Raw genomic sequence first — 115,343 nt, 5'->3', positions numbered from 1 at the left:
GTCCACGACAAACAAATTGCCATGGACTTTGCAAAAAAAGCGTTCTTATTGCAGAGCGTAACTACTTCACAGAATAAATTCTGCTGAAGGAGCCGTTTTTCACAACATACAAGCCTTTTTCCAGCTTCATTGAATTCAATTTCGACTGGACGTCATTCACGCGCACGCCCTTAAGATTACATATAAAAGCGCCATTCATATCGTACACGCTAAGCGTTCTTTCGCCAGCAAGCACGCGCACGTTCTTCGCAAGACCAAGCGTACCTTCAACTTTGCTCAACACCACATTGTCAATGAACACGCTACCCGTAGCAAGGCCCGCATTGAAAGAAACACGACCATTTTCATCTGTAGCTTCATTCATGGTGAACAGAATTTCAAAGTTCTTTTTCTCGGTCCCTAAGTCAAAAGTTTTCGCCTCGCCCAGGTAACTCGTCCATGGGTCCGTATCCTTTTCGATATTCACTTCAAGCGTTCTCGCCACAGATGCATAGGCATCAAAAGTCACCTTGTAGCTTTGACCTTTTTCGTAGTGGACGCCATTCTGAATCATTTGTACATCATAAGCATTCGTACCCGTCTTGGTCACGTTGATTTCGGCCTTGCCTTCCGTCAACTTCAAGGATCCTTCGCCGCTATGTTGCTGCAAAGTCCAGCCTGCAAGCTTAAGCGAATCCGAGAAAGAACCGTTAAACACGGAATCCCTGTTCGTCGGAACTTCAATCGACGGCGTAATCGAGGCACCATCCAAAGAATACTGTTTCACGAAATTCCAGATGTCAGAAACATCGGCCTTGGAAGGGCTATGGCCACGGCCTTCAAGCTTAAGGTGTTTAATATAAACACCTTCATCGCAAGGGCCCCAAGTATACATCGTCGCCCTGTTTTCACTATTGGGATAATTATTTTGAACTTCGGCCTGAGACGGGCAATGGAACTGATCACGGTAATTCTTGATAAAGCCTTCAACCTGGCTGTAATTCAAGACATCGTCACTTGTTCCATGCGGGTGAATGATAGGCACAGGACGCATCGCCTTTGACGCACCCATCACATTTGTACCAGATGTTGGCGCAAACGCCGCTATTTTATCTGCAATCTTGCTCATAGCATGGTAAGTGAACATGCCTCCCATCGAGAATCCCGAAAGGTAAACACGCTTTTGGTCAATATCATATTCCTTGACCATCTGTTCAATAATTTGCACCACCCATTTTGTATCCTTGTCACCGCTGATATCCCAGGTACTCATCCCTGTCCCACCTCTAGGATACACAACGACAAATCCCGCCGTATCGGCAACCGCTTCCCAATGCGTATTGGACTGCTGGTAATTGGGGTCTTGGTCCATGCCATGGCACGAAATGAGCAAAGGGCTCTTGGGCGCTAGATTGCTCGGCGCATACACGTGGATATCTCTACCCGACACCGATTCTTTTTTATAGTCGTTTAGCGATTTTCCGCCACCGCCGCCCCACTGGGCAAAAGAGAACGATGCGGCTACTAAAAGCAGTAAAGGAAATTTCATGTTTGTACTCCTCTAGATTCCTTCCTTGTTCACCCATTGTTCTCTTCCTTTCCCAAGTTATAATGTATATTCAAAAAATTTCGGGACAACACGTCCCACTCAATTACCGATGTAAACGCAAACAACAGAAGAGTTAATAGAAGTAACTAAATTTTAAAATGCTATATTTTCCTCCGTAAAATTTTCAACAGAGGCATAAAATGCTTGATATTAAAAAGATCCGCGAAAATCCGGAATATTATATTGCTGAAACCGAAAAGAAATATACGACCGTAAGCCTTCGTGACGTGCTCGCCGTTGATAACGAACGCCGCCCGCTGCTCACCGAAGTCGAACGCCTCAAGAGCGAACGTAACGCCCAGTCCAAGCGCATTGGCGAACTCAAGAAGAAGGGCGAAAACGCTGACGAAGCCCAGGCCGCCACACGCGAACTTGGCAACAAGATTGATGAACTCGACAAGAAGCTCAAGGAACTTGACTACAAGCAGACCGAAATGCTCATGCACGTTCCGAACATCGCTCCGCGTTCTCCGGAAGGCAAGGACTCCAGCGATAACGTTGTCGAAAAAGACGGCCCGATCCCGTTTGACTACTACACCAAGAACGATGACTTCGCCCGCGTCGACCACAAGACTCTCGGCGAACGCCTTGGCATTTTTGACTTTGAACGTGGCGCCAAGATTTCCGGTTCCGGTTTCCCGGTCTACCGCGGTCTCGGCTCTCGCCTCGAACGCGCCCTCATCCAGTTCTTCCTCGACGAACACCAAAAGGCAGGCTTCGAAGAATTCACTCCGCCGTACCTCGTTACCCGCAACACCATGCGCGGCACGGGTCAGCTCCCGAAGTTCGAAGAAGACATGTACCGCTGCGACAAGGATGATGACCTGTTCCTCATCCCGACTGCAGAAGTTCCGCTCACGAACCTCTACTCTGGCGAAGTGATTCCGGAATCTGAACTTCCGAAGCGCATCTGCGCCTACTCTGCATGCTTCCGCCGCGAAGCTGGTAGCTATGGCAAGGACACCCGCGGTCTCCTCCGCTTGCACCAGTTCAACAAGGTTGAAATGGTCTACTTCGCTCATCCGGAACACAGCTACGAAGACCACGAAGAACTCACCCGCTTCGGTGAAAAGCTCCTCGAAAAGCTCGGCCTCCCGTACCACCGCCTTGCCCTCTGCAAGGGCGACCTCGGTTTCGGTGCAGCCAAGTGCTACGACCTCGAAGTCTACGCTCCGGTCGAAAAGAAGTGGCTCGAAGTCAGCTCCTGCTCGAACTTCGAAGACTACCAGGCACGTCGCGCCAACATCAAGACGAAGGTAGGCGGCAAGAACGTCTACCTCCACACGCTTAACGGTTCTGGCCTTGCCACTCCGCGCGTGATGGTCGGCATCTGCGACAACTACCAGCAGAAAGACGGCTCGCTCAAGATTCCTGAAGTCCTCCGTCCGTACATGGGTGGGCTTGAGTTTATCACCCCGAAGAAGTAATGAATTGTCATGCCCGGCTTGACCGGGCACCTCCCTCTTGTTATGGCAAGACAGGATCCATCGAATTTTAAAAGCAAGTCCCCACGGACTTGCTTTTTTTCATTTACAACTTTTCCAGCTTTTCATACACGTCGTACAGCCGTTGCACCCCATTTTCAAGCCCGTAGTAATGCTTCACATACGGAACCAAGAGTGCAAAGAAAAGCACGTCCAAAGCAACCACCGGGATTTCCGGCACAACCACCAAAAACAAAATTCCGCCAACGGTCAAAAGCGCAAACAAGATCATCACGAGTTCGTGCACCAGGCGCTCATGCTGAAAAAAGCCGATGTGCGTCCGCACCGACAAAAGCTGTTCCGCCGTCAAAGGCGCCCCTGCTTCAACCATTTTCAAAAGTTCATTTTCGTAATCGCTCAACTTTTTCAGCATATCCATAATATACTGAAATTTTTCAAAAAAAATGAGCTATTGCAAAATAGAATGTTATTTTAAAAGCATGGAGTCGTTGGAATTCACATCTCTGCCGTCCATGTTCTTTGCGAACTGCGACAGAGCCGATTTTAAAGGATGGTATCACCGTAAAGACGGCGAGTGGATCCACTATTCCAGAGAAACGCTCAAGCGCAACACCATGGCCCTTGCGCTCGCATTGAATTCGCTCGGACTCAAAGAAAAAGAAAGCGTTGGCATCATTGCGCCAAGTTCTCCAAACTGGATTATCATAGACATCGCCGTTCAACTGAACCATGCACGCGTTGTCCCGCTTTTCCCAAACATTTCATCCGAAAACTTTGCCTACCAAAGCATCGATAGCAACATCAAAATTCTCATCATCAATTCTTTCGAAGAACTTGAAGAACCGCTTTACGGCATCTTAGAGAATTTCACCAAAATCATCTGCATCGATAACGATTCGTTCCTCCCCGACAATGGAATTTACTGGGATGATCTTCTCCGAAGAGGCTACGACGCCCTTGCTGACCAAGTTCGCGCAAAATGGATAGACAACCAGCTTTCGACAATAAACCCCGATGATATTTTCAGCATCATTTACACGAGCGGTTCTACGGGTTGTCCCAAGGGCGTTGAGCTCACGCACCGCAATATGTTGGTACAAATTCAGAACATCAAGCCGATGTTCCGATTCGACAACAAAAAGGACACATGTCTCACGATTTTGCCGGTAGCGCACGTACTCGAACGTATGGCGGTCTATTTTTACACGCTCAGCGGCGTTACCGTTTACTTTGGTGACAATCCAAAGAATCTCTCGCATATTCTGCGCGAAGTCCGCCCCACCATCATGATTGTCGTCCCGCGCATTCTAGAACGCCTTTATGAAAGCATGACGACCGCCTCGGATCGCGCCAAGGGCCTCAAGCGATTCCTGATCAAGCAGGCGATAAAAATTGCAAAGATTAAAGACCCGAACAGACGCTTTGAGCCTCTCCATTGGGTGTTCAACCGTCTAGTCTACAAACAAATGCGCGAAGCCGTCGGTGGCAACTTTCGCATGATTATCTCAGGCAGTAGCGCCTTGAACAAATCCATTTTGCGATTCCTTCTGAACATCGGCCTCCCCGTTTTCGAAGGCTACGGCATGACAGAATGTTCACCGGTCGTTTCTGCAAATTGCAAACAAGCTATTAGACCGGGTTCCATTGGCAAACCTCTCGCCCATCTCGATGTACGCATCGGCGAATGCAATGAAATCCAGATTCGTGGCGAGAGCGTATTTAAGGGTTACCATAACCGCCCCGACTTAAATGCTAAAAATTTCACTCCAGACGGTTTTTATCATTCCGGCGACCAGGGCTATTTTGATAAAGACGGATTCCTGTATTTCACAGGGCGTATCAAGGAACTGTTAAAGACAAGCACTGGTAAATACGTCAGCCCGAACCCGATTGAGCTTGAAATCACGCGTCATCCGCTTGTTGAACAGGCGCTCGTCATCGCCAACGACCGCAAGTTCGCATCGGCCATAATCTGGCTAAACCCTGTAGGCGCCCGCCGTATGCTCAAGCCGCAAAACGAAGATTACGATGTCGAAAACGCGCTAAAGTCTCCGCTTATTTTGAACTCCATCAATCGCCATATCGAGCATATCAACAAAAAGCTGAACCATTGGGAACAAATTCGCAAATGGACTTTGGTCGGTGATGAACTCACAATTGAATCCGGGCTACTCACGCCCACATTAAAAATTCGGCGCACCGTTGCAGAACAACGATACGCCGAACAAATCGAGAAAATGTACGAGTGATCTAATTAGAAGTGGATCACGCGGACCTTGATGACCTTTTCAAGCTTGGAGAGCTTTTCGACGATAGAATCATCGACCTTGCTTTCGACGTCAACGAGGTTGTACCCGATCTTGCCATTGCTCTTGTTGCTGAAAGAAGCAATGTTGATGCCTTCAGCACCGAACACCTTCGTGATTTCAGAAATCATGTTCGGAACGTCCTGGTTGATCACGACCACGCGGCTCTTGATGCCAGCATGCGGATGATCGACGAGAGCCGGGAAGTTCACAGAATTGCGAACGCAACCGTATTCGATGTAGTCCTTCAATTCTTCAACAGCCATGACTGCGCAGTTTTCTTCAGCTTCTTCGGTAGAAGCGCCGAGGTGCGGGAAGCAAGTGACCTTGTCGTTCTTGATGAGTTCTGCAGTCGGGAAGTCGCAGAGGTAACCCTGGAGGGAACCAGAAGCGAGCATTTCGTTCACCGGATCCATTTCAACAATGCCGCCACGAGCAAAGTTCATGATGTAGGAACCCTTGAACTGAGCGAGGTTCTTGCGGTTGAGAAGGTTTTCGGTAACGCCCTTGATGAACGGAACGTGAACCGTGAGGAAGTCAGAGCTTGCAATCACGGTGTCGAGGTCAGCAATTTCGACCTTGTTAGAAAGTTCATGCATGTTGTTTGCGTTCGGATACGGTTCGTAAGCGACCACGCGCATGTTCTTCCAACGAGCATAGTTAGCAACGAGCACACCGATCTTGCCAAGGCCAACAACACCGAGAGTCTTGCCTGCAAGTTCCATACCAGCAAACTTCTTCTTGCCGCTTTCGACCGTCTTGGCGAGATCCGGATCGTTCACGTCGAGATTCTTGACCCAAGCAGCAGCCTTGTCAGCGTTACGGACAGCCATGCCGAGCACGGTCATCACGAGTTCGGCAACAGCGTTTGCGTTTGCACCCGGAGTGTTGAACACGCAAATGCCCTTTGCAGAAGCCTTGTCAATCGTGATGTTGTTCACGCCTGCACCGGCGCGAGCGACAGCCAAAAGGCCATCGTAGTTATCCGTATCAACCTGAGCAGAACGCACCAAGATAGCATCCGGATTTTCGATAGAATCGGAAATCTGGTAGAACGGGCCAAACAAGCCCAAGCCTTTCTTGGAAATGTTGTTCATTGTCTTAATAGTTGCCATGATATTTCATCCTTTGTTAATTGTTAAAACTTTTATGGTTCCTGCCAGCGACCACGTTCCTTGATGAGGTTCACCAATTCTTCGATGGCGTCCTCTTCAGGGATGTTCTTCTTCACGGCAGTCTTGCCTTCGAAAAGCGTAATACGGCCAGGGCCACCGCCCACATAGCCAAAGTCGGCATCAGCCATTTCACCAGGGCCATTCACGATGCATCCCATAATGCCAATCGAAATGTCCGAGAGGTGTCCAAAGCGAGCCTTGATTTTGCCCATCACCTGCTGGATATCGTAAAGCGTACGGCCGCAACTCGGGCAGCTGATAAAGTTCGTCTTGCTACGGCGGCAATAAGCAGCCTGCAAAATATCGAATGCGAGAATCACAGAATCCTTCGGGCTCTTGTAGCCGTCAATCACGACAGCATCGCCAAGGCCATCCGTCACGAGACTTCCGATGTCAGCAGATACACGGAGCGTATCTTTTTCGCTATCTGTAATCTTTGCATAAAGGAGAATCGGATCTTTGCGGTTTGCGGCATACAAAGCCGAAGCAAGAGCGCGCACGCCCATCACCATTTCAGGGCCCGTATAGCAGAAGAGCGAACCTTCCGGCACGGAGTTCGGATTTGCAGCAAAGCCAGCAATATCCATCGTATCCTTGAATTCTACAACCGGCTTTGCATCAAGACCAGCCAACGCAAATTCTGCATTGCGGCGTTCGCCCGTAAGGCTCACGGCATCGGCCTTCATGCCGACGCGCACCGGTTCAGAACCACCAATCTTTACGCCTGCAAGCGTCACCGGGACTGTTTCCCTGCGTTCGTAGTGGTACGGATCCTTTTTCAAAACCGGCACTTCAAACTTCGGAGCATCAGCCTTGAGTTCGCAAGCCTTGATGAGTTCCTGGGCGACCGGGACTTCAGCCACCGGATCTTCGGTAAGCGACACGCGAATCGTATCGGCAAGGCCATCGAGCAAAAGCGCACCAATGCCCGCAGCCGACTTCAAACGTCCATCAGAGCCTGCACCCGCTTCCGTCACACCAACATGGAACGGATACGGCTTAAAGTGTTCCTGCTTCAAGCGAGCGGCAAGCAAGCGATAAGCCGAAATGGCCACACGCGGATTGCTCGACTTGAGGCTCAAGACCACCTGATCAAAATGTTCGGCTTCGCAAACCGCCAAATATTCAATAGCGCTTTCCACCATGCCTTCAACGGTGTCGCCATATCGATAAATCATACGGGCGCTCAAGGAACCGTGGTTCACGCCAATGCGGATAGCACGGCCAAGGCGCTTCGCTTCTTGCACAAACGGAGTAAAAGCTTCGGCAACCTTTTCCTTGCCTTCTTCAAAAGACCTGTCCGTCTGCTGGTCAAGCGTCAAAATACCAGTATCTACAAAGTTACCCGGGTTGATGCGGACCTTTTCCACCCACTTGAGCGCTTCGAAAGCAGCCTTCGGCTGGAAGTGGATATCGGCAGAAACAGGAACCGTGCAACCGGCAGCGCGTACGCGCTTCATGACTTCTTCAAGTCCAGCGGCATCGGCAAACGTCGGAGCCGTAATACGTACCAAACCGCAACCGACCTTAGCGAGAGCGAGCGTTTCCGCTACAGTCTTTTCGACATCCTTCGGCTTGGTGGTCGTCATGGATTGAACTAAAATGGGGGCGTTGCCCCCTATCAAGGCCTCGCCTACGCGGACCTGAACAGTTTCCCTGCGAACCGCCTTAAAACGGTCATCAACATACGGAAGTGTAGTAAAATCTAGCATGGCTCAAATTTAGTAAAATAGGGAGCCATTTAGCAACAATTACATAAAGCGTACAGACCTAATTCGCGGGGCTTTCCACTGAAGATTTCTCGGCTTCAGCTCTTTCAGCTTCGCATTCCTTGCGGTAGTACTCTTCCAATTCCGCACGGCTCTGGTCAAAGTACTTCTTGAGGCTCGGATCAAAGTGCTTGCCCATCGACTTGTCGATGATATCGTAAGCATCGTCAAAGGAGAAAGCTTCCTTGTAGCACCTCTTACTCACGAGAGCGTCATACACGTCCGCCACAGCCATCACACGGGCTTCCAAGGGGATTGCCTCACCCTTCAGCCCATACGGGTATCCACTGCCATCCCAGCGTTCGTGATGGCCACCAGCCATATTCTTTGCGATTTCCACAAACAGTTCGCTCTGGAAATTCGAAAGCAGGTTCTTGATAATGATAGCGCCCTTTTCGGCATGAGTCTTCATCTCGTCAAATTCTTCAGGCGTAAACTTGCCCGGCTTGCAAAGGACCTTGTCATCAATGGCAATTTTACCGATGTCGTGCATAGGAGCCGCGGCAATCATGTCATCATAAAATTCCTTCGAGTAGTTGAGATCCGGGTCCTTCTGCATTTTTGCAACAAGAATGCTCACCACTTCCTTGGTACGCTTGAGGTGCGCCCCCGTAAAGCCATCCTTGTTATTGACCATTTCGGCCATGCCGACAAGCATCTGGTTCTGGAACAAGCGAATCTGATTCTTATTGTTCTTGATAAGGGCCGCAAGTTCCGTGTTATTGGCATCCAATCGTTCAATGTAGCGCTGGATATTCGTTTCGTCTTCAATGCGGAACAGGAATATCTGCAATTTCTTGTTCTGGTGCACATTACGCATAACCGCCTTGAAATAGCGATCCTTGTACGTAAAGCGATAGACCTTGTCCCCGCTAGCGCCCTTCAGCTGCTCCATGCCTTCTTTGAAGACACTTTCAATTTCAACATCAGTCGGTAAAACATGGTCCACACGGCATTCCAAAAGTTCCGGGAAGTAACGGCTAGCGATATCATTACATCCAAGGTAAAGCCCCTTTGGCGAGAAAGCCAAATATGCAGCCGTATTTTCGGCCTCAAGAGATTCAAGCACGCTGTTCATCACATCGTGCATTTTCACCAAAGCGCAAATATAGAGCAATACCAGTTCATCGATCAAATACACAAACGGCATGAGCAAGGTATCGTTTTCCAGATTGCGTGCCAAGATAAACGCACCGATAGAAACAAAAGCAAGTCCAGCAATAGCAATCAACGTCTTGTAGCTGACATTGCGTTTCTTTTTGGCGGCAACAATAATGACAACGACATTGGCCACCATATAAAAGTACAGGAGGATATTCCACAGGACATGCCCAGGGCCGTATGTCGGCAAATAACTGCCAAAGCCATTCAAGACAACATATCGTACCGATTCATAGAACACATCGCTAAAGCCTACCGTACACGAAAGCGCAAACACCAAGGTGCTATACATGAAAAGGGCAAGCTTAATCCACCTGGACAAATCAAACGAACACAAGCGACAAATCAAAAGGAACAAGAAAAGCGGCAAGAAGCATGCGCCCAAATAGCACACTTTGTTTGCAACAATCGCCCCCTCAATCGTCGTCGAAAGAGCGAGGAACAAGTAGCCAAAGTCGGCAAGGACAATCGAGAAGAAGAACGCCGTAAAATAGGTATTCAACGGCCTGCGATAAAAATACGAAAGCAGGCAGGCGTTGATCCCCGAAAAGACGCACATGGCAATCAAGTAATAGATGACAAACATACCACTCTCTCAAACAAGTTCAATCAATGATCCACAGAACAGTAATAATCCATCAACTGGTCCTGGCATTCCAGGAAGCAGTCCTTCAAATGCGGGTCAAACTGCTTGCCCATCGAGGCCAAAATCACATCACGCGCTTCCCTGAACGACATGCGTTCCTTATAGCAGCGCTTGCTCACCAAGGCGTCATAAACGTCCGCAAGAGCCATAATACGAGCTTCCATCGGGATGTTCTCACCAGAACGCTGTTCGGGGTATCCCGTGCCATCCCAACGTTCATGGTGATACAAAGCCATATTCTTGGCGACACTCACAAAGTAATTGTCCTTCACTTCGGAGAGGAGCTTTTCGATAATGTTAGCACCCTTCGCCGCATGGGTTTTCATGATTTCGTAGTCATCAAAGTTAAAGCGGCCCGGCTTACGCAACACAGCATCGTCAATCGCGACCTTGCCCAAATCATACATCGGAGCTGCAGCAATCAGCACATCCAGGAACTTGTCCGACAAATTGTCGATACCTTTTTTGCGCATCATCGACACCAGGATTTTCACAACTTCGCTTGTACGCTTGATGTGACCGTCCATGTTACCTGCACGGCTTTCCGCCATCTGCGCCATGCCCACAATCCACTTTTCCTGCACCGAGAGCTTTTCATTTTCGGTCTTCACCATGTTCTTCTGCAACATGGAATTGCTACGGCCAAGGGCATCGATATACTGCTGTTCCTGCGTATTGTCTTCAATCCTGAACAAGAACACGTTTTTGCCATGGACCTGTCTCAAGACTTTCACTTCGCACTTGTAGTGGCGCCCCGAATAATTGAATTCGGTCATTTGGCAGTAATCCGTCAAAATCTTGGACTTCCTGTACTTCTCGATCCAGGACATAATGTGCTGTTGCAGTTCCGTTTCACCCTTCAAGTGAGCATCTACTCTCATCTTGACAAGTTCCGGGAAGAAGTTCATCGCAATACGGTTTGCGCCCAAGTAGGCGCCATCGATCGAGAACGACAAGTAAGCGCAAGAGCTTTCCGTTTCAATGGATTCAATCACGCATTCCGTAATATCGTACCACTTGACGTTGTTACAAATGTACAACAGGAGGATCTGGTCAAGGACATAGATAAACGGCATGATAAGCATGTCGCTTCCCAGGAATCGGGCCAGGAAGAACGACATGATTGTCGCAATTTCGCCAATAATCATCGCAATGATATTCTTGAGCGAAACCATCTTCTGGTGCAAAATGGCTCGGATAATAATCCAAATGTCCAAAATGACATAGCTCACCAGGAAAGCATTGAACAAGCCGTGAGCCCATCCATACGTCGCCACGTAATTACCGACACCCGCCTGAACAACATATTCCACCGTCTTGTAGTAAGCCGGGAAATACCCAACCGTCATTGCCAGTGCGCAAATAGTAAAGCTCATGGCAATGAGCATCAAGTGCATCCACTTCGGAATGCTCATCTTGCAAACTTTCAAAAGTGCAAAGAACATGAACATCGGGAGGAACGACCCGCCAAGGTAGTTCACCTTGTTCGCGATAATAGCCCCCTCAACCGACTCCGAGAAGCCCAGGAGCCAATGGCCAAAATTCGCGACGAGAATCGCGTAGAAGGCATAGTAAACGTAATTGTTCCGCTGATTTTGGAAACGCAAAGAAAGCACCGCCAAATTGACAGCAGACAAAACAAACATCAATGTCAAATAGATGTAACCCATATCCGCAACCGGAATATATCCATTAATAAAGGTAATCTATTTTTGCAAAAAATGAACAATCCGCCTCCTAAAAAGTTCACTTTGCAAAAGTGTCAATTTTAAATATAAAAAAAGAAAACGCACAACCTAAGTCATGCGCTTTCTTTAAAGAGTCTATTTGGACAAGTCCAGGACTATGCTTCAGTCGGAGCTTCGGCAGCAGGTGCTTCCGGAGCAGCTTCAGCAGCCGGAGCGGCCTTCGGAGGGAGCAAAGCCTTCATAGAGAGCTTCACCTTGCCCTTCGGGTCAACACCGAGGCAGAGCACTTCGACTTCGTCACCGACGTGAACAACGTCTTCGACCTTATCGACACGGTGGTCGGCAAGTTCGGAGATGTGAACGAGACCATCGCGACCCGGGAGGATTTCGACGAATGCACCAAACGGCTGGATCGTCTTCACCTTGCCCTTGTACTTGCGGCCCGGTTCCGGTTCTGCAGTGAGTTCTTCGATCATGCGGCGGCAAACTTCACCAGCCTTACCCGTCGGGGCGGCGATGTCGATATTGCCGTTGTCGTCAATGTTGATGGTGCAGCCCGTCTGAGCCTGCATACCCTTGATGACAGAGCCACCAGAACCGATAACGTCACGAATCTTCGTGGTCGGGATGCGCATTTTGAGCATCGTCGGAGCCTTTTCAGAAACGTGCGGACGCGGTGCCGGGAGGCCAAGTTCAGCCATGCGACCGAGAATGTGGATACGGCCCTGACGAGCCTGTTCCAAAGCTTCACGCATAAGTTCCGGGGTGATACCGCGGATCTTGATGTCCATCTGGAATGCCGTGATACCTTCAGCAGTACCCGTCACCTTGAAGTCCATATCGCCGAGGTGGTCTTCCGTACCGGTAATGTCGGTCAAGATCTTGATCTTGCCGCCTTCCTTGACGGAGCCCTTTTCGGAGATGAGGCCCATGGCGATACCTGCAACCGGAGCCTTGATAGGAACGCCAGCGTCCATCAAGCTGAGGCAGCCACCGCAAACAGAGGCCATGGAAGAAGAACCGTTGGATTCCATGATTTCGGAAACCACGCGGATTGTGTACGGGAAGTCTTCCGGAAGCGGAAGGACTGCAGCGAGGGAGCGTTCGGCCAAGTGACCGTGACCAATTTCACGGCGAGAAAGACCGAGCTTCTTGCATTCACCGACGGAGAACGGTGGGAAGTTGTAATGAAGCATGTAGCTTTTAGAACCTTCGCCCTGCAAGCTTTCGTAACGTTGTTCGTCAGCCTTTGTTCCAAGCGTACAAATGACGAGACCCTGGGTTTCGCCACGCTGGAAGATTGCAGAACCGTGAGCACGCGGGAGCACGCCCATTTCGATTTCGATCGGGCGGACTTCGGTCGTGGTACGGCCGTCAAGACGAACGCCTTCGTTCAAAATCATTTCGCGCATAGCCGTGCGTTCGAGTTCGCTAAAGATGCCCTTTGCATCAGCAGCGAGCTTCGGATCCTGAGCATCACCTTCGCCAATGATAGCGAGGATGCGCGGGTCTTCGAGCATCTTGGCACAGAGGTCTGCCATAGCCGGATAGAAGTCCGTCTTCACCATGTTGGAGTGGACGTCCTTGTTCAGTTCGTCCCAGACAACTTCCTTAACCGTAGCAACGAGCTTGTCGTGTTCTTCACCAACAAACTTCGGCTTGAGTTCCATCTTCGGCTTGGAGCAGCGGTCCACCAGTTGCTGTTGGGCCTTGCACATTTCCTTGATGACTTCGTGACCTGCGAGGATAGCGCCAATCATCGTGTCTTCGGACACTTCGTAAGCACCACCTTCGACCATGCACACAGAGTCTTCCGTACCGGCGACCACGAGGTCTAGATCGGCCACGGCAACCTGGTCATAAGTCGGCATCACGATGTTCTGGCCATCGACCACAGCCACGCGAACGGCAGCGACCTGCTGTTCGAACGGGAGTTCAGAAAGACCAATGGAAAGAGATGCGGCACTTACGCCAAGAACGTCCGGAGCAAACTTCTTGTCGGAAGAAAGAACCTGAACGATGACCTGGACTTCACGAGTGAAGTTTTCCGGGAACATCGGACGAATCGGACGGTCGATGATACGAGCAGAAAGAATTTCTTCATCGCTCGGACGACCCGGTTCGCGCTTGCTATAGCCACCAGGCAGGCGTCCGGCAGCGTAAGACTTTTCGCGGTATTCAACTGTCAGAGGGAAGAAGTCACCATCCTTTTCTTCACCGTAGCAAACGGTAGAAAGGACAAACGCGTCCCCCATCTTGGCGACAGCAGAACCACGTGCCTGCTTTGCGATACGGCCAGTTTCAAACGTAATGACACGGCCATCCGGAAGGTTTACAGACACTTCCTTCGGGTCGAGCATCTTGCCGTATTTAGCTTGATAAGCTTCTGTTGACATAAAAATCTCCAGTCAGAGAATTAGCCGCGGAGACCGAGATCCTTGATCAATGCACGCTGAGCGATAATGTCCTTTTCGCCGTAGTACTTGAGAAGGTTCTTGCGCTTTGCAACCATCATGGACAGACCGCGGAGAGAGTGGAAGTCCTTCTTGTTGGTCTTGATGTGTTCGGTGAGGTTCTTGATCTTTTCCGTGAGGATAGCGATCTGAACGCGGACGTTACCGGTGTCCTTTTCGTTAGCACCAAACTTAGCGGTGAGTTCTGCAGCCTTTTCTTTAGTGATAGTAGCCATTGTAGCCATTCCTTTTTTTGATTGTTTGTTTCATTACATGTTTTTGTCCGAGTTTACTGCTCTAGCACCAGTGGAATTGGCGAATCTGGTCACAGGACCCAGGCAAAAATGCAATTTGCGGGTAAATATAACTAAAGGCGAGAGTCGCGGCAACCACGCTTGCGTGAATTGACAAGACCGAGCCATGTTACACACGCCTATAATGAGCTAATATAATATTAAACGAAAGAATTTTGGGCTAAAACAAGCACAAAGAGCCATTATTTTCGAGATTGTAAAATAAACTGCGTCACAAAACTTCTCCTGCATTATAGTTAACAGTCTCTCTTTGTCTTCATTTTTAGTTAGAAGAAACGAAATCAAGGATGCTCTTTGCATTATCAATCAACTCATTATCATTTGTTAAGATTATTACATTTCTTGCGTAGCTACGAGCCCTTACTTTATCACCACAAGATAGCCAATAATACGCCCACAAAAGAGACACAGCAGGAACATTTTGCTTTATTTCTTTTAAATGGGAATACGCCTTTTCAAAATCTTTTTTTTCAATCCAGTTATAGATATTTTCAATCATTGACGAAAAAGATTCTTTAACATCAAGATCCTTCCAATTCGCATAGCAATCTCCTTTACATGTTTGATTTTCCGCATATTTACAGTCTTTGCATTTCGAGAAAATATCAGGGCGTTTTGAACTATTATCAAACAAATCCGTAAAAAAATCCGTCATTTCTTCGAAGTTTTCAAAATCATCAAGTTTCTTTTTTTGCATTTCCTCGGTCGCAAAACAACGAAATACATCTTCTTGAGGTGTAACATCTAAGGCAATTCCACATTTGCCGAACACTCCGTCTAGCACCCCAGGTTGTGCTTTGATTACTCTTGACAAATCGGCATCATTGAAAAAACACTTTGGCAGCATGCAATCTACATTCACCTTCACATTACACGCAGATGCCATTTCTATCAGATCCGCCACCTTTGGCGAAAGTTCTCTATATTGTTTCGGCATTAAAAGATTCGGATTTTCCATGCCATACGTCGGTTTCGCAACTGCAAGCCTAAGAGCAGACACTCCATAAGTTGTACAATACTCAATAATTTCCTGCGCATTAAAATCCATCTGATAAATATTAAATCCCAAAGAGACTTTGAACCCCCTATCAATCAATCGACCAATATTATCATGCACAAGATTATACGATTGCTCCGTCCTGTAATCTTTTTTCTGATTGACATTGAAAAGAAAACTTATTTTCCTTGAATTTGGCGAAAAAAAATCAAATGAATTTTGTTTCACAACTCCACCAGAAAGTATCGTGTAATCGGAAACATTATTTTCCACTTCTAATTGTTCAATCATCTTCCCTAATTGAGGATGAAGCAAGGGTTCTCCTCCAAGAACATTTACAGAAACAGGATATGGTGTTGCTCGAATTTTGCGCAAAACCTTCTCAAAAGTTTCTATAGACATTGTATTTGCCCTATGTTTTGACATTTCTTTTTCCGCAAAACAATATGGACATGAATTTGTACAGGAATCTATTATAATAAGATTCATATTTAATTATTATCCTTAACATGGAGTTCAAACAAGTGCCGAAAATTCTTTGAAGACAGCAACATTGCATAGGTATCTAAACGACCATGAGAACAGGCCCCATATCCAAAATACTGCAATATAGCATTCATTTGGCCCCACACAATAGAATTATTGATATGGGCAAAAGGCATCCATACTAAAAACAACTGATAATAGGAGGATAGATGGAACAATAACTTGTCTAAATCTATTTTACCAGCATTTTTTAGGCTTAATAACATAGACATTTTTTTCTCCAATTCAGCTTGCAAATACTCAAAATCGGATCCTTCTGGATGTTTTATATAGAAATAACGATTTTTTCGAAACATAAATGAATGACTATAGACCCTTCGATCGTCAACAGCAATGCTAGCCGTACACACTGTTGCTCTATCCACCCCAATCTTCCCTGTTGTTGGTTGGTATATCTTTTTAAAATAATCTTCGTCCCGATAAATATCATATTCATTAGGCCGAATACGAAGCAAATCTAAATGAGCATGGTCAATACCTTTTTTCCTAAGTTCATAACGGGTCATGCCTGCTAGATTGTCTCGCAAGTCCCAGTTATCGCAGCCCCCCTCTCGCGTACGAAAATAACCTTTTATAAGATACGTGTTATTCCCTGTTTTTCCCAAAGCAGCAAGCCGATGTTGTTGTCTCAGCATATCCATAAAAGAGCAATTCGGATTGCTAAACCAACAAAAAAAATAGTTACAGGCATCTATTTGATTAGCTATATAATTATCATCATATTCATTTGGAATAACAAGAGGATCAAACCGCAAAAAAAAACGCACTTTATTCGTCTTTTTTAATTCTTTAATTGATTTCGTATACAAATTCATAGTAACGACACGATTTTTTTATAATTATCTTCTTTTTCCATGCCTGGTGCAAGATTCGCTTCAAGCGCATACCAATGGCCATCCTCATCTTTTATCCAGTCCACGCCAACAACATCCGCTTTAATATATTCAGACAAAGCATTTGTATGCTCAATGATTTCTGCCGGAATATCATTAATTAAAAGTTCCTTCAAAAAATGCGGACACACATTTGCTTTCCACATTGAGGGAATTCTTTCGTAAGCGCCAAATGAAGCCCCTATTTTCAAAATCCTAACATCCTGCACATAATTCACAAACGGCTCTAAAGATTGTATATCATCAAACAAACACGCCATATCTATGGTATCTTGATACGTTTCTTTATTTCGAATTATGGATTTTGCATATCCACTATGATAATCTCCAATCTTAAACACCTCCACATCATTCTCTGGATGAACAAATACAGTACTTCGTCTTCCAATCATAAACCTACGTGGAATGACAGGCATATTACACTCGTTCATTGCATTAAACATCGAAATATTATGTCCAAACATAATGTTTGTTCTAGCACTATTTATGCACTTTGTTTTTGTAAAATTAATAAGATCTAAAATTTTATGTTCTATGGAATAATTTTCACAAAACTGGCAGCGCCATATTACATAATCTACAACAATCCATTTATCACTTTCATTCAACATGTACAACGTTCGCGACGAATCGCTGTACAAATCGACATCTGCCGGATTCTTCCTGCAATAAATTGCGACATCAGCACGCTCAGGGATTTTCCAGGATTCTTCACCAACAACAAGTATATTAATCATAAGCAGGCAACAACATCAGATGTTTTAACATTGTAATATTCTTCAAGAGTCATTTTACACAAATTCTCCTGGAGTTTTTCTTCTATGTTCGCTTCTAAAAGGGACGGAGGAGTCTTCCGAGTAAAGAAAGCCCTACAAACATCTTTAATTATGCTAGTAGGATATTCTCTACCCTGCAATTTATACCCACCAACAAAATCATCGAAAAGAGATAAGTGCTCAGGATAAATAAAACAACACCGATCAATATTCTTGATTGCCATACAATCTCTATCTTGATTAAATGGACGATCTTTTGATGGAAACCAATGATGAATTGCTGGGCAATCCGTGTGGCATACCGTATTAGGCATAATCACAATTTTTTCTTTAATTTCTTTCAGAAGTTTAATCGCATTTAATGAGCGATTAAAGGGATAATACATAACCACGTAGTCATAGTTGGAAAAATCTTTTGCCAGCATTCCAGCACATAATCTTTGCACTATACTACATATAACGAGTAAACCATCATCATATTTTTTTATTATTTTCGCATTGTCATCATTGGCAACAATAAAGCCAGCCGCACCAAGATTAACATAATAATCAAGCATAGATTTCGAGATAACGTTGTCTTTCACTTGCCAAAGAACAACAAATCGCAAACCAGCATCTTTGATTTCTTTTAAATGAGATTCATACTCGTAACGACATTGCGGCATATAGCAGTCCCCCTTGTCAGCCGACTGGATAATCGTTCGAGTATTGATAAGATCATCTTTGTAGGGCGGAAGAAACAGAAAATTTACATAATTAGAATATTCCTTATAGAACGGAATAAGCTCTTCGTCAAAATTATATGGGACTTCAAATTTTTTTTTATTCATTATTAGCCATCAATAGAACTTTTATTTTTTCCTGAAGTAATTCTTTATTCATACAAACATGATTCAAAGGGTTTCCCGTCAAATTCATAGCCTCTATTGGACAGCCCATTCCACATATTGGAAGGTATGCACAATTTTTACATTCAATATCTTTTGACGGAGTCCTTCCGGTCTGAAGCTGATAGTTTTTCCCAACTTTTTTCAAAAAACCACTAGAATCTATATATCCCACTTGCAGCTCCTTTATATCAAGAAGTTCGTCACATTTAGCAACCTCCAGTTTTGGAGACACAACGTAACTATGCAGACGATAAAACTGGCAAACTCTAGAGGGTTCTATAACGCAAGGCGTATCAGAATACCCATATTTTGAAAGAACATGGAATAATTTTAAACACGTGCCATTTTGATAATAACTTTTTTCATTTATAATATTCGCTGAGTAAGGAGTTTTTTTTCCTCGAAAAAACACTCTACCGCAATAAAGGCGCTCTACGCCCAATTCATGCAAAGTTTGGGCAACATTTTCCAAATATTCTATATTTCTTTTATCCAGATTAAATCTTGCCGTGACAAGATCAATCCGTCCCATCTCTTTAATTTTTTTAATTGCTTCTATAGTTTTATCATAAGAACTAGTACCATTCTTTAAAGGTCTTCTGCTATCATGCACAATCTTAGGGCCGTCAATGGAAAACTTAAACTCAACATCATTTTTTACCAACAACGAAAGGATTTGATCCGTAAACAAAGAAGTATTGGTTATTATAGAAACGGAGAATTCACTGAAACGCCTATTGCTTTTCAATTCATTCAACAAATCAAATAACAAGGGTAAGTGTTTTGATGCAAGTAAAGGCTCCCCACCAAAAAGTTCCAGAGAAAATTTTTGAATATTATTTTCCACAACGTAATTATTTACCCACAAAACAAATGTGCGAATTTGCGCATCACTTATTGTTGAGTTTTCATAATTGGCAAAATGCTGATAACAATATTGGCAATTTGAATTACATTCCGTTGATAAGAGCAGTTTTACGGACATCAACGATTCTGTTTTTTCCGCGTCAAATTTATCCTCTATAACCTGCAGTTCATCAAGAGCATCATCGACAATAAAACCGCCCTCTTGAAGCATAGAAATTTGTTCTGAAGATAATTTTGCACTATCAATTCCATTCTGACATAGCGGAAAATCTGAATCTATTGGTAACAAATCCAAGGAAACCGTATTCATCAGCATGCGATTTCCATCAATATCAATCTCTATATTGTACCTTGAAAATTTCATAACTAACCATAATGATAGTGGTTAAGGCCCAAAGTATAGACTTTAACCACTATATGAAAATTTGCACGTTTACTTGGTGCACACACTAGTATAACGAACGCTCATTGCAGCGGCCTTTGTACCTTTCTGAAGCTTCTTTAGACTTATCATCTTCATAACAGCATCCTTTTTTTAGTTAGCGCCTACATCCTATCAAGCGAATCGACTTTCTCTTTGCATTCATCCTTTATGGCGACTCTGCATTTTCCATTTCCTTAAGCAAAATAATAAAAAATAATAAAAAAAATAAAAAAAATCTAATGTTTTTATTTTTTTTTGAAGGGAGCAGATAGCCACCAGATAATTAATGTTTTATAAAATTGTAAAAAAAAACATCATCCACTTTATTACCCTCTAGTCTTTCGTCTGTAGCGCCGGAGACGCGTTCTTTCGTCTATCAAAGGAACCTCGAAAGCACTTCTTTCAGCTTGTTGACGTTCACTGGTTTTGCCACATGCTCGTTCATGCCGGCATCAAGTGCCGCCTGCTGGTCATCAGCAAAGGCATTTGCCGTCATCGCGATAATCGGGATTTCGGCAGCCACCTTGTTGTCGAGCTTACGAATAAGCCTCGTCGCCTCGTAACCATCCATGATAGGCATCTGGACGTCCATCAAAATCAAGTCGCAGGCGCCCGGCTGTACATTCTTCATGTATTCCACAGCCTTTTCGCCATCGCAAGCCGTCGTCACGAGTATTCCGCAGTCCTCCAGAATTTCCTGGGCGATTTCGCGGTTCAGTTCGTTATCATCGACAAGCAAAACCTTTTTGCCATTAAAGCTGATCTTCTTATCCGATACCGGAGTTTCCGCCTGTAAAAGCCCAAAGCTGCGCATCAGCGTATCACGGGCATCCGACGGGAACACAGGTTTACTTACAAAGTTATGGATTCCGACTTCGGTCGCCTTGTCCTCGATATCCGACCATTCATAGGCAGACATCACAATCACAAGGATATCGTTCCCGAGCAACTCGCGAAGCATCGACGTCGTTTTCATGCCATCCATGTTCGGCATGCGCCAGTCCACAAGGAAGGCGTCGTACAAGTGACCTTCGGCCTTCGCCGCCTTCACACGTTCCAAGGCGTCTGCGCCAGAATAGCAACATTCAGCTTCAACACCGAGTTCCTTAAAGATCTGCGGAATGCTCTTAGCACAATCCACATCGTCATCGACAACGAGAATCCTTTTGCCTTCCAGTTCCTTGACGCGTTCAAGTTCATGTTCAGCGCCGGCAAGAGCAAACTTGAAATTCAGAACAACATCAGTTCCTTCGTCCACCTTGCTCTTGATGTCGATCGTGCCATCCATCATGTCGACAATGTTCTTTGTAATCGCCATGCCAAGACCCGTTCCCTGGATGCCAGAGACCGTCGAGGAATTCACACGGGTAAACGCATCATAAATCTTCGGCAAGAAATCTTCGCTCATGCCAATGCCCGAGTCCTTGATGCGGAACTCGTAAACGCCATAGCCATCTTCGTCCGATTCCTTCTGTTCCACAGAGAACCAGATGGAGCCACCCGCCGGCGTGTACTTGATAGCGTTTGAAATCACGTTCAAAAGCACCTGGTTCAAACGGAGCCTATCACAGACAACATCTTCGTTACGAATACCGACGCTATTGGCAAAGAACTGCAAGTTCTTCGCATTGATATCCGCCTGGACAATATCCTTGAGCGTATGGATTATTTCCGGAAGATGTTCCAGCTTTTCATTCAAGTTCAGCTTGCCCGATTCAATACGGCTCATGTCAAGCACGTCATTGATAAGCGAAAGCAGGTGGTTCGAAGAAAGCTCAATCTTTCCAAGGAAGTTCCGCACCTGTTCCTTGTTGCCAATATGGATTGTCGCAAGTTCCGTATAGCCGATAATCGCATTCATCGGAGTACGGATATCATGGCTCATGTTGTTGAGGAACATCGTCTTTGCACGTGACGCCGACTTCGCCATTTCAAGCGCCTGTTCAAGGGCCGCCTGTTGCGCCATTTCCTTGCGGTAAACGACATCGTTATTGAACAGGCCGACAAGCACTCGACGAGACTTGGACCAGTCGCCCATCTTGGTCACCTTCATGCGGTACCACTTGAGCCCTTCGCTAGTCACACGTCGATAATCCTGGAAGAAGGAGTTATCGTGTTGCAAGCGAGCAATTACGGTATCGCGATTAAGCGAAGAGAGCACGGAATCAACATCGTCCTTATAGACAATCTTGCGGACATCCTTTTCCCTGTCCTTAAAGAAGTCAACGCCTTCTCCAGTCTCTTCATTAACGACATCTTTGAACTTTCCGCCTGTCAACGAAACGCTAAACAAGCCCGTATCGATATTGACATCGAACACGACTTCGTACTGGTCCGAAAGGCTCATAATGCGTTCAATATTTTCCTGGTGTTCCGTTTCTGCACGGTACTGGGCATCCACTTCGACAAAGCCAACAGCGATAAGCTTCGGCGGGACATCGACAGGTTCAGCCTTGGCAAACACGAGACGCGTGTACTTGTATTCAGTACCGTAGAGGTGTCTAAATACAATGGTCAAGCGCTTCTGGTGCATAAGCTGTCCGGCCACATACTCTCTAGAAGCAAGCCCGATAAGCTTTTCACGGTCATCCGGGTGCGCCATATTCAGGACAAACGTCTTAAAGACATCTTCCAGCCTTTCGCAGTTGGCAAAAGGATCCTTAAAAGCAGCCCTAATATCTTCACGAACAGCAAGGACTCCGCTTGTGTCATCGACAAGATTGAAGTAGAAGAGTGACGAATAGTCTTCCGAAAGAATGTCGATAATTTCAAGGTTCTGCTTCAGGTTCGACTGGATTTCCATCTGCTTCTTGATTTCTTCATCGACACTGTGCAGACCAAAAACGATACCCTTGAGATTGCCAATTTCATCCTTGTCGGCAATAATCTTCATCTGGTAACAAACTTCCTTGCCTTCAAGCTTGATCTTGAAGTTGACATGAATCACCGATTCGTTCTTCAACGTCGAGACAAGGCGATCGCGGCTCGTCTGCACCTGGAACTGATTTTTGTCAGAATCACAGACAAGATACTTGAGCAACAGATCCATTCTCTTAGAGAAACTCTTTTCAGAAGACCATCCAGGGATTGCCTTCAAAAGCACAGAACTGGCGCGGTACGTCACAACAAAGTCCGAAGAAGCATCTTCGCCAAGCGTTACGTAGTTCACAAAGTCAAAGTCTGAAGCCAGGGATTCAATAACCCTGTTGTTGCGGTCCATTTCTTGGCGCTGGGCAATAGCTTTGTTGACTTCGGAATCAATATTTTCCACAGCAACAATGACATGGTTTTCATCTTTGCTAGACTTGATTGCCTTCATTCGATAGAACTGCGGAGTTCCATCAATGACAAGCCTGTATTCCACAGACGCACTCGGATTCTCTTCTAGACGCTTTAAGAAGGACCCCTTTTCCATAAAGTGCATCACAATTTCAAGGTCGTCTTCATACAGGTTATGGCGCAAACTCGATATAGATTCAAAGAAGAAGTCCTTCCCATGCACCTCTTCGTGAAGCTTGTTCATAAGCCTGTCGGAATGGAACGTGTCAAAAGTGTCATCCAAAACGTTCACATAGAAAATGCATTCATAAGTACCGCTCAAGGCATCGGCAATTTCGGAATACTCATTACTTTCAGCTTCGGCCATGCGGCGGGCATTCCACACCATGCGGAGCAAATACAAGAGAATCACGAGAAGTTCAATTGCCGAAATCCCGATATAGAACTTGCGGATTTTATCCACACGCGCAAAGGCGATATTCTCGTTCACATACAAAAGCTGGGTCCAGCAACCACCAAACAATGGCAAAGCCACCAAAAGCTTAGCTTCGTCCGAAGAAGCCTCCTCATAGGCTATATGGGCGGATTCTCCCTTCATCACGGTTGCCGCCCACTCGTCTACAGAATACCCTTTCTTTGTCTGAATATTCCTTACAAACTCGTTAAAGTTTTTCCATTTTCCAGTTTTTTCGACAACAAAGGAACCGTCTCTACGGTCCACCACAATCAAAGATGCCTTGCCCTTGAAGGCGTTCGTCGCCACATAGCCATACAAAGGCTTAATCTCAGAAACAGCCGAAAGCATGGCCACCACCTGCCCCCTACGGCGGACAGGGACTAGCTGTTCGAACACAATATTTTCGGAGTGGACCAAATCGCGACCGACTTTCGAAATATACGGCTTGGGAGAAACGATTTTCTGATAATGCTGAATATACGAAGAGTCAAAAACAACGGCATGGTCTGCAATAATGTGACCATCGGGCAAATAAAGGCGAACCACCGACACCAAGGGACCGATGCGGGTGCCGCGAATCATACGCACCATATTTTCGGAGAGGAGGTTTTCTTCCATCCCCACCACGGTCGAAATATTGGAAAGAGCGCTCAAAAGCGAACGGCCTAAAAAGCCCATCTTCGCTTCGGAAGCATAGGCGACTTCATCAAGGGAGTCCCAGCTATCGTCAATCGCCTGCCTGTTGATATACAAAAAAGAAACGTTTGTTACAATAAACAAAAACGCAACAAGAAGCAGCGATACAATTAGATTACGTTTGAAAAATTTATTGTTCATAAGTTTTTTGTAAGATTTCCAATTATATTATACATTTTGAAAACGCAATTTGACGGGAAAATCAAAAAAAATAACGCTTTTAATCCGTATTTCTACAAAAAAGTGTTTTTTTTCACAAAAAGATGTCCATAAGAAAACAAATCTTTATACATTGACGATATGAAATTATTGACCAAAATTTTTCTCTTTTTGGCATTTTTAGCCACATTTTCGTTCGCAGACACGACAACCGTCACAACACCAGTGGTCGATTCCGCAAAAACCGAGATTTCAGCCCCCAAAAAGCAGGCGGTCTGGATTAAACTGGAAGGCGACGTCGACCCCACCATGTATGAATTCTGCGCACGCGCCATCGGTGAAGCCCTCGAAAAAAAGCCTGACGCCATCGTCTTTGAAATCAATACGTTCGGCGGACGACTCGATGCCGCCTTCGACCTCGTCGATACCATCATGGCCGTCAAGGACGTCGAAACAATCGCCCTCGTAAAGAAAAAGGCCATCAGTGCAGGTAGCCTCATCGCCCTCGCCTGCAAAAAGCTCTACATGCTCGAAGCGACAACCATCGGCGACTGCGCCCCGATTGTGCAGGGTGGCGACGGCACTCCGCAAATCGTCGGTGAAAAAATCCAGTCCCCGCTCCGCGCCAAGTTCAGAAACCTCGCCCAGCGCAACGGCTACCCGGAACTCTTAGCCTCTTCGTTCGTGACTCCGGAACTCGAAGTGCTCGAACTCACCGCCAAGCTCGACAAGGGAAAGGCCACGGAACGCGACACGACGCTCATCATCGAAGGCAAGAAATTTGCAGTTCTCGATAGCGCCGAAAAGAAATTCTGGGGAGCCCCCAAGATTCTCGTAAAAGAAGGCGAACTTTTGACCATGACCGACAAGGAAGCCGAAGAACTCGGATTTTCAAGGGGCACGTTCAAGAACCGCGATGACTTTGAGACAAAGCTCGCCTTCGAAAAGAAAAGCGAAGTGGAAACGAATACCGGAGAAAAGCTTGCAAGCGCCATTGCCGCCATCTCGGGCATTCTCCTGATTCTCGGATTCGGGGCACTCTACATTGAATTCAAGACGCCTGGATTCGGGATGTTCGGCATTATCGGCATCATCCTTATCGGCATCGTCTTCTTCGGGCAGTTCGCACCGCAGCTTGACGGCTACATTCCGGCAATCTTGCTAATCGCAGGTGTGATTTTGTTCCTAGTCGAGATATTCGTCATGCCGGGCACATACCTCTTTGGCGTTGGCGGTATCGCTTGCATGATCATCGCACTCATCATGAGCTTTGACTCGGCAAACATCCCCGAATACGTCCCCGATGCAGTCGAAACGACATTTGACGCGACCCCATGGCTATTCGGGCTGTTCTTTGTTCTCGGGAGCGCCGCAGTAGCCCTTATCATTCCGATTGCTGCAAGCAAGTACCTGATTCCGCTTTTACCCGAAGGCTGGACGCCCATGCTCAAGACCGACATGGAAACCGCAGTCTCCCCGACCGAAGCCGTTCAGGAAGTCGCTATCGGCACTGTCGGAACAGCAAAGACTTTCCTCCGCCCGGTAGGCCAGGCAAACTTTACCATGCCAGATGGCTCCACCAAGCTCTTTGACGTACAAACTCACGGCGAAATTATCGAAGCCGGGCAGAACGTCAAAGTCGAAGCCGTGCAGGAAGGTCACATCTGGGTCACCCGCGCCTAGCATAGATTTTAAAACAAAAACATATAACTTGGAGAAAAACAAATGGATACTCTTCTCACTGTTGGCATTATCATTGCCGCCATCGTCGTCATCATCATTCTCGCCTTTATCGGCAGATTCTTTAGCCTCTGGCTCCAGGCCTTGTTCTCCAAGGCAAACGTGAGCATTTTCCAGCTCATCGGTATGCGTCTCCGTAAGGTTCCGCCGCAGGTCATCGTGGAAGCCCGAATCCTCAGCTGCAAGGCAGGCCTCCCGGTTGACACAAACTTGCTCGAAGCCCACTACCTTTCCCGCGGTAACGTGCTCCGCGTGATCCAAGCTCTCATCGCCGCTAACAAGGCAAACATCAAGCTCGACTTCAAGGAAGCCGCAGCCATCGACCTTGCAGGCCGTAACGTGCTCGAAGCCGTGCAGATGTCCGTGAACCCGAAGGTCATCGAAACTCCGAAAGTCTCCGCCGTGGCTCTCGACGGTATTCAGCTCCACGCCATTACCCGTATCACCGTGCGCGCCAGCATCCAAAAGCTCGTCGGTGGTGCCGGCGAAGAAACGGTTGTCGCCCGCGTTGGCGAAGGCATCGTGTCTTCCATCGGTTCTGCACAGAGCCACAAGGAAGTGCTCGAAAACCCGAACATGATTTCCAAGAAGGTGCTCGCCTCCGGCCTTGACGCAGGTACGGCATTCGAAATCCTCTCCATCGATATTGCAGACGTGGACGTGGGCCAGAACATCGGTGCTATCCTCGAAACCGACCGTGCCGAAGCCGACAAGAAGATTGCTCAGGCCAAGGCAGAAGAACGCCGCGCCATGGCATTCGCCGCCGAACAGGAAATGAAGGCTAAGGTGATGGAAATGAAGGCTAAGCTCGTCGAAGCCGAAGCCCAGATTCCGATGGCTATGGCAACCGCTCTCCGCGACGGAAAGCTCGGCGTGATGGACTACTACAACCTCAAGAACATCGAAGCCGACACGCAGATGCGTAAAGAAATCGGAACCGCTCCGGAAGCCACCAAGTAATCCATCCCAAGGGGTTTAGCCCATGGAATCATTACTCATATTCATCGCAATTTTCGTCATTGACGCGCTAATCAAGAGAGCTAGTGCCAAAAAGAAAGCTCTCCAGGACAAGCAGCGCAATGAAGAGGATTACGACAGCACTGCAAACGAGGAATTCGACGAAAACGAGCAGCCGTCTCTCGAGCCGTCACCGTCTGCCAACCGCAAGCTGCAGGAATACATCAAGCAGTTTGAAGAAGCGCAGCGGGAAGCGGCCCAAGGAACGATGGAATCGCCTATGCCGCCGCCCATTCCCGAGAATTACCATCGCCTGGGCGACCAGGTGACAATGCGTGAAGTCGCAGAGGACATCGTTCAGCAAGGCTTTGTCGATATCGACTACCTCAAGATCGAATTCGAAGTGTCCGAAGCCCGTGCTATCGAGCTCATCAACGAGCTACAGCAACACCGCATTATCGGCCGCGATATGGGAGATGGCGCTTACGACGTTCTTGTGCAAGACATCGATGAACTCAACAACTTGCTGTCACACGAACAGAAGGCGGAAGCTGTTGCCCAAACATCAGCAGCCAAGTCCGAACAGTTCACCTCGCCCGCCGCAAGCGACAAGCAGAGCCAGCTGAAAATCCTTGAAGAACGCGCCCGCAAGGCTCGCGAAGAAGCAGACGAAGCCGCCCGCAGGAGCGACCTCGAAAACGGCTACACCGGCGACCCGGCCGAGATTGCAGAATCGCTCACCAAGCGCACCGCTGTGCGCTCGATAAGCAGAGAAAGCGTCCGACGCGGATTCATCTGGGGTAAAGTCATCGACGAGCCCAGATTCAAAAAGCGCTGGACTGCATACAGCAGGTAAATCGCGCAACTCGCCAAATTCAAACAATTCATCCCGGACGGTTCCACCGCCCGGGATTTTTTATAACCGATGCCAGCGACAGGCATGATATAAGCCCAAAACACAAAACCCCCGATCTTTCGATCGAGGGTTTTGAGCTGCTTCACTTGGACTCGAACCAAGGACAACGCGATTAACAGTCGCGGGCTCTACCAACTGAGCTATGAAGCATCGACGGGCTCAAATATAGATGATTTCTATTCTGTTGTCAAGGGGTGTTTGCGCATTTTTCTCACCCGTAAATTAAGCGTCAAACCGTCCAAGACACAAAACCCCCGATCTTTCGATCGAGGGTTTTGAGCTGCTTCACTTGGACTCGAACCAAGGACAACGCGATTAACAGTCGCGGGCTCTACCAACTGAGCTATGAAGCATCGACGGGTCCAAATATAGATGATTTCTATTCTGTTGTCAAGGCACAAGCTGAAAAAAGTTCAACTTTTTTTAGCGTTCCCGACTCCGCATTAATGCGATTTCCTGAGCATATCCAGGCAACTCGTTCGGCGTTTCCAAATAGAACGGCAAGCCCTTGAGCGCCGGGTGATTTACGACTTTCACAAGAGCTTCCAAGCCTATGAATCCGCCACCGACAACCTCATGACGGTCCTTGTGGCTACCCATCGGATTCTTGCTATCATTCAAGTGAATCGCGCACAAACGATTGAGTCCAATAATTTTGTCAAACGACTCGAGGACATCGTCCAAATGATTCACGATATCGTAACCGCCATCAAAGACATGGCACGTGTCGAGGCAAACACCGACCTTTTCGTCAAGCTCCACACGATCGACAATCGCCCGCAGCTCTTCAAAAGTACGCCCCACTTCGGAGCCCTTCCCCGCCATCGTTTCCAAGAGCACCTTAGTCTTCAAGCCTTTATGCAGGATATTATTCAAGTGCTGCGAAATAAGTTCTATCCCGACCTCGGCACCTTGCTTTACATGGCTACCAGGATGGAAATTGTACATCGCATGCGGGAAGTGGTCCATGCGGAATAGGTCATCCTTCATCACATCCTGCGCGTACTGTCTTAACGAAGGATCTGCGGCACAAGCATTCAGCGTGTATGGAGCATGCGCTAAAATCGGAGCGAAGTTGTGAGCATCCATAAACGCATTCAGCGCCTCGGCATCAGCCTTGTCAAACGGCTTTGCAGCGCCACCACGCGGGTTACGCGTAAAGAACTGGAACGTATCGGCTCCGATGGAGAGGGCAGTCTCGCCCATCGCCAAAAAGCCGCCCGAAGACGGGAGATGACAACCTATATGCATAGCTAGAAGTCGTAATTGACAGAAACACTGCCGTAAATGTCTCTGTAATCTTCAGATTCATTGTCCGGACGGTAATTGAGGAACGTACCAAAAGTGAATTCAGTGCCAAGCCTTTCCGTGAATTGGAACTTGAGACCAGCAGAGAGGTCCACATCCATTTCCATTTCGTGAACGTCCTTGCCATCTTCTTTGCGGCTCATGAAGTTCTGGCGGATGTTACCATGCAACATCAAGTCAAGGAAACCAGGATTCAGCTGAATCATAGCATTGTCCAAAAGGTTCCATTCAAACTCGCCCATTTCATCGCGATTGTAAATCCTAAACCTCGGCGTCACGGAAACCGTATTGCGCACACGGTCAAGCGTCGTCGTCAAAGAAATCGGGTAACGGGCATCCAGGTAATCACCGCCATGGAAATAGTAACCCAGGATGCCATAAGTCTCGTCAGAAAAATCAAAACCATTCAGCAAGTCATCCTGATTAAACTTAGACATGTCCGTACGATAAGTCCAAATACCACCCACCTTCAACACATTCTTCGGGAACTTGATGGTTGCAGAAAGTTCAAACACATGCTTGGCCAAGCGTTCTTCAAACTGCGTTGCCAAGTAGTCTTCGCCCTGCAAGGCGGCGTATTTTGCCAAACGGGCGGAATCAATCTGGATCGAGCCATCATCAGTATCCACATCAACGGTAGGCTTTCCCTTCTGGGCGTTAAACCAAGAATCCGAATAAATTCCCGACGATGCAAAGTAATTGCCATGGAGTCTCTGCGGAGTGCTACGCGTGCGGTAATTGACGGCATAACGAGCCACAACTTCAATGGAGTCACGGACCTTAAACGTATTCTTCAATTCGAAATCATGGATATAGAGCGTTCGAGAAGCATCCTGTTCGTGCTTTTCAAGCCAATCGTCATCGGCGCCCGGCAAGAGTCCAAGCTTGGAGCCTTCGGCAAATCCAAATACGTTATACGCATCACCATGACCAGACGCATTTTCGATATTCAACTCATAGCCAAAATTCAGCTTCCAAAAATCTTTAATTTGCTGATCCAACTTGGCGCCCAACTGGCGAGAATTCTGCAACAAGTCCGAGGAACCCGCGCTATAATAGTTACGACCCACAAAGCGGAAGTACGCATCAATCATCGTCGAGCTATTCTTCCAGTTGTAAGATCCCGACAAAGCAAGATTTTGAGCAGTCCAATCCGTCGGATCGTCATTCTTCTCATCGCGATGCTTTTTCAAGGCTTCTTGAGCAAGCTTCAGGATGCGAGTCAATTCGCTTCGCATATCATCCACGCTCATTTCCATATTGTCGCCAAAAATCAGCTCCAGTTCTTCGCGGCTCATTCGATTCACCTGCGAAGTATTGTTCATCAAGCGACGCAACTGCGCAAAGCGAGAAACATCGAGCCCATATTCCTCAAACACGGCATTTACGGCTCGGTGCGCAACGACATTCACCGTATCGGCACCGCCAAAGCCTAGCTGCACATTATACGTTCCTCGACCGCCAAGAACCTTGCCATTAACTTCACCAAAGAACGTTTTCGAAGAGAACATCGGGTTCGAGAGATTCACATCGTCCGAAGTCCCATCACGCAAGAACGGATCTTCCAAATAATCCTTGCTCCCGATAAAGCCAACAGTTACGTCAACATTCTTATGGGCATTCCAAAGGAGCTTGCCGCCAATCAACATCTTCTGAGCTTCGACTTCGTCAAGACCGATATATTTGTTGTACTGGTCCGGATCCCTTTCACCAGGAAGCTTCGGTGCCTGATTTTCACCGCCAAACACGCTAAACACGAGCAGCGGATTTTCAGACCGATTCAAGTTCAAATAGAAATCATAACTAGCACCAAACACATCGACACCGGCCAAATACAAGTCGCCATTGGATGCATAGAAATCACCCAAAATCAACTTTTGCATGCGGTCTTCATACGAAGCCTGGACATACTTCGGATCAAAGTAATTCCATCTATCACTCGAAGCGTCCAAAGTAAATTCAATTTTTTGACCCGTCGGCGATTCCATCTGAACAAACGCATTCAATGCGCCAAAGATTCCCGGAACCTGGAAATAGTTTCTGTACTTTTTGCCAGGGCGAATCGAGTCTGCACCGTTCACAAACGTCTTACCCGATTCATTTTTTTCGGTCACCACGGAGTGGAAGCCAAATTCAGCACCCACGGAACCGTTAACAGTCCAGGACGATTCTGACGGGATAGCGCTAGCAGTATCCGGAGCAGACTGAGCTAAAGCAGGGATAGCTGCGATAGACGCTAGAGCGAGTCCTCGAAAAATCATTTGTTCACCTCATAAACCTTGGGCATCTTTACAGCATAGCCACTCTTGTGGATAACTTCAATATCAAAGCGGTTCTTGTGGCCACGCGAAAGTTCAACAGGAATCTGGTAATCCAAGTTTTGAATTTGAGACAAGCGTTCCTGCAAAATCACCTTGCCGTTCTGGCGAACAGTAACTTTATTCAAGAAGCTCGGGTCATATTCGGGCAAGCGAATCTGGAACTGCAACGTCTTCATAATAACATCTTCAGCTTCCGGAGGCGCAGGCGGAATCTGGACTAGCTCAGGGTTTGGGCCAAAGACCTTGACAGAGAACGGCTTCATGGGATAGCAGCCCAAAGTCTTCTTGACGCTATTGCGGCCCGCTTCGTTTTCGACAACAAATTCATATTCATGGACGCCGCTGCGCAATTTCACACGATTGGACATATTACGCTTCACGCCAACTTCCGAAATCGGAGTTCCGTCCATCACGGCAGACAAGCGTGCTTCAGTCCCCTTTTGTATGTCAGACACAGAAACGTTCGCTACACAGCGCAAGGAATCGTAAGAGGAATACTTGATTTGCGGGACCTTCAGGCTAGGAGCTTCTTCAACCTTTTCGGCAACCGCCTGGGACTGTGCGGAAGCATTAGCCGCAAGGGATTCCTGATATGCGGAATCCGCAGATACTGCAGCGGCCTTCAAATCGTCTAGAGACAAAGTAGAATCAGCAATGAGGGTATTGAGAATTTTGGCAAAGTTCACGTCGCCAGAGGACTTGAGTTTCAAGACGGCAAACGAACCCTTGCCAATAACAGTTTCACCTTCGCCAATCACAAGTGAATCGCCAGACTGCGAATCGCTCACCCACAGGGCACCATTCTTTAAGCCTGCAAAAACTGTCGTATTATTGCCGCCAATTGCACCTTCCGTTCCGCGAATCGAAGCCGCAGCCGTTCCAGTACCGAAATAAACTTCATGGCCTTTATTCTTTTCGATCTTAAAGCCCATGTAGCCTTTCTGGATAGACGTTTTTATAGCAAAACCGTCTTCGTTCTTTTCAACATACTCGCTGATATTTACAACAGAGTTTTCCCCAATCGTAAGCAAGTTTTCAGCCTTACCATTCAACTGCAAACCTACAGAACCGCCATCACCGGTCTTATAGCAATCCAGCTGTCGGACAGCACTATTGACTTTAACAGCATCCCAAGTCGCATTTTCTGCACAGCTACCCGTACTTTTAACGGCAAGATCCACAACACTAACGACCTTACCGACCTTCGGCCCCTTGGGGGCAGCCAAAGCGCTCGTAGGCACCATCATCGCAAGCAATAAACACGATAAAGACAGATGCTTAAACATACAACCTCTCCACTTATTTTCTTACAATAAATTTACTTTTTCTTGCAGAATTTTGGGGCTCTTTTTTAGAGAATTTAAGCTAAAACACACATTACCCGCCTGCAAGCTTGACAGTAAAGCCTTTTTTCTCTAGTTCGGCCTTGAGCACATTGCGCTTGTCGCCCTGAATTTCGATGTTGAAGTCCTTGACCGAGCCGCCAACACCGCACTTCTGCTTCAATACTCGAGCCAAGTCCTTGAGTTCATCTTCGTCCATCGGCACACCCGAAACAACGCTCGCCATTTTTCCGCCTCCAAGGCGCTTTAGCATGATGCGGACAACGCCATCGCCCTGCGGGCGGCTAGCCTTAGGCTTTTCTTCTTTAATGCGGCCAACACCGCTTGCAAACACTAACATAGAACGTTCTTCGATACCCATAAATGACCTCTTTTTTTATAAAAATAGAAATCCCGGTCTAGGACCGGGATTCATTTTTAAACTTTAAGCATTGTTACTTCTTTGAAGATTCCTTCTTGGAATCACTCTTAGAGTCCTTCTTATCTTCCTTCTTTGCAGAAGAAGAATGCTTTTCGTTTCCGCGCAATACCGGGCGGCGGTAACCGAAGCGCTTCAGCATTTCGTCGCTGGTCTTCAGCACATCGCCAACCTTGGACTTGGCTACCGGCGGAACAGCGCAACGCAGCTTGGAGCGGATATCAACCTTCGTCTTCACAATGTACGGACCCGTACCGTAGAGACGGCCAGACTTGTCTCTCAATTCGCCGTTAACATCCGGCTTCATTTCGAAGAACATCTTCACAAGACCAGCCTTGTCCACATAATCCGGATCATCGATATCGTAATTGTACTGGTATTTATCGACAAACTGGCCACCCGTCGTGTAGAACCAGAGGGTCACACGGGCGTTTGTGGAGTAAAGCCTTGCCTTGCTATAATCCTTGCCAAGTTCTTCACGGAATTCCGTAGAGCAGTACTTTTCAACGTATTCATCGACAGTGACCTTTTCGCTATTGTCAGCGTCCACATCTTCAAGCGGAACCATGTTACCATTGATGATGATATCATCCAAAGTAGCAAGGCCACCGACGGCGCTCACGAGTGGCAACTTCATGTCAATCGAAATCGTCGGACCAATATGGCCTTCGTAACCCGGGTACGGTTCATCGCCAGAGCCCTTCTTAGATTCATCGGCAGTGCCCTTGATGACTTCAGATTCCTTCTGCGTCTTAGTGTTCAAGATACTTACAGCGTATCTCTGATCCTTTTCAGGCGGATTTTCTGCATAGTACTTGTTCACAGAGTCAATCGAAACGATAATCATCGGTTCTTCAAGATTGATATTGACATCCTTCGCCTTCTTCATCATCACGTTGATTTCAGCAATGGTTTCGTTACCAGCCTTGTCACGATAGATACGCTTGATCGTGTTCGGGCCCTTATTGAGGCTCTGGAAGTTCAAGGAATCCTGCTTGACGCAGTTCTTTTCATCACCGTCGATAGCGACGCACCAGTCCACATCGACATAGTTTGCAAAGACCACATCGCCATCAGCCGGAGTCAGAATCTTGACAATCGGCTTGATCCTGTCGAGCACCATGAACACCGACTTGTCGGCAGAGTTGCCATATTTGTTGGTGTAGGTGTACGTTACGAGGTAACCCCTGTCGCCTTCTTCGTTAGCAACAATCTTGCCCTTTTCGTCAATGACGTAGGAGACCGTAGACTTGTTGCCTTCGACACCCTTGGCATCGTAGGTCACCGTGAAGGCGCCCACGCCCGTCTTCAAGTCAACAACACTGGACTTTTCCTTTTCGTCCTTAGATTCCTTGCTGCTAGAAGACTTCGGAGTATCGTACATCAAGTTGCCTTCGGAGTCACCGTAAAGGATTTTGCCCGTTTCGGCATCAGCCTTGTAAGATACAACCACCTTCTTGCCCTTGACATCGACAGTCTTGGAGACTTCGATCACGGCGATATTGCTCTTTTCACCATTTTCGTCAACAACAGCGGACTTGATGATTTCACCCTTGTCATCGACATAGTAAGACACGACAACAGAATCACCGTTTACGACCTTGTCATAAGAGACCTTCGTCTTGTTGCCAATCGGACTGGTCTTGACATCGGACTTCGGATTCTTTTCAAGAGTGATTTCGGACTTGGAGATTTCAACCATTTCCTTCACGGTCTTGTCAGCCACGGAGATTGTATCCAGGACAACCGTCACGTTGAAAGATTCCTTGTAGTGAGAAACAGTATCTTCCACCGTAACCTTCACATCCTTAGTCTTGTCGTTCACGTAAATGGAAGAGTCCTTCTTATCTACGCCTTCAACAATCGTATAGATGTTGTCTGCAGTAACCTTCGTCTTTGTGGCATCGACATCGACCTTCGGAGCGGCAGTGCTGTAGCACACATCGATAGTATCGGCACCGGCAACATCCTTGCTCGGATCCTTGTAAGACTTGATAATCTTCTGGCAGCCTTCTTTCAAGGTATCGAGACTCGTCATGGTCTTGCCATCCTGAGTCCATTCCACCTCGATGACTTCCTGGTTCGTGTAGATTTCCTTGTTCGGCTTGATGTACACAGAATCGCCAGCTTCGACACGAGTAATCTCGACCTGGGACTTTTCGATGACGTTACCCACCTTGACAGTGATATCCGTCGTATCGGTAAATTCGCCATCCGTCACATAGACCTTGATGACGTAGGACTTTTCCTTTTCGTAGTCGAGTTCGCCCTTCAAGACAATGTCGCCATTCGTCTTGATTTCGAACTTATCATTTTCCGTGACCGGATAGTACTTCAAGTCGTTGAACTTCTTGTTCTTTGTATCCGGATCCTTAGCTTCGACAGGTCCCTTCTTGGTACCCGGCTTGGAATCTTCCGGGAACGTGAATTCCTGCGGTTCAATCTTCGGCGGTTCGTTCACGTCAATGACGTTGATGACGATATCACCATCAAATTCAAGACCGTCAGCATCCTTGACCGTTACCGTAATCGTGAACTTCTGCATCTTTTCGTAGTCGATGACAGCGCCTTCCTTGACATGGATTTCGCCATTCGGCTTGACGGTCACATACGGGCTTTCTACGGCAAGCGAGAAGAGGAGTTCGCCTTCGCCATCCGGGTCAGTCGCTTCGATGATACCGATAAGAGTATCTGCCGGCGGATTTTCCCTGACGCTAAATTCAGTACTCGTAATCTGCGGAACTTCCGGAACATCCTTCAACGTGATTGTAATCGTCGTCTTGGTGGTGAGCTCCGGATACTTCGTCTTATTTCTATCAGACAAAGCGATTTCCAATTCAAATGTACGGACCTTTTCCTTTTCGTAGTCAAAGTCACGCAGAGCCTTAATCTTACCATCTTCGGTAATCGTGAACAAATCAGTATCACCGCCAATAGCACTGAACACGTTTTCGGTAAAGCCCTTAGCGGTATCGACATCTGCAGAATTGAACTTGCCAATAACATAGCCTTCACCCTTATTTTCATAGAAGGAATATGCAAGGCTACCCGAAATAATCGGCATTTCGTTCACGTCAACAATCTTAATGGTCTTAGCAATTTCGTGAGTACGTTCATCGCTGTCAATCACGCCCACCTTAATGGAGTGTTCATGAGGAAGAGCTTCGTAATTAAACTTCGAAGGAGTCTTGACAGAGAGGCAAAGCTTATACTTCGAGCCATCCTTCTTAACCTTGGCATCAAACAGGCGATCGGCATCCGTACCACCGACATCGACGACATAACCAGCAAGAGACTTTTCCTGGTCCTGATCTTCATCCGAAACATCGTAGCATACAATCGTTGCATCCTTGATCGGGTGTTCTGCGGTATTTTCAGCAACCTCATAGTTCTTCTTGTCATCGATAATAATCGGATCATCCGGTTTATCATTAACTGTAATAACAACCTTGGTTGTAGCACTAAGATCTTCAAAGCCCTTGGACGAACCGTTATCCGTTACAGTAACCAAGAGTTCATAAGTTGCCTGGTCTTCGTAATTCAATTTTTCTGTGGTAGTGATCTTGCCCGAAGCGTCAATCGTAAACTTCTTGCTATCACCAGAATTTGCCTTGTAATCGGCAATTTCAAAGGTCAACTTGCTCCAAGTATCTTCATCGGTAGCAACGACTGCGCCAACGACTTCACCAGCAGGCTTGTTTTCGTCAACTTCGAACGGATATTCAACCAATTCGAATACCGGGGCGTCGTTCACGTCTCTAACATGGATAGTCACATCAACTTCGTCTGTAAGCGTAGGATCCGAGCCATCCGTTGCGACAACGCGAACCACGTACTTGTTCTGCTTTTCATAGTTCAAGACGTTATCCTTAGCCACCGAGATAAAGCCATCAGCATCAATGCTAAATGCCTTGAAATCATCAGGTGCGCCATCGGCAGCTACAAGCGTATACGTCGGAGCCTTGCAAGTATGTCTGTTGCTGCAGTCATCATCGCTAGCCGCAATGGCCTGCTTTGTACCATTCTTAAGCGTAGCAATCGTACCCTTCGGCGTATTTTCATCAACATACAATTCCGGGACCGTCGGGAACACAGGGCCTTCATCTTCGTTCTTGACGGTAACCGTTACGAGAGTCGAGATCGTAAATTCCTTGTCGGTTGCGATAACCTTGAACTTATACTCACTCTTTTCTTCGTAATTGAGGTTAGCATTGTTCACGACATAGAGTTCACCCGTCTTACGGTCGATATCGAACAAAGCTGCATCATCATAGGTTGCATCAAGCGAGAAGTAAAGCGTACCGTAATTTGTATTGTAGATATCCGGATCGGAAGCTTCGACTGTACCCAACAAGGTTTCCGTCTTAACATTTTCGCTGACGGTAAACTTATAAGATTCAGCAGCAAATTCGGGTTCTTCGTTTTCATCGATGACGCGAATCTTTGTATCCTGAGAAACCTCATTACCGCCCTTATCCGTGACAGTCAAAGTCACGTCAAAAATGGCATCTTTCGCTGTTGCCTTGTAGAGTTGTTCGTAATTCAAGTCCGACTTGACAACAAACTGGAACTGAGTTTCATGGTTTGCATCAGTATTTTTCACGATAACAACATTGAACAAGTCTTCAGCGCAGTTCTTACCTGCTGTACATGTTCCATTATCCTTGATAGAAATCTTCAATGCAGGTTTGGCAGTCGTGCTAACATCGGCGGCATCTTCGTCATAGACAACAATCTTGTCGCCGAACTTTGTATCAACATCAGTATTTTCCTTTACTTCGTAAAGATCAGCCAATACCTTAAACTCGGAAGGTTCGTTAACGTCGGTGACATTGATGGTCACATGAGCAATTGTAGAAAGCGCCGGTTCCGTTGTAGCACGGTCGCTGACCTTCACATCAAATTTATATTGTTGTTTGTCAATATAGCGGAGTCTTTCGTTCTTTTTGAGCTTGATAACACCAGTATTCTGGTCAATTTCAAACGGCAATCCCGAAGCATCAACAATAGAATAGTGAAGCGTGTTGAAACCGCACGAATGAGAGCCTGCTCTGCATGAGGCGTACTTGTCAGGATCAGAAGCTTCAATAGTACCTATAACAGTACCACCTGCAATATTTTCATCAACAGATTTCGTAAGGTTTTTTGCTGTCGGAGGTTCATTTACATCAATAATTTCAATATATCTAGTAATCTCGAGCGAAACAGAACCACTCAAATTCGAGGCTGTCAGGGCAACTTCATACATTGGAGAAGTTCCCAAAGTCGCATTACTCTTACACGTCACATCCTTAGCACATAGTGTTTCAAAATCAATTTTGGTCGGGTCAAGCAAATTGATTTCACCATTTTCAACATTCGCCTTAAAGACGCCATAGCCACTGGCAGTTTCGTTTATAGTGTAATAAACATCATCGCCCAAAGCATTAAATTTGGCCAATTCATCCGGATCCGTGATGAAATCTTTACTGAAGGAAGCAGCATTAGTACCTTTAATAGCATCTTCTCTAATTTTGCCTGAACCCTCCGTCACCAATTTTATAGGAGGTTCATCAATGTTCAAAACCTTCACAGTCACAGAAACATCTTTAGAGAATGTTCCATCAGAAACCGTCACCAAGAACGTGTAAGAAATCTTTGCTCCGTCACCATCATATTCGAATTCAGCGTTTGCTGCAGTAGAAATACTACCATCATCCGGATCCACAACAAAGTTCTTGGCATCAGTAGCCTTTACACCCGTATTAGCAGTAGACTTCGAGAATGTCAATGTGCTAAAGGATTTATTGTACTTATCCGTGTCCGTGCCGGTAACATAGCCGTAGTCGCTCTCGCTGCAATCTTCGCCGTACTCCTTAGTGCATACGTGCGTTAATCCCGGAGAATGTTCCTGGATATAGAATGTACCACCCGTAGCGGTGAGATCTTCATTAACATCCTGCACGGTAATCTTGGTCGTAACATCAACAGAATTCGAGACCTTATCCGTAATCGTAATAGTCACCGGATAAGACGCATTTTTAGAACTAGCCTTATAAAGTTCTTCGTAATCAAGCAAAGCACTGCTCTTCACCCTAATCGAAGCGGTTCTCTTGCCGGTAGAATTAGCCGGTTCATCGACATAGAAAATGTCAGCCAAAGTCTTATTCTTCAAAGTACCAGAAATACCAGCGGCACCCGTCAACGCACCGGCCAACTTATAAGTCAGCTTATCACCGGCATCATTATCAGTAACGGTGAACGAACCAAAATCTTTTCCTGTTGCTGTATTTTCCTTAACCGTATATTCGGACTTTACATCATCTGCATGCGGACCTTCGTTAACATCTTCGAGGTTTACCGTAATAGTAGCCGTAGCGGATGCACCAGACGGATCCGTCACTGAGACCTTGAACGTCCATACAGACTTTGTTTCGTAATCCAGCTTGCTTCCATCAGAAACGATGAGCGAACTCGTTCCATTCTTAAAAGCAAACGGAATACCAGAAGTTTCAACCTTAAAGGTCAGATTATCACCATCAACATCCTTAGCGACAACCGTACCAACAACCTTAGCACTGGTCCAATCTACAATACCCGTAGCAGTTTTATTCTTTTCTGGGAGCGTGAAAGACTGATTACTAATGGTCGGAGCGTGGTTCTGGTTCTTGACATTGATGACAATGGTAAAGTTCTTAGACGTTTCAGGATTTCCAGTCAAGCCATAATTCTTTTCGGTCTTGGCATCATCCGTCACCTTCGCCGTAAGAGTGTAGGAAGACTTTGTATAATAATCAAATGTTTTAGAGCCCTTGACCTTGACATCTCCTGAAGATGTCAGCACAAAGCACCCAGTGCAAGCAGCATCCTCAGAAACCAACGCAAATGTATAGGTGTCAACACCCTCTTCGTTTGCAACATCATAAACCGAAGCACTACCAAGCTTTTCATCTGCTGACGGATTTTCACTTACAGTGAACGTGTATTTTGAATCTGTAGTAGGCTTATCATTAACCGGGATGACGTTAACACTAGCCGTGTATTCATCAGACATGTTATCACCAGTGCCAGAGCCAATAACCCTGAACTTAAACGATGTATAGACTTCGGTTTTGGTCTTGCTGAATTCATTTGCAACAGGCTTGTAAGTCAACTCGCCAAGGTTTGCAACGGTGATAACCTGATCCTTCTTCACCGCAGAGCCGTTCAAAAGCAACGAGCCCTTTGTCGGCAAGACTGTTATTTTAACAGATACAAATGTTCTTGTAGAATGCTGGTAACCAAAATCTTCTTCAGCAAATGTATAAACAGCATCTTCCTTAACAGACACCTTGAGACTGCTGTTACCCTGCGGTAACTTATCTACATCCTTGATATAGATGTTAAAGCCACCGATTGATTCATCGTAGTTGTCTGTGGAAACTTTAGCGTGCTTGACATTAGAAATCTTCAGCCAAAGCTTTTCGCCCGGTTGTCCGGATTTCGGAGTTTCAACAATTCCATCAATAACGGGGTTGATATAAATTTTATTTGCAGCAGTCTGAGCAACCGTCTTACCCTTAGGAATAGTTACCGTTACTGGAGAATCCGTTCCACATATCGGGAACTTGTGATCCGTATCCGTTTTAATGTCAGCCTTTTCAGCAAACTGGCCTTTAACAGCAGTTTCATTGAATTCAAAGCAGTAATCAAAGGTGACGTCTTCTTCACCTTCATCGGAATTCAAGCTAATGCCGATTTCATGCCACTTATTATCTTCTTCGAATGTAGCCGTGGTTTGGCTCAAGACAATTTCGGGATCTTCGTGGACAATCGGAGTAAACTGGAAACCTTCGCCATTGACTTCGTTACCAACGACGAGTTCTTTAGCCAAAAGCTGACCAGAAAAGCCCATGTTACAGACAATTTCAATTTTGCCGGAGCTTATAATAGTACCATCAATCGGCTGGTAGTCAATATTGCGAAGAGTAAAACTATCATCAACATAAATAAGCAAGTTGCCTTCGTATTCGCCACCGCAAGTATAGGAAGGAGAATGGCAACGAGGCAAATTTTCGCCCTCATATTGAACAAGAATCTTAGGGTGAGTTGCTTCATTAGGAATGTTAAGATGTTTTGTAATAATCGATGTGAAGACACCTCCAGCAGGCATCTTAATCAGCAATGTACTTTCTTGACCAAAGGTAATATTATCAAAGTACAATTCCGTCGAACCACTAGTCACATCAATCGTGTATGTACCATGGTCTGGCGTTCTTATGCTCTGCAAATTGCTAGGCCACTTCTTTACGGTAGGAACCTTAATATCCTTATACAAAGGCACTTCTGCACATGCGCCAGAAGTCGTAGTTCCAGAGCATTTTGTACCACTAGCCCTTGATCCATCTGTAATACCATTTCCATAGCGGACAGGGCCTGTTGTAAAAGCCATCTTACCGGTATTATCAATTTTACCGCCGACAATAACGGTACCCGCAATTTGAGCGTCATTACCCGTAGAAAGTAAGTCACCCGTAGCCGAGCCTACCCAACCAGCTGGTTTAGGGAACTTATTGTTATTTCCAAACGATATTTCCGTTTGGCCCCACAACTTGTAATTAAGAAGATAGGCCCAATTTGCAGCATCTGTACTAGCATCACCAAATGTCAGCGATGAGATAGTAGTGCTTTTGGCAGCCATGGATGAAACCGCACCGACCAAGGCTAAGGCCGCCACTTTAAGACTTAACTTGCCAAACCACATAATAACCTTTATGCTCCTTTTGCTACGACAAATTCCACTCCAGAAATTTGTCACAGTTTTCTTCCCAAATCATCCAAACACTTTTATAATGAAATATAGTAACGGCTATAACGAAAGCAATGTCAATTCTTGTAAAAAATGTAAGATTTCAGTATCATTTTCGCCTATTTTAGGGGGCGATTTCTTTTTTACTGTATCATGCGTATTATATGAAAAAAGGGTGGAACCAAAGTTCCACCCTACAATTTATCAACAGGCGATTCACCTAGTTATCCACGGGGCGTCTGTAACCGAACGACTTGAGGAGCTCATCGCTAGACTTGATGATGGCGTTCTTCTTCTTGCTAGCCTCGTCCGTGCTAATCGGCGGGAGCGTGCAACGGAGCTTAGACGTCATCTTGACTTCGGTCTTGAAGAGATAAGCGCCCGTACCGTAGAGGCGGCCATCCTTCGTCCTCACGTCACCGTTCTTGTCCGGCTTCATTTCGAAGTAGAACTTCAAGAGGCCAGCTTCGTTCACATAGTCCGGATCATTCAGATCATAATCAAAGCGGTAGAAGTCGACAAACTCGCCCGTATTCGTGTAGACCCAGACATTGACTCTGAGCGTGGTCCAGTACAGGTTCATCTTGCTGTAGTCCGAAGACATTTCCTTCTTGAATTCGTCCGTGCAGTACTTTTCGACGTATTCACTTACGGAGATCTTCTTACCGTTAGCGGCATCCACACCTTCCAGTGCGACCATGCCACCCGCACTCACGATGTCATCCAGCGTCGCCAATCCGCCAACCGCAGTTGCGACAGGAACGCGAGCATCGACCTTGAGTGTCGGTCCGAGGTGATCTTCGAGGCCCGGGTACGGTTCATCGCCAGAGCCTTCCTTAGCCTTACCCTTGATACCGACGATAGCTTCGGTCTCAGCTTGTTTCGTGTAATTGTAGAAGGTCACGCTGTAGTTCTGGTCCTTCTTGGGCGGATTCTTGTCGTAGTACTTTTCGACAGAATCGCGGTCGACAAGCGTTACCGGCTTTTCAACGGCAATATCGATAGCCTTAGCGTTCTTGACCATGACCTTCACAGAGTCGCGGGATTCGTTACCGGCCTTGTCACGGAACACACGGATAATCGTGTTCGGACCATTGTCGAGACCCTGCACGCGGAGTGTATCCTGTTCAACACCGTTCACAGTCCACTTGACTTCAACGAAATTAGACGTAAGCACCTGATCATTAGACGGAGACTCGATTTTTACGACAGGTCCCTTCTGGTCAAGCACGATGAACACGTCCTTTCTCGAAGAGTTGCCATACTTGTTCACGTAGGTGTAACCGACGTTGTAGCCAATATTGCCATCGCTATTCTTAGCAATGTTGCCCTTTTCATCCAAGTAGTACGAGACATCGACGGTGTTACCGTTCTTGTCCGTATAGGAGTAAGATACTTTGTATGCACCCATCACGTCTTCACCGTCAGCAGAAAGAACGGATTCGCTATCGGTGAGGCCGGTCTTGAGCGTTACACGTTCACCCGTTTCGGCATTGGCATAGTAAGAAAGCGTCACTTCCTTGTCGCCAATCTTAGTCTTGTACGAAACCTCGATAACGGCGACTTCTTCAGTCTTGCCCGAAGAGTTCACAACAGAACGCTTGACATCGTTGCCCTTGCTATCGGTGTAGTAAGTCACGGTCACATTGACGCCGTTGATAGCATCGGTATAAGTGTTCTTGTTATAAGAACCATTTTCGGGAACCGTAGTGATTCCAGAAGAAGGAGTCTTTTTACGAGCGGTCTTGGTATCGGCAATATTCTGAATGTTCTTGAAATCCTTAGACGAGACAGAAATCGTATCGAGTTGCAGATTCACCGTAAAGGACTTCGAGACCTTGGCAGCCGTATCCTTGACCGTCACCTTGATGTCATTCTTCTTTTCGTTCACGTAAATGGCGCTATCGTTCTTTGTAGCCTTTTCGACAACGGTGTAAATGTTGTCTGCCGTCACATCTTCGCCATTTGCAGAAATCGTCACAACCGGAGTTGCATCGCTGTAGCAAACAATAACCGTATCGGCGCCCGGATCGTTCTTGGTCGGGTCCTTGAAGGTCTTGATAATGGTGTTGCAACCCTTCTTGAGGGAATCGGTGCTATAATGCGGCTTGTCGTCAGCAGTCCATTCGACGTCTATAACCGGGCCGTTCACAAAAACAGAATCAGGCTTGAGATAGACAGAATCCTTATGTTCGACGCGAGTAATCTCGACCTTGGACTTTTCGTAGACGTCCTTCACCTTGACCACAACCTTCTTGGTCGAAGTCAAAGTCTTGTCGTCCTTGTCGGTCACGCGAACGTTAATCACGTAAACAGAATCCGCTTCGTAGTCAATCGGCTTCAGGAGAACCACGTCACCGTTAGACTTCACAAAGATGACATCGCTCTTGTCGATATTTTCGTAGACGTTGTTGCGGAAATCAGGATTCTTGGTATCCGGATCGTCCTTGTCCGTCTTGACAGAGCCAAACGGTTCCTTGATGACCTGGTCTTCGCTCACATAGATGGTATCTACATGAATAGACGGAGCTTCGTTCACGTCAATAACATTGATGGTAACCGTAGTATCGGAGTATCCATCATGTTCGTCACGGACACGAACCTTGATAGAATAAGATTCCGTCTTTTCGAAATCAAGCTTCGCGGTTGCCGTAACGGTGAACACGCCTGTAGCAGGATCCAGGAAGAATTCGTTCGTTGAATGACCTTCCTTGTCGCCATCCATAATGAAGAAGTTGAATGTCGTATCGGGCCCGTCAATATCGGTTGCCGTAAGGGATTTCTTAAGATTTGTACCAATCGTATCGCTTTCGAGAACTGTGAGTACGATTTCATTCAGGAACGGAGGTTCGTTCACGTTCAAGAGTTCAACAGTAATTGTACCTGTTACAGAAAGGTCTTCATCACCCGAAACATCGTAAACGCGGACCGTCAGTTCATACGTCTTTTCTTCAGTTTCGTAGTCGAACTTACGCGTCGTCGTCAGAACGCCCGTTTCCGGATCCAGATAGAAACCGTCGACTTCCGTCACGAGTTCAAATCTGTTGTTGCGGAACTTCTTGGCGGTATCAAGATCGTCAAACTTGAGGGTCGTAATTTCATAACCCTTCTTTTCTTCCGGGAACGTAATCTTTTCGGTCGGTTCCACAAAGATGGGCTTTTCGTTCAAGTCGTTGAGCTTAATGGTCACCGTTGCGGTATCGGTCTGCACTACCTGATCAGCAACACCAGATTCATCAGAAGCAACGACCTTTACTTCATAGACATTCTTCGTTTCGAAATCGAGGACAGCATCCTTGCCGACCGAGATGACACCTGTACTCGGGTCAATCACAAACGACTTGGATTCATCCAACAAGATATAGGTGATCGTAGCGCCAATCTGCGTTGTCGTAGCGTTGATGGCGTGGTCCATTTTCACCAAGGTTCCTTCCGGAGAATTTTCATCCACAGAACCGTTGTAGGCGGCATAATCGAACTTCGGGCCGTCATTGACATCCGTCACGACAACCGTGAATTCCATATCGTCGTAAAGGTCCGGATAAATATATTCGCCAGTAGTTGCATCCTTGTTATCGTCATGGACTCTGAGCGTAACCTTGTACGTATTCTTCACTTCGTAATCGAGAACAACGCCTTCCTTAGTGCGGAGGACACCACCCGGTGTCACGTCAAAGACATCGACATCGCCAGCGATAATATCGACTCTGTTATTAAGGAACGGGCTCGTTGCACCAGCATAAGTATCGTAATCTTTAAACTTGACCGCATCCGAAGCGTACGTTTCGTCTTCAGCAATTAAGATTTGCTTCTTTTCCGTTTCGGCGTAATCGAAGTATGGTTTTTCATTCACATCCGTAATGTCAATCGTGAAAGTAGCGTCCGTGCAAAGCAAGGTATTGAACGAGGTTGCCTTGGTGTCGCAAAGTTCCACCTTAATCGTGTACTTTGTACCAGCCTTTTTCCATTCTTCGTAATCGAACGGTTCCACACCGGCCTTCATGGTTACAACACCCGTCGTCAGGCCAATTTCGAACAAGTCCTGAGCCGTACCACCCGTAATTTCGTAGAAGTAAGCGTCGCCTTCGTTATCTTCGGCCTTGATTTTACCGGCCATCGCCTTTGTCGCATTTTCGGGAACAGCAAGTTTAGTCTTTTCCAAATCCACAAAGTGAGGTGGCTTGTTGTTGGAATCCACAAGCTTGACCAAGAGGCCACCTTCGAACTTGTTACCCGAGATAACGGCACCGTTCAAGTTCATAATCTTGAACAACATGTATTCATCGCCTTCAATCTTGTCGTCATCGACAACATGAAGCCATGAAGAATATTCAGGCACAGTCGGCTTACGCTTGCCCTTCTTAATAACGATGTGTCTATACTCGCCAAGATCGCAAAGCGGCATTTCGTGATCAGTATTAGACTGAGTTTTGGTTTTTACACCATCCGTTTCTGCAATTGTGATACCCAAGTCAGCAGGTTCGGCAAAAGAACCCGATTCGCTCTTGAGGGCTCCATATGCACCACCAGTCGTATCAAGATCAATACCGAAGAACGCAAAGCAGTAATCAAAAGAAACTTCGGTGTGGGCGGTATCCGTCAGGGCGAATTCCATGTCGTACCACTTATCCGTTTTTTCCTTAAACTTGTCACCAGCAAAGACGTTTGTCTTAATTTCGGGAGAGTTGAACGGAACGTAGTGGAATTCACCATTAAATTCAGATTCAAACCAAAGCCACTTGCCAGCAATCAACTGACCAGCAATGCTCAAGTGGTCATAAATCATGAACGAACCAGAGGTCATAAAGGTTCCCTGGAAATGGGCTCCATCGCCAGCTTCTCCAGAACTCGCCTTGAAAGGCATCCATTTCACATCAGCCGGCGTATAGAACAAAAGATTACCCGCATAGTTAGAATCCGGGACAACCGTAGCCTTGCTCAAATCAAAGTTATCCCAATTTTGGGTTGTTTCGTTCCAAGTTGCATCATCATTGACATAGACAACCTGAATTCTCAAGTCATTGGCAGAATTATTAAAATCAAAGCCATCCCTTGAGAACACACGCGTCAAGCGGCCTGTTTTTTTGTTCGCATTCTGCTTGTTAGAGGGCATCAAAATATAGAGCTTTTTACCCGTATGGCTAGAAGCCTGGATATTCTCCACATACTTATCAAACCAAACGTGTTTCGGCGATTCAGCCAAATCAGCAGCGGTAATAGGCGGGACCTGAATATATTTAGTTTCTTCGTAAGGTTCAGTCAAAGTAACAGCGGGATCCCATGTAACTCCCGACAAATCAAATACAGGAACGGAAAGTTTCTTTTCTGGTTGAGGAACATCTGTTGGGCAATCAGAAAAATGACCATCAAGAGCCTCTAAAGGATTACCATTAGCATCCTTATTTACAAACAAATCAGAAAAACCCGGGACAACAACATCTGTCATGCCTGGGACAGCCATGTCCTTATCCCAGTCTGCATAGATTTTGCCACCACTTTTATGAACATTTGCAATAAAGCGTCTTATTACAGTGACAGCATCACCATTTGTGTTCGCAAAACGGTCTGGAGAATCAAAGAAGACTTGTCCTTCAAAGCAATAAGTTCCTTCATACTTCACACCACCAGCATTATACCAGCCAGGAAGTACAAGCCAGCCTGCACGGACCGGTCCGACCAGTAGGGAGTCGAAATCGGCACCCATACCTGGATAACTGATTTCAATATCGTTACCAGAAACAATCGGGCCACCAAGCGTGTGGTATCCATTGCGGAAATAGACTTTACCTTTGGCCGTTCCAGTATAGCCACTCGGCTCTGCAATTCTAAACAGACCTTTATTGAAGATAACAGAATCGGTGCCCCAGAGTTTGTACTTCATGAGCTCGTTCCAGAGGTACTGGTTTTGGGTTTCATCGGTAACGGCGGCACCATCCTTTTCAAAATGAAGAGGACTCAGCAATACTGTGTCGCGTTCAACTTCGGGCAAATCTTCATCGTCTGCCATAGCAGGGACTGCCAGCCCTAGTGCGGCCGCCAGTGTGCTCAAAATTGTTCTCAAATACAGATTTCCTTTTTTCATAACAAACCCCGAACGAGAAAAATCCAGTTTTTTATGACCTCAAACACCTAATACTGAATATAGTAACAAATTTTTAACAGTAAAACATTAGTTACGCAGAAAAGTACAAAAAATGGGGTAATTTAGACCACTTTACAAGACATATCACACACTCTCTGTATTATATGGGATAATTTGTTCCACACAAAGCGTAAAGCACCTTGAAAAAAAAGTATTTTGATTCTATATTTCAGAGTCCTAGGCCCTGCGCAATGATTATTTGCGGGCAACTCGCCAGGGCGAAAGCAGCAACGGACTTGCGGATCTTTATGTGCTCAGGTAGCCTAGGATTTTTTATATTGCGCCCGCCAAGGGCGTTTTTTATTTAATAAGCGATTACCTCTATGATTCTTTGGACGATTCGACATACCAAGCCTTACAATCCGAAAGACGTTTGCTACGGAAGGCTAGACTTTGACGTCTCCCCCACTTTTGAAGATGAATCCGACAAGGCGCTCAAGGCGCTCGTAGAATCAGGAGCAAAGCCGACTCGTTTGTTCTCAAGTCCGCTCATCCGCTGCACCAAGTTCGCAGACAAGGCCTCTAAAATGCTCGACTTGCCCGTCGAAAAAGAGCCTGCGATTATCGAACTCAACTTCGGGACATGGGAAGGCCAAAAGCTGACGGAAGTACCCCGTTCCGAGATGCACGCCTGGACAAGCAACCTTCGCGGATTCCGCTTCCCAGAAGGCGAGAACTTTTACGATATAGACAAACGTGCAGGTGATTTTTTGGACAAGCTCCCCGATGACGGCGAATTCCTGTGCATCACGCACGCAGGCGTAATCGCCGCACTACAGCATTCCCGCTGCGGACTGCCGGACGAAGTCTTCGTCGAAGGGATGTTTACCTACGCCATGGTGACGCGCTTTGAATTTACTCGTAACGCCGAAGGAATGTACCACGGAACGTTTACGAAGATTCACGACGGCATACCAATGCCTGCGCTGAAGATGGAAAAGGCATAGACAAGATTTAACTGGATCCTTCCGCTTTCAGCGTCAGGATGACGCGAGGCGTCGTTAAAAATCAAGCGACATGACAGCTTGGGCGCCACCGTTAAAATTCGGGAGGACGGCCATGTGCAAGGGATTGTCGAAATCGCTTAGGAGCGCATCTACCGCGGCATCGGCAATGGAGTACAAGTAAATTAAGACTCCGCCCCAAATATAAGTGTTACGGTTTTTGCGGTAATACGTTATACGTTCTGTAATTCGATCGTACTCTTCGGACTTGGGATTTTCTTTTTCGACCAAGTGTTTACGGTCAAGGTAATAATTGACCATATTCTGCGATGTAGAAACACTTGCGATTGCGCCGAGAATGCCCATATAGACAAGGCCCGCCTTGCCAAAATCACGGTTGAAAATCTGTCCGCCACCCGGCAAAAGTCCCCAAAGGACAGCGGTCTTCATGTCGCGATATTCCGTGCTCCGGTAGTTATTGTTGTACCAGATGCCAAAAGTATCGAACATGCCGTAAAGATGCACACCGATGAGCCAAGCCAGCTCGGCCTTACGTACGTCTTCTTGCTCCATTTTTTTATCGCTTTGGGCACGCACGCGTTCTAGGAATTCAAGACGTTTGGCGTGATACACTGCAATACTATCGCGGGAAGCCTTGTTTTTATTGGCTTCTAGCACCTTCGTCGTGAAATACAGGACAGAATCCTGGAAAGGGCGAGCACGATCCAAAAGCCTATCACGCTGGTAAGACCTGTTAAAAAAGACATCGTAAATCAGCAAGCCTTCGATGCCTGTCAAGAATCCGCCACGGACATAGTGTTCCGTGTAATACTGGCCACCCCCCGGGAGGAGGCTAAATAGCATGGCGTACTTGAGGGAATTGCGCTTTGTCGGGATGTCCCATTCGTTCACAGGGAGCGTATCAATTGCCAAAATCCCTGTTTTGCCCTTCACAAGCGGCGTTGTAGCGACTTCAAAATCCACGTCAGCAGGCGGTTCCGGGACGTCTTCGTCATCGGAATCTTCGTCGGCATCCGCGTGAGACACGTAAGCCGAGTCGGCGGGAGCTACAGGCGCTCCAGTCTGTGCGAAAATTGCCACGCACAGCACCAAAAGAGCCGTAATGAAGGATTTCAGAGTCATTGAGGGCGAATATAGAAAAAGTTTGTACGAGCGACGTCAAAGCCAAGAGCCGCGAGAGCTTGAATTTATTTAATTTTTGCGGCAAATGGAGATTCCCGCTCGGAGGCGGGAATGACAAAGCGAAATGCAGGAATAACATTTTTTAAGAAATTCATCAAATTGTCTGTTTTTGACATTTAATGTTTTTAACTTATGGGTGTAATGATGAACGAACCAATCAATATCGAACACGAAATTCACGAACTGGCCATGAAGATCAAGGAAGAACTGATCAATCGCGGCGAGATGATGGCAACAGCGGAATCCTGCACGGGCGGGCTTATCGCATCGAGCATCGTCAACGAAGCGGGTTCTTCTGCGATTTTGAAGGGGGGAATCGTCGCTTACCAGAACGAAGTCAAGCACGAAATGCTTGGCGTCAGCGATGAAATCCTCGAAAAATACGGCGCTGTCAGCGAACAGACCGTAAAAGCCATGGCCGAAGGCGCCCGCCAGAAATTCCACTGCGAATGGGCGGTCGCTACGTCGGGAATAGCAGGCCCAACCGGTGCAGAACCAGGAAAACCTGTCGGTACAGTATGGATGTGTGTCGCCAATAGTTTGCAAAATGAAGCTTTTTGCGAAATTTTTGCAGGAAATCGAGGCCAAATCCGTGAAAAAAGCGTGTATAAGATAATGAGCAAGCTTCTTTTTTTGCTGAATAGCCAAAAAAGCACTTGCACAAAAGTTCACTAATTAGTATATTAACAAAAAACAAAGATAAAACGGAGTCTATAATGGCTAAGAAAACAACAACACCCACTAGCAACCTTTCCAGCGAAAAAGCAAAAGCAGTCGAAGCCGCAATCGCCCAGATTGAAAAGAATTATGGTAAAGGTTCCATCATGGCACTCGGCCAACAGCCGGTCGAAGACATCCCTGTCATTCCGACGGGCTGCATCCAGCTCGACATGGCTCTTGGCGTAGGCGGATTCCCCCGCGGACGCATCATCGAAATTTACGGACCGGAATCTTCCGGTAAGACAACGCTTGCACTCCACGCCATTGCCGAAGCCCAGAAACTCGGCGGCGTAGCGGCATTCATCGATGCCGAACACGCCTTTGACGCGGTCTACGCCCGCAAGCTCGGCGTCGATATCGAATCGCTCCTCGTGTCCCAGCCGGACACCGGTGAACAGGCTTTGGACATCGCCGAAACGCTCGTGCGTTCTGGAGCCATCGACATCATCGTCGTGGACTCTGTGGCAGCCCTCGTGCCACAGGCCGAAATCAACGGCGAAATGGGCGACAACCACGTGGGCCTCCAGGCTCGCCTCATGTCCCAGGCTCTCCGCAAGCTTACCGGTATTCTCTCCAAGTCGAACACCTGCATGCTCTTCATCAACCAGCTCCGTATGAAGATTGGCGTGATGTTCGGCAACCCGGAAACGACCACCGGCGGTAACGCCCTCAAGTTCTACGCCACACAGCGTATCGACATCCGCCGCATCGCCGCCATCAAAAATGGCGAAGAAGTCATCGGTAACCGCACCCGCGTAAAGATCGTGAAGAACAAGGTCGCCGCTCCGTTTACCCAGTGCGAATTCGACATTCTCTACGGCGTGGGCATTTCTCGCGAAGCCTCCATCCTCGACCTCGCCTGCGAACTCGACATCATCCAAAAGAGCGGTTCCTGGTTCAGCTACAACAATGAACGCATCGGACAGGGTCGTGAAAACACCCGCCTCTTCTTGAAGGACAACGTAGACCTCTGCAACGAGATTGAACAGAAGATTCGTGAAAGCATGAAGGACGTGGAACTCTTCAAGCTCGGTGAAAACGATGCCGTTGACCTTGGCGATGACGGTGACGGCGAAGCTATCCAAGAAGAAGCTTAGTCCGCGTATGCCGCCCCTCGTCCCGGAACAAGTCCGGGATGACAGGCCGGGGTGACAAGTGCAAACAAAAACATTTCTTCCTGAAAAAACATAAACCTCGGCCTTTCCTTCAGCCATTGGGATGGGTCGGGGTTTTCTTTTTATACAAGTTTACGCAACTTTAACTTTAAAGTCTGCAAATTTATCTATTTTAATTGCATGATTCAAAGCGCAAAATTGGCGGTCAGCGCCATCTGCATTTCGATAATTCCATTGATGGCTCAGGGGGTCAAGAAGACAGTCTGTCCGCGACTCCTGGCCAATTCGTCCATGATTGTAAACATCGATGGAAAGTTCGTCAATGAAGAAAAAAACAAGACGAGCACCTCTATCGAATGGCGCCACCACGATGATGCGCTTGATACGTTCTTTGTAAAGCTAAACGACAGCCCCTCGTTCACCTACATCACGGCGGGCAAGTTCCGCTACATGGAATTCGAGGAAGGCAAGGTCAAAAGGCAGCTCGGGTTGCACCACCTCAGAGAAAATATCGGCAAGACGCCCCTGAGACTCGACGATCTAGAGCTTTTGGCGAACGGATACTTCAAGTGTCCCGATTCCACAAAGCCGGACCAGAATCCCAACGTTCTTTCTACAGCTGTATCAAACACCTGGTGGAGCGTCGTCGTCGATTCACTCCCCCACCCTGAAAAGGTGGTCATGCGAGGCGCCCCGAAAAAGCCCCGCTACATATCCGTTGCCAACTGGAAATCTTACGCCGGGGAACTCCTCCCTACGCTCGCGAGCATGTCTAGCGAAGACTACAGCGGAAGCCTGTGGATTCGTGCCGCTTACCCCAAAAAAGTTCTTGAGACAGACCCAACGCAGAAACCGGTCAAGCCCAAGATTCTTTTACCGGTTCCCAAGTTATTTGGAAAAATTGCTGTGGAAGGGGAACGAAAAATACCCCTTATACTCAAGCTGAATCAACAATTGCTGAGCGAATGAGCCATTATAGAAGCGCTTCTTGTCGCGCCTCCACATACCAGCTTTAACGATAAAATTGCGAAGCCCGTCATTCCATGAGAAATGGGTCCCGAGAAGCACCATTCGGTAGCTCAGGGATTCCTTTCTGACGCTTCCGCCGCTACGCAAAAGTCCGGTTTTGAGGTACATGCCTTCGTAAAGGATGGACACCAGGTCGTTCACCGGGAAGCGGCCAAAGCTCTGGATTTCAATGATGTAGTCGCGGCTGAACACAGGAATATTGCGTTCGTAGTCATAGCTTTTGCCTTCAAAATCCGTGCTGATGTCCGAGAGCACATAATGGGCACCAACGCCAATGGAACCGCCATGAGGCAACGAGTAGCTAAGGTCGATGCTCATGTCAAAAAGTTGTGCGTAATCAAAATCAGAAGAGTCCGATTTGCCCACATGGTCCAGGATGTATTCAGAGTTCCAAGTTTCGGCAATATGGCCCTTCCCCTTTACGTCGGCATTGACCATTTCCAAATTGGACTTGAAATAAAAGTAGCTTTCATAAACGAAATTGAATTCAATTTGCGGGTTCACCTTGAACGGACGCAGACCAAGCCCAGCGCGGTAGCCCCCATAAAACGGAGAAACTTCGACCGAGGCGTCCATCTTGAGGTATGCCGAGGCTAAGCCGAGTGGTTGGCCATAATTCACCGGTCCCAAGGGTTCAAGCCACGTATAACGCAAACCGACATTCGCCTGCGGCACCCACTGCCCCCAGACTATCGGGGTATTTATCATGCCGCCCCAGGAAAGGTTCGGACCATAACGGAGTCCAACCAAATTAGACTGGTCGACACCTATCGCACCAAAGCACAATGAGCCCCAAATCGCAACATTAAGTAAAATAATTTTAAACAAAACGTTAATCTTATTCATTTCAGTGTAAAATCTAAAAATTATTTAGCTACTCGCGCAATAAATTCTTATTTTGTGGTCATCAAATACAAGGAGATCCAATGAAATTTTCCCATCTGTGCGCACTTTCCTTTGGTGCACTCATGCTCTTTGGATGTACGAATAGCAAGTATTCGTCGCCCGTGCTGATTGAACGCGGCGTCGGCCAGAACGAATACGAACGCGAGTACTTCATTTCCAAGGAAAGCATGGGCATCGACAAGCACTTGCAGAACACCTTCAAGCAGGGTTACATCGAAGAAGGCATGACGACCGACATGGTGAACCTTCTGTGGGGACCTCCCGATCACGAAACCGCTGACGGCATGGTCTGGGAATACTTCACTCGCGAAGGCAAGCTCATCACGCGTCTCTTCTGGAAGTACCCGGAACAGGCTCGTCTGAAGGGCTACGAAGGCGAAAAGGTTCTCGACAAGATCGAAGGTGACCGCTACGGTGGATCTCCGGCTCCGAGCTCCTCTCGCTCTAGCACGTACGATCACTAGTTTATTGAGTTCAGAGTTTTGAGTTACTAGTTACTAGATTATCTTAATATGAAAATCTCTAGTAACTACCAACTACTAACTAGTAACTAAACAAATAAACAACTGCTCCCCTTGGTTTAACCGCCGAGGGGATTTTTTTATAAAAAAGGCGGCCCCGGAACTGAGTCCGGGGTGACAGCAGAAAGAGGTTTTTCTACATTTACGCGCGTTAAATTTTAAACCTCTCAAGGAGTTAATTATGCGTCAGTATATCATTGCTGGTAACTGGAAGATGAACAAGACCGTTAGCGAATCCGTTCAGCTCGCTAAGGATATCGTGGAAGCCGTCAAGGACGTGAAGAAGACCGAAGTCGTGATCGCTCCGACTTACCTCGCTGCTGCTAAGGTTGCAGACGTCGTGAAGGGCACGAACGTGAAGCTCGCTATCCAGGACATCCACTGGAAGGATCAGGGCGCATACACGGGTAAGGTTTCCATCGACATGGTCAAGGAAATCGGTGCAGAATACGTGATCATCGGTCACTCCGAACAGCGTCAGTACTTCCACGAAACGGAAGAAACCGTGAACCTCAAGGTCAAGAAGACTCTCGAAGCTGGCCTCAAGCCGATCATCTGCATTGGTGAAACTCTCGACCAGCGCAACGGCGGCATCCTCAAGGAAGTTCTCGGCCTCCAGGTCAAGGGCGCTTTCAAGGACGTTTCTGCTGAAGACGCTGCTAAGTGCGTTCTCGCATACGAACCGGTTTGGGCAATCGGTACTGGCGTTACCGCTACCGACGAACAGGCTGAAGAAACTCAGGCTTACGTCCGCTCCGTTGTTAAGGAAATCTACGGCGAAGCTGTTGCAGAAGGCATGCGCATTCAGTACGGTGGCTCCATGAAGGGTGCCAACGCAGCTGGCCTTCTCGCTCAGAAGGACATCGACGGCGGTCTCATTGGTGGTGCAGGCCTCAAGGCTAACACCTTCAAGGAAATCATCGACGCTGCTGAAGCCAAGTAACTTTTAACGATATTAACGAAAGGAACGTCACAAATGACAACTCTCTTTTGGGTATTGATCGTCCTCCACGTGTTTCTCTGCTTTTTCCTCGCTCTCCTCGTTCTCGTTCAGAACGATAAGATGGGCGGTTTGGCAGGTCTCGGTGGCATGACTTCGCAATCTGCATTTTCTACCGCCGGCGCAGCGACCTTCATCCAGAAGCTGACTCGTGTCGTTGCTGTGATTTTCTTCATCGTGGTTTTCGCTCTTGGCCTCATCACGGCTAAGCAGGACCAGGCAGTCGAAGAATCGACCATGCAGAAGGCAACCCGCGAAAACGCAGCCGAACAGGCTCCGGAAATGCCGGTTCTCCCGGCAACCTTCAACGCCCCGGCTGAAGCAGCTCCTGCTGCACCGGCTGCCGCTGAAGTCAAGGCTGAAGCTCCGGCTGCTCCCGCTGCCGAAGTGAAGGCAGAAGCCGCCCCGGCTCCTGAAGCTGCTGCTCCGGCAGAAGCCCCGAAAGCTAAGAAAGGCAAGAAGAAAGCCAAGTAAAAGTTTAGATTGACTTGATTTCAAGTCGGTCAAACCGCATTCAGAAGTCCGCCCTGCGCATCGCAAGGCGGATTTTTGTATTTTGAGTAAATGATGAGAGTTATTCTGTTCTTAATACTTTGTGTTTACGGCTTTGGATTTTCAGCAAGTCAATCCGCCAATTCTGCCGAAGTGGATTCATTAACACACATTCTGCAAAGAAAGAGCATAGGCGGCAATCCACAATCGACGGGCACATACTTTGTACAAGATAACTATTCCGATGATTTCCTCGAAACCAACCCATTATTAAGCTACATAGCCGTAGATGAAAGAGCCACGCACAACGCGAGAGTCCTACTCTACAACGCATTAAAGAACGAGAATCTGGAACCCGACGAATTACTGCAACTTATCGAACCGGAAAATCCAGACGACCCGTTTATCACCAATTACGAAAAATTGCAGCTCTACTTTATAGCGCAAAAATATGACCTCGCCATAGACCACTGGATAAACAAATACATCACCGATGAGCCCAAAGTAAAACATTTTCCGTCGGCACCAAACGTCTTGGGCGACTATCTAAATAAAAGAATGAGTTTAAAGGATTCTAACAATGTAAAAGTACAACTGCATCTTATAGAAGAATCGAATGTTTCGCCCGATCAAAAAGCGTTAATTAAAATCATCGCACATTTTCCGCTTGGTTTTAGATGCCGCACTAAATGCAGGTGGACCCCAATTCAGAGCATATCCATTCTCTCCGAACCAAGCGTAGAGGCTTACAAAAAAAGTTTTAGCCAGCTAGATTCTTTCAAAGTCCAGTTCCCGGAATCAAAATATATACCGCAAGTGGTACAGATAAAAGAAATTCTAGAACAAAATTTAGCAGACAATCATTATTATCTTGACCCGGCTCAGTTCAAAATTTATACTGGCGGAATCGGCATAGAAGCATTCGCCGCTACGGATGGAAGTTTTCACGCAGCACTCGCCTTGCAATACAAGAGAGGCATCGTCGCATTGACCGGAACAACAGGATTTTATGCCACTTGGGGCTACGTCTTGTACGATTCAAAAATTTTCAAATTGCATCCATTCATTGGCGGTGGTGGAACCAATGAGTATGGAGGATTAATATTGGGAGGCGCCCAGACCGATTTCCGTTTCGGCTTTGAAAAAGGCGTTGACTCGAAATTTAGCACTCAGGGACATTTAGCCCTAAAACTGAGGTATATGGGCGGATATTCATTCAAGAAAAACGGTTATGTGAACATGTTCATGATTGGCCTTGGCGCTCATTTGTGGTAAGGGTTGCTATTTTTTAGGCGAAAAATTTTAGAGGTTTTTATGCAGAATACACTTGTTTCTCCAGTTGGAATTTTAGGTTTTGGCGTTGAAGGCCAGAGCACGTTGCGTTACCTTTTCCGCGAAGGCGTCAAAGACATTGTCGTGATGGACAAGAATCCGGTGACACTCCCAGAAGTGCCCGCAGGCGTGAACGTCAATGTTTGCAGTGGCGAAAACTATTTAGACGGTCTCAAGGACTGCGTGACGGTGGTGCGTTCGGCAGGTGTTTATCCGATGAGCCAGGAATTGTTCCATTTCCAGATGAACGGCGGGCTCATGACGAGCCAGATTCAGCTATTCTTGGAACAAACTCAATCGAAAGCAACGGTGGGTGTCACAGGAACGCTCGGCAAGGGCTCTACCGTGAGCATGATCAGCCACATTTTGACGAAGACCGGCCACAAAAACGAAATTGGCGGAAACTTCGGCGTGCCGGCTTTGGACTTACTCGAAGACGAGACTCCGGACCGCATCAGCATTTTGGAACTTTCGAGTTTCCAGTTGATGACTTTGTCCGTATCCCCGGATGTTGGCGTTGTATTACGCGTTTCGACAGAACATCTGGACTGGCACAAGAGCGTTGAAGAATACCGCGATGCCAAGGCAAACCTCGTTCGTTGGCAAAAGCGCGAAAGCACTTGCGTTTATCTGAAAGATGCAGAACCGACAGCAAAGATTGCATCGGAAAGCCCGGCCAAGACAAAGTATGCCGTAAGCCTTGCCGATGGAGCAAGCAATGGTGATGGCGACGCCGTGATTGACGGCGCAACACTTACAATTGACGGTGTGACTTTGTACCTTGCCGATTGCAAAGTGCGTGGCATCTATCAGCTCGAAAACATGGCTGCAGCAACGCTTGCGTGCAAGGCCTTGGGCGTAAAAGTCGCCGATGCGTTCGAAGCGCTCAAGAGCTACGAGACTCTCCCCTTCCGCATGGAATTCAAGGGCGAAAAACGCGGCATTGAATTCTACAACGACAGCTACGCCACACGTCCGGACGCAACGATTGCGGCAACAGGCAGCATGAAGCGCCCGTTCGCTTTGATTCTCGGCGGTTCCGAAAAGAACGCCGACTTCACGGAGCTTTCTGAAATTCTCGTAAAACAGCGCCCGAACCTGAAACGCGTGGCGCTCATCGGCGCGACCGCCGAACGCATGCTCGCCGACTTAAAAAAGGCTGGCGTGGACGAAGCGGGAATCAAGACCGCCATCTTCCCCACACTCGAGGAAGCATTTGCAGACAGCTTGAACATTGGCGAAGGCGGAACGGTCATTATGAGCCCCGCATGCGCAAGCTTTGGACTGTTCAAGAACTACAAAGTCCGCGGACAGGTGTTTGACAAGCTTGTTGAAGGGGTATAAGGCAAAGCCCGCGCGCAAAAAAATTGATAAAAATGCGCGCACCCCCCTTTACAAGATCAAACATTTAAACTAAATTTGTGCCGTTCCGCTAAGGACCACGCGGTCGTGGTGGAATTGGTAGACACGCTAGCTTGAGGTGCTAGTGGGAGCAATCTCATGACAGTTCAAGTCTGTCCGACCGCAGAAAAAGACTCGATGTAAATCGAGTCTTTTTTCATTTTTGCACGAAGGGAGATTCCCGCTCGTCCCCGTCAAGCGAGGACAGGTAGGCGGGAATGACAAATAAAATGCCGACCCCGGCACAGAGGCCGGGGAGACAAGGCAAAAAAAATTTCAATTATTTTTCAACTAGAGTTTCCAAAATCAAAAAATTATACTATCTTTGTGTTCGTTCCGCTAAGGACCACGCGGTCGTGGTGGAATTGGTAGACACGCTAGCTTGAGGTGCTAGTGGGAGCAATCTCATGACAGTTCAAGTCTGTCCGACCGCAGAAAAAGACTCGATGTAAATCGAGTCTTTTTTCATTTTTGCACGAAGGGAGATTCCCGCTCGGAGGCGGGAATGACAAATAAAACGCCGACCCCGGCACAGAGGCCGGGGTGACAGAGCGAAAAAAATGTCTTCACATCCATTTCATAAAATTCTACATTTGCGACCATGAACCGTTTTGAACTGAAAAAGACGTCGAAGAAATCCAAGGCTCGTCTGGGTGTTTTGCACACCGACCACGGCGACATCCAAACGCCGATTTTTATGCCGGTAGGCACCGAAGCGACCGTAAAGGCCGTAACACCCGCTCAACTCAAGGAAGACATCAAGGCCCAGATAATCCTCGCCAACACGTACCACTTGTACTTGCGCCCCACAACGCCGAAAATTGCGGCCGCAGGCGGCATCCACAAGTTCATGAGCTGGAACGGCCCGGTGCTCACGGACAGCGGTGGATTCCAGGTGTGGAGCTTGAAGGAACTTCGCAAGATTAAGCCTGAAGGCGTTGAATTCAGGAGCATTTTCGACGGTTCCAAGCACTTTTTTAGCCCGGCAAGCGTGATGAACGCCCAACGCGAAATCGGCGCGGATATCATTATGGCGCTCGACGAATGCACGCCGTACCCGAGCACGGTCAAGGAAGCGGAACACAGCTTAAACTACACGCTTCGCTGGACTGCCGAAGCGATGGAATGGCTCAAGGAGCACCCGCCGATTCACGGTTACGATCAGCAGTTCTTTGGAATTATACAAGGCGGCATGCACACGCATTTGCGCAAGCAGGCCATTGAACGCATCGCAGAACTTGGTCCCGATGGCTACGCCATGGGCGGACTTTCCGTCGGTGAACCGACCGAAACGATGTACGAGATTGCAGACTTCTGCACGGACTACTTGCCCACAGACCACCCGCGCTATGTGATGGGCGTCGGAACACCGTGGAACTTGCTGGAATTAATCGGTCGCGGCGTCGACATGTTCGACTGCGTGATGCCGACGCGTAACGCCCGTAACGGCATGCTCTTCACAAGCGAAGGCGTACTCCGCTACAAGGCAGCCCGCCATGCCGAAGAATACGACAAGCCGGTCGACCCGAATTGCGACTGCTACTGCTGCCGCAACTTCAGCCGCGCCTACTTGCGTCACCTGCACCACGCCGGCGAATCGCTCGGCTACACGCTCGCCAGCATCCACAATCTGCACTTTTACCTGCATTTGATGCAAGAAGCGAAGGACCACCTCGCCGACGATACATTTGAAGAGTGGGCTAAGGCAAAATGCGAAGTATTGCAGAGGAACCTTGAATAAAAGCCTTTGTGCTTTGGGAAAAGGTAGGTTTTAGGGAGGGCGTGAGCCCTCCCTTGTCATAGATGCCTTGCGATAAGCAAGGCATCGAACCCAATGGGCTAAGGCAAAATGCGAGGTATTGCAGAGAGACTTGCAATAAGGAATGTTTAGGGAGATGCCCGCTCAGTGGCGGGCATGACAATTCGGGAGGGCGCAAGCCCTCCCTTGTCATAGATGCAAAAACGCCCCGGACATTTAGTCCGGGGCGTTTTTGATGGTTACTTAAGCGCTCCACACGAGAGCGAGGAGCGCCATCAGTCTTTACTTGATGGAGATACGAGCAGTCTTTGCTGCACCGTTCATCATCACACGCACAACGTAGTTGCCGTTAGCCATGTTCTTGAGAGAGAACTGGTTTGCACCGGCAGAGACGTTAGCAACGCGGCTGTCAACAACGTGACCCATCATGTCGAACACCTGGATACGAGCTTCACCAGCCTTGCTGAAGTTCACGTTGAGCATATTGCCCTTGAAGCCAACCTTGATACCGCTAGCAGCACGAGCAACCGTCTTGATGCCGACCTTCGGCACTTCGACGCACTTGAGATCGTCCACATAGAGGTAGTTAATTGTCGGCTGATAAACAATGCCCTTGTAGCCAATGACTTCCCAAGCCATCTTCTTGATAGCACCCCAATTGAGGTCCTTCGGATCTTGAGTCCAGTTCGGCTGAGCAATGTCTTCGACATTGATGACCATGGTCTTCCAATCCTGGGAATCATCAAGCGGATATTCGTGGTAAGCGTAGTCCGTCACAGAACCATCCTGAACCTTGAAGGTATGAGCGGAACCCTTGTAACGGTAGCTGATTGCACCGCACTTGCTCAAGTCAATGCCCTTAGAGGTATCAGCATTGGTGTTGAGGCCAAGAGCCACGAACGGAGCTTCCGTGTAAGTTCCCTGATCCCAACTGATGTCTTTCAAGCCAACAAAGCCCTTGGTACCATTCGTCGGATCTTGTGTGCCCGGGAAAGCAACCACATAACCGCCGAGCTTTTGGTCATAGACGTTAGAAATAGAGGACTTTCCACCCGGTTCCTTATCCGTGTAAGCATACCAGGTACCCTTTGTCTTGAGAACTTCATCAAGATCTTCAACGTCGTCGATATCGACAACAGTCTTGTAGGTAACCGTAGCAGAAGAACCCGGAACGATTGCGCTAGAAGAAGAAGTTGCCTTTGCGCTGCTAGAAGAACCAGCAACAACAGAAGAAGAGCTCTGACCAACTGCAGCACTAGAAGAGGACTTCGGATTTTCGCTAGCACCACCGCTAACGGCAGTGAAGGAAAGACCGTCGCACTTCACGTCATCCACATAGAGGTACGGATACTTGGGCTGGTTCATATCGTCCGGAACCTTTTCGAGGCCCTTGATTTCCCAAGAAAGACGAGTCGCATTTTCCATCTTGATCGGCTTGGAGCGAGAATCGTCACCCCAGGTTTCCTGCTTCAACATATCCGTCGTAATTTCGACTTCCTTCCAACCTTCAGAAGCGTCCTTGTTTACGCGGTGATAGTTGTAGTCGGTAACATCGGTCGTTTCGATGGCGAAGTTGTGGCTTGCACCCTTGTACTTGTACTTGATGGTCTTGCACTTGGAGAAGTCTGCATAAGCCTTCGGGGAATCCTTTGCCGGTTCCTTCAAGAGCGTGAGGAACATCTTGATGTACGGACCGTAAGTAAGGGAACCCTTACCGATCTTAACATCCTTAAGGGCAGCAACATACTTGGACGTATTCTTGGTATCGCCGCTAACCGGGTAGACAACCTTATAGGTCGTGTTGCCAAAGTCATCTTCAATCTTTTCGTTAGAAATAGAGCTTGCGCCACCGTTTTCCTGGTCTTCAACAGCAGCCCATGCACCACCGAGGTAACCATAACGGTCGCCATCTTCCATGTCATCGAGAATGGAAGTCGTAGCGCCATTGGCAACGCCAGCAGAGAAGCCGGATTCTTCTTCGGCATCACCATTCTGGAGGCCGCAATCCTTATAAGATGCGCCACCGAGCTTGCTCTTGACGTACTTACCAGAATTGGTGTAGGTGAAACCGTTTTCGAACACGGCATTAGCAAATGCAGCAGAAGTTTCGTTCATGGCAGAAGCGTTCCAGTTCGTCCAGGACACGCCCTTCTGAGCCATCCATTCTACCCACTTGTTGCTGGAGCCTTCATCCGGCTGGCCATCACCGTTAGCATTGACGGTACCCCATTCGGTAGCAAACACAGGCACGCCTGCAGCCATAGCCGTTTCTGCAGCCTTGTTGTAACCGCCATCGCCCATATAGTGAGTTGCAGCATAGAAATGGAGCGTACAACCGTAGTTCTTGTCGTTGATGCCTGCGGAAGCGCAAGCATTCGGCTGGCTGGACCATCCCGGGCTACCCACGAGGATGAGGTTGTCGGAATACTTACGGATAACCGGAATCACCTGATCGGCATGCTGCTTCACAGCATCCATGCTACCGGTCGGTTCGTTCCAAATTTCGAAAATCACGTTGTTGTACTTGCCGTATTCCTGGGCTGCATATTCGAAGAACTTGACAGCATCGTTAGTAAAGCCATCAGAAGATTCGATGTGCCAGTCAATGATGACGTAAATGTCCTTATCGACAGCAGCGTTCACTACGGACTTGAGCAAAGCCTTCTGGAAGCCTTCGCCACCCGTCGTGTAAGAACGGCCCGAGCTGTTGAACTTTTCGTCGGCGGCACCAAGAGCAAAACGCACAACTTCGATACCCATGTCATCAACCAAGCGGTTGATGCCCTTTTCGGAGTAGAAGTCGGTAGAATAGGTGTTGCCCGAGCTCCAGAAGAGGCTCATACCCTTGACCTGAACAGCCTTTTGAGAGTATTCCGGGCAAGAACCAGAAAGCTTGCCACCATTTGCGACGAGTTCACCGTATGTGCTCACAGGGCCAACACGGCTTGCAGTAACTGCCATGGCAGAGGTTACGGCAGCGCACGTCAATAATGCGAAGACTTTTTTCATAAACATCCTTTTGGGTTCACCCAATCTCCGCAATCACAAATCCCAAGCGAAAGATATATAATATGGGGTTACTATAGTTGTAATTAATTTGGAAACATTCGAAAACGTTCAAAAAACGGCATTTTGAATAGAAATGTTTACCAAAACGGGAGATGCCCTCCCGGAACGGAGTCCGGGATGACAAGGCGGCGGGCATGACATAAACAAAGGTTTTGCACAAATACCGACCCCGGCACAAGGCCGGGGAGACAGTGTAAAACTTAATTCTTCACGAACTTCATGGTCTGCAATCCAAGAGGCGTCAAGAATCGGACGATGTAGACGCCTGCACGGAGCGAGCTCATGTCAAGCACACGGGCATCGCCTACGCTCTTGATGTCTGTAATATTGACTCGGCGGCCATCAACACCGATGATGTCCAAACGGGTGATGTCTGCGGCACCTATAACAAGGCTTGCGGAACGGGCATCATAATAAATTTCGCGAGACACCGTCGGCATGACTTTTGCAAAGCCCATCGTCCCTTCTGAACTCGAGCTTTCGACCTTTTCGCTACTGGAGCTAGAGGAAGATTGCGTTTTTTCACTTGACGAAGAGACCACGGAACTGGACGAAGATTTCAGGGTTTCAGAAGAACTCGAAGACTTTGCAGAACTTGAACTTTCAACCTTCACGCTGCTAGAGGAGGACTTCGGTGCTTCGCTCGATGAGCTCTGGGCGATACTGCTAGAGGATGGATATTCCACCACTTCCCCATTGCTACCCTTATAAGCCATAAGAGCGTCCTTGAGTTTCTGGTTCACGTCCGAAGATGCATCATCGACAGAATTGTCAAAGGTCCACTTGAAATCGCCACCCTGCAAACGGCCAGCGTAGGCACGCACATTGGCCACTGCCTGTTCCGGAGAATCCGCCGTGTAGCTGTACATGATGGACTTGTCCGTATCGAAGTTGTTGTACGCATTGGCCCCTGCATAGGACTTTACGCTAGAAGGCACCTGAGCATCCCGCGAGGTCACCACGTAAGCATCGAAATCGACCTTGGAATCAATATCCCCAATAGCGGTTTCCTTGCCCTTGAGCGTATACTTGCTTGCGCCATACGGAATGAACGTGTAAGAGCCTTCCATGTGGTTGTTGTAAGCCTTGATTGTACCGCCCGCTTCCTTGCTGAACGTACCGTTGTTCGTCGGATCGCGCTTAGTGCCGCTCGCATAGACGTCGGTCCCCTGCAACGAGGTCATCATCGGATACTTGCAATTGCGGAAGTAGTTTGCTTCCATGAACACGGAAGAGCCCAGCGTAGAGCCTGCGCCGTACTTGGCATTGCCATCGTAATAGTTGTTGTACACATGGGCGCTGTAGTAACGCACACGCGGATGACGGCTATCGGAATGATCGTACCAGTTATGGTGATACGTGATGTAATAGCCCCCATCGGCACCTTCCTTAAGGCCGAGCAAATTTGACTTGCCATTATCCCAGAAATGGTTGTAGCTAAAGGTCACATAAGTCGATAGCTTGCAATCCAAGGCGCCATCGCCCTTGACCTGGTCCTTGTCGCTACCCGCATGACCGTAGAAAAAGTCATTGTTGTGGACCCAGATATACTGGTTATCCTGCTGGAGCGTGATGTTGTCGCCTTCGTCGGAATCAACATTCATAATGCCGATGTTTCGGATTTCCAAATCCTGGGTTCCTTTGACGCGGAAACCCCAGCCATTTGCAGTCGCATCATTACCGATGCCTTCAACAGTCATCGAAAGGCCCTCTTTTTTGCCCATATCGATGGTGATGTCGCCCTTGTCGGTCACTTCGGGGTCCGTCACATTTCCCAGGAGACGAATCACCAGCGGGCGCTTATCATAGCCCTTCTTGAACGAAGTTAAGATATTTTGGAGGCCCACACTTTCCGTAACGGCGCCCTTGTTGCTCGTGACGACATCCAGCTTGACCGTGTTCTTTGTCGATTCCGAGACATAAAGAACAACCGCACCATCCTTGAGCGTACCATCAGCCTTGTAGGCACCCGGAACATGTCCATTGCTGAACGCAAAACCGGCTCGGTCATGCGCCTTGACCGTCAGCGACTTGGATGTCGTCGATGCAGTTTCCTTGCCACCTTTTACAGATGCGACCTTAAGCGTGTAGTTACCCGCCTTGAGGCCAACCACATCGACACGGTACTTGGAACCGTATTTGCGGATGAGCGGAGCATCCACCTTGACGTCACTAGCACCAGCGCCCGAATAATAGACGTTGTAGCTATCGGAACCATCAGATGCCCATTCGGCATAAGCCGATTCTAAAGCACCAGAGGCTGTCTGAAGAGAAACTTGTGCGTTGGCAACAACAAAAAGACCAGCACACGCGAAAACAGAAACGACGTGTTTCATAAAGCATCCCACCACAAAAAGGGCTAAACAATAGCCCCACACCAAGGATTAATATAAAACGTTTGTCAATTTTTCGCAACATATTTTTTCATTGCATTGAAAAAGTTACATAAACGGCGCATTTTGATATATTCCCCAAAAGTGAATTTTATTTTGCGTGAAAATTTTCCATAAAATTTTATATTGTGGACGCTACAGTGTGGATGGGAAACCTTAGAGGATCACAATGTTAAAAAAGACTTTTTTAGCAGGCCTTGCTGTATTTGGCCTCGCATTCACTGATAGCTTTGCTGCTTTGAGCACGGACGATTACGTCGAAGCTGCATGGATGACCACACGATTCTTTGGCGCACAGCGTTCTGGCGAAGGTCCGAACTGGATTTTGGACGGCACCAACAACCCGACTAGCTTTACCGGTGACAAGTACAATGGAAAAGACGTTAGCGGCGGTTGGTTTGACTGCGGCGACCACGTGATGTATGGCCAGTCCCAAGGTTACTCCTCTTACGTTTTGGCACTCGCATTTGCCGAATTTACGACAGGCTTTTACGACCTCTACACCGGTGATTACACCGACTACAAGGCTAGCAAGGATTACACCCGCAAGGGCGGCAAGTCCAACGACGTGCGCGACCTTCTCGAAGAACTCCGCTACGAAGCTGATTTCTGGGTCAAGGCGGCTATTGACGAAAACAACTTTGTGACCGTGAAGGGTAACGGAAACCAGGACCACAACAAGTGGGTGACCGCAGGTGCCATGAGCAAGCTCGGAACAGGTGACGGTGGTGAACCGCGCGAAATCACAGGCAACGCCAATGACGCTTACACGCCGGGTATGGCTGCGGCAATGCTTGCCGTGATGGCCCGTATCGACCCCGATGAATCTGCACGAGCCAAGTACTTGAAGGCCGCAAAGACTGCATTTGCCTATTCCAAGAAGCACAAGGGCGTCACGAATTCCCAAGGATTCTACGAAAGCAGCTGGTGGAACGGCATTTGGGAAGACGGTCCGTTCCTTGCCGCATTGGAACTTTACCGCACGACCAAGGAAGAAACTTACAAGACCGAAGCCAAGAATTTCTACGACAAGATTGACTTCGGCAAAAACGGATTCTCCCGCTTTAGCTACCCGGATGCAAGCCCGCTCTCGGACCTTCTCGGCGAATTCGTTTTCGGGTGGAACCCGCTCGGTGACTACGCCGGCGTGCAGAACTACATCGACAACATGTACCTCAACGTCACTGACAGCAAGGGTATTTTCAACAAGGACGCCAAAGGCCCGGGTACATTCCCGACTCGCTCTCCGGCAGGCGGCGCATACCTCTACGCCCTTTACGCCAAGTTTGCAAAGGACGATTCTTACGATGAAGCCATCGAAAAGAACGTCGCATACCTTCTCGGTGACAACAGCAATAAGAAATCCTACGTTGTCGGTTTCAGCCGCAATGGAGCCAACGCCCCGACAAGACCGCATCACCGTGGTTACTACGGTAACGAAGACCCGGGTCGCGATGTCAATGGCGCAGGTTCTCCTCCGGAAAAGAACAAGCTCTTGGGCGGCATGATTGCAGGTGACTTCACGAGTGGCAGCCACAACGGTTCTACCGCTGACTGGAAGGTGAACGAAGTCTGTGTGGACTTGAACGCTCCGCTCGTTGGCGCACTCGGATACATCTTGAGCAAGAAGGCTCCGGTTGAAAAGGTCGCAAGTGACGTCGAAATTCCTGAAGAACAGCCGAAAGAAGACGCCATCATCGGTGGACGCATCTTGAAGACAAACACATTCAGCGTTGTTCAGGGAGTCTCTTCCATCACCGTCAACAGCACAAATTCCGACCCGTTCAGGGTTCAGGTATTTGGCCTCAACGGAAAGATTGAGCAGGAAATAATGAGCAAGGGCGCAAGCCTGAATATAAGCCTCAAGAACAAGGGCGTACAAATTATCAAGGTTACATCCAAGAACGCCGCAAAAACATTCAAGGTGAATAATTACTAAAGCGGCTCCGCCGCAGTTTGCGAGAGTGCGCAACACTCGAAACAATTTGATTGAAGAAGCCCGTGCAGATGCGCGGGCTTTTTTGCGTTATTGCTTAATGCGTTGAATCGCTTCTTTGAAAATCGCAGGGTCTTGCAATAAGCTCATCACGACCCAACCGTCTTCATCGAAATCAAAGAAGAAGCCCGGCTGTACAAGCACATGCTTTTCGCGAAGCAAGCGAAGCGTGAGTTCTTCATCGTCTTCGCCAAGACGCACAACAGCGTACCAGCCACCGAGAACTTCAGGGCAATACTTGGACGGGAACGCTTCGCGGAGCGTCTGCCAATTCTGCTGCAAGCGATCAAGGACCTTGGATTCGTAAGCGGCGGCTTTGGGCAAAAGCGAAATGCCAAGCGCCTGCGCTGGCGCCGAGACGCTCAAGTATGCGTCTTCGACGAATTCGAGAGCCGCGCGAATTTCTTCGAAATTTTCGCGCGGGGCGTAGAACGCCATCCAGCCGAGCTTTAGCTGCGGCGAGCCAACGGCTTTGCTGAGACCATTCAGCCAAAAGATTGGGCACTTCGGACCGTTTTCGGGAAGGTTGATAAAGTCGCCTCCACCAGCATCCCAGATTCCCTCCCCTATCGCGCTAGGCATTCCAGGGTCGAGGATGACATTCTCCCTCTCGCCAAAAACATATTGCCAAGTGCGCGAGACTTTATCCGAGAAGGCGTAATCGCCAAAGACTTCATCGACGACGAGAATCATATTGTTCTCTTCGCAGAATCGCACCGCCTCGTTCCATTCTTCGCGCGAGACACAATGACCCGTCGGGTTATGCGGCGAAACGAGAAGCAAGATTTTTGCATGTTCCGGCGCCGCCAAGAGGCTATCGGAATCCAGGACAAAACGGAATTTCGCAGTCTTTCCCGCAGGCGTTTTGTCATTGCGAGAACGCGCAGCACTCGATGCTGTCTCTCGTTTTAACTTCAAAAAATACGGTGCGCATTCCAAATGCTCAAGTTGCGCAAGCGTATCAAGCAGCGGATAGCCGGGCATCGGCGTCAAAATCACATCGCCCGGATCGCAGAACGTCTTGAAAAGCACAGAATAAGCTTCGCTCGTACTTGCGGTAAGGATGATTTGCCCTGCCGTAAAGTTACCACCGCGTTCACGGTAATATTCCACCACCGCCTCACGAGCCGACTTCCAACCCGCCGCATCTGGACTCCAATTGCCAAAAGCTTTACGACCTTCATCAACCGCATCATCCAAATCCACCGGCAAACCAGCCTTCACAGGCGAGCTTACCGTCATGTCGATAAACGGAAGCGCATCCGCGTTTGCGCACTCTGCAAAAGCATCGGCTTTTGCGCGTTCCAGTTCAGCAAAGAAGGGCGATGGAGAAAGGTCTTTTGGAAGTCGAGACGAGAGCATGATAGCTCAAATTTAGTTTTTCACGCAACGAATCGGATGACCAAAATACTTGGGATAATAACCCAAATGAGCTATATCACCTGAATAAGTAACATTCATACGATAAGCGCGCTCCTCATCATAAGAAGTCGATGCCCAAAAGAACGCTTCTTCTCCAGCATAATTAAAATTGTCAGGATAACTGCCATCTCGACTGGAAAAACGACCGCCAACAGGCAAAAAAGAAAAGCCAAAATCGTCCGAGCCATTTCTGGCTCTCCACCCGTGTTGAGCCTTGAGAGCTGCACCAGCACCGGTCTGGGTTCCAAGCTTCATCATAATGGAATACCATTCCCTTTCACTTGGCAAATGCCAACCATCCGGGCAAAGCCCCTGCACTTTTTCATCATTAAATTTGCAGTGTTCCCCTAAGCCACACGTCAACGGATTATTCTCCCTTGTAGCGAGCTTGACAGAATCAATCGCGGCAGCCCAAGTATAAAGGCGACCGCCCACCTTGCAGTAGCTATCATCATCATTGTAGCACCAAGACTGCCCCAAAAGGCTCGGCGTTTTGGCGCTATCGGCGTAGTTCAGATTCTGAGCCATCCACACCATGCTATCAATTTTCGCAGTCTTATAGACCTGTCCATCGCGGGGGTCAACGATTGAATCATAATAAACATCGGGATTCAGATAATCGTCCTTAGAGGTTATGACCTCGCCATAGTCACTTTGGAACTTGGGAAGGATCGCCCATTCTCCGGATGCGGAACGACTATTTTTCAGACAACGGACAGATAACAAAGCTTCCTTGCTCTGATAAAACCCAACTTCATCAAGATTGTGGGACATCTTCACATACTTTGCACCATCCTTGGCGTATTCCGTCGCGGTCCATGCGTACATGTTAGTGCCTTCCATCGCAGACTTTCCACTAACACTCACCTTATACCCAGTCGGGTAAGCCGAAAATCCATAATCATCGGCACCGTTGCCGTCACCTTGCCAACCGGTCCTAGACTTGAGCTTCTTGCCAGCCCACATAATATTGGTGGTAGAACCGTAAGTTCCTATAAATTCAAACAATTTCTTCCATTCATCTTCAGACGGTAAATGCCACCCATTGGGGCAAACGCCTTGCACATTTGTCGATAAAGAACAGAATGTTCCGTAATCACATTCTGCACTATCTACGGCATCGCTCCATTTATACAGACGGCCATACTTAGCGCAATACTCGTCTTCGCCTTTATAGCAGTAACTTTCTTCTGTTTCGTAATTCAGGTTTTGCGCCATCCATACATGAGAGGCAATTTGAACAGTCTTGTAAACCTTGCCATCACGCGGATCGAGCACTTCGCCGTACTCTTTAGCTTCGAGGATGTTCTGATTCAAAAACTCAGTTGTAACGCAAGAATATTTGGAACAATCGTAAGTTCCGGAAACACGCACTTCGGCATCAGGATAATTTTCGACAACATTCTTAGAGCTAGAAGAACTTACAGAACTCGAGCTAGCCAAGCTGCAGCTTGATGACTGAGTTTTTTTAGAACTGCTAGAAGATTTTGCACTGGAACTCGATTTTTCGCTAGGTTCCTCTTTTTTAGAACTGCTAGAATCTGAGGATGATTCAACGGAGCTGCTAGATTCTGCTTCCGAACTATTTTCGGGAATGGTAACTGTCAATGGATCATCACCACAAGCAATGAAACTAGACAAAAGAATACAGACGAAAGAAAAATACGCAATGCGCTTATTCATAAACACTCCTTCCTTATTTTGTAAATATACAAAATTTATTTAGGCAAAAAAAATCCGCACAAAGGCGGACTTTATATGAGGAGTGCGATTGAAAAATGCACAGCCAACGTGTTTATTTCTTGCGCTTTTTCAAGAAGCTTGCAAGGGCAAGCGCGAGGACAATACCCGCCGGGAGCACAACGGCAATCGTAAGGAGAATAAGCTTTTGAACATCGCTCAACCCCTTAAGAGATTGCTTAAAGTTCTTGAGTTTTGCACGAAGGCCAGGCTTTGCAACCTTGCCATTTTCGCCATCCACGGCGCCGTCAGCATCGTTTGCATTAGCCAAGTCTTCGGAACCGGCGAAAGCCTTGAATCCGGGAATCAAAGCGAACAACTTAGACACCGAATCCTTGACGGGTCCGACAAAACGGCTGACATAGGAGCGCACCTTGCCATAGACTTTTTTGAAAGGGCGTTTCAGTTGTTCTAACATATTTTCTCCGTTTTTCAAGAAGGAGATTCCCGCTTACTTCGACTGCGCTCAGCACAGGCTCCGGCGGGAATTACACTTCTTTGTTTACTTCTTATACAGCAAGTTCACGCCGCCGAAGAGAGCACGCATGTTCGCCTTGAGCGTATCGCTCGAGACACCGCGACCTTCAACTTCTTCGCCGTTAGCCTTCAAGACAATGCGGCTTAAGCCACGACCTGCCCACAGCTTATCCTTTTCAGGAACGACGAGCTGGCGGTACTTCACAAGCTCGACCGGCATGCCGATTTCACGCATGAGCATGAGGGCAGCTTCGATCGGACCTTCGGCCGTCACGGACTTCACAAGCGCTTCACCATCCTTCTTGAAGTGGAAAATGAAGCGGTTTTCGTCCGGGATAACTTCGATGTTGTTGAACACCAAGCGACCGTTCACGTTGACGAACTGTTCGCGGAACACGTCGAGCACGCGTTCGGCACTGAGTTCGCCTTCGGCTTCGCTCAAGCGCTTCAGCACCGGCTGCAACTTGGAAGCTTCCTGCAAGGTCATCTTGTAGCCGAACTTCGTGATGATTTCGTACACGGCGGTGCGGCCGCTCTGGCTCGTGAAGCTGAGCGTATCGTTCTGGTTACGGCCGATGATCGAGTAATCAATCGGGCGGTAAGCGCCCTTCTTCATGTCCTTCGTCTTGGAAGCGCCATCCTGGTGGATGCCGCTGCGGTGGACGATGGCTTCGGTACCGATCAACGGAGCGCGGATGTATATAGGCACGCCGCTCCAGTGGCTCACGAGAATTGCAGTTTCGTAAATGCGTTCGAGATGCAGTCCCGTTTCGACACCGGAATTGTGCAGGCCAATAGCCACTTCGTAGAAGTTCGTGTTGCCGCAACGTTCGCCGAGGCCGTTCAAGGCGACTTCCAGCTGAGTTGCACCGACAAAGAAACTTTCGACAGTAGCAGCCGTTGCCATGCCGAGGTCGTTATGGCAATGCACAGAAATCGTGATGTTCTTGGGCAGAGCTTCGTAAACCTGCTTGACCTGATCCACATAGAGCTTCGGGCGGTAACGTTCCACCGTGTTCGGCAGGTTGATCGTCGTAGCACCGGCTTCGACAACAGCCTTCAGAACGTCGATCACAAAATCCATGTTTTCGAGGCAGTCGCCAAAATGTTCAGCGCTGAATTCCACATCGCCCTTGTCACCAACGAGCGACTTTGCAAACTTCACGCACTTCACGGCCTTTTCCTTGACCTGTTCAGGCGTCATGTGCAGCACGTTTTCCATGGACAAGGGGCTTGTCGCGAGGAACGTATGGATGCGCGGATGCGGAGCGTACTGGACCGCTTCCCAGCAGCGCTGGATATCGCTTTCGATGCAGCGAGCGAGGCCCGAAACCACGACGTTCTTTGCGGTTTCATCGCCTTCTTCCGCCATCTGCGCGGTGAGCTTTGCAAGTTCCATGACCGATTCAAAATCCATTTCGCTAGACGCAGGGAAACCGACTTCGGCACCTTGCACACCGAGCTTCAAGAGCAACAGATAAACATCTTTTTTCTGGGCGTTGTTCCAGGGCTTCGGAAGAGCCTGGTTACCATCACGCAGTGTTACGTCATAGAAGAATGGTTTTCTCGTTTCAGTCATTTTTATCTCCTTGCCGGCTTCAAGACCGCAAAGTTCCTTTAATTTTTCAATTCCAAAAATAGAATTTCACCATAAAAAAGAACCCGCTTCGTTCTCGAAGCGGGCGCTTTTAGGTTTAAATTCTTTGAAAATCTTTGAAAAATCCCTAAAACCTCGCTTCGGTAGCGATGCTAAGTAGAAGTAGAAGGTTCAAGGTTTTTCTCATGTGCATGAATATACAAAGTTTCGAGAGGAATGGCAAGGGGGGAGCAAGCCCAATTGTTGGTTATTTCACACAAAATAATGTATATTGGAGAAGTAGGTTTTATAAAAGAGTTTTTCAAACGTAGATAAAATGAAGTTGCGAGTTGATTTCATCAAGATGTCCGCTATCGGACTTGCCGTAGCCTGCACCTCTTCGTTTGCAAAATCCACCGACACGCAGTATCAGCAAAATGATTGGTTTGCCGAATTTGGAGGCAACACCTCGATGTATGTGAACCCGGCTGGGATTTCTGAAGCCGATCAGCTCGAATTCAGCGCAGCATTCTTTAGCTCCACTGATGGCGAAACTAGCCAGGAATACGTCAGCTTGACGTACCCGATTGACTACAAGCACACTTTGGGCATCTCCCTTTTTGAAAATGATGCGCCCATTGAAGGCGGCGAATCTTATAGCGAAATTGCAGCTCAGTTTGGTTACGCGTACAGACTTTTCCACTTACTCTCTCTTGGCGTCAATCTCGATGTACTTTACATCAACCAGTTTGATAAAAACTATCAGCTCAAGGTTAATGCTGATGTAGGCATGAGCTGGAACCCGCTTGCGTCTTCAAAGTATGGACACTTGCTCATCGGCGTTGCTGTGCAGAACCTGCTAGCTCCGGTTGTCGACGAAGCTGATGACGCTTACAAGCTTCCGATGAATTTGAACCTCTCTTTGTTCTATCGCGGATTCAATCGTCTTCTCGAATTGAAGGCCGAATTCTCCATTTTGGACCTCATCCACGATTCTAAAGAAGGCAAGGGTTGCGACCTCGAAATGAGCTTTTCCTTGACCTATTATCTTTTTTCGCACCTCGGGATTCGCGCTCGCTTTACAAAGGAAGGCAATCCGGTCCTCGGAGCGACAATTAATTTCAAGGACTTGAGCATCTTCCGTTACCTCGCTCTTGATCTCGAAATGTCCCACGACGACCTCAGGGCTAAAAAGAACCGTGGTTTTGTGTGGGCAGCCAAGCTCACGACCCGATTCGGTGACACCCGCGAAGAAAAAATCGGCGAAGAACGTTATCGTCGCTTGAAAACCGAACCCGAAAATGACTACAATGCAGCAAAGAGCCTTTACTTGAACCGTCAGTTTTTGGACGCTGCATACGCCTTCGGTGAAATCCAGACCAAGTACCCGACATTCCGCCTTGTGGACCAGGCCGCATTCTACGAGGCAAAGTCCTTTGAAAACCTCTGTATGCACAAAGCGGCTAGGGAAATTTACCGCGACGCCATCAAGCGCTATCCGCAGAGTAACCTACTCGCCAAGTATCACTTTCAGTTGATGAACATGGACTATAAGGAAGGCAAGTACACGGAAGCTTTGAACAAGTACCAGATTTTCGCCCAGAAGTTCGGCAAAAGCGATGCGAAGGCTGACGCAGACTACATTGCCGGTCAGATCAAGTTCGAACAGGGTCTCTATCAGGAATCCATTGACCTACACGCATCCATCCTTCTTGGTAATGCGAACTACCTCTACGCCCGCTATACCATGGGTATCGCTAACAGTCGAATGAGCAAGTTTGACGAAGCCGAGAACTGTTTCCGCGATATTACGGAACAGCCGGTTTCCAACAAGTCCGAACGTGACATACAGAATGCCGCCAAAGTCAAGCTCGGCCACCTCTTCTTCTCTGGTGAAAAGCCGGACATCGCAGCGGCCGCTCAGATGTATGGTCAAGTCCCAAAAGACTCTCCGGTGTTCGACGAAGCGATGCTCGGTATCGCATGGGCCTTTATCAAGGCCAACAAGCCGGATGAAGCTATAAAGTACGCCAAATGGATTATAAACAACCTTCCTGAATCTTTCCTCGTATCTGAAGCATATCTCGTGGTCGGTTACTGCCAGTTCATCAAGAAGAATTATCAGGATGCCATTGAAGCCTTGAATCAGGCTGAAAATCGCACGGAACAGCCAATTGTGTCCGTCGCTTCTCGCGACAGTGCTCGTCAGGCTTACGATGCAATGCAGAGCCTGTTCGACTCCGTTCAGGTTCTTGCCTTGGATTTTGCAAGCCAGTTACCGACGCCACGTGTGGAAAGCAAGCGTAAAGCATTACGTCCGACGTTAGACAAGGCCAGTCAGGCTATAGAAGATTACGCTTCGTTCATGCAGAGAGCTATCCAAAGTGACCGCTTCGAATCCAACCGTAAACGTATCTTGGATGATGCAGGCTTTCCACTGGGTCCACCTCGACCACATCCTCGACCTTATCGACCTTATGATAATCCGCCCATCGAAGATTTAAGCGATTTAGAATAAAGCGGAAAGAAAGTCAAAAAGAAACCCCGACTAAGTCGGGCTAGAATTTGTATATTCTATCTGTTGTATGCAAATATCGGAAAAAATATTTAAAGCGGTCGAGTTTTTTAAAAAGAAGGATTTGTGGGCGAAAATAGCCTTTACCATAATCTTTCTTTCATATTTGTCTTTTTGTCACTCCTGTTTTAATCCGATTGCGGGAGATACTTACCCAATTTATGAATACGGAGATAAAAATCTAAGACAATGCGAATTGAAAGGCAAGAAACTTTTTCTAGAACGAGAAAATCAGAACGAATCCTTTTGGTATGATTTCTTTGTCGAATCTGGGTCTCTTTATGTTTGGCATCTCCAATATCAGGATGATGATAATGTCAAAAAAAATATTTTGACTTATCAGTTTGCACCTCGTGGAGGCATTGGGGCTGTTGTTCAGGGGACGGGTATTGGGATTGATGAACGGCAAGATTCTATCGTAATTATCTATGATGAAGAACCATTAGATGGTTTTACAATAGAGCCAGGCCCGTTTAGCAATAAAATTGTAATCGAGAAAGGGAGTCACTATCGAGGTAGTAGTGTAGCACGCTGTTTTATGAGGTGGTCCAATTGATTAAGAAATTGATAGATAAGTTCTTTACTTTGACGGCATTTATTTCTGCGGCGTGCTTGACCGTTCATTATACGCCAACAGCCTTGATAAAAGGGATCTATAGCTTTTGGTCGGATGACATTATATATTTGTTATTCCCTTTAATGACGTTGGCTTCAGCTATTTTATTGTTGCTTGATTTGTTTTCGTTGAAAATAGAGGTTGTCCAAAGAAAGGTATGGATGTTTTTTGCGGCAATTGGATTCGCTCCGATTTTGCCTATTGCCTTAATATGTTTAGCATTTTCATTTTTGGGCTTTATAGACGATTTGTTTTAAATTCGGTCTTACAAGGTATCTTTTGATGTTCGTTTTATTGAAAAAAGATTGATCATCCACAAGTAGACTAAAATCCCTAAAAACTCAAAAATTTTATATCTTTTCGGCAATTATGATTTTACTCGTCGCCGAAAAACCATCCGTAGCCAATCAGCATTACAAGCCGATGCTGGAGCGTATTGAGGGTGAAAAGTTTACGCAAGGCGACGGGTGCCTGATCGGCAAGAACCATTGCATCACGTGGTGCGTGGGTCACTTGATTACGCTTGCGCCGTTGGACGCCTATCCCGGTTTCGAGGGCGGTTGGCGACTTTCGAACTTGCCGCTTTTGCCCGAAAAATTCAAGTTGATGGAAATCGAGAGCACGCGAAAGCAGCTCGCGGTTGTGCGTGACATGATGGCAAGGGCGGATGTTCTTGTAAACGGAGCGGATGCGGGCCGTGAAGGTAATTTGATTTTCGACTTGATTCTCGACTACACGCCGGACTTTCGCAAAAAACAAATCAAGCGTTTGTGGGTGAACAGCTATGTGGCGAAAGATTTGGACAAGGCTTGGAAGAATCTGGAAGACGCTACAGAGCGTTTGAACTTGAGCTATGCGGCAAGGCTCCGCCAGCGTGCCGACTGGATGGTCGGACTGAATGCGACTCGTGCTTACACGCTCACCGCCGGGCGCGGAAAGATGATTTCTGTGGGGCGTGTGCAGACGCCGACGCTGAACTTGGTCGTGGAACGCGATGCAATTGTTGAGCAATTCAAGGAACTGTTTTATTACAGTGTTGTGGGAACGTGGAAAGGGTTCCAGGCGCAGCTCGTCAAAAGCGAAACGAAAGAGGAAAAAGGCGATTCCGGCACGCCTGTAGATGAGAAAGTCGCGGCAGACAAGCAAAGCAATTTAAAAGTTGCGATTTTCGAGAAAGAAGAACCTGCCCAAGCTGTCATAGACAAATGTTCGCCGCCAGAAGAAGCGGCAATTGCAAAGGTTGACATCCAACAAAAAAAGCAGTTCCCGCAAAAGCCATTCGACTTGACGGAACTGCAAAAAGAGGGCAACAAGCGTTTTAAATACAGCGCCCAGCAAGTTCTCGACTGCGCACAAAACTTGTACGAAAAGAAGTTGCTCACCTACCCGCGTACGGATTCGCAATACCTGCCGGACACGATGCAGCAAGAAGCTTACGCGCTTGCACAAAGGCTTGCCTCGCCGCAAGAAAAATCCGTCATGCGCGATGGCAATGAGAACTTTGTCTTCATCAACTCCAGTAAAGTCACAGACCACTTTGCCATCATCCCCACAGGAGAAGAACCGCAAAATCTCCCTGAAATGGAAGAGAACATCTACAAGCTCGCCAAGGAACGCTTTGTGCAGGCATGGCTTAAGCCGTATGTTTGGAGCGAAATGGAAGTTCTGCTGGATGCCGCTAACACCGAAATCTTTAGGCTAAAACTCAAGCGAAATGAAGATTTAGGTTTCCGCGCGCTCGTCAAGGAAGAAAAGAAGAAAGGCAAGAAAAAGGGAGATTCCCGCTCGGAGGCGGGAATGACAAACGATGCGAAGGGCGCAGATGCTGAAGGCAAGGGCGATGGCGACGATATCACAAACATCGTCGAGACATTCCCCGAATGGAATCTCGGAGACCACGCGCCATTTGACAACCTAGAACTGCAAAAGAAAAAGAAGAGCAAGCCCAAGTACTTCACCGAAGCTACGCTCCTTGCCGCAATGAAAACGGCTGGCAAGCAAATCGAAAATGAAGAACTTGCTGAAGCCATGAAGGAACGCGGTCTCGGAACGCCGGCCACGCAAGCAGGCATCATCGAGACGCTCAAAAAACGCGGATTCATCGAAGCGCAAAAGAATTACCTTGTCAGCACCCAGCGCGGACGCGAAGTCATCGCGCTCATGGACGAAAAAGTCAAATCGCCCGAAATGACCGGCGAATGGGAATTCAAGCTTTCACAAGTTGAAAAAGGCAAACTCACGCCGATTGAATTCCGCGACGGCATCGTGAATTACGTCAAGGAACTCTTCGAACATCTGCGTCAAAAATACGGCAGCCAATTCGAACGCGAAACCGTCACCGACGCCATTCCTTGCCCGAAATGTTCCAGTCCGCTCGAAATTACGCCGTGGGGCTATGTCTGCAAAAACGAAGAATGCGGTTTCAAGGCAGGCCACACGATTGCCGGCCGCACACTGAGCCACGCCGAAATGGCGACACTCCTGAAAACCGGCAAGTCCGATTTGCTTAGCGGCTTCAAGAGCAAAAAAGGAACAACATTCAGTGCCACGCTCACATTAGGCGATGACGGCAACATCGGTTTTGAATTTTCCGACGACGCCCGCGCCAAAACGCCAACCAATTACAAGTGCCCCAAGTGCGGCAAAACATTGCTCGATTCCGGCAACCGCCTCATCTGCGAAGGGAGCGACGTCACCACATCAAACAACGAAAATGGCGACCCGACGCTCACGCCGGACACCGCCCCGACTTGCGACTTCGTCTTTTACAAGACAATTGCCGGGCATGTTATGAGCGACGAAGAAATTGCGGAACTTTTCAACAACGGCACGACGCAAATCATCAGCGGATTCTTGACCAAGAAAGGCACGACTTTCAACGCAAAAGTCGTCTGGGACAAAGATTTCAAGGCGACATTCGCTTTCGAGAACGACGGTCATTTCCATGGCACCGAAACCAAGTTCAACTGTCCGCTCTGCAAAAAGAAACTCGAAGAAAACAAGAACGCCATTTTCTGCCCCGCTTGTAACTTCACCTTGTTCAAATCCGTTGCGGGCAAAAAGCTCCGCGTAGCAGACATCAAGGCTCTCCTCACCGGCGGCAAGACCGAACTTTTAACCGGATTCAAGAGCAAGAAGGGAACGGAGTTCGATGCCTACTTAAAGCTCGGTGAAGACGGTCGCACGAATTTTGAATTTGTCCATAGAGACCTTCCCTGCCCTTGCTGCGGCGACCAACTGCGATTCCGTAGCGGCACGACCACGCAAACGCCAAACGGCGAAGTGCAAACGCTTGCGGCATACGTGTGCATGAACCCCGCCTGCAATTACGGGATTCCCAAAATATTCTTCAAACGAGAATTTTCCGACGAAGAAGTCGAAACGCTCCTCAAGAACAAATCCACGCCTATCCTTGAACCGTTCAAAAAGAACGATACGACATTCAGGGCAGCGCTAGAACTACGCGAAGGCGGCAAAATTGCGTTCAACAAGCTTACCGTGGAAGTGATTAAGAAGGGGTAACCGCAGCAGCTTTTGAGCCATCCACGTCAGAAAGCCCATGGTGAATATTTTGTACAACAGAACTACGCACTCAAATCCATCAGGTCATAATACATGAGTCGTGTATGCGGATCATTATCCTCTGCATTCATAAATTGAAATTCATTTTTCACGTAAAAGAAACTGCATTCAAATACGCATCAACCGTCAAAAAACGACAACCCACTTTATTATCTAAAGCAAACATCGACTTGATATAATCGATAATTGTGGTCCCGATTTGCTTCTTTTTGAAGGAAATATCAACCCCAAACCTACACAACTTTACCGCCGGGTAGCTTTTCAGACGCTTTGCATTCGCGAATCCACGTTCTCGACGAAAACGATTAAACCTCGTTTTCTCCTTGAAATCACCCATGGCGACTTTATCATAGGCTAAGCTGCAATAGGCGTAAATTTTGCTTGCGTCTTCAACATCAACACAAGCGTAATTTACAGCAATTTTGTACTTTTGAAATGCAAAAGATTGATTGAGAATGAAATCATTCAAATCTTTATCACCACAATCGAATTTTTTGACCGACTCATTTCTCTGATGGGTCTAGCCATAACACGTCCTTTGTTTATTGATGATTTAGCAAACGATATACTAAAACTTGAGGCAGGCAGAGCCATTTTTTGAACCCGGCAACACACCATCGAGGGTGGTATATTTTAATCTAGTCTTTTACGCAACGAACTGGAATCCTGTAGAACTTGTAGGAAAGGCCCTGTTCCGCATAGTCGTTGCCGTAGCACAAATCCACGTCGTACGCATGGCCGCTACCGCCCTCATCAGAACTCCAGAAGTACGCGTAGCAGCCCACGATATCGAGGCCAACAGGTAACGCGGAGAACGAGTAATCATCCGTTCCGTTGCCGCTTATTCTAACGTGTCTACCGTTATCACTACAGTTCCAACCGCTTGTAGATTTAAGCATCTTACCCGCTGTAGGTTGACCGCCAACCGCTGAGAAAAGTACATTCCATTCCCCAAACGTTGGCAGGTGCCAGCCCTCGGGACACACGCCGCGCACAGGCAAGGTCGGCGAGCAAGTCTTACCATAACCGCAATCCTTACCGTTCGCGGTCCACATTCCTACACTATCCATCGCGGCAGCCCATGTGTAGTAGCGACCATACTTAATACAGTTAAAAGGATCATCGTCATAGCAATAGCTGTTTGCCGTTTCGAAATTCAAGTTTTGAGCCATCCACGTTTGAGTACCGATGGCAACAGTCTTATAGGTCTGACCGTCACGGGAGTCTAGCAAAGTCGATAAAGACACCTCCCCCGAAGGGATAGTTACAGAACTACTATCATCGCCACAGGAGACAAGGAAAAATCCAATACAAACAGAGACATAAAACGCAAATTTATTCATATTACTATTTTAAAAATTATTAGTGCCCGGTAAAAGTTAATTAAATTCGTAGAAAACTTAAAAGTGACCCGCCGGCATAGCTGGTGGTTTTTGTTTATGCAAATAAAAAACTCCTGCAAAAACGCAAGAGTTTTCCAAAAAATAGGGAGATTCCCGGTCGGAGCCGGGAATGACAAACAAGACGAATGCCGCATCAGACAGCTCGCTGACTGACATGGCTGAGTCGCCGAGTCATGCTCAAAAAGCAATGACGGCACAAAATCCTACTACAACTATAGGTTAAACCAGAATTGGGGACATTTCCTTTGGAATCGCTCCCACATTTTACTATCTTTGCACTCGTTTAAAGCGGGTTAAAGATGAGCGAAAATTACAAATACGGATTTGTCACTGATATTGAAAACGAAGCCTTCGAAAAAGGTCTTAACGAGGATATCATCCGCAGGGCGTCAGCACTCCGTGGCGAACCACAGTTCATGCTCGATTTCCGCTTGAGAGCCTACGAAAAGCTCAAGACGATGGAACAGCCCAACTGGGGCGAGCTCCACTTCAATCCTGTTGATTTGCAGGACATCGTTTACTATTCCGCACCGAAGACCAAGAAGAGCCACGAAAAGATCGAAGACGTGGACCCAGAACTCTTGGCAACTTTTGAAAAGCTCGGCATCCCGCTCGACGAACAGAAGCGTCTCGCAAACGTAGCCGTCGATGCCGTGTTCGATTCCGTCAGCATTTACACAAGCCACAAGAAGAAGCTTATGGAAATGGGCATCATCTTCTGCTCCATCAGCGACGCCATCAAGGAATACCCGGAACTCATCGAGGAATATCTAGGTAGCGTGGTCCCCGCTGGCGACAACTACTTTGCAGCTCTCAACAGCGCAGTCTTTGGCGACGGAAGCTTCGTCTATATCCCGCCTGGAGTCAAGTGCCCAATGGACCTTTCCACCTACTTCCGCATCAACAACAAGGAAGCAGGCCAGTTCGAACGTACATTGATCATTGCTGACGACGACGCAAGCGTGAGCTACCTCGAAGGCTGCACCGCTCCGGAATTTTCGAGCAAGCAGCTCCACAGCGCCATCGTGGAACTCGTAGCCAAGGAAAACGCCAAAATCAAGTATTCTACCGTGCAGAACTGGTACGCTGGCGACCGCGAAACGGGCGCAGGCGGCGTGTACAACTTCGTCACCAAGCGCGGCAAGTGCGCCGGCAAGAACAGCCGTATCAGCTGGACGCAGGTCGAAACGGGTTCTGCCATCACGTGGAAGTACCCGAGCTGCATCTTGCAGGGCGACAATTCCGTCGGTGAATTCTACAGCGTGGCCCTCACGAACGGCCACATGCAGGCAGACACCGGCACGAAGATGATCCACATCGGCAAGAACACCAAGAGCACGATTATATCCAAGGGCATCAGCGCCGATTGCTCCAGCAACGCCTACCGTGGCGAAGTGAGCATCCGCAAGTCCGCTACAGGCGCCCGCAACTACACCCAGTGCGATAGCATGCTCGTCGGCACCAAGAGTGCCGCCCACACGTTCCCCTACATCACCGTCGCAAACGCAAGCGCCCAGACCGAGCACGAAGCTACGACCAGCCGCATCAGCGAAGACCAGCTGTTCTACTTCGAAAGCCGCGGCATCAAGCGCGAAGACGCCATCCAGGCTATGGTCGGCGGTTTCTGCAAAGACGTTTTCAAGGAACTCCCGGGCGAATTTGCCACCGAAGCACGCCAGCTCCTCACCCTCAAGCTCGAGCACAGCGTCGGTTAACACCCTAAATACACAACTGTGGACATTTAATTCAAAAAGGAAAGGGCCGGAAATTTTAGTTTCCGACCCTTGTTGGTGTATATGGAGTACTTTATATATAGCATTTTTTACAATACAACGTGTCACCTAAATTCATTTTTAATAAAAAAATATTTTATCATACAAACATTGTACTTATTGCCAAACAACTTAAGAACGAATAAACAAATTATAAACCGTCTATAAAAAAATCCCCTGCATGGTTACAGGGGAATTCCTCAGGCTTTCGCCATGATACAGTTATGATACAGACAACTTAGCGAGCGACAATTTGTCTTTGAATTTGCTCAGAAAGTTCAGGACTACCTATTTCGGCAATGCACTTTAATGCAAATTCTTCGGCCGTACCCGGGCCACGGCTTGTAACGATATGACCATCGACAACAACGCGATCCGTAGAGAATTCGCGACAAACAAGGTCTGTTTCACAGCCTGGGTAACACGTAGCCTTTCTGTCGACAAGAATTCTCGCCTTGCTGAGTACCGTCGGAGCGGCACAAATAGCCAAAATCCATTTATTATCATCATTGAGGCTGCAAATTGCATTTTCAACAGCAGCACTTGCCTTGAGGTTCTGCACGCCGACACCGCCACCTGGCAAGAAGACGGCATCAAAATCAGTGGGTTCAAGCTTTTTCAATGCGACATCGGCCTGAATTTTAAGCCCATGAAGGCCATTGACTAAATCAGCCCCCGAAACAGACGCAATAGTCACCTTAAAACCAGCACGACGCCATAAATCCACAGGAACCACGAATTCCGTTTCTTCAAAACCATCAGCCAAGAGTACGAGAATTTGCATAATACCTCCAAATAGTTACTTGATTATTATAGCTTTTTTCAATCTACACAGGGCTTACAAATCCGTTAAATTCTATATTTAAGGTATGAATTTCAAAGATAGAATCATCCGCGCGACGGGCAAAAAAACGCCCTTCCGCCTTATCGTGGTCGATTTGACAGAGACCATGAACGAAATCGGCCGTCACCACAACGCCAAGGGTTTTGCCCTCAAGTTGCTTGCCGAAAACTCCATTGCAAGCATTTTCCTGAGCGCAGGCCTTAAATTCGCAGGTACAGTTTCCTATACCACTACTTTTGGTGGCGAAATTACGAAAATTCAAACAGACTCGACCCCGATGGGTCTTGTCCGCGCCATGATTCCGCAGGCTGAACTCCAGGCAATCGGAGCAAACGAACCCGCCCTCGTGCCTCAGCACGTGCAAGTCGTAAAGTTGAACGAACAGGGCAAGCGCGTTCACGAAAGTATTATCGAAGCTCCGTCCGTTTCCGTGGGTCAGAACCTCGCTACATACCTTTTGCAGTCCGAACAGATTCGCTCCGCCGTTGGAATCGAAGCACAGTACAACGCACAGGACCCGAGCTTTCTCGATTACGCCGCAGGCTTTTACATCGAAGCATTCCCGGACCTCGAGGACAAGGACATCAACCTAATCGAAGTCATCGTGCAGAATCTCCCGAAGTTCTGTGACATGTACAAGGCAGACAAGGGTTTCGACCTTGATGAACTTCTGGACCAGCTCCGCGGCCCGTACGACATCGAAGTGGTGCGTGAAATCGACCCGAAGCCGTTCTGCCCGTGCAGCAAGGACCGCATGCTCGCAACGCTTGCAACGCTCCCGCTCAAGGATTTGCAAGAACTCAGCAGCGAAAACAAGGACTTGAACGTTGTCTGCGACTTCTGCCGCACGAACTACACGATTACACCTGCCGACATGCAAGAAATTATTGCAGAGAGGAACAAATAATTCGGATTCAGGAATTAGGATTTAGGAATTTCTATGTTTACTAAGCAATGTGTTGTCACTCTTGACCTGGAAGGCGTTCTTGCACCAGAAATCTGGATTGCCGTAGCCGAAAAGACGGGCATCAAGGACCTCCGCCTCACCACTCGCGACATTCCCGACTACGATGTGCTCATGAAAGGCCGCATCAAGATTCTCGAACGCGAAAACATCAAGCTCTCTGACATCCAGAACGTTATCGCAAACCTCGGACTCCTCGATGGTGCCCGTGACTTTATGGACACGCTCCGCGACGAAGCCCAAGTGATTATCCTCTCGGACACGTTCCAGGAATTCGCCTACCCCATCATGAAGAATCTCGGATTCCCGACAATTTTCTGCCACAATCTCGTGGTTGAAAACGACATGATCAAGGGTTATCACTTGCGCATGAGCGACCAGAAGACGAAGGTCGTAAAGCACTTGCAGGAACTCAACTTCAAGGTGTTTGCCTCGGGCGATTCCTTCAACGACACGGGCATGCTCAAGCAGGCCGACAAGGGCTGCTTCTTCTGCGCTCCGGATTCCATCGTGGCACAGTTCCCGCAGCTCGAAGCCACAAAGACCTACGCAGAACTTTTGGACAAATTCCACAAGTTCCAAGATTCTTTATAAGAAAAGAGCCTCGCGATTGCGAGGTCTTTTTTTAAGTTCCGCGATTCTCGATTAACGAGTCTGCCGCAGCATTATTTCAAGCTAGGTGTTTCCCAGTCGATCCATTCAGACTTTTTGAAGTTGATGGTTTGAGTATTCTTGGTGTAGTCAATCTTACCCGTCTTGGCATCCTTGCCGAGCAAGAACTTGTTCATAAAGTCCTTGACTTCGTCAAACTGCCCGTTCGGAAGCTGGCAGTGACCATGACCGCCTTCCTGGCTGTAGGTGTAATTTTCCGTTGCACCGAGAGCGTCATAAACTTCCTTAGAAGCTTGTCCGCAATAGTTCGACGGAACTTCGCCCAACCATTCCTGACCTGCATTGTCGAGAATGAGGAGCGCACGCGGAGCCACCATAGCCACCAACATGTGCTGGTCAAACGGGAGCGTATTTTCCTTGCCATCGTAGTTCTTGAAACTAGAAATCATCCACTTGCCTTCGGTACCGGCACTGCTCAAGCCCTGAACGAACTGCTTACCCTTCTGCTTGTTCACCTGAGCGCCCACACGCCAAAGCGATGCGCCTCCGGAACCGGATTCCTGCGGAATCGTGAGGGCAATACGTTCATCGAATGCTCCCACGGCAAGAGTACCCTTACCCCAGCGAGAGCAACCCGTCATAGCGAGGTGCTTCACATCGATACCCGCTTCAGGAGTCTTTTCGAGAGCGTCAATGATACGGCTCACGCCCCAAGCCCATGCAATGATGGTGCCCTGTCCCTGGTTATAAAGCTGGAAGAACATACCGCCACCGCTTTCTGGAGCGACGTCATCCGGGTTAAACGTAATCTGAGCGATGTCAAGACCGTTCGTTGCGTTGCCGAGGCTTCCGCAACCGCCCATCATGCCACCGCCAAAACCGATCATCGCAGGCTTCGGCTTGTCCTTGGTACCGGCGTTGCTGATTTTCACGGAGAACGAACCGGATTTGCCCTTGTCCGTGACCTTAATGGTGAGCTTTCCGCCAGAATACGAGCCTTCGACTTTTTCAGGATTGCGCGGCTTTGTACCGAACATGAGCTTTTCGTACATGGCGCCGATTTCTTCGCGACGGCATTTCCAATCAGCCTTGCTAGAAATACGCTTGCCATCAAGACCCATAAACGGGTCCGGCAGTTTTGCGTTGTTCACGCTTGAAGGGATATTGCCAATCTGGCATTCGCTGCGATGGTCTTCAACAAATTCATTTACCGGAGTCGGAGGCGTTGATTCGCTAGAGCTAGAGACTTCCGGCTTTGTTGCAGACGAACTAGAATGATGATGTCCACGGCTAGAACTAGAGACAGCATCGCTGCTGCTTTCTGGCAAAGCATCGCTACTCGATGATAGCACAGGCCCCGCGACACTACTACTAGATGCACCGCTAGAAATAGCGACATCAGAACTACTCGTCGGAGATTGTGCATCTGCAGAAGAATCAGGTCCCTGACTGCCAGAGCCGTCATCAGAACTTGATTCTACGCTATTTTCGGCGTACGAACTGGAGCTAGAGTTTTCCCCAGGCAAATACCCGTAAGATTGACCGACCTGTTCCAAGCATTCTTTTGTTGTACATTGCGCGGCAGAAGTCATAGCTTCATCGCCGCACGCCCATAAGCCAAAGGCAGCAACTGCCACAGGCATTACTTTCATCCACTTATTCATTGTATACCAACCCCAACAACAGCCGTGAATTCGGCGGAATTGTTGTCCTTTAAATTAATCTATTCTAAAAATTTTGGGCGAGATGTAATAACTTTTTTGTTGTAACAGTTACAACGCATTCATTCAGATGCATCTACCCGCAAACTGGAAATTTTCAATTTTTCCTTTTTTCTAGTCAAGTCGATGCTTTTTTCGTCTTATTTTTGGCATATTTTCGAAAAAAAGCCGCATAAGTATCAAATTATTAGATAAATTGAGAATGATGGATCAGGCTAAATTTACAACGAACCAAGAGCACATTGTAAGTGTGCTCCTTAAGAAGAATCCCAAACTTGACGAAGGGATTCTCAGAAAAGCTATAGCCTTTATTGCCGATGCCCACGATGGTCAATACCGCAAGAGCGGCATGCCCTACACAGAACACCCTTACGAAGTGGCCAAGATTCTTGCAGACCTCAAGCAAGACCAGGCAACGGTACTCGCAGGCTTATTGCACGACGTGGTGGAAGACACCCCGCATACCCTCAGTGAAATCTCTGAACTTTTTGGCGAAGACACGGCGTTCATGGTCGATGCGGTGACAAAGATTACCGCCGTCCAGGAAGCAAGCAAGACGGCGCAAAAGGCAAGTACCTACCGTAAGCTCATTACGGCCATGGCCAAAGACCCGCGCGTCATCATGATTAAAATCGCAGACCGCATCCATAACATGCGCACCATGCGATACATGAAGCCCGAAAAGCGTAAGATTATCGCCCAGGAAACTCTTGACATTTACGTACCGCTCACCCATAGATTCGGTCTATACAAACTGAAAACCGAACTCGAAGACTTGAGCTTCAAGTACGTAAACCCGGACGAATACCAAAAGCTCGTCGACGCCCTTATCGAAAATAAGGAAAAGCGCGAAAACTACGTGCAATCCGTGATTGGCCCGCTCCAGATCAAGATGGCCCTCGAAGACTTCGACTGCACCATCCAGGGGCGCACCAAGAACATATACAGCATCTATAACAAGATGATTGCCCGCGGTTGCGGATTCGAAGACATCTTCGACATTTTCGCCATCCGCATTATCGTCGAAACGATTCCGGAATGCTACCTCGCTCTGGGTTACGTGCACAACCTCTGGACACCGCTTCAAAGCCGCTTCAAGGACTACATCGCGACCCCGAAGCCAAACCTTTACCAAAGTATCCATACAACCGTCATCGGTCCCGAAAACAAGATGGTCGAAGTCCAGATCCGCACAAAGGACATGGACCTCACTGCCGAAAAGGGATTTGCCGCCCACTGGGCCTACAAGATGGAAACGCAGCACGAAGGCGAAGAACTCGCCTGGCTCGACCACATGGTCAAGCTGCAATCCGAAATCTCGGACTCCAAGGAATACCTCGACTTCTTGAAGGTGGACTTGAAGCCCGAAGGCATGACGGTGTTCACCCCGAAGGGAGCATCCGTTGAACTCCCCGAAGGCGCCATCGTTTTGGACTTTGCATTTGCAGTACACACGGAGCTTGGCCTGCACTGCATCGGCGCACGCATTAACGACAAGGTTGTGAGTCTCGATGAACCGGTACCGCACGGTGCCACCATCCAGATTTTAAAGAGCCCGAACCAGGAACCGAGCCCGGAATGGCTTGAAATGGTCAAGACCATCAAGGCAAAGCAGGAACTCCGCAAGTGGATGAAGACAAGCATCATCATCCAGTCCCGCAGCCTCGGTAAAGAAATCTGGACTCGCGAACTGCGCCTCCTGAAAATTGAAAAGGACAAACGCCCGAAGGAAGAGGACATCCTCAAGAACTTCGGCATGACAAGCCTCAACGAATTTTTTGAAAAGATCGGTCAGGGCGAACTGCCGCTCCAGGACATCCACCGCTTCTTGAACGGCGGAAACGATATATCCAAGGAAGCTGCCGCCATCCGCTTCTACCCGAAATTCGGCAAGGACATGGACAACACGCTCACCGACGAAATGCCGTTGATGATTGGTCACGAAACCAGTCTCCTCATCCATTTCGCAAGCTGCTGCGGCCCTGTCCCGGGCGATAAGATTGTCGGCGTGATGCGCCCGCAAATCGGTATCGAAGTTCACAAGAGCGACTGCCCTTGCCTCAAGGACTTGCCGACCGACCAGCGCCTCCCTGTCGACTGGAGCGCCGACGTTTCGAAGCCATTTACCACGCACCTCACAATTGAAACAGACAACCGCAGGAACTTGCCGTTAAGCATCCTGATGGTTCTGAAAGACGAGAACTTGTCGCTGGATAGAATGAGTATCGCCAGTGCCCAGTACACGGGACGCATCCGTATGGAATTCAAGGCGTTCCGCAAGGACCAGGTCGATGCCATTGTGACCAAGATAAGACAAGTCGAGGGCGTCAGAGGGGTTGAAAAAGCATGATATCTTCCCTACACCATTGCGACTACACACAAAAAAACCGTGCGTTCAACTGCCGCATGAGGAACCGCTATTACGAAGAAGTGTATTACGCGTTCCGTGCGCTGTTCCCGAACGAAATCGCCGAAGCCAAGGACTCTACACCCGAAGAGAACAATGCCTGGTACCAGCATTTGAGCAAGGACATCAAGCGTTACGAACGTCTCTTGATGACATGCCTCGAATATGCGCAGGCAGCCATCTTTTACGGCAAAGCCGAAAATTCTTCGCTTTACTCCAAGGACAAGCGCTGGGGTATTTTGCAAGAAGAAATCTTCCTCGTGCACTTTTTGCAGGAGCTGCTTTCGACGACGCGATACGTTATCGCAAGGATTGATACGGATAAAGTGTTGCAGCAATGGAGTGGGGAAATGCAGGGCATGAAATCAAGCCCTGTCGTTTACGGCTTTGTGAGTGATATTCAAGGCAAGTTGAATACCATGAACGCAGGCACCATTGATGAATTTAAGGACTTGTTGAAACACGTTCTGGACCGTTTCCAGATTGGCAATACGCTATTCGGAACCGTTCAGGACTTGCAGAATTTCTACTAATGACCATTGACTAAAAACTAACGACTATGTCTGAATACATCATACTTTCAATATTCCTTTTTCTGGGCGCGTTTATCGCGGCGGCGGCAACCGTCACAGGCCTATTGCTAGGCTACCGCACCAAGAATACAAAGAACAAGATGGCTCCGTACGAATGCGGTATGGAAACCATCGGCAACGCAAGAATTCAGTTCAAGGTGGGCTACTACTTGTTCGCCTTGCTCTTCCTCGTGTTTGATATCGAAGCGCTGTTTCTCTTCCCCGTCATGATGAACTTCAAGGAAATCATGGCTGGCCACACGGCGCTCCCGCCATCAGTCGTCGTTATCGACCTTATCATCTTCATTGCGATTCTCGTTTCGGGCCTTGCTTACGCCTGGAAAAAAGGAATTCTCAAATGGGAATAATCAATTTAGCTCCAAAGATTTTGGACCCGATTCCCGGTGGAAAGTACGTTGTAAACGCCATCGACTATGTTGTGAACTGGGCCCGTGCAAACTCCATTTGGCCTCTGACATACGGTACTAGCTGCTGCGCCATCGAAATGATGTCGAGTTCTATGGCCCGTTATGACATTGCCCGTTTTGGCTCTGAAGTGTTCCGCTCGTCCCCCAGGCAGGCGGACTTGTTTATTTTGGCAGGTACAATTACCCGCCGCATGGCACCCGCCATCCAGATGCTTTGGGAACAAATTCCCGGTCCGAAATACGTCATCGCCATGGGCGCCTGCACGATTAGCGGTGGCCCGTTCATCTACGACAACTATTCTGTTGTTCGTGGCGCACAGAACTTGATTCCGGTCGATGTGTTCGTTCCCGGCTGCCCGCCGCGCCCCGAAGCACTGTTCCACGGACTTTTGACGCTCCGCGAAAAGATTCTCAAGGAAACTTGCCGTAACCCCTGGCACGAAGGTGAACCGAAAGACGTTTCGACGATGGACCGCTATCGCGAAGCCGCAAAAACCTGGGCCGCTCTCGAAGAAATGAAAGACGAACAGATGGCCGAAGCACGCGCGAAGTTCAAGGAAGAAAATCCGGACTACAAGAGTGCATTCAAGCCGATTCGCGTCAAGAAGCCGGATTTCCCGGAAGTGGAACGCGTACCCGCCAAGCGCTTTGGCATGACGCAGCTCGAGCTTTTCACAAAGCTCCGCGCCAAGTTCCCGAACGTGACCGTGCATACGCGCGGTGAAGACACTCCTGAAGATGTTGTCGCGAAGATGCCTGCGGATTGCCCGCTCGAAGTCATGCTCGAAAAGGAAGACTACCTGAACGTCGTTGAATTTGTCAAGAACGATCCTGAATTCAAGATGGATTACCTAATTGACGTGACCGCGATTGACTACGACGACCACTTCGACATGGTGACAATGCTCAGAAGCCTTGAAATTGGCCACAAGATTTTCCTTTGCGTGCAGCTCAAGAAAGACTTCTCGATTGACGAAGAAAAACGCCCAACATCGCTCCTCGCTAGCGTCCCAACAATCTCGCACCTCTACCCCGGTGCAGAAATCAAGGAACGCGAAGTTTACGACATGTTCGGCATCAAGTTTGAAAACCACCCCGACCTTCGCCGCATCTTCTTGGACAAGGACTTCGTGGGTTACCCGCTCCGTAAAGACTTTACTCACCCGGAAATGATTAGGAGGCCTATATGAGTCATCAGTTACCTCCGGGATTTCGCCTCGAACGCAAATCGAATACTGAAGAATTTTTTATCAACATGGGTCCGCAGCACCCGAGTACACATGGTGCTTTGCGACTCACACTCCGCATGGACGGTGAGACCATTGTAGAAGTTGTCCCGCACTTTGGCTATATCCACCGCGGTATGGAAAAGCAAGCGGAATCGATGAGCTACTTGCAGTACATCGCGATGTCGGACCGTCAGGACTATTTGACCGCCATCCAGAACAACTTGGGCGTTGTCATCGCTCTTGAAAAGGGCATGAACGTGGGCGTTCCGCTCCGTGGCGAATACATCCGCGTGATGCTCCAGGAACTGGGCCGCATTGCCTCGCACTTGGTGTTCTACGGTTGCTTTGGCGGTGACCTTGGCGGACAGACTTGCCTCTTGTTCGGTTTCAAGGAACGTGAAATGATTCACGACATGCTTGAAGAAGTAACAGGTTCTCGCCTTACGACGAACTTCTTTAGACCGGGCGGAAGCCGCTATGACGTGCCGGATACGTTTATCCCGCGCGTAAAAGCATTCCTCGACCATATGGAAGATACGATGAAGGACTACGAAAGATTCCTTTCGAAAAACATCATCGTGTTGGAACGTAGCATCGGCATTGGCGTTTTGAGCAAAGAAGACGCGATCGCTTACGGTTGCTCGGGTCCTGTGCTCCGCGCTAGCGGCGTGAACTTTGACGTGCGCCGTGCAAACCCGTATAGCATTTACGACCAGCTCGACTTTGACGTGCCCGTATTCCATAACGGCGACTGCTACGACCGCTACCAGATCCGCATTGCTGAAATTCATCAATCGCTCAAGATTCTGCGCCAGTGCGTCGAAAAGTTCCCGACCGAAGGTCCGTGGCGTTCCAAGGAAAAGCCAGTGCGACTCCCCGTGGGCCGCTACTACAGCGAAATTGAAACAGCCAAGGGTCTTTACGCCACATACGTTGTCGCCGCAACGACCGGCGAAAAGCCGTACCGCATCCACACACGCGGCCCAAGCTTCCCGCATATTGCAGCAATCAACAAGATGGCTCAAGGTCACAAGATTTCGGACCTCGTGACCATCATGGCAACCCTTGACCCCGTGATTCCGGAAATTGACAGGTAGTTTATGTTTGTACCTTCAGTAACACATCCTATTGGCGACTTTGTCCGTGAATGGGTTCCGCGCTTGGCAGAATACCTGCCCGCAAACATCCAGTCCGAGGACCTCAACAGCGTCGTCGCCTTCCTCATCAACGCTGTGATTTGCATTATCGCCGTCTGCGTGGTGAACATCGGCTCTGCTCCGATCCTCATTTACATGGAACGTAAGGTTTGCGCTCACGTGCAGTGCCGCTTGGGACCGATGCGTCTTGGCTGGCACGGAACGATCCAGACCATCGCGGACGTGATCAAAATGCTCTTCAAGGAAGTGTACGCTCCGAGTGGCGCTGACAAGCTCATGTTCTACTTGGCTCCGCTAATCGTCTTGATTGCACCGTTTATCGTCTGCGCCTTGATTCCGTTCGACAAGAATCTCGTGGTCGCCGATGTCTCGATGGGCATCCCGCTCATCATCGCGGTAAACGGCTTTGGCGTGCTCGGCATCTTGCTTGGCGGCTGGAGCAGTAACAACAAGTATTCCTTGCTCGGTGCACTCCGCAGTGGCGCCCAGATGATCAGCTACGAAATCTCGTTTGCGATGATTCTCCTGTTCGTCGTCATGATTTCTGGTTCTACGAACCTCATGAGCATTACGATGGGCCAGGAAGGAACGATTTTTGACTGGTGGATTTTCAAGATTCCAGTCCTCGGTTTCATTGCCTTCATCTTGTTCTTTATTTCCAGTACCGCCGAAATGAACCGCGCTCCGTTCGACATTGCCGAAGCAGAACAGGAACTCACAGGTGGCTACCACACGGAATACAATGGCACCCCGTTTGCCATGTTCTACCTCGCCGAATACATCGCGCTCATCACGAACTCCGCACTCGCAACCACATGCTTCCTCGGTGGATTCTTCCCGCCGTGCATCGGCATTGACGCTATCGACAACGTTTTGAAGATGGTGCCTGGCGTCGTGTGGTTCTTCGCGAAGATTTACTTTATGGTTTGGTGCTACATGATGGTCCGCTGGACGTTTGTGCGCCCGCGCGTGGACCAGCTCATGGACTTTGAATGGAAATTCCTTTTGCCGGTAAATCTGGTTTTGCTCGTCGCTGGCGCAGCCTTTATCGCAATTGGTGGTTAGTATGAACGAAAATATTTCAACTCTTCAATACATTAAACGCTACCTGAAGCGTTGCATTACGGGTCCGTGGAGCCTTATTTGCGGATTGTCCGTGACGCTCAAGTATTTTTTCAATCCTAAGCGCATCGTTACGGAACAGTACCCCGAAAACCGCAAGACGCTTAAAATGCACGACCGCTACCGCGGCCGCCTCGAGATGATCGAAGATGCAGACGGCAACAACCGCTGCACCGCTTGCGGCATGTGCGAACGCGCCTGCCCGAACGCCTCCATCAACGTGCTTGCCACAAAGAACATTGCAGGCAAGAAGGTTCTCGGACGTTACGTGTACCACTTCGCCAGTTGCACCCAATGTGGCCTCTGCGTAGAAGCCTGCCCGTTTGGAGCCATCCGCATGAGTCCCGCTTTCGAAGTTGCGACAACCGACCCGAACGATCTTGAAATGATTTTAAATAAGAAGGAGGGACAAGGTTAATGTTCCCGGATTTGCCTTTATCATTCCCAATGGGAGGCATGGACATTGCGTTCTATGTCGTCGCATTCGTGATTTTAATGACGGCGGTTTGTTGCGTTGCCGTGAAAAACATCCTGCAAAGCGCTGTGTTCCTCATCTTTAGCTTTGTCACGACCGCCATTCTCTACATGCTTATGCATGCCGAATTCATTGCACTTGCCCAGGTGATGGTTTACGTGGGCGGTGTCGTGATTTTCGTGGTGTTTACGATTCTCCTCACAAGCCATTTGGGAGAAGACGCGTTTACCACAAAGATTCCGCGAGTGTTCACCGCATTTGCGCTTTCCATCGCGTTTGTATTCGTGATGGTCAAATGCGTGCTGCCGACTCCGGACTTGGCAAGCGGCATCGTGAACTCCCCCGCCGACTATTCTTCACTCCAGAACTTCGCCTTGCGCTTGCTCGGTAACGATCCGAACGGATTCATCATCCCGTTTGAAATCGTGAGCGTGCTCCTCTTGATGACGCTCATTTGCGCTATCACGGTCGCCCGCCGCACCAAGGAAGATGCCGAAGAGGAGGCTAGCAAATGAACCTTCTGAATTGCTTGATTCTCGCATTTTTGCTGTTCGGGATTGGCGTCTGGGGCCTGATGCGCCGCCGCCATCTCATCGGCATGCTTATTTCCATTGAGCTCATGCTGAATGCAGCAAACATCAACTTTATCAGTTTTGCCTACTTCACCGCACACGATGCGACCGCAGGCGCTCTGTTCAGTATCTTTGTCATTGCCGTGACGGCTTGCGAAATGGCCATCGCCCTTGCGATTATCGTGACCATGTATCGCCGCCACAAGAGTCTTGACGTTGACCAGTTGAGGGATCTCCATGATTGATGATATCACTCTCGGTTATTTGATTCTTTTGCTCCCGCTCCTCACGTTTGTCGTGAACGGGCTTTTCCTCGGAAACAAGTGCGCTAAGGCTGCTGCGATTTTCGCAGTCGTCTGCAACGGTCTTGCATTTGCCGCCGCAGGCACACTCGCATTCCACTACTTCAGCTCGGACTTTGCACCGCAAAAGGCAATTCTGTTCGACCATACGTTTATCCCGTTCATCGGGGATTTGGTCGCAAGAATCGGTATGCTCGTAGATCCGCTCTCCGTGATGATGCTCGTGGTCGTCACGTTCATCAGCTTCATGGTGAACATCTACAGCATCGGCTACATGCGCGAAGACCGTGCCGCCGGACGTTTCTTTGCACTGCTCTCGCTGTTCAGCTTTAGCATGCTCGGGCTCGTCATTGCGACAAACCTTTTCCAGATGTTCATCTTCTGGGAACTCGTCGGCGTTTCAAGTTACTTGCTCATCGGCTTCTGGTACCACAAGCCAAGCGCTGTGAGCGCCTCCAAGCAGGCGTTCATCCTCACCCGCTTTGCCGATAGCTTCTTCTTGCTCGGCATTGTGCTTGTGAGCTACGTCGTCGGAAGCTTTGACTTTTCGACGCTCAATTCGCTCAACCTCATTGATTTCCAGAAGCAGTTCATCAACCTCGGCCTTGTGACAATTCCAAAGTCCGAAGCGCTCGTTCTCGGCTCCATCTTGATTTTCACCGGTGGCTGGGGCAAGTCCGCCATGTTCCCGATGCATATCTGGCTCCCGAACGCCATGGAAGGTCCGACACCCGTCAGCTCTATCATTCACAGTGCAACGATGGTCGTCGCAGGCGTTTACCTTGTCGCTCGACTCTTCCCGTTCTTTGCCATTTGCGATAACGCCCTCACGCTCATCATGTGGGTTGGCGCCTTCACGATGGTCTTTGCAGCCGTCATCGCTTGCACGCAAAAAGACATCAAGCGCATCCTCGCCTACTCCACGCTTTCGCAGCTCGGTTACATGATGTTTGCACTTGGCGCTTGCAAAATAGGTCAAGTCGTCGCCGTTACTGGTTGGACCGCTTCGACATTCCACATCTTTACGCACGCCTTCTTCAAGTGCAGCTTGTTCCTCATCGCCGGTAGCCTTATTCATCAGGTCGGTACAAACGATCTCGATGCCATGGGCGGTCTCGGCAAGAAGATGAAGCTCACTTACGTTTGCACGCTTATTTCGATTCTCGCGATTTCGGGCATTCCGCCGTTCTCCGGATTCTTCTCCAAGGACGAAATCATTCTCGCCGCATTCCAAGGGCACCATTACGTTGTCTTTGGGCTTGCACTCCTCACGAGCGGCCTCACGACGTTCTATATGTTCCGTCTGTTCTTCCTGGCGTTCCATGGCGAACCGCGTCACGAAGGCGTCAAGGCTGGCCATGTGCACGAAGATTTCGCGATGACACTCCCGATTGCAATTCTTGCCATTCCGGCATTCTTAAGCGGTGTCCTCGGCAAGAGAATTTTCGAAGAGTTCTTTGTTCCGGGCCAGATGAACGTTCCGCAGCTCGTCAAGCTCGACCATGCTGATTGGCTCCCGTTTGTCGCCGTTGGCATTGCCCTTGTCGCTCTCGTAATTGCCTGGGCGCTTTACGCAAGCCCGTGGGCAAAAGTGAAACGCGCCCTCGACGAAACCAACCGCAGCGGCATCTACAAAGTCATTTACCACAAGTTCTACTTCGATGAAATGTACTACGCCGTCGTCCGCCAGTTTATCTTTGGCGGTATCGCATGTGTCGCCCGCGCATTCAACGATTACGTGATTGAAGGACTCCTCGCCTTTACGGTCTGGTTTGTCCACAAGCTCGGTGACTTGGTCCGTTTTGCCCAAGCCGGCTACTTGCCGTTCTACTTGGGTACTTTGATTGTTGGCGTTCTCCTTTGGCGATTCTTCGGCCAGCTTCCCCTGTAAGGCGCACCCATGAATACAATACTTTTTAACTCCATTTGGGTCCTCCCCCTCTTAACGGTTCTCGCCTGCGTACTGATTCCCGCCACGTACGAAAAGACGCTCCGAACCATCCACGTCACGTCGGCAACGATTGTCCTTGCAATTGTCTGCTACTTGACTTACGCTATCTACGCTCTCTCGGGAACTCCGACGGATCCGGCAGCCGCACCGCTTGCGCTCCGATTCTTCACGGACATCCCGTGGCTCTCGATGTTCAATGCCCACTACATTGTCGGCGCGGACGGTCTCAACATGCTGTTGCTTGCGCTCACGGCGTTTATCGTCTGGGCAGGCGTGCTCGTAAGCCTCAAGATCAAAGGGAATCAGAAGATTTTCTTTGCACTTATCCAGCTCTTGGCAACAAGCGTTTACGGCGTGTACATGAGCTTTGACCTGGTGCTTTTCTTTGTGTTCTACGAAATGGAAGCACTCTGCATGTACTTGATGATTGCCTGCTACGGCAGTGGCAAGCGCGACTACGGTGGTAAAAAGCTCACATTGACGCTCGCATTTGGCTCTTCGATGATTCTTGCAACGCTCTTCGGACTTTACTTCGAAAGTGGCGCTACAAGCTGGAACCTCATTGAAATTGCAAAGACGACTCTCCCGATGGATTTCCAGATGTGGGCATTCCCGCTCATGTTCATGGGATTCGCCGTTTCGAGTTCGCTCTTCCCGTTCCACTTCTGGAGTCCGGACGGCCACTCCGCCGCACCGACAGCCGTTTCGATGCTCGCCGCCGGCGTGATGATGAAAATGGGTGCTTACGGATGCCTCCGCGTGGCCATGTTCCTCATGCCCGAAGCCGCCAAGATTTGGCTCCCGTACGTTGTAGCACTCCTCATCTTTAACGTGGTTCTCGGCCCGTTCATCGCCATCCGCCACAAGGACCTCAAGTATATCACCGCTTACAGCTCCATCAGCCACTTGGGTCTCATCTTCTTAGGCCTTGCAGCCCTCACGCCGATTGGACTTCGCGGTGCTAGCCTCCAGATGATTTCTCATGGATTCTTGACAGGCCTCTTCTTCGCGACCATCGGCATGATTTACGAACGCACCCACACCCGCGATATCACGGAAATGGGCGGTATCATGCGCAAGATGCCCTTCCTCGGCGTAGGCTTTGTGCTTGCCGGTTTTGCAGGGCTAGGCCTCCCGGGCTTTAGCGGATTCATTGCCGAAAGCACCATCTTCATTGGAGCGTTCCAGCAAGATTCCACGCTCACGCGCATCGTGACGATACTCGCCATTCTCTCCATCACAACGACCGCCGTCTACATTTTGCAAACGGCAAACCGTATGCTTCACGGTCCGCTCCCGCAGAAATACGAAGGCCTCACAGATGGAAGCTTCCGCGAAAAGTTGGTCATTGTCGTTCTCGTTGCCTGCTTGTTGTTCATTGGTGTTTGCCCCGGCTGGATTTCGGAACTTCTGGACCAGAGCATTGCACCAATCTTTGAAAAGATTTCATCGGCAGGTTTATAGTAGGTTTAATTATGACAAATTTTGCAATTCCAAACTTCATTCTACCTGACGTTTTGCTGCTGATTTTCCCGTTCGTCGTGATTGGGATACGCCTTTTCGTGACTACACAATCCAAAGTCCCTTGGCGTATGGCAAACATCGGCTTTATCGCCATTTTCTTCTTGCTGAACTTCATCCCGCTCGCGAGCGGCAACGGCAAGTTCTTTATCTGCAACTGGAAAGTGGACGACTTTGGCGTGCTTATGCGCGAAGTGCTCATGGTGAGCGCTCTGCTTGGCATGTGGCTTTCCAAGGACTACTTTGAACACGGCGCCGACAAGAAGCCGCCTATGCACCAGATTGCCGAATTCATCGGCGCCATCGCATTTGCGACGTTCGGAGGATTCACGGTCGTGAGCGCATGCGACTTGCTCACGTTCTTCCTCGGCCTCGAAATCGCGACCATCCCAATGTACGCACTCGCCGCCTGGAACAAACGCGACCAGTACGGTTCCGAAGCTGCTACCAAGTACATCTTGATGGGATCTGTCGCCACAGCATTTGAACTGTTTGGATTCAGCTACCTCTACGGTTTCTCCGGAAGCCTCCACTTCAACGAAATCCAGGCCGCTGTTGCAAGCGGTTCTAGCCCGCTCTTGTGGATTGCCGTGCTGTTCCTCTTCTGCGGAATCGGATTCAAGCTCACGCTGTTTCCGTTCTACACCTGGGCTCCGGACGTTTACGAAGGCGCTCCGACGCCGGTAACCGCAGTGCTTTCCGTGACCTCGAAAGCAACCGCCATTGCATTCCTCGTCGTGCTCGTCTATGGCCCGCTCTCCCCGATTCAAGACAAGATGGCTCCGCTCATTGCGCTCCTCGCAGGCGTCACGCTCTTTGTCGGTAACCTCGGTGCATTAAAGCAGAGCCGCCTCCGCCGCTTCATGGCTTACAGCTCTATCGCTCAGGCAGGCTACATCATGATCGCCTTGCTAGGCCCTGCAACAACAGCAAAGACAGCAATCATCTATTACCTCTTTGTCTATGCGGTTTCCAACTACCTTGCATTCTTCGTATTCGGCATCATCGGGCATCACCGCGAAGAAACATTCCAGTCGCTCCGCGGACTTTCAAAGCAAAACCCGAGCCTCGCCATCGCCCTTGCGATTTCGATGTTCAGCTTGGCAGGCATCCCGCCTCTCGCCGGTTTCTTTGGCAAGTTCCACCTGTTCTTCAGCGGCGCTTCGACTGGACATTACGCACTCGTGGCATTCGCCGTTTTGAACAACGTCATTGCGCTCTTCTACTACTTGCAGCTCATCAAGGCTGCCTGGGTCGATGAACCTGACGGACATCTGAATCCGCTCCGCCTCACCAAGCGCCAGCGCGAAGTCATCATTTTGCTGAGCATCGCGGTAATCCTCCTCGGCTTTGTACCGTTCCTGAGCAACAACATCTTTGCCGGATTTATGAATTAAACAAGGGGAAACGCCTTGATTCTCCTAACGGAGAATGACAATAAAATTTCGCCCCCGACTTAGTCGGAGGCGTTTTTCGTTGACCTTCTTTCGGCAGACTTAAAGCCTGCCGTTTCTATCCATTTGATGACGAATAATCAAGGCATTCCTTTATAACATCAGGAGAAAGCTTTTTCTTTTGCATAATTTTTCTCACGGCATCAAGCGTTTCTTGCCTGATTTTATTCACGAAATCAGGGTTATCTTCCGCAAAAGCCAACTGTTGAGCGTATCTGTCCCATTTCAAGTGCATAATATACCTGTACCTTTTTAGTTCCTTTTTATTAAATCTAGCTAGTTTAGCATACGGAAGCAAGCCCTCGAACTTTTCCGTTTTTAGAGCTGGGGGAAGTTCCTTAAGGCGGTGCAAATAGCGAAAAATAAACATCCACTTGGCAACCTCCGAATCACTCTTGCGAATCATCCTAGCGACCTTCGGAAGTTCCACAATCGTGAAATTTGCACAATCAACTAGCCGTTCGGAGGTTTCATAATCAAGAAGTCCGGCACGGTGAAGCGGCCGATTGTCATCAAATACCCGAAAACGAGCAAAAGAAATCACATAGACCGGCTTGACATCGTAATCCCAGTCGGGACCGGGTTCGCCCTGTTGCACAATCATCTGACTTGAATAAAACACCAAGCGCTTCAAGAAATTCGTTTCACGCTGAATCTGCACCTCAATTTCGATAAGATTATCCCGCTCATCGCGGCAATGCAAATCTAGGATTGACGATTTGGAATCCTTGCTACCGGAATCATTGAGTTCCGGCTGTTGCGAAGCTACATCCATAATCTTTTGCGGGATCTGCCCCTCAAGCATATCGTTCAGCAGATTCAACAAATTGCGTTTTCCTCGATGCGTATCTGGTGAAAACGTCTTCTTGAAAGTTTTGTCATACAGAAGGCTTGCGTAAGGACCAAATTCACCTTCCTTGACAAAATATTGCGAAAGGTCGCTTTCTTCGGCATTATACGGGGCAACATCTTCGCATAATGACGTACAAGTCGAATCGTCAACAATCCAAACTAACGGTTTATTTCCATGGAAAAAATGCCCAAGTCCAAGTTTTTCAAGAACCGGGTCTATACATCTTTTATTTTGAACGCCCATTTTATCCTCTGATTACGTGAATCGGAGCGTTTTGAACACGCCCCTACTACATTAACACGCACGAACGAGGATTTTGGCTCAGTATTTTTGCGTAAAATAATTTTTAAAGTTTCCATTTGGCGTTATTGCCGATGTTGCGGATTAGGCGGAAACCGCCGGAATAACCTGTATATCGATCCTCAGAACGATAACTATAGTTTATCCTTTTCCAATCGTGAAAAAGGCCTCCACCCTTCAAACAAGACGGACAATTTTCGCCTTCTTTTAAACAATATGGACAATCTCCTGGACGGCATATTTCCGCTCTCTCAGGTCCACCTGGATTAATCATTATATAGGAATTAGGTCTTAACCAATTGTGATCTTCTAAAAGAACGTGTTCTTCCACCAAGCCCAAAACATCATATAGACCATAACCATTAGGCAGCAACTGACCTACAGGTTCTGTTTTTACATGTTCCTTATATTTGGCAAATCTTGCATATTTTGTAACGTCTTTAATTTTAGTGGAATTATTGCACCAAGGCGTCATGGCCTTTTTTTCTCCACCACGAGCAAGCATCATCCATTCGTCATAATATGGAAGCCGATAACCATCAGAAGTTGAATCTATGCTAACAAGAATTGCTTTTTCTTTATGATTGGAAAAATCATAAGACATAATGACATATTGATGCCTTGGTCCTTTGCGTTGTTTAGTATAGTCACGATAGTGAATTGCAACATATTGATATCGCGGATTGATTATTGAATCGTCATATTCACCTGATTCAGGTTCAATTATTTTTATATTTCTATACTTTGTCGCAGAAAATTTATAATACGGTTTTAGTCCTTCTCGAATGCTGCGGGCATTGGCGTACTTCATGGCCATATACAAAGAAATCATATTTGCTGCAGAATCATGAGCATCGCATTTTTCGTTACGCATGCTGGACTTTTTTCTTTCTGACCATTCTTTTTCAATCTGATGATCCTTTGGATTTAAGGGAATTTCATCCCACATTAATTGAGTGATTTCGCAATTGGTAACCGGGTATTCATCAACTAGATAAGTTCCTGTAACAGACACAATTTTTTCGTCTTTATCAAACGCTTGATATAGGTCTTTTCCGTATAAAATTTCTTCATTTTTGAAGTCCAAATACTTCATGCCAACGGCCAGATTGATTTTATAGGCACTGTCAGAATCAGGAAACTTCACATGAATTGAGTTGACACCAATAAGCGTCGGGACAATAAACGCAAAGCAGGAATCATTCACGATCTTTGATGTCAACGAAGTTTTCCATTCGCGAACGCGGCTGTCTAAACAAATTTGAACGGTCTCGTTTTTCTCGACTTCAAGCCAATATTCTGCACCCAAGGAGTCCCGATTTAAGACAACATTTCTTTGAGGATTATTCAACAATTCTTCTGCACTCGGTTCTTTGTCCGAACAAGCCATGCAGAGGAGCATACATAAAACCGATATTGTTATTTTCAAAACATTCACCATAGTCAAACCATCAGTTATTCTAGCAAGTCATAATAAAATCTATCCGTAAACTTTTTTACCAGAATTTTCATCCGAGCATGCAACGCAGAAGAAAACATATAAAGACAATACTACAGTTTTCAAGATATTCATATAAACACTTCCCAAATTGATTTTATAAAAGCAACCTACAAAATCAAATTCAAGAGAAGCGGCGTTCGGAAAGAATTAGTGTGTAAAATAAAATTGTGCTTTTTAACTATTCGTTCCAGATGTCGTTCGGGAGTTTGCCGATATCGCGGAAGTCGAGCTTGCCGCTTGTTGCGGAATTCATGCTCACGAGGCGTGCCAAAGGCTTGCCAGCACGTTCAATGACGATTTCTTCGTCCTTGATAGCGACCTGGTTCAAGAGCGTCCCAAAATTCTGACGCATATCCATTGCAGAAACAACTTTCGACACGGCGAGTCCTTTTTCTTATAACCAATTTAATTATTATTATAGTTAACGTCAAAGGAGATTCCCTCCCCATACGCGGATCATGCTCACATAAGTGCTAAAGCACTAAGTGATCAAAGAGCTCGGAGGCGGGAATGACAAAGCAAAAGGTGGCGCCCCCAATAAATGGATCAAGAAGTTCGTACATATTCGGTCACGCAGTACATGCGTTCGCTCAAGAACACCGTAGAAGCTACGCCTGCGGTGTGGGTGCACGGAGTCATTTCGCAAATTGCCGAAAAGCCGTCGGGCGTTTACCTGAGCATTGCGGACTTTGCCGATGGCGACGTGAAGCCCAAGGCGACCCTCGCCCTTTACTGCTACACCGCCAAGTACGATGCGATTCTTGCCAAGATTTCTAGCCTTTCGCAACCGTTTACGCTCAAGCACGACTTGAAAGTCAATTTTCTCGTGCGCGCAGAACTGTACATCCCGTACGGAAAGTTGCAAGCGCAAATCCTAGACATCGACCCGGTTTACACGATTGGCGAACTTGCACTCACCAAAAGCGCCATCTTGAAGCGCCTTGCGATGGAAGGCTTGCTCGAAAAGAACAAGCAGCTCGAACTTGCTGACGTGCCGCTCCGCGTGGGGCTTATCACTGGCGAAAACACTGCCGCCTACAAGGATTTTACCACGCGACTCGAAGCTTCGCCGTTCGCCTTCGAAGTCACAACGGTCTATGCGCGGATGCAGGGGAACGAAACCGAAGGGAGCATCATCGCAGCCCTGGAACAGCTCCAAGGCGACTCCAATTTAGATGTTGTCTGCATCGTGCGCGGTGGCGGCGCCAAGACGGACTTGAACTTTTTCGATAGCGAAGCGCTTTGCCGCGCGGTCGCGAACTACCCCACCCCCGTCTTTACGGGAATCGGTCACGAAATCGACCGCTGCCTTTTGGACGAAGTCGCTTACCTCTCGTGCATCACGCCCACGGACTGCGCAAAGCGTCTCGTGGAACGCGTCACGGACAGTTGGAACCGAATGACTGAAGCGATGGCAAGCATTGCCGATGGCGCCCGCGACCTACTCACCGACAACAACAAGCAACTCGGCACGATGGGAAACCAGCTCCAGCAAAAAGTTTTCGGGCTCATCCAGAACGAGAAATCGAAGCATGTGCTGATGGCGGCCTCTATCAAAAAGGACACTGCATTTTATATAAAGTCTGAGCACGAACGACTTGACCGCAACCAAGAAGGTTTAAAGCAAGGTTCCCGCAAGATTCTTGACCTCGCGAAATCGCAGTTCGAGCTCGTCAACGAAAAAGTCAAAAACGCAGACCCCAAGACGACACTTGCCAAGGGCTACTCGCTCACGCTCGATGAAAACGGGAAATTTATCCGCAAGGCAAGCCAGCTCAAGAGCGGCGACACCATCAAGACTCGCCTCGCCGACGGGGATGTTTTGTCAGTGGTAAAGTAACAATTGCCGCGCATTTCAAGACTATTCAAATGCCGGCAGGCACTCAATTTTCTTGAAACGGCGCATCACGGAGTCCAGCTCAAAATAGCGCACACAATCGCCTAACGCAAGCATCACGTAATTCGGCGTCAAAATTTGCAAATACTTGTTCAGTTGCTGTTGCAACACAGGCCACGTGTATTCGCCCGGAGCCTTGCACTCCACCAGGAGCCACGGCTTGTTCAGAGGCGCCCCCGCCCGAAAATTATGCACCATGATATCCACGCGGTCCGCCGTCTTTACATCAATCGACGAAAGCGGAAATTCCACCGCAATCAAGTGCTCCGGCACCTTCACCACATCGAGCAAATAGCGCACCGTCGCCTGGCGGACATGCTCTTCGGGCGTTGCAGGGACATCCTTTTTGCGAATCGGGTCAAATAGCGTTTCGTGGGTCATTGGCGTGAATATAAAAAAACGTGAGGAAAATCACCCCATTTCAAGGCGAAATTACAAAAAAAGTCAAACAAATCGACCCAACTTGCGTGTTTCATATTATCTTTATAATGACTTTTTATTTACAAAAAGCCTACGAAGGAGCAAATATGGATTTACAGGAATATGTCAATCAGTTCGATTCGATGACCTGCATCATGTCCGTCGAAAAAAAGCCGAACGGCTACGGCAAGATGCGTATCGAAGTTGGGAACAAGGCATATATCGATTCCTTCGAAAAAAATAGTAGCAATCTTATCGACATGCCGTTTGGCAAGAGGTTCGTCCCAGGTCAGGAATACACTGCGTATATCCCCAAGGACCTGAACTTCGAACATTTTATCTATAGCAGCGCAGTCCTCAAAAAGCCGATGCACGCCTACATTCACCCAGAAAGGTTCGATGTCTGGTTCAATATCTTCAGCCTGCCCCTCGATTTTGAAGATCCGTTCAAGTGCTACTGCACCTACACGCAAGAACTGTCGACCGAAATGAACATGGATTCCTTGCAAAGCCTTTCGGCAAAGACAACTGCCGATGTGCTCAAGACTTGCATCAAGCTCCGCAGCACCAAGAACTTCCTCAAGACCATGGACGAGGTGATGGCCGACATCCGTAATATTTGCAAGGCCAATTACTGCTGCATCATGTTGACGGACTTCAAGACACGCAAATGCTCCTTGCTCAGCGAAAATGCCGCCCCCGAAATCGGCAGGCACACGCTTGCAGACTTTTTGAACGATGAATTTATCGACTACGCCAAGTCCTGGCTAGACATCATCAACGGGAGCACTTGCTTGCTCATCAAGAACGAACAAGACAAGGAAGATATCAAGGCCCGTCACCCGGCTTGGTATAAGTCCTTGCGGTCAGCAAACATTGAAAGGCTTGCGCTGTTCCCGCTCAAGTACAACGATGACATCATCGGATTCATCTGGGCAACCAACTTTGCTCTCGAAGAAACGGACCACATCAAGGAAACGCTCGAACTTTCGACGTACTTTATCGCATCGGAAATAGCCAACTACCAGCTGCTGCAAAAACTCGAAAAGCTGAGTTCTACGGACCTCTTGACCGGAGTCAAGAACCGCAACGCAATGAACAACCGCATTCTCAAGATATTATCCGGTCGCGAAAGAGTTCCCAATAGCTATGGAATTGTCTTTGCCGACTTAAACAGTCTCAAATACGTCAACGACAGCGAAGGCCACGGCGCAGGCGACCAGTTGCTAAAAGACGGTGCAGAAATTCTCAAGTCGACTTTCGAAAATTCAGAGATTTACCGTGCCGGTGGCGACGAGTTCCTGATTATCGATATGGAGAACTCCAAGGAAGTTCTCAGCCAAAAAGTCGAAACGCTCCGAAAGAAATCGGACGACCCGAACAAAATCAGTTTTGCCGTCGGATTCTATTACGAAGAAAATGGTGGCGACATCCGAAAAGCCATGCGTGAAGCCGACGCCAACATGTACAACGATAAAAAAGCTTTTTATGAAAGGCACCCTGAGTGCAGGAACCGTTAATGATGGATTTGCAGAAATTTGTAGATAACTTCCACACGATGACAAGCATCTTGTCGGTCGAAAAGCGCGATGATGACAGAATCGGCACCATCCGCATCGAGGCCGCAAATGACCTGTATATCCGCGCCATGGAAAAGGTCGACAAAGATGGCAATGTCGTCTTTAAGGAAAAGTTTGTCCCCGGCAGTAGCTACGAACGCTACATGAAGAAGGAACTCAACTTCGAGAACTTCTGCTACGAATGTGCCATCAAAAAGAAACCTGTACACGCCTACATCCGCCCCGAGCGCTACACCTTCTGCATCAACCTGTACATGATGCCGCTCGCTATTGACGACCCGAAAAAGGCGTATTGTAGCTACACCCAGGAAATTACGTTCGAAGAAAATGTCGACGCGATGTCGAACATTTCGGCTAAGACTTCATCCAACGTATTGCAGACTTGTATCAAGTTGCGCAGTACTAAAAACTTGCAAAAGACCATGGACGAAGTCATCGAGGACATCCGCAAAATCTGTGATGCAAGCTATTGCTGCGTGATGCTGACGGACTTCAATGACAACACGTGGTCCGTATTTAGCGATGCCTTAAAGCCGGATTCCGGGATCCGTTCCATTCGTGAACTCAAATCCGAAAACTTTGTCGATTACGCAAGGTCCTGGATAAAGACACTGAACGGAAGCAATTGCCTGATGATCAAGAACAAGGACGACCTCGAAGTCATCCATCAGGAAAACCCAGCATGGTACAATTCGCTTGTAGCCGCTAACGTCAATAGCCTTGTCCTCTTGCCACTCGAATACAACGGCCTTACTCTAGGCTTTTTCTGGGCCACGAATTTCGACACGTCGAACACGCTCTACATACGTGAAACACTTGAGCTTTCGGCATTCTTTGTCGCCTCGGAAATTGCGAACTACCAGCTTTTGAACCAGCTAGAACTACTCAGCAGCATGGACCTCTTGACGGGCGTCATGAACCGTAATTCAATGAACAATCGCGTGACGCAGTTCTTGAATGGCGAAGTGCAGTACAAGTCGCTCGGTATCATCTTTGCAGACTTGAACGGCCTCAAGCCAGTCAACGATAATAAAGGCCACGACGCTGGCGACAAGCTTTTAAAAGACGCGTCTCAGCTTTTAAAATTCACGTTCGACGGTTGCGAATTCTACCGCGCAGGTGGCGACGAGTTCTTGATTATCGCACTCGACAAGTCGAAAGAAGAGCTCGAAGCTAAAGTTAAAACGCTCCGCGAGAAATCGATGATTCCGGGCAAGGTCAGTTTTGCCATCGGGTTCTACTACGATGCAAACGGAGGAGACATTCGCACAGCCATGCACGAAGCCGATGTCCGCATGTACGAAGACAAGAAGCGTTACTACGACAGGTTCCCCGCCAACAGAAAGCGGCTGTAAAAGTTTCGCATTTTCAATACTTTGTTATGCCCGCTTTGAGCGGGCATCTTCTTTTTTACTATTATTCCCTCAAAAATACATCCATTTTAGGAGTCAAAAATGCGTAGAAGATTGTTGAGCGAAGGTGCTAAGGAACTTTCTTACGAAATCCGCGAGATCGTGAAGAAGGCGAACCAGCTCAAGGCACTCGGCTTGCCAATCCATTGGGAAAACATCGGCGACCCGATTGAAAAGAAATGCCAGGTTCCCGACTGGATCAAGGACATTGTTGTGGACCTCGTCCGCACAAACCGCAGCTACGGCTACTGCCCCTCCAAGGGCATGCTCGAGACCCGCGAATTCCTGGTGAAGGAAAACAACAAGCTCGGCGGTGCACAGATCAACGTCGATGACATCCTGTTCTTCAACGGCCTCGGTGACGCCATCGCCACCATCTATGGCCTGCTCTCGATGAACACCCGTATCATCGGACCGGCCCCGGCCTACTCTACGCATAGCTCTGCCGAAGCCGCCCATGCTCACACGGCACCGATTACCTACCGTCTGCAGCCGGAAAACCACTGGTACCCGGACCTCGAAGAACTCGAGAACAAGGTGAAGTACAACCCGAGTATCGCGGGAATTTTGATTTTGAACCCGGACAATCCGACCGGCATGGTCTACCCGCTCGAAATCCTCCAGAAGATTGTCGATATCGCCAAGCGCTACGGCCTCTTCATCATCTGCGACGAAATCTATAACAAGATTACGTACAACGGAGCTCACGCCTACGCGCTCGCTGAATACATCGGCGATGTCCCGGGCATTGCGCTCAAGGGCATTTCCAAGGAATACCCGTGGCCGGGTGCTCGTTGCGGCTGGGCAGAATACTACAACCGTGACAAGGACGAACAGTTCGACGCCTTCTGCCGCGCTATCGACAACGCCAAGATGGTCGAAGTTTGCTCCACGACGCTCCCGCAGATGACGATTCCGCGCGTTCTCGGCGACAAGCGTTTTATGGAACACCGCAAGGCATTGAACGAAAAGATTGGCCGCAGGAGCGCTATCATCAACGAAATCCTCTCCGACATTCCGGAGCTCTATTTCAACCCGACTTACGGCGCATTCTACAACACCATCATCTTCCGCGAAGGCACTCTCAATAACCACCAGACGCTGAAGATCGACAATCCGATTATCAAGAAGAAAGTCGAAGAATGGTGCAGCAAGACGACGAATCTCGACTACCGCTTCGTGTACTACCTCCTGGGCGCAAAGGGCATCTGCGTTGTGCCGAGCACGAGCTTCTGCACGGACCTCAAGGGCTTCCGCGTGACGCTTTTGGAAGAAGACGAAGACGAGCTCCGCAGCGTGTTCACCACGATTCACGATGCAATCATCGAATATCTGCATAGCTAGTCATTAGTCCATAGCTATTAGCTTGTAGTTATAAAAGTTCAAGGGCCTCGCACTACACTGCGGGGCCTTCTTTTATTTTGTATATTTTGTCCTGAACTAACAAAAGAAGGAAAACATGTTTAAAAAGCTCATTGCCGGAATCGCATTATTTGCAACTTTATCACAAGCCGCTTGGGACAACGTCCCCATACTCAAGAAAGGTTCTGGCCAGGTCGCAGCCGAAATCGAATACTTGTCCATGGACCCGATATCGGGCATTGCCCTTGGCGCAGGTGTCCGCTATTCTGCATTAAACTGGCTTGAGCTCTCTGCAATATTGCCTTACGGATTTTTCAGTGCCGATACCAAAGAAGGTAGCCAAGACTTTAGCGGCCTCATGAACATGCAGCTGGGCGTACGCTTCCAGATAACACAGGGGTTCGGCCTTTATGCTGACGCCCTCCTGCCGGGCAATAGCGATGTCGCCGACGACCAACTCTCCATCAATTTCGGCTTGCAGCATTCCAACCTTTTCACAAGCATTACATGGGCTAAATACTTAGGCTACATGCTTGGCGACGCCTGGTCAAACCAGTACCTCTATTTCGGTACCGAACTCCAGTTCTTATTTGACCACTTCGTGATTTATGGCGATTTAAAAATCATCATGGGCCAGGAATCGGACCACTACTCTTGCTCCGGCTATTCCTACACCTACCACTGCGAAGGCGAAACCGGTGGCCAGAACGGGATATCTATCAATCTCGGTTTCAAGCTGGACTTGAGCGAACAATTCACCCTCGACTTCGGCGTGAACCTGAACTCGGGTGACCGATTCACGAGAAGCGGCACAGACGAGCCCACAGCCTTCAGCGTCACAGGATTTTACAATTTCTAGTAAGACATAAATCCAATTATTTTTTATGTTCTAGAAGTATAGGGATCGGAATTTGAAAAAGGCCTTTATTCTTGTAGCTCTTTTCGTGGCAATCGCGATAACAGCCTGCATCCAAAAGCAGGGTGAAGGCTTGTTGTCTTCAAAGACTGTCACGGTCATGATTTACAGCGAATATATCGACCCTGCTTTGCTCGATGACTTCAAGGACAAGACCGGCTATAAAGTGGAGCTGGAACTTTACGAAGCCCAAGAAGAAATGATTGCCAAGCTCATTACCGCGGACTCCGGCAAATACGATGTCATCATTGCATCGGACGTTGTCATCCAGCAAATGGTACACCTCGGGCTCATAGCACCCATCGACACCAATAAAATTCCAAACCACGTGAACGTGGCGCCGCAATTTTTAGGACAAGCTTACGACCCGACAAATACCTACAGTCTCCCCTATCTCTGGGGCACGACCGGCATTCTTTACCGCGGCGGAAAATTCCATCCCGATAGCGTAAGCTATTCCTTGCTCTTTGATGCCAAGAACACCAAAGGAAAATTCAGTCTCCTCAATGAAAGCCGTTCCATGCTCAGCATGGCACTCGAAGCCATCGGCTCCGATGCAAACAGCACAAGGCAAGACGAACTCAACAAGGCCGTGAGCTACATTTTGCAAGCAAAGAAAGACCCTCACTTTGCTGGGTTCGACGGTTCCGACATTGGCAAGGATAAAGTAATTTCAAAAGAATACTGGGCAGCAATCGTCTTCAGCGGTGAAGCCATGGACGCCATTGACACAGACTCTACGCTCCACTACGCCATCCCGGCCGAAGGAAGCTTTATGTGGGTAGATGCCATGACGCTCAGCAGCAAAGCCAAGAATCCAGCGGGCGCATACGCTTTTATGGACTACATCCTCGATGCTAAAAACGGGGCACAACTCGCCAAGGCTATCAACTACGCCACACCGAACAAGGCAAGCCTCGAGATTATGGAAGACGACTTCAAGAACAACCGCGTCATCAACCCCAACAAGCAGGAAATCGAACGCATGGTATTCCTCAACGACATGGGCGAAAAAGAAAAGAACTTTGACGAAGCCTGGATGATCGTCAATACGCAATAAGCAAAAAGCCTCGCAGACGCGAGGCTCTTTAATTTCAACATTTATCGATTAGATGTCTTCCGATTTCTTGATAGGAATCGGGAGGAACGGCGGTTCGAGTTCCAGGCAAATCGGGCAATGGTCCGAGCCCTTGACACCGCTCAAGATTTCGGAGCTTACCACGTTCTGCATGAGGGCGGAATCAACAAAGCCATAGTCCAAACGCCAACCGACATTGCGTTCACGGGCGCCAAAGCGGTTCGACCACCAGGAGTATGCATCGCGCGTATCCGGGTGCAACGTGCGGAAGGTATCGACAAAGCCGTTTTCGACGTACTTGTCCATCCAGGCGCGTTCAATCGGCAAGAAGCCGCTCACGTTCTCGTTTTCCTTGGGGCGGGCAATATCGATTTCCTTGTGGCAGGTATTGTAATCCCCCACGGTCACCACATGCTTGCCATCGCGAAGCCATTGCTTGGAATTTTCAAGGAATGCATCGTAGAAGCGCAGCTTGTAGTCCAGGCGGTCATCGCCCTGGCCGCCGTTCGGGAAATAAATGCAGTTGAGCACCCAGTCCGGGAACACCAGCTGGAGCACACGGCCTTCTTCATCGAATTCTTCGATATCAAAGCCGTAGTTGACCGCATCCGGTTCAATCTTGGAATAGACGGCTACACCGCTGTAACCCTTCTTGCGCTTGCAAGCGTTCCAGTAGGTATAGTAGCCTTCGCGGCTTGCGACTTCAGCAACCTGGCTTTTTTCGGCACGGACTTCCTGAAGGCAAAGCACATCGGGATCGGTCGCAGTGAACCAATCTTCAAAGCCTTTTTTCAGTACGGAACGAATACCGTTGACGTTCCAGCTGTAGATCTTCATTTTGACCCCAATCTCAATTTTCACGCCAAAGATAGAATAATTTTTCAAACTCCAAAGGGTAAAAGACCTCAACGGGGCCAAATAGTTTATAAAACTTTACAAATTAAGAACTATGTGCGGAAAAATACGGCTATTTATTACATTTTCAAAAAAATTTTCACAAATATGTATAATAATCTTATATTTGATTACATGAAGAATAAATTTTTGTTGTCATCTTGTTTCCTTGCAGTATCGTTCTTGGTAGGTTGCGCAGGTTCGTCCTCCTCCCAGAACGGTGAAGAACTCGAAGTTCCGACCGACCTTCCGCCGATTTGCCGCGATATCGACTTTGTCGCCAACCCCGACATGCGCGAAGTTTGCGGAGTCCGCAAGGCAAGCCGCCACAACATTGCGTATAAGAACATTCCTCAACAGCGCTACCTGATCAAGCCGTCCGAAACGTCCATCGTGAAGACGAACGGCAAGCTCGAGCTCCGTTTCCAAAACTCCCTCCCAATCGACCTCGAGGGCCCGATTACAAACGAACTCGAATTCAGCCAGGAAAAGCGCCTCGAACGCGTCAAGAACACCTACGACTACTTCGAAATCACGCCTAAGGGTTCTGAACGCCTCCGCATTTTCAAGATGGGCATCCCGACCGACAAAGGAAACAAGTACGATTTCTGTTTCCGCATCCCCGAGAAGAAGGGCAACGACAGGACTCGTAGTAGGGCCATGGGTGTGAACATCGAGCTCATGTCTTGCGCAGAATTCGATAGAATCATTTCGAATCGATAGAAACAAGTCGAACAAACTTTTTAGCAGCTCTTAAGGGGCTGCTTTTTTTTGTGTCAATTTTTTGACTCTCTTTTTTGCTAAATTATCGGGCGGTAAAAAAGTGAACGAAAACAAGTACATACACAACGCCCTGCGGCAGATTCACGTCGATACGCCCTGCTCGCCCATTTCCGGATTCTCGATTTCCGGCCTTGCGACGTACATACAGATTCCAGAGCTCGATTTTTGCATTGACATGGGCGAATGCCCGCTCTCGGCAATTCCCCTGAACCACGTGTTCCTGACTCATGCGCACGGCGACCACGCGCGTTGCCTGATGCGTCACCACAGTTTGCGCAAGATGATGGGTGTCGAACGCGATAGCGTTTATTACATGCCCGACTGCGTGAGTGAAAATGCAAAGGCTTGGATTAAGGCTGAGGCATTGTTCGAAGGCGTTGGCGAAGCGAAATTCCGCTACCCGGAAATTGAACCCGTTACCGCAGGCGAATTGCAATTTTTGAGATACCGCAAGGATCTCGCGCTCGAAGCGTTCGAAGTCAAGCATTCCATCCCGGCGATGGGCGGAACGCTCTATTTTTACAAGAAAAAGCTCAAGGACGAATTCCTCGGGAAAACGCCCGCCGAAATCATCGAACTCCGCAAGAACGGTGTCGAAATCACACGTGAAGTTTACGACCCGCTCGTGAGCTTTATGGGCGATTGCCTTGGCGAAAGCTTGCTCGACAACAGCCGCGTTTTCCAGTCGAAGGTGCTGATTACGGAATGCACATTCCTCGACGATGGCGAAGAAGCGATGAGCAAAAAGAAGGGGCACAGCCACTTGAAAGATATTGTGCACGCGCTCAATGAGCTTGATGATGAAATCAAATGCGAAAAAATCATCTTGAGTCATTTCTCGATGAAGTATTCCGAAAGGCACATCCGCGAGATGCTTGATAAGGCAATTCCGGAGAAGTTTAAAGAAAGGATCATAGCGTTTATTTAACAGCGTCATCCTGAGCGAAGTCGAAGGATCCAGTAAAGTTTAATAGGAACATAAACATGGCAGAAGAAATCAACAACGAAATTTTAGAAGAAGAAAAGGCTCCGAAAGAAGTCGTGATTCCGGAGTTTTACCGAGACTTGAGTCAGGACCCGCAAATGAAGGCGCTGTGGCATTACGTGTTCCGCACGAATGGCGACCGCAAGCCCATCAAGACGCCGGACGGAAAGCCGCACAAACTCGACTTCACCTGGAAAGACATGTTCCCGAACGAAAACGGACACATCGAAGTCGAAATCGGAAGTGGCAAGGGCAACTTCATGACAGACTATGCGGAGAAGCACCCGGACTACTTTATCATGGGTAGCGAATGGGACTTCACCTGGGCCGCATTTGCACACGAACGCATGGAAAAGCGCGGGATCGTCGCTCAGGGCAACGCAGCCATGTTGCGCGGTGACGTTTTCTACTTCTTGCGCGATGCTGTGAAGGACAACACCGTGGATGCATTCCACATGTACTTCCCGGACCCGTGGCCAAAGGAACGCCACCACAAGAACCGCTTGCTCCGCCCTGACTTTCTCGATGAAGTCGCCCGTTGCTTAAA

The 115,343-nt window shown here is 48.3% G+C and carries 81 protein-coding genes, 4 tRNA genes and 1 other RNA gene (1 of these 86 cut by a window edge); 47 read left to right on the top strand and 39 right to left on the bottom strand.

All coding sequences use genetic code 11. The features are described 5' to 3' along the window. Nucleotides 1-61 precede the first annotated feature (61 nt). Nucleotides 62-1,528, bottom strand: a complete 1,467-nt coding sequence (locus tag B7982_RS04540; RefSeq protein ID WP_088659731.1) for a carbohydrate binding domain-containing protein — start codon at nucleotides 1,526-1,528, stop codon at nucleotides 62-64. A gap of 200 nt (nucleotides 1,529-1,728) precedes the next feature. Between B7982_RS04540 and serS the strand changes: the two genes are divergently transcribed. Next, on the top strand, nucleotides 1,729-3,015 hold the full coding sequence (serS, locus tag B7982_RS04535; RefSeq protein WP_014547020.1) for a serine--tRNA ligase: 1,287 nt from the start codon (nucleotides 1,729-1,731) through the stop codon (nucleotides 3,013-3,015). A 103-nt stretch (nucleotides 3,016-3,118) separates the two neighbouring features. Here the strand turns inward: serS and B7982_RS04530 are convergent, their stop codons facing one another. Then, nucleotides 3,119-3,445, bottom strand: a complete 327-nt coding sequence (locus B7982_RS04530) for a hypothetical protein (protein ID WP_158212960.1) — start codon at nucleotides 3,443-3,445, stop codon at nucleotides 3,119-3,121. Between the two features lie 67 nt (nucleotides 3,446-3,512). Here B7982_RS04530 and B7982_RS04525 point away from each other — a divergent pair, with 67 nt between their 5' ends. Next, a complete protein-coding gene (locus tag B7982_RS04525; protein WP_233138371.1) occupies nucleotides 3,513-5,282 on the top strand; it encodes a long-chain fatty acid--CoA ligase in 1,770 nt (589 codons plus the stop codon). Between the two features lie 5 nt (nucleotides 5,283-5,287). On the opposite strand, the gene B7982_RS04520 is transcribed toward B7982_RS04525, so the two are convergent. From B7982_RS04520 to B7982_RS04465, 12 genes are all read right to left on the bottom strand, one after another. Beyond that, nucleotides 5,288-6,454, bottom strand: coding sequence for a phosphoglycerate dehydrogenase (locus B7982_RS04520; RefSeq protein ID WP_088659728.1), 1,167 nt, complete (start codon nucleotides 6,452-6,454; stop codon nucleotides 5,288-5,290). A gap of 32 nt (nucleotides 6,455-6,486) precedes the next feature. Continuing rightward, a complete protein-coding gene (gene ispG, locus B7982_RS04515) occupies nucleotides 6,487-8,226 on the bottom strand; it encodes a (E)-4-hydroxy-3-methylbut-2-enyl-diphosphate synthase (RefSeq protein WP_088659727.1) in 1,740 nt (579 codons plus the stop codon). Nucleotides 8,227-8,284: 58 nt separating this feature from the next. Beyond that, on the bottom strand, nucleotides 8,285-10,030 hold the full coding sequence (locus tag B7982_RS04510; RefSeq protein WP_088659726.1) for an HD domain-containing phosphohydrolase: 1,746 nt from the start codon (nucleotides 10,028-10,030) through the stop codon (nucleotides 8,285-8,287). Between the two features lie 23 nt (nucleotides 10,031-10,053). Further along, a complete protein-coding gene (locus tag B7982_RS04505; RefSeq protein WP_158212959.1) occupies nucleotides 10,054-11,736 on the bottom strand; it encodes an HD domain-containing phosphohydrolase in 1,683 nt (560 codons plus the stop codon). Nucleotides 11,737-11,933: 197 nt separating this feature from the next. Continuing rightward, nucleotides 11,934-14,174 carry a polyribonucleotide nucleotidyltransferase gene (pnp, locus tag B7982_RS04500; protein ID WP_088659724.1) on the bottom strand — a complete coding sequence of 747 codons (2,241 nt, stop codon included), beginning with the start codon at nucleotides 14,172-14,174 and terminating at the stop codon, nucleotides 11,934-11,936. A gap of 20 nt (nucleotides 14,175-14,194) precedes the next feature. Beyond that, the gene (gene rpsO, locus B7982_RS04495; RefSeq protein WP_014547011.1) at nucleotides 14,195-14,467 is read right to left on the bottom strand and encodes a 30S ribosomal protein S15; all 273 of its coding nucleotides are present in this window, start codon (nucleotides 14,465-14,467) and stop codon (nucleotides 14,195-14,197) included. Nucleotides 14,468-14,807: 340 nt separating this feature from the next. Next, on the bottom strand, nucleotides 14,808-16,031 hold the full coding sequence (locus B7982_RS04490) for a radical SAM protein (RefSeq protein ID WP_088659723.1): 1,224 nt from the start codon (nucleotides 16,029-16,031) through the stop codon (nucleotides 14,808-14,810). Nucleotides 16,032-16,033: 2 nt separating this feature from the next. Continuing rightward, entirely contained in the window at nucleotides 16,034-16,903 is an 870-nt protein-coding gene (locus B7982_RS04485; RefSeq protein ID WP_088659722.1) for a hypothetical protein, read from the bottom strand. After that, nucleotides 16,900-17,718 carry a hypothetical protein gene (locus B7982_RS04480; protein WP_088659721.1) on the bottom strand — a complete coding sequence of 273 codons (819 nt, stop codon included), beginning with the start codon at nucleotides 17,716-17,718 and terminating at the stop codon, nucleotides 16,900-16,902. The genes B7982_RS04485 and B7982_RS04480 overlap by 4 nt, the downstream gene beginning before the upstream one ends. Then, entirely contained in the window at nucleotides 17,715-18,587 is an 873-nt protein-coding gene (locus tag B7982_RS04475; RefSeq protein ID WP_088659720.1) for a hypothetical protein, read from the bottom strand. The genes B7982_RS04480 and B7982_RS04475 overlap by 4 nt, the downstream gene beginning before the upstream one ends. Then, complete coding sequence (locus B7982_RS04470; protein ID WP_158212958.1) at nucleotides 18,580-19,830, bottom strand: radical SAM protein; 1,251 nt, start codon at nucleotides 19,828-19,830, stop codon at nucleotides 18,580-18,582. The genes B7982_RS04475 and B7982_RS04470 overlap by 8 nt, the downstream gene beginning before the upstream one ends. A gap of 484 nt (nucleotides 19,831-20,314) precedes the next feature. After that, nucleotides 20,315-24,454, bottom strand: a complete 4,140-nt coding sequence (locus tag B7982_RS04465; RefSeq protein ID WP_233138370.1) for a response regulator — start codon at nucleotides 24,452-24,454, stop codon at nucleotides 20,315-20,317. Between the two features lie 246 nt (nucleotides 24,455-24,700). On the opposite strand from B7982_RS04465, the gene B7982_RS04460 reads away from it, so the two are divergent. Genes B7982_RS04460 through B7982_RS04450 form a run of 3 tightly spaced genes read left to right on the top strand, consistent with a single transcriptional unit; the run spans nucleotide 24,701 to nucleotide 28,082 of the window. After that, nucleotides 24,701-26,212, top strand: coding sequence for a nodulation protein NfeD (locus tag B7982_RS04460; RefSeq protein ID WP_233138369.1), 1,512 nt, complete (start codon nucleotides 24,701-24,703; stop codon nucleotides 26,210-26,212). Between the two features lie 42 nt (nucleotides 26,213-26,254). Beyond that, nucleotides 26,255-27,229: a flotillin-like protein FloA gene (floA, locus tag B7982_RS04455; RefSeq protein ID WP_088659716.1), complete on the top strand. Its 975-nt coding sequence runs from the start codon at nucleotides 26,255-26,257 to the stop codon at nucleotides 27,227-27,229. A gap of 22 nt (nucleotides 27,230-27,251) precedes the next feature. Continuing rightward, nucleotides 27,252-28,082: a hypothetical protein gene (locus B7982_RS04450; protein ID WP_088659715.1), complete on the top strand. Its 831-nt coding sequence runs from the start codon at nucleotides 27,252-27,254 to the stop codon at nucleotides 28,080-28,082. Nucleotides 28,083-28,219: 137 nt separating this feature from the next. Here the strand turns inward: B7982_RS04450 and B7982_RS04445 are convergent. The 8 genes from B7982_RS04445 to B7982_RS04410 form a co-directional block, all read right to left on the bottom strand. Then, nucleotides 28,220-28,292, bottom strand: a tRNA-Asn gene (locus B7982_RS04445). Between the two features lie 130 nt (nucleotides 28,293-28,422). Continuing rightward, nucleotides 28,423-28,495, bottom strand: a tRNA-Asn gene (locus tag B7982_RS04440). Between the two features lie 70 nt (nucleotides 28,496-28,565). Further along, nucleotides 28,566-29,393 carry a deoxyribonuclease IV gene (locus B7982_RS04435; RefSeq protein ID WP_088659714.1) on the bottom strand — a complete coding sequence of 276 codons (828 nt, stop codon included), beginning with the start codon at nucleotides 29,391-29,393 and terminating at the stop codon, nucleotides 28,566-28,568. A 2-nt stretch (nucleotides 29,394-29,395) separates the two neighbouring features. Continuing rightward, complete coding sequence (locus B7982_RS04430) at nucleotides 29,396-31,711, bottom strand: hypothetical protein (protein WP_088659713.1); 2,316 nt, start codon at nucleotides 31,709-31,711, stop codon at nucleotides 29,396-29,398. Then, nucleotides 31,708-33,057, bottom strand: a complete 1,350-nt coding sequence (locus tag B7982_RS04425) for a hypothetical protein (protein ID WP_088659712.1) — start codon at nucleotides 33,055-33,057, stop codon at nucleotides 31,708-31,710. Before B7982_RS04425 ends, B7982_RS04430 begins: the two co-directional genes overlap by 4 nt. A 91-nt stretch (nucleotides 33,058-33,148) precedes the next feature. Then, entirely contained in the window at nucleotides 33,149-33,475 is a 327-nt protein-coding gene (locus B7982_RS04420) for a stress response translation initiation inhibitor YciH (RefSeq protein ID WP_088659711.1), read from the bottom strand. Nucleotides 33,476-33,548: 73 nt separating this feature from the next. Then, nucleotides 33,549-42,254: a cadherin repeat domain-containing protein gene (locus B7982_RS04415; protein WP_088659710.1), complete on the bottom strand. Its 8,706-nt coding sequence runs from the start codon at nucleotides 42,252-42,254 to the stop codon at nucleotides 33,549-33,551. 265 nt (nucleotides 42,255-42,519) lie between these two features. Beyond that, on the bottom strand, nucleotides 42,520-48,381 hold the full coding sequence (locus tag B7982_RS04410) for a cadherin domain-containing protein (RefSeq protein WP_088659709.1): 5,862 nt from the start codon (nucleotides 48,379-48,381) through the stop codon (nucleotides 42,520-42,522). Nucleotides 48,382-48,616: 235 nt separating this feature from the next. Here B7982_RS04410 and ffs point away from each other — a divergent pair. Continuing rightward, nucleotides 48,617-48,713: signal recognition particle sRNA small type (gene ffs / locus B7982_RS04405), an RNA gene on the top strand. A 51-nt stretch (nucleotides 48,714-48,764) separates the two neighbouring features. Beyond that, the gene (locus tag B7982_RS04400) at nucleotides 48,765-49,388 is read left to right on the top strand and encodes a histidine phosphatase family protein (protein ID WP_088659708.1); all 624 of its coding nucleotides are present in this window, start codon (nucleotides 48,765-48,767) and stop codon (nucleotides 49,386-49,388) included. A 54-nt stretch (nucleotides 49,389-49,442) separates the two neighbouring features. Here B7982_RS04400 and B7982_RS04395 read toward each other — a convergent pair whose 3' ends face one another. Continuing rightward, complete coding sequence (locus B7982_RS04395) at nucleotides 49,443-50,528, bottom strand: DUF5683 domain-containing protein (RefSeq protein ID WP_088659707.1); 1,086 nt, start codon at nucleotides 50,526-50,528, stop codon at nucleotides 49,443-49,445. A gap of 201 nt (nucleotides 50,529-50,729) precedes the next feature. On the opposite strand from B7982_RS04395, the gene B7982_RS04390 reads away from it, so the two are divergent. The 3 genes from B7982_RS04390 to B7982_RS04380 all read left to right on the top strand — a co-directional run bounded on the left by B7982_RS04390 (nucleotide 50,730) and on the right by B7982_RS04380 (nucleotide 53,392). After that, nucleotides 50,730-51,263, top strand: a complete 534-nt coding sequence (locus B7982_RS04390) for a CinA family protein (RefSeq protein ID WP_198953204.1) — start codon at nucleotides 50,730-50,732, stop codon at nucleotides 51,261-51,263. 41 nt (nucleotides 51,264-51,304) lie between these two features. After that, nucleotides 51,305-52,405, top strand: a complete 1,101-nt coding sequence (recA, locus tag B7982_RS04385) for a recombinase RecA (protein WP_088659706.1) — start codon at nucleotides 51,305-51,307, stop codon at nucleotides 52,403-52,405. Between the two features lie 198 nt (nucleotides 52,406-52,603). Beyond that, the gene (locus B7982_RS04380) at nucleotides 52,604-53,392 is read left to right on the top strand and encodes a hypothetical protein (RefSeq protein WP_144065914.1); all 789 of its coding nucleotides are present in this window, start codon (nucleotides 52,604-52,606) and stop codon (nucleotides 53,390-53,392) included. Here B7982_RS04380 and B7982_RS04375 read toward each other — a convergent pair. Beyond that, on the bottom strand, nucleotides 53,312-54,298 hold the full coding sequence (locus B7982_RS04375; RefSeq protein ID WP_088659704.1) for a hypothetical protein: 987 nt from the start codon (nucleotides 54,296-54,298) through the stop codon (nucleotides 53,312-53,314). The two genes, B7982_RS04380 and B7982_RS04375, sit on opposite strands and share 81 nt — an antisense overlap. A gap of 80 nt (nucleotides 54,299-54,378) precedes the next feature. On the opposite strand from B7982_RS04375, the gene B7982_RS04370 reads away from it, so the two are divergent. The 8 genes from B7982_RS04370 (at nucleotide 54,379) to tgt (ending at nucleotide 60,845) form a co-directional block, all read left to right on the top strand. Further along, nucleotides 54,379-54,822 carry a hypothetical protein gene (locus B7982_RS04370; protein WP_088659703.1) on the top strand — a complete coding sequence of 148 codons (444 nt, stop codon included), beginning with the start codon at nucleotides 54,379-54,381 and terminating at the stop codon, nucleotides 54,820-54,822. Nucleotides 54,823-55,060: 238 nt separating this feature from the next. Then, on the top strand, nucleotides 55,061-55,822 hold the full coding sequence (gene tpiA, locus B7982_RS04365; protein ID WP_072827325.1) for a triose-phosphate isomerase: 762 nt from the start codon (nucleotides 55,061-55,063) through the stop codon (nucleotides 55,820-55,822). Nucleotides 55,823-55,855: 33 nt separating this feature from the next. Next, nucleotides 55,856-56,353, top strand: a complete 498-nt coding sequence (gene secG / locus B7982_RS04360; RefSeq protein ID WP_088659702.1) for a preprotein translocase subunit SecG — start codon at nucleotides 55,856-55,858, stop codon at nucleotides 56,351-56,353. 90 nt (nucleotides 56,354-56,443) lie between these two features. Continuing rightward, nucleotides 56,444-57,646 (top strand): hypothetical protein, encoded by a 1,203-nt coding sequence (locus B7982_RS04355; protein ID WP_088659701.1) that lies wholly within the window; start codon nucleotides 56,444-56,446, stop codon nucleotides 57,644-57,646. Nucleotides 57,647-57,685: 39 nt separating this feature from the next. Next, the gene (gene murD / locus B7982_RS04350) at nucleotides 57,686-59,047 is read left to right on the top strand and encodes a UDP-N-acetylmuramoyl-L-alanine--D-glutamate ligase (protein ID WP_088659700.1); all 1,362 of its coding nucleotides are present in this window, start codon (nucleotides 57,686-57,688) and stop codon (nucleotides 59,045-59,047) included. A 99-nt stretch (nucleotides 59,048-59,146) separates the two neighbouring features. Further along, nucleotides 59,147-59,230 (top strand) — tRNA-Leu (locus B7982_RS04345). A gap of 224 nt (nucleotides 59,231-59,454) precedes the next feature. Further along, nucleotides 59,455-59,538, top strand: a tRNA-Leu gene (locus tag B7982_RS04340). A 167-nt stretch (nucleotides 59,539-59,705) separates the two neighbouring features. Further along, nucleotides 59,706-60,845, top strand: a complete 1,140-nt coding sequence (gene tgt, locus B7982_RS04335) for a tRNA guanosine(34) transglycosylase Tgt (RefSeq protein WP_088659699.1) — start codon at nucleotides 59,706-59,708, stop codon at nucleotides 60,843-60,845. A gap of 300 nt (nucleotides 60,846-61,145) precedes the next feature. Here tgt and B7982_RS04330 read toward each other — a convergent pair whose 3' ends face one another. After that, nucleotides 61,146-63,872 carry a cellulase family glycosylhydrolase gene (locus B7982_RS04330; protein WP_233138368.1) on the bottom strand — a complete coding sequence of 909 codons (2,727 nt, stop codon included), beginning with the start codon at nucleotides 63,870-63,872 and terminating at the stop codon, nucleotides 61,146-61,148. A 260-nt stretch (nucleotides 63,873-64,132) separates the two neighbouring features. Beyond that, a complete protein-coding gene (locus B7982_RS04325) occupies nucleotides 64,133-66,268 on the bottom strand; it encodes a pectate lyase (protein ID WP_088659697.1) in 2,136 nt (711 codons plus the stop codon). A 226-nt stretch (nucleotides 66,269-66,494) separates the two neighbouring features. Between B7982_RS04325 and B7982_RS04320 the strand changes: the two genes are divergently transcribed. After that, on the top strand, nucleotides 66,495-68,264 hold the full coding sequence (locus B7982_RS04320) for a glycoside hydrolase family 9 protein (RefSeq protein ID WP_088659696.1): 1,770 nt from the start codon (nucleotides 66,495-66,497) through the stop codon (nucleotides 68,262-68,264). Nucleotides 68,265-68,351: 87 nt separating this feature from the next. On the opposite strand, the gene B7982_RS04315 is transcribed toward B7982_RS04320, so the two are convergent. The 4 genes from B7982_RS04315 to leuA2 form a co-directional block, all read right to left on the bottom strand. Continuing rightward, nucleotides 68,352-69,683 (bottom strand): pyridoxal phosphate-dependent aminotransferase, encoded by a 1,332-nt coding sequence (locus B7982_RS04315; protein WP_088659695.1) that lies wholly within the window; start codon nucleotides 69,681-69,683, stop codon nucleotides 68,352-68,354. A gap of 12 nt (nucleotides 69,684-69,695) precedes the next feature. After that, nucleotides 69,696-71,426 carry a fibrobacter succinogenes major paralogous domain-containing protein gene (locus tag B7982_RS04310; protein ID WP_088659694.1) on the bottom strand — a complete coding sequence of 577 codons (1,731 nt, stop codon included), beginning with the start codon at nucleotides 71,424-71,426 and terminating at the stop codon, nucleotides 69,696-69,698. 112 nt (nucleotides 71,427-71,538) lie between these two features. Continuing rightward, nucleotides 71,539-71,901 (bottom strand): hypothetical protein, encoded by a 363-nt coding sequence (locus B7982_RS04305; RefSeq protein ID WP_088659693.1) that lies wholly within the window; start codon nucleotides 71,899-71,901, stop codon nucleotides 71,539-71,541. 84 nt (nucleotides 71,902-71,985) lie between these two features. Next, nucleotides 71,986-73,539, bottom strand: coding sequence for a 2-isopropylmalate synthase LeuA2 (gene leuA2, locus B7982_RS04300; RefSeq protein WP_088659692.1), 1,554 nt, complete (start codon nucleotides 73,537-73,539; stop codon nucleotides 71,986-71,988). Nucleotides 73,540-73,873: 334 nt separating this feature from the next. Between leuA2 and B7982_RS04295 the strand changes: the two genes are divergently transcribed. From B7982_RS04295 to B7982_RS04280, 4 genes are all read left to right on the top strand, one after another. After that, the gene (locus B7982_RS04295) at nucleotides 73,874-76,054 is read left to right on the top strand and encodes a tetratricopeptide repeat protein (protein WP_088659691.1); all 2,181 of its coding nucleotides are present in this window, start codon (nucleotides 73,874-73,876) and stop codon (nucleotides 76,052-76,054) included. 67 nt (nucleotides 76,055-76,121) lie between these two features. Beyond that, nucleotides 76,122-76,667 carry a hypothetical protein gene (locus tag B7982_RS04290; RefSeq protein WP_088659690.1) on the top strand — a complete coding sequence of 182 codons (546 nt, stop codon included), beginning with the start codon at nucleotides 76,122-76,124 and terminating at the stop codon, nucleotides 76,665-76,667. Beyond that, nucleotides 76,664-76,984, top strand: a complete 321-nt coding sequence (locus tag B7982_RS04285; protein ID WP_088659689.1) for a hypothetical protein — start codon at nucleotides 76,664-76,666, stop codon at nucleotides 76,982-76,984. The genes B7982_RS04290 and B7982_RS04285 overlap by 4 nt, the downstream gene beginning before the upstream one ends. 112 nt (nucleotides 76,985-77,096) lie before the next feature. Beyond that, complete coding sequence (locus B7982_RS04280; protein WP_088659688.1) at nucleotides 77,097-80,249, top strand: type IA DNA topoisomerase; 3,153 nt, start codon at nucleotides 77,097-77,099, stop codon at nucleotides 80,247-80,249. 148 nt (nucleotides 80,250-80,397) lie between these two features. On the opposite strand, the gene B7982_RS04275 is transcribed toward B7982_RS04280, so the two are convergent. Continuing rightward, nucleotides 80,398-80,778, bottom strand: coding sequence for a GNAT family N-acetyltransferase (locus B7982_RS04275; RefSeq protein ID WP_233138367.1), 381 nt, complete (start codon nucleotides 80,776-80,778; stop codon nucleotides 80,398-80,400). Between the two features lie 169 nt (nucleotides 80,779-80,947). Then, nucleotides 80,948-81,541 (bottom strand): fibrobacter succinogenes major paralogous domain-containing protein, encoded by a 594-nt coding sequence (locus B7982_RS04270; protein ID WP_233138366.1) that lies wholly within the window; start codon nucleotides 81,539-81,541, stop codon nucleotides 80,948-80,950. Nucleotides 81,542-82,011: 470 nt separating this feature from the next. Here B7982_RS04270 and sufB point away from each other — a divergent pair, with 470 nt between their 5' ends. Continuing rightward, a complete protein-coding gene (gene sufB, locus B7982_RS04265; protein WP_014546983.1) occupies nucleotides 82,012-83,427 on the top strand; it encodes a Fe-S cluster assembly protein SufB in 1,416 nt (471 codons plus the stop codon). 295 nt (nucleotides 83,428-83,722) lie between these two features. On the opposite strand, the gene B7982_RS04260 is transcribed toward sufB, so the two are convergent. After that, entirely contained in the window at nucleotides 83,723-84,268 is a 546-nt protein-coding gene (locus B7982_RS04260; protein WP_088659686.1) for a DJ-1 family glyoxalase III, read from the bottom strand. Between the two features lie 85 nt (nucleotides 84,269-84,353). Here B7982_RS04260 and B7982_RS04255 point away from each other — a divergent pair, with 85 nt between their 5' ends. After that, nucleotides 84,354-85,235: an Hsp33 family molecular chaperone HslO gene (locus B7982_RS04255; RefSeq protein ID WP_088659685.1), complete on the top strand. Its 882-nt coding sequence runs from the start codon at nucleotides 84,354-84,356 to the stop codon at nucleotides 85,233-85,235. A gap of 33 nt (nucleotides 85,236-85,268) precedes the next feature. Continuing rightward, nucleotides 85,269-85,886, top strand: a complete 618-nt coding sequence (gene thrH, locus B7982_RS04250; RefSeq protein WP_014546980.1) for a bifunctional phosphoserine phosphatase/homoserine phosphotransferase ThrH — start codon at nucleotides 85,269-85,271, stop codon at nucleotides 85,884-85,886. Between the two features lie 71 nt (nucleotides 85,887-85,957). Here the strand turns inward: thrH and B7982_RS04245 are convergent, their stop codons facing one another. Further along, nucleotides 85,958-87,568, bottom strand: a complete 1,611-nt coding sequence (locus tag B7982_RS04245) for a hypothetical protein (RefSeq protein ID WP_088659684.1) — start codon at nucleotides 87,566-87,568, stop codon at nucleotides 85,958-85,960. A gap of 262 nt (nucleotides 87,569-87,830) precedes the next feature. On the opposite strand from B7982_RS04245, the gene B7982_RS04240 reads away from it, so the two are divergent. From B7982_RS04240 to B7982_RS04185, 12 genes are read left to right on the top strand one after another with little or no spacing between them, the layout of a single operon-like run. Continuing rightward, on the top strand, nucleotides 87,831-89,975 hold the full coding sequence (locus B7982_RS04240) for a bifunctional (p)ppGpp synthetase/guanosine-3',5'-bis(diphosphate) 3'-pyrophosphohydrolase (protein WP_233138365.1): 2,145 nt from the start codon (nucleotides 87,831-87,833) through the stop codon (nucleotides 89,973-89,975). Next, entirely contained in the window at nucleotides 89,972-90,565 is a 594-nt protein-coding gene (locus tag B7982_RS04235; RefSeq protein ID WP_072827343.1) for a hypothetical protein, read from the top strand. The genes B7982_RS04240 and B7982_RS04235 overlap by 4 nt, the downstream gene beginning before the upstream one ends. Nucleotides 90,566-90,591: 26 nt before the next feature. Beyond that, on the top strand, nucleotides 90,592-90,972 hold the full coding sequence (locus B7982_RS04230) for an NADH-quinone oxidoreductase subunit A (protein ID WP_014546976.1): 381 nt from the start codon (nucleotides 90,592-90,594) through the stop codon (nucleotides 90,970-90,972). Next, nucleotides 90,963-92,222 (top strand): NADH-quinone oxidoreductase subunit NuoB, encoded by a 1,260-nt coding sequence (nuoB, locus tag B7982_RS04225; protein ID WP_014546975.1) that lies wholly within the window; start codon nucleotides 90,963-90,965, stop codon nucleotides 92,220-92,222. Before B7982_RS04230 ends, nuoB begins: the two co-directional genes overlap by 10 nt. After that, nucleotides 92,219-93,358 carry an NADH-quinone oxidoreductase subunit D gene (locus tag B7982_RS04220; RefSeq protein ID WP_088659682.1) on the top strand — a complete coding sequence of 380 codons (1,140 nt, stop codon included), beginning with the start codon at nucleotides 92,219-92,221 and terminating at the stop codon, nucleotides 93,356-93,358. The genes nuoB and B7982_RS04220 overlap by 4 nt, the downstream gene beginning before the upstream one ends. Nucleotides 93,359-93,361: 3 nt before the next feature. Further along, entirely contained in the window at nucleotides 93,362-94,483 is a 1,122-nt protein-coding gene (locus B7982_RS04215; RefSeq protein WP_088659681.1) for a complex I subunit 1 family protein, read from the top strand. 1 nt (nucleotide 94,484) lies between these two features. Beyond that, nucleotides 94,485-94,958, top strand: a complete 474-nt coding sequence (locus tag B7982_RS04210) for an NADH-quinone oxidoreductase subunit I (protein WP_088629960.1) — start codon at nucleotides 94,485-94,487, stop codon at nucleotides 94,956-94,958. Next, on the top strand, nucleotides 94,958-95,530 hold the full coding sequence (locus B7982_RS04205; protein ID WP_085492267.1) for an NADH-quinone oxidoreductase subunit J: 573 nt from the start codon (nucleotides 94,958-94,960) through the stop codon (nucleotides 95,528-95,530). Before B7982_RS04210 ends, B7982_RS04205 begins: the two co-directional genes overlap by 1 nt. After that, nucleotides 95,527-95,832, top strand: a complete 306-nt coding sequence (nuoK, locus tag B7982_RS04200) for an NADH-quinone oxidoreductase subunit NuoK (RefSeq protein ID WP_014546971.1) — start codon at nucleotides 95,527-95,529, stop codon at nucleotides 95,830-95,832. Before B7982_RS04205 ends, nuoK begins: the two co-directional genes overlap by 4 nt. Continuing rightward, nucleotides 95,825-97,780 carry an NADH-quinone oxidoreductase subunit L gene (gene nuoL, locus B7982_RS04195; protein ID WP_088659680.1) on the top strand — a complete coding sequence of 652 codons (1,956 nt, stop codon included), beginning with the start codon at nucleotides 95,825-95,827 and terminating at the stop codon, nucleotides 97,778-97,780. Before nuoK ends, nuoL begins: the two co-directional genes overlap by 8 nt. A gap of 9 nt (nucleotides 97,781-97,789) precedes the next feature. Continuing rightward, entirely contained in the window at nucleotides 97,790-99,304 is a 1,515-nt protein-coding gene (locus B7982_RS04190; protein WP_088659679.1) for a NuoM family protein, read from the top strand. 11 nt (nucleotides 99,305-99,315) lie between these two features. Beyond that, nucleotides 99,316-100,758 carry an NADH-quinone oxidoreductase subunit N gene (locus tag B7982_RS04185; protein ID WP_088629957.1) on the top strand — a complete coding sequence of 481 codons (1,443 nt, stop codon included), beginning with the start codon at nucleotides 99,316-99,318 and terminating at the stop codon, nucleotides 100,756-100,758. Nucleotides 100,759-100,873: 115 nt separating this feature from the next. Here the strand turns inward: B7982_RS04185 and B7982_RS04180 are convergent, their stop codons facing one another. The 3 genes from B7982_RS04180 to B7982_RS04170 form a co-directional block, all read right to left on the bottom strand. After that, nucleotides 100,874-101,911: an Rpn family recombination-promoting nuclease/putative transposase gene (locus B7982_RS04180; protein ID WP_088659678.1), complete on the bottom strand. Its 1,038-nt coding sequence runs from the start codon at nucleotides 101,909-101,911 to the stop codon at nucleotides 100,874-100,876. Between the two features lie 103 nt (nucleotides 101,912-102,014). Continuing rightward, nucleotides 102,015-103,409 carry an SUMF1/EgtB/PvdO family nonheme iron enzyme gene (locus B7982_RS04175; RefSeq protein WP_088659677.1) on the bottom strand — a complete coding sequence of 465 codons (1,395 nt, stop codon included), beginning with the start codon at nucleotides 103,407-103,409 and terminating at the stop codon, nucleotides 102,015-102,017. A gap of 238 nt (nucleotides 103,410-103,647) precedes the next feature. Beyond that, complete coding sequence (locus B7982_RS04170) at nucleotides 103,648-103,848, bottom strand: type II toxin-antitoxin system Phd/YefM family antitoxin (RefSeq protein WP_233138364.1); 201 nt, start codon at nucleotides 103,846-103,848, stop codon at nucleotides 103,648-103,650. A 162-nt stretch (nucleotides 103,849-104,010) separates the two neighbouring features. Between B7982_RS04170 and xseA the strand changes: the two genes are divergently transcribed. Further along, entirely contained in the window at nucleotides 104,011-105,309 is a 1,299-nt protein-coding gene (gene xseA / locus B7982_RS04165; protein ID WP_088659676.1) for an exodeoxyribonuclease VII large subunit, read from the top strand. A 21-nt stretch (nucleotides 105,310-105,330) separates the two neighbouring features. Here the strand turns inward: xseA and B7982_RS04160 are convergent, their stop codons facing one another. Then, nucleotides 105,331-105,747: a type I restriction enzyme HsdR N-terminal domain-containing protein gene (locus B7982_RS04160; RefSeq protein ID WP_088659675.1), complete on the bottom strand. Its 417-nt coding sequence runs from the start codon at nucleotides 105,745-105,747 to the stop codon at nucleotides 105,331-105,333. A gap of 146 nt (nucleotides 105,748-105,893) precedes the next feature. Here B7982_RS04160 and B7982_RS04155 point away from each other — a divergent pair, with 146 nt between their 5' ends. From B7982_RS04155 to B7982_RS04135, 5 genes are all read left to right on the top strand, one after another. Continuing rightward, entirely contained in the window at nucleotides 105,894-107,306 is a 1,413-nt protein-coding gene (locus B7982_RS04155) for a GGDEF domain-containing protein (RefSeq protein ID WP_088659674.1), read from the top strand. After that, nucleotides 107,306-108,721, top strand: a complete 1,416-nt coding sequence (locus B7982_RS04150; RefSeq protein WP_088659673.1) for a sensor domain-containing diguanylate cyclase — start codon at nucleotides 107,306-107,308, stop codon at nucleotides 108,719-108,721. Before B7982_RS04155 ends, B7982_RS04150 begins: the two co-directional genes overlap by 1 nt. Before the next feature lie 99 nt (nucleotides 108,722-108,820). Beyond that, nucleotides 108,821-110,122: a pyridoxal phosphate-dependent aminotransferase gene (locus B7982_RS04145; protein ID WP_088629948.1), complete on the top strand. Its 1,302-nt coding sequence runs from the start codon at nucleotides 108,821-108,823 to the stop codon at nucleotides 110,120-110,122. A 115-nt stretch (nucleotides 110,123-110,237) separates the two neighbouring features. Next, entirely contained in the window at nucleotides 110,238-110,999 is a 762-nt protein-coding gene (locus B7982_RS04140; protein WP_088659672.1) for a hypothetical protein, read from the top strand. A gap of 52 nt (nucleotides 111,000-111,051) precedes the next feature. Beyond that, nucleotides 111,052-112,116: a spermidine/putrescine ABC transporter substrate-binding protein gene (locus B7982_RS04135; protein WP_088659671.1), complete on the top strand. Its 1,065-nt coding sequence runs from the start codon at nucleotides 111,052-111,054 to the stop codon at nucleotides 112,114-112,116. 48 nt (nucleotides 112,117-112,164) lie between these two features. Here B7982_RS04135 and B7982_RS04130 read toward each other — a convergent pair whose 3' ends face one another. Then, nucleotides 112,165-112,971: an exodeoxyribonuclease III gene (locus tag B7982_RS04130; protein ID WP_088660005.1), complete on the bottom strand. Its 807-nt coding sequence runs from the start codon at nucleotides 112,969-112,971 to the stop codon at nucleotides 112,165-112,167. Nucleotides 112,972-113,163: 192 nt separating this feature from the next. Between B7982_RS04130 and B7982_RS04125 the strand changes: the two genes are divergently transcribed. The 3 genes from B7982_RS04125 to B7982_RS04115 all read left to right on the top strand — a co-directional run. After that, nucleotides 113,164-113,751, top strand: coding sequence for a hypothetical protein (locus B7982_RS04125; protein WP_233138363.1), 588 nt, complete (start codon nucleotides 113,164-113,166; stop codon nucleotides 113,749-113,751). A gap of 100 nt (nucleotides 113,752-113,851) precedes the next feature. Then, nucleotides 113,852-114,739, top strand: a complete 888-nt coding sequence (locus B7982_RS04120; RefSeq protein ID WP_233138362.1) for an MBL fold metallo-hydrolase — start codon at nucleotides 113,852-113,854, stop codon at nucleotides 114,737-114,739. A 56-nt stretch (nucleotides 114,740-114,795) separates the two neighbouring features. Next, nucleotides 114,796-115,343: the 5' portion of a tRNA (guanosine(46)-N(7))-methyltransferase TrmB gene (locus B7982_RS04115; RefSeq protein WP_015732262.1), read on the top strand. The gene runs 205 nt beyond the window's last position; the window shows 548 of its 753 coding nt (coding positions 1-548); it begins with the start codon at nucleotides 114,796-114,798; the stop codon falls past the right edge of the window.

Source organism: Fibrobacter sp. UWB2 (assembly GCF_002210425.1).
GTDB lineage: Bacteria > Fibrobacterota > Fibrobacteria > Fibrobacterales > Fibrobacteraceae > Fibrobacter > Fibrobacter elongatus.
This window is presented reverse-complemented; position numbering and strand designations above follow the sequence as displayed.

Excerpts from the sequence above, each read along its gene's own strand:
- B7982_RS04540 (WP_088659731.1), bottom strand. The coding sequence starts at position 1,528 with ATGAAATTTCCTTTACTGCTTTTAGTAGCCGCATCGTTCTCTTTTGCC.
- serS (WP_014547020.1), top strand. The coding sequence starts at position 1,729 with ATGCTTGATATTAAAAAGATCCGCGAAAATCCGGAATATTATATTGCT.
- B7982_RS04530 (WP_158212960.1), bottom strand. The coding sequence starts at position 3,445 with ATGCTGAAAAAGTTGAGCGATTACGAAAATGAACTTTTGAAAATGGTT.
- B7982_RS04525 (WP_233138371.1), top strand. The coding sequence starts at position 3,513 with ATGGAGTCGTTGGAATTCACATCTCTGCCGTCCATGTTCTTTGCGAAC.
- B7982_RS04520 (WP_088659728.1), bottom strand. The coding sequence starts at position 6,454 with ATGGCAACTATTAAGACAATGAACAACATTTCCAAGAAAGGCTTGGGC.
- ispG (WP_088659727.1), bottom strand. The coding sequence starts at position 8,226 with ATGCTAGATTTTACTACACTTCCGTATGTTGATGACCGTTTTAAGGCG.
- B7982_RS04510 (WP_088659726.1), bottom strand. The coding sequence starts at position 10,030 with ATGTTTGTCATCTATTACTTGATTGCCATGTGCGTCTTTTCGGGGATC.
- B7982_RS04505 (WP_158212959.1), bottom strand. The coding sequence starts at position 11,736 with ATGTTTGTTTTGTCTGCTGTCAATTTGGCGGTGCTTTCTTTGCGTTTC.
- pnp (WP_088659724.1), bottom strand. The coding sequence starts at position 14,174 with ATGTCAACAGAAGCTTATCAAGCTAAATACGGCAAGATGCTCGACCCG.
- rpsO (WP_014547011.1), bottom strand. The coding sequence starts at position 14,467 with ATGGCTACTATCACTAAAGAAAAGGCTGCAGAACTCACCGCTAAGTTT.
- B7982_RS04490 (WP_088659723.1), bottom strand. The coding sequence starts at position 16,031 with ATGAATCTTATTATAATAGATTCCTGTACAAATTCATGTCCATATTGT.
- B7982_RS04485 (WP_088659722.1), bottom strand. The coding sequence starts at position 16,903 with ATGAATTTGTATACGAAATCAATTAAAGAATTAAAAAAGACGAATAAA.
- B7982_RS04480 (WP_088659721.1), bottom strand. The coding sequence starts at position 17,718 with ATGATTAATATACTTGTTGTTGGTGAAGAATCCTGGAAAATCCCTGAG.
- B7982_RS04475 (WP_088659720.1), bottom strand. The coding sequence starts at position 18,587 with ATGAATAAAAAAAAATTTGAAGTCCCATATAATTTTGACGAAGAGCTT.
- B7982_RS04470 (WP_158212958.1), bottom strand. The coding sequence starts at position 19,830 with ATGCTGATGAATACGGTTTCCTTGGATTTGTTACCAATAGATTCAGAT.
- floA (WP_088659716.1), top strand. The coding sequence starts at position 26,255 with ATGGATACTCTTCTCACTGTTGGCATTATCATTGCCGCCATCGTCGTC.
- B7982_RS04450 (WP_088659715.1), top strand. The coding sequence starts at position 27,252 with ATGGAATCATTACTCATATTCATCGCAATTTTCGTCATTGACGCGCTA.
- B7982_RS04435 (WP_088659714.1), bottom strand. The coding sequence starts at position 29,393 with ATGCATATAGGTTGTCATCTCCCGTCTTCGGGCGGCTTTTTGGCGATG.
- B7982_RS04430 (WP_088659713.1), bottom strand. The coding sequence starts at position 31,711 with ATGATTTTTCGAGGACTCGCTCTAGCGTCTATCGCAGCTATCCCTGCT.
- B7982_RS04425 (WP_088659712.1), bottom strand. The coding sequence starts at position 33,057 with ATGTTTAAGCATCTGTCTTTATCGTGTTTATTGCTTGCGATGATGGTG.
- B7982_RS04420 (WP_088659711.1), bottom strand. The coding sequence starts at position 33,475 with ATGGGTATCGAAGAACGTTCTATGTTAGTGTTTGCAAGCGGTGTTGGC.
- B7982_RS04415 (WP_088659710.1), bottom strand. The coding sequence starts at position 42,254 with ATGTGGTTTGGCAAGTTAAGTCTTAAAGTGGCGGCCTTAGCCTTGGTC.
- B7982_RS04410 (WP_088659709.1), bottom strand. The coding sequence starts at position 48,381 with ATGAAAAAAGGAAATCTGTATTTGAGAACAATTTTGAGCACACTGGCG.
- B7982_RS04400 (WP_088659708.1), top strand. The coding sequence starts at position 48,765 with ATGATTCTTTGGACGATTCGACATACCAAGCCTTACAATCCGAAAGAC.
- B7982_RS04395 (WP_088659707.1), bottom strand. The coding sequence starts at position 50,528 with ATGACTCTGAAATCCTTCATTACGGCTCTTTTGGTGCTGTGCGTGGCA.
- B7982_RS04390 (WP_198953204.1), top strand. The coding sequence starts at position 50,730 with ATGATGAACGAACCAATCAATATCGAACACGAAATTCACGAACTGGCC.
- recA (WP_088659706.1), top strand. The coding sequence starts at position 51,305 with ATGGCTAAGAAAACAACAACACCCACTAGCAACCTTTCCAGCGAAAAA.
- B7982_RS04380 (WP_144065914.1), top strand. The coding sequence starts at position 52,604 with ATGATTCAAAGCGCAAAATTGGCGGTCAGCGCCATCTGCATTTCGATA.
- B7982_RS04375 (WP_088659704.1), bottom strand. The coding sequence starts at position 54,298 with ATGAATAAGATTAACGTTTTGTTTAAAATTATTTTACTTAATGTTGCG.
- B7982_RS04370 (WP_088659703.1), top strand. The coding sequence starts at position 54,379 with ATGAAATTTTCCCATCTGTGCGCACTTTCCTTTGGTGCACTCATGCTC.
- tpiA (WP_072827325.1), top strand. The coding sequence starts at position 55,061 with ATGCGTCAGTATATCATTGCTGGTAACTGGAAGATGAACAAGACCGTT.
- secG (WP_088659702.1), top strand. The coding sequence starts at position 55,856 with ATGACAACTCTCTTTTGGGTATTGATCGTCCTCCACGTGTTTCTCTGC.
- B7982_RS04355 (WP_088659701.1), top strand. The coding sequence starts at position 56,444 with ATGATGAGAGTTATTCTGTTCTTAATACTTTGTGTTTACGGCTTTGGA.
- murD (WP_088659700.1), top strand. The coding sequence starts at position 57,686 with ATGCAGAATACACTTGTTTCTCCAGTTGGAATTTTAGGTTTTGGCGTT.
- tgt (WP_088659699.1), top strand. The coding sequence starts at position 59,706 with ATGAACCGTTTTGAACTGAAAAAGACGTCGAAGAAATCCAAGGCTCGT.
- B7982_RS04330 (WP_233138368.1), bottom strand. The coding sequence starts at position 63,872 with ATGAAAAAAGTCTTCGCATTATTGACGTGCGCTGCCGTAACCTCTGCC.
- B7982_RS04325 (WP_088659697.1), bottom strand. The coding sequence starts at position 66,268 with ATGAAACACGTCGTTTCTGTTTTCGCGTGTGCTGGTCTTTTTGTTGTT.
- B7982_RS04320 (WP_088659696.1), top strand. The coding sequence starts at position 66,495 with ATGTTAAAAAAGACTTTTTTAGCAGGCCTTGCTGTATTTGGCCTCGCA.
- B7982_RS04315 (WP_088659695.1), bottom strand. The coding sequence starts at position 69,683 with ATGCTCTCGTCTCGACTTCCAAAAGACCTTTCTCCATCGCCCTTCTTT.
- B7982_RS04310 (WP_088659694.1), bottom strand. The coding sequence starts at position 71,426 with ATGAATAAGCGCATTGCGTATTTTTCTTTCGTCTGTATTCTTTTGTCT.
- B7982_RS04305 (WP_088659693.1), bottom strand. The coding sequence starts at position 71,901 with ATGTTAGAACAACTGAAACGCCCTTTCAAAAAAGTCTATGGCAAGGTG.
- leuA2 (WP_088659692.1), bottom strand. The coding sequence starts at position 73,539 with ATGACTGAAACGAGAAAACCATTCTTCTATGACGTAACACTGCGTGAT.
- B7982_RS04295 (WP_088659691.1), top strand. The coding sequence starts at position 73,874 with ATGAAGTTGCGAGTTGATTTCATCAAGATGTCCGCTATCGGACTTGCC.
- B7982_RS04290 (WP_088659690.1), top strand. The coding sequence starts at position 76,122 with ATGCAAATATCGGAAAAAATATTTAAAGCGGTCGAGTTTTTTAAAAAG.
- B7982_RS04280 (WP_088659688.1), top strand. The coding sequence starts at position 77,097 with ATGATTTTACTCGTCGCCGAAAAACCATCCGTAGCCAATCAGCATTAC.
- sufB (WP_014546983.1), top strand. The coding sequence starts at position 82,012 with ATGAGCGAAAATTACAAATACGGATTTGTCACTGATATTGAAAACGAA.
- B7982_RS04260 (WP_088659686.1), bottom strand. The coding sequence starts at position 84,268 with ATGCAAATTCTCGTACTCTTGGCTGATGGTTTTGAAGAAACGGAATTC.
- B7982_RS04255 (WP_088659685.1), top strand. The coding sequence starts at position 84,354 with ATGAATTTCAAAGATAGAATCATCCGCGCGACGGGCAAAAAAACGCCC.
- thrH (WP_014546980.1), top strand. The coding sequence starts at position 85,269 with ATGTTTACTAAGCAATGTGTTGTCACTCTTGACCTGGAAGGCGTTCTT.
- B7982_RS04245 (WP_088659684.1), bottom strand. The coding sequence starts at position 87,568 with ATGAATAAGTGGATGAAAGTAATGCCTGTGGCAGTTGCTGCCTTTGGC.
- B7982_RS04240 (WP_233138365.1), top strand. The coding sequence starts at position 87,831 with ATGGATCAGGCTAAATTTACAACGAACCAAGAGCACATTGTAAGTGTG.
- B7982_RS04235 (WP_072827343.1), top strand. The coding sequence starts at position 89,972 with ATGATATCTTCCCTACACCATTGCGACTACACACAAAAAAACCGTGCG.
- B7982_RS04230 (WP_014546976.1), top strand. The coding sequence starts at position 90,592 with ATGTCTGAATACATCATACTTTCAATATTCCTTTTTCTGGGCGCGTTT.
- nuoB (WP_014546975.1), top strand. The coding sequence starts at position 90,963 with ATGGGAATAATCAATTTAGCTCCAAAGATTTTGGACCCGATTCCCGGT.
- B7982_RS04220 (WP_088659682.1), top strand. The coding sequence starts at position 92,219 with ATGAGTCATCAGTTACCTCCGGGATTTCGCCTCGAACGCAAATCGAAT.
- B7982_RS04215 (WP_088659681.1), top strand. The coding sequence starts at position 93,362 with ATGTTTGTACCTTCAGTAACACATCCTATTGGCGACTTTGTCCGTGAA.
- B7982_RS04210 (WP_088629960.1), top strand. The coding sequence starts at position 94,485 with ATGAACGAAAATATTTCAACTCTTCAATACATTAAACGCTACCTGAAG.
- B7982_RS04205 (WP_085492267.1), top strand. The coding sequence starts at position 94,958 with ATGTTCCCGGATTTGCCTTTATCATTCCCAATGGGAGGCATGGACATT.
- nuoK (WP_014546971.1), top strand. The coding sequence starts at position 95,527 with ATGAACCTTCTGAATTGCTTGATTCTCGCATTTTTGCTGTTCGGGATT.
- nuoL (WP_088659680.1), top strand. The coding sequence starts at position 95,825 with ATGATTGATGATATCACTCTCGGTTATTTGATTCTTTTGCTCCCGCTC.
- B7982_RS04190 (WP_088659679.1), top strand. The coding sequence starts at position 97,790 with ATGAATACAATACTTTTTAACTCCATTTGGGTCCTCCCCCTCTTAACG.
- B7982_RS04185 (WP_088629957.1), top strand. The coding sequence starts at position 99,316 with ATGACAAATTTTGCAATTCCAAACTTCATTCTACCTGACGTTTTGCTG.
- B7982_RS04180 (WP_088659678.1), bottom strand. The coding sequence starts at position 101,911 with ATGGGCGTTCAAAATAAAAGATGTATAGACCCGGTTCTTGAAAAACTT.
- B7982_RS04175 (WP_088659677.1), bottom strand. The coding sequence starts at position 103,409 with ATGGTGAATGTTTTGAAAATAACAATATCGGTTTTATGTATGCTCCTC.
- xseA (WP_088659676.1), top strand. The coding sequence starts at position 104,011 with ATGGATCAAGAAGTTCGTACATATTCGGTCACGCAGTACATGCGTTCG.
- B7982_RS04160 (WP_088659675.1), bottom strand. The coding sequence starts at position 105,747 with ATGACCCACGAAACGCTATTTGACCCGATTCGCAAAAAGGATGTCCCT.
- B7982_RS04155 (WP_088659674.1), top strand. The coding sequence starts at position 105,894 with ATGGATTTACAGGAATATGTCAATCAGTTCGATTCGATGACCTGCATC.
- B7982_RS04150 (WP_088659673.1), top strand. The coding sequence starts at position 107,306 with ATGATGGATTTGCAGAAATTTGTAGATAACTTCCACACGATGACAAGC.
- B7982_RS04145 (WP_088629948.1), top strand. The coding sequence starts at position 108,821 with ATGCGTAGAAGATTGTTGAGCGAAGGTGCTAAGGAACTTTCTTACGAA.
- B7982_RS04140 (WP_088659672.1), top strand. The coding sequence starts at position 110,238 with ATGTTTAAAAAGCTCATTGCCGGAATCGCATTATTTGCAACTTTATCA.
- B7982_RS04130 (WP_088660005.1), bottom strand. The coding sequence starts at position 112,971 with ATGAAGATCTACAGCTGGAACGTCAACGGTATTCGTTCCGTACTGAAA.
- B7982_RS04125 (WP_233138363.1), top strand. The coding sequence starts at position 113,164 with ATGAAGAATAAATTTTTGTTGTCATCTTGTTTCCTTGCAGTATCGTTC.